This is a genomic window from Streptomyces sp. NPDC058697 (assembly GCF_042715345.1).
Classification (GTDB): domain Bacteria; phylum Actinomycetota; class Actinomycetes; order Streptomycetales; family Streptomycetaceae; genus Streptomyces; species Streptomyces liliifuscus.
Genome location: NZ_JBHXSU010000012.1, coordinates 1 through 113,471, shown reverse-complemented (window position 1 = coordinate 113,471; position 113,471 = coordinate 1). Strand labels below are relative to the sequence as shown.

Genomic DNA, 113,471 nt, shown 5'->3' with positions numbered 1-113,471 from the left:
GGGGCTTCCTGATCCTGGGCGCCGGCCTGCTGTCGCTCTCCCTCTACCTGGAGGCCCGCAGCCGCCGCCCCGGCGATCCCACGCCTACGGAGACCCGCGAACCGGAACCGGTCAACGCCTGAGGCGCGCGTTCGTGTGCCGGGTCGGTTCGGCGGTGGCGGGGTCCTCGGGCCACGGGTGCTTCGGATACCGGCCGCGCAGCTCCGCCCGTACGCCCCGGTAGCCGTCCCGCCAGAAGGACACCAGGTCGGAGGTCACGGCGGCCGGGCGGCCCGCGGGCGACAGGAGATGCACGACCACGGGCACCCCGGCGACGGCCGGTGACTCCCGCGCGCCGAACATCTCCTGCAACTTCACCGCCAGCACGGGCCGTTCGGGATCCGCGTAGTCGACCCGGATCCTGGACCCGCTCGGCACCTCGATGCGCTCCGGCGCCAACTCGTCGAACCGGGCCGCCTCCCCGGACGCCCACGGCAACAGGCGGCCCAGCGCCTGCCCGGCGTCGATCCGCTCCAGATCGGCCCGCCGCCGGGCCCGGCCCAACTCCGGCTCCAGCCACTCGTCCACGCGCGCGTGCAGCGCGTCGTCCGACACATCGGGCCAGGGGGCACCGAGCCTGTGATGCAGGAACCCGAGCCGCTGCCGCAGCACCTCGGCGTCCCGGGACCACCGCAGCACCCCGAAGCCTTCGCCCCTCAACCCCTCAACCAGCGCCTCCCGTACGAGCCCGGGCTCGGCGTTCCGCAACGGCCGCACGGTCAGCTCCACCGCGCCCAGCCGTTCGACCCGCCGCGCCACGACGTCCCCGTCGGCCCAGCGCACCTCGTCGCCCTTGCCGTACAGGGCCCCGGCCGCCTCGAGCGCGACCCCCTCGTCCACCACGGCCCCGAGCCGCACGCGCGCGTGCCCCGCACCGACGGGCCGATCGGCAACGGCGACAGCGATCCAGGCCGCGTCCCGCAGCCCACTCCCGTCCCCCACCTCGGCCCGAGTACCGGACACCATGAGAAAGGAGCCCCCTTGCTTCCGGGCAACCCGCTCGGGAAAGGCGAGAGCGGCGACGAGCCCGACGGCGTGGTCGTCACCGGTCTGCTGCGTGGCGGGCGTGCCGCCCCCGCCCGGAGCGTCGGCGCTCGGTTCCCCCGGGCGACGGTCACGGGTGGTGTGTGGGCGGGAGAGATTCCGCGCCGAAGGCGCGGGCGTCGACGCGGACCGCAGCCGCCGAACCTCCGTGCGCCACCTCCCGGCGTAGGGGTCACCCCCGCGCCGGGCGGCCCTCAAAGCAGCGGCAAGATCATCCCCGTACTCCCGCGGAGGTTCCTCACTCAAAAGGGCAACCACCTCAGCAGCGCGCTCCGCACCCACGGAGTGCCCCGCGTCCAGCAACGCCCGCCCCAGCCGCGGATGCAGCCCGAGCCGCGACATCCGTACCCCCCGCTCCGTCGGACGCCCGGCGGAGCCCACCGCACCGATGGCCTCCAGAACGCCCCGAGCGGCCGCCATGGCGCCTCCCGGCGGCGGATCCAGCAGAGCCAGCCCCGAGGCGTCGGGATCGCCCCAGCAGGCCGCCTGGAGGGCGAACGCCGTCAGGTCGGCCACCTTGATCTCCGGCGCCGGGAAACGCGCCAGCCGTCCGTCCTCCGCCTCGGCCCAGCACCGGTACACCGCGCCCGGTGCCTCGCGCCCGGCGCGCCCCGCCCGCTGCCGCCCGGCCGCCTGCGAGGCCCGTACCGTCGCCAGCGCGCTCAGCCCCCGCGCGTGATCGACCCGGGGCTCGCGGGCGAGACCGGAGTCCACGACCACCCGTACCCCGGGAACCGTCAGCGACGACTCGGCCACCGAAGTCGAGAGGACCACCCGGCGCCGCGTACCCCCGGACAGCACCGCGTCCTGCACCGCGGCCGGCGCCCGACCGTGCACCTGAAGCACCTCGACATCACCGAGCCCGCCGAGCTGCCCGGCGACCCGCGCGATCTCCCCGACACCGGGCAGGAAGCACAGGACGTCCCCGTCGCGTTCGGAAAGCGCCCGCCGCACCACCGACGCCACGTGCGTCAGCAGCACCGGGTCCACCCGCATGCCGTGCGGCGGCCGCACGGGGCGCACGGGCGGCGCCCACACCACCTCGACGGGATGGGACACACCCTCCGCCGCGACCACCGGCACCTCGCCCAGCAGCCTCGCCCAACCCTCTGCGTCGGTCGTCGCGGAGGCGGCCACCAACCGCAACTCGGGGCGCAGAGCGGTCTGTACGTCCAACAGGAACGCGGCCACCGTGTCGGCGTCCAGATGCCGTTCGTGGCACTCGTCGAGCACGACCACGTCGACGCCCGTCAGCTCCTGGTCCCGCTGCAGCCGTTGCAGCAGCACACCGGTCGTGACGACCTCCACGCGCGCGCGTGGCCCGACCACCCGCTCCCCGCGCACCGTGTACCCGACGCTCTCGCCGACCTTCTCGCCGAGGAGCCACGCCATCCGCCGCGCGGCCGCCCGTGCCGCGATCCGCCGCGGCTCGGCGACGACGACACGCCGTACGGGCCCGTCGCCGACCAGACCGGCGAGCACGAGCGGCACCAGGGTCGTCTTGCCGGTGCCGGGCGGCGCGACGAGCACGGCACCACCGTGCGCGTCCAGGGCCTTGCTCAGGGCGGGCAGCGCACCGCGTACGGGCAGGAGGTCGAGCGCGTCGTAGCGGATCACATGCTCAGTCTCTTACGCATACGAAGATCGCCGACCCGGGGATGAGGTTTCCCCGAAGGGGTGACCAGCCGCCCCACTCCTGGGTGTTCCAGGCGGGCCACTGCGGCTCGACCAGGTCGACCAGCCGGAAACCGCCCGCCACCACGTCCCGGACGCGGTCGCCGACCGTCCTGTGGTGCTCGACGTACACCGCGCGGCCGGCGTCGTCCTGCTCGACGTACGGCGTGCGGTCGAAGTACGAGGACGTCACGGTCAGTCCCTCGGGGCCGGGCTCGTCGGGGAAGGCCCAGCGGATCGGGTGCGTGACGGAGAAGACGAACCGGCCGCCGGGCCGCAGCACCCTGTGCACCTCCCGCAGGACCTTCACGGGGTCCGCGACGAACGGCAGCGCCCCGTAGGCGGAGCACGCGAGGTCGAAGGAGGCGTCCGCGAACGGCAGTGCGCCGGCGTCCGCCTCCACGAGCCCCACGCCCTTGGCGCCGATCCGCAGCGCGTGCTGGAGCTGGCGGTGCGAGAGGTCCAGGGCGACCGGACGGGCCCCCTGGGCGGCCAGCCAGCGCGAGCACTGGGCGGCGCCCGCGCCGATCTCCAGAACGTCCTTTCCGGCCAGTTCCTCCATCGGCCCGAGCAGCTCGGCCTCGATCTCGTCGAGGCCCTCGGGACCCCACACGAAACGGTCGTCGCCGAGAAACGTGCCGTGCTCGACCTGGTACTCGTCCGCGTTCCGGTCCCACCAGCCACGATTGGCGCGGATGCTCTCGCCGGACCCCGCCTCCCGTCGTGTCGCCTCGGGCTCGAACTGTTCGGGCTCTTGGATGATCGGCTCCCTCGTACTAATCTGCGGGCTCTTCCGTCCGACCCGTCCCCGGCGGCCGTCACGCAAGGGGTGCCGCAGGGCCCTGGTGGCCTCGTGAGACGTGTCTTGTGCCGGGTATGCGGCGTTCCGCCCCGGGTGTGCGCCTTCGCGCATTGACCCTGTCCGGCTGCCCCCGTATGCTACAAGTTGCGCTGCGGGCCTGCGCTCCTCAGACGTAGCAGGCTGCGCTCGCATCTGTTGTATGTCCCCTCGGTTTTCGAGGCGCCACCGGCAAGTGTTCGTCATTGAACACGCCCGGATTCGGCGCTTCCTTGGCTGTCCGGCTTCTTCAGAGCGAAACGGGCTCCCGGCGTAAGCAGTACCTACGACTCACTGTCCGTACCGGAGCCCTTACCCACATGACGAGCAGCACCGAGACCACCGCCACCACCCCGCAGGTTGCGGTCAACGACATCGGTAACGAGGAAGCCTTCCTCGCCGCGATCGACGAGACGATCAAGTACTTCAACGACGGCGACATCGTCGACGGCGTCATCGTGAAGGTCGACCGGGACGAGGTCCTGCTCGACATCGGTTACAAGACCGAAGGTGTCATCCCGAGCCGCGAGCTCTCGATCAAGCACGACGTCGACCCCAATGAGGTCGTCAAGGTCGGCGACGAGATCGAAGCCCTTGTTCTCCAGAAGGAGGACAAGGAAGGCCGCCTGATCCTCTCGAAGAAGCGCGCCCAGTACGAGCGCGCCTGGGGCACCATCGAGAAGATCAAGGAAGAGGACGGCATCGTCACCGGCACCGTCATCGAGGTGGTCAAGGGTGGTCTCATCCTCGACATCGGCCTCCGTGGCTTCCTGCCGGCTTCTCTCGTCGAGATGCGCCGTGTCCGCGACCTCCAGCCCTACGTGGGCAAGGAGCTCGAGGCGAAGATCATCGAGCTGGACAAGAACCGCAACAACGTGGTCCTGTCCCGCCGCGCCTGGCTCGAGCAGACCCAGTCCGAGGTTCGCCAGACGTTCCTCACCACCCTGCAGAAGGGTCAGGTCCGCTCCGGCGTCGTCTCCTCGATCGTCAACTTCGGTGCCTTCGTGGACCTGGGTGGCGTCGACGGTCTCGTTCACGTCTCCGAGCTCTCCTGGAAGCACATCGACCACCCCTCCGAGGTTGTCGAGGTCGGCCAGGAAGTCACCGTCGAGGTCCTCGACGTCGACATGGACCGCGAGCGTGTCTCCCTGTCGCTGAAGGCGACGCAGGAAGACCCGTGGCAGCAGTTCGCCCGTACGCACCAGATCGGTCAGGTCGTCCCGGGTAAGGTCACCAAGCTCGTGCCCTTCGGTGCGTTCGTCCGCGTCGACGAGGGCATCGAGGGTCTGGTCCACATCTCCGAGCTGGCCGAGCGCCACGTGGAGATCCCGGAGCAGGTCGTCCAGGTCAACGACGAGATCTTCGTCAAGGTCATCGACATCGACCTCGAGCGTCGCCGGATCTCGCTGTCCCTGAAGCAGGCCAACGAGTCCTTCGGTGCCGACCCGGCCTCGGTCGAGTTCGACCCGACGCTCTACGGCATGGCCGCGTCCTACGACGACCAGGGCAACTACATCTACCCCGAGGGCTTCGACCCCGAGACCAACGACTGGCTCGAGGGCTACGAGTCCCAGCGCGAGGTGTGGGAGAACCAGTACGCCGAGGCGCAGACGCGCTTCGAGCAGCACCAGGCTCAGGTCATCAAGTCCCGCGAGGCGGACGCCCAGGCCGAGGCCGAGGGTGTCGCCACCCCGGGTGCGGCTCCGGCCGCCTCCGGTGGCAGCGGTGGCGGCGGTTCGTACTCCTCGGAGTCGGACGACAACTCCGGCGCCCTGGCGTCGGACGAGGCGCTGGCCGCCCTCCGCGAGAAGCTGGCCGGAGGCCAGAGCTGATCGCACACCTCTAGGCAGTAACTAGCTGGTGACTGCGGGCCCGCACCCTTCAAGGGTGCGGGCCCGCAGTGCGTTGACCGGCAGAGGCATTGAGCCGGCCGGAAAGCTCGTCATGGCACAGCCTCAGAGCGGTCCTGGTACGAGTCGGCGTTCGTTCCTGCGCAAGGTGGGCCTCACCGGCGGCACGGGCACGATGTTCGCCACCATGGGAGCCCTCGGCCTGGCCCCGCGCGTTCACGTCCGCCCGCAAGGCCGTCACCGCGCTCCACGCGCGCGTGCTGGCGTCCTAGCACCGGCATGGCGTTGTCATGACGTCATTGCACTGTCATGGCGAGGTCAAGGCGCGGTCGCAGCGCATGAGAAGGAGGTAAAAGGGGGCGGCGAACGGGCGGGAGCGGGGAATGCTCGTGTCCTGGTCCGCGTTGTGGAGTACGAACACGAGGAGGAGCGGTCACTGTGCTTGATCCGCAGGGTTTGTACGCATGGGAGCCGAAGGGACTGGCTGTCGTCGACATGGCGCTCGCCCAGGAGTCGGCCGGTCTTGTCATGCTCTACCACTTCGACGGATACATCGACGCGGGCGAGACCGGCGACCAGATCGTCGACCGGCTGCTCGACTCGCTGCCCCACCAGGTCGTGGCCCGCTTCGACCACGACAGGCTCGTGGACTACCGCGCCCGCCGCCCGCTCCTGACGTTCAGGAGCGACCGCTGGGCCGACTACGAGGAGCCCACACTCGATGTGCGGCTCGTCCAGGACGCCACGGGCGCGCCGTTCCTGCTGCTGTCCGGCCCCGAGCCGGACGTCGAGTGGGAGCGCTTCGCCGCGGCCGTCCAGCAGATCGTGGAGCGCCTCGGCGTGCGTCTGTCCGTGAACTTCCACGGCATTCCCATGGGAGTGCCGCACACGCGCCCCGTGGGCCTCACGCCGCACGGCAACCGCACGGACCTCGTCCCGGGCCATCGCAGCCCCTTCGACGAGGCCCAGGTCCCCGGCAGCGCCGAGTCGCTGGTCGAGTACCGCCTGATGCAGGCCGGACACGACATCCTGGGCGTCGCCGCCCACGTGCCGCACTACATCGCCCGCTCTCCGTACCCGGACGCGGCGCTGACCGTCATGGAGGCCATCACGGCTGCCACCGGTCTGGTCCTGCCCGGGATCGCGCACTCCCTGCGCACCGAAGCGCACCGCACGCAGACCGAGATCGACCGGCAGATCCAGGAGGGCGACGAGGAACTCGTCGCGCTCGTCCAGGGACTTGAGCACCAGTACGACGCGGCCGCGGGCGCCGAGACACGGGGCAACATGCTGGCCGAGCCGGTGGATATTCCGTCCGCGGACGAGATCGGGCTCGAATTCGAGAAGTTCCTTGCGGAGCGGGAGGGCGACGCGTAGTCGCTTCGCTGGAGGGCTCGTATTTGGCTGCGGGTGCGTTGTGGCTGGGCGCGCAGTTCCCCGCGCCCCTTTGGGGCGCCCGAGGGAGCCCCCCGAGGGGCCTAAGCTCTTGTGCATGCTGAAGGTTGGCCTGACCGGTGGGATCGGTGCCGGTAAGAGTGAGGTGTCGCGGCTGCTCGTGGAGCAGGGCGCTGTGTTGATCGATGCCGACAGGATCGCGCGGGAGGTCGTGGCGCCGGGGACCGCGGGGCTCGCGGCGGTCGTGGACGCCTTCGGCGAGGACGTGCTCGCCGAGGACGGCAGCCTGGACCGGCCCGGGCTCGGGGCGATCGTCTTCGCGGACGCCGAGAAGCTCGCGCTGCTGAACTCGATCGTGCACCCCCTGGTCGGCGCCCGCTCCCGCGAGCTCGAAGAGGCCGCCGCGGAGGACTCCGTGGTCGTGCACGACGTCCCCCTGCTCGCCGAGAACGGCCTCGCGCCCCTCTACGACCTCGTGATCGTCGTCGACGCGAGCCCCGAGACCCAGCTCGACCGTCTCGTGCGGCTGCGTGGCATGACCGAGGAGGACGCCCGCGCCCGCATGGCCGCTCAGGCCACGCGCGACAAGCGCCTTGAGATCGCGGACGTCGTCATCGACAACGACGTACCACTGGAAACCCTGCAGCGGCGCGTACGGGACGTGTGGGCGGATCTGGTCCGGCGGGCCCGGGCCGCCTCGGAATAGTGGGCCCCTCGGGGGCGTTGATTCCGTGCAGTGAGGGAAGGACTCAGCCGTGCCCGAGACCAGCGGATTCACCGGACGTACTCCGGAGACGCATGTCATCGACTTCCGTGCCGCCGAGCAGTTGCTCGCCGCGCGGGATCCGCGGGGTGCGGTGAAGCTGCTGGACCGAGTCATCGCCGCACATCCCGAGAACACCGCGGCCCGGCTGCTGCGCGCGCGTGCCTTCTTCGCGGCGGCGCAACTGCGGCCCGCCGAGCTGGAGTTCACCATCGTGCTGGAGCGCGAGCCGGACAACGCGTTCGCGCACTTCGCGCTCGCCCGCACCTATGAGCGCTCCGGCCGCTCCGACCAGGCCCTGCGCCATTTCAGGCTCGCGGCGGCGCTGGACCCGCAGCCGGAGTATCTGGCCGCGGCGCGGTTCGACTCCTGAGGCGTGGGACGACTCCTGACGCCCTGCTGACATGAGGCCGTTGGCGCTGAGAGCCTGAGAGCCAGGCGGTGAAGTGTGCGTCCTAGAGGCGGTGTTCGGGCGGTCGGTACGGTGGGACGTCGGGGCCAGGCTGGTAGTGGGGCCCCTGGCGGATGTGTCTGAGGACCATCGACAGATCGACGGTGACGATCAGCCACAGCACACCACAGGCGATCGCCCAGCCCGGCCGCCCGGCGAGGAGGAACGCGACCGTACCCACGATCGCCCAGATCAGCCCCCACACACTGAGCCACAGGCGCGCCCGCAGCACACTGCGCGCAGTCGACGGTTCACTACCCGTACGCATCGGGACCACTACTCCTACCGGGAAACGTACTCTTCGTGGTGCACGTTCACCAAGAGGCGGACGAACGGGGAGCAACTGTGCTGGTGGAGGAGCTGCGGGCGGACGAGAGGCTCGCCGGATGGCTGAGGGACCTGGAGAGCGAGGGCGAGCCCGACGGTCAAGGGGCGGAGGCCGTCCTGCCGGACGCGATCGCGCTGCCGGACGTCCTGCTGGACCTGTCCGTGCCGCACGAGTACGTCAACGAACTCGTCGCGCTGCGCGGCAGGCTGGTGGCGGACCCGGAGGCGATGACGCTGCTGCGGCGGTGCGTCGCCCGGTTCGTACGAGGCATGGGGGAGATCGGCAAAGGGTGGGAGCCGCCCGCGTTTCCGGAGTCCACCGGAGCGCTGGGGCGCACCTTCCATGTGTTCGTCTTCGTCGCCGCGCTGCCGTATGTGCGCGCCTATCACCTCCAGCGGGGCGTGCCGGCTGACGTGTCCCGGCGTACCCTCGCCGACCTGGGCCGGCACATGGCCGTGCACCGGCGACGCGTCGGCACCAGCGGGCTGCTGGTCCCCTGGTGGATCGGGCTGCACTTCCACGGGGAGTTGTACCAGCTGGGGCGGCTGCAGTTCCAGCGCGCGCGGCTCGGCGGCCACACGGGGGAGGCGGCCTCGGCCGCGGGACTCGACACCGGACCCGGTGACCTCTGTCTGAGCGTGCACATCGCCGACTTCCGGGGACCCCTGTCACCGGAGGCCTGCGACCAGTCGCTCGACCTGGCACGGGAGTTCTTCGCCCGCCACTACCCGGAAGAGCGGTACGCGGTGGCGGAATGCCACTCCTGGCTGCTCGACCGGCAGTTGCAGCGATACCTTCCGGCGGACTCCAACATCGTGAGCTTCCAGGAACGGTTCCAGGTCGCGTACGAGGAGACGAAGGCGGACGACAAGGGTCCCGTGGGATTCGTCTTCGGCGACCCGGAGCTGCCGGTGGAGGAGCTGCCGCGGCGCACCAGGGTCGAGCGGGCGGTCGGGGACCATCTGCGGGCGGGCGGCCACTGGTACGGCGGACATGGCTGGTTCGCGTGGTGACCGGACCGAAGGAACCCCCGGAACTCCATGAACCGCAGGAACCGCAGGAACCGAAGGAACCCCAGGAACCGAAAGATTTGTGACCGGCTCACACCAGTAGCGGTCAACTTCCGCTCAGTTCCTGGCTAGTTCGAGGTGTCACTCGAACGGGTGGTGTGGGCGGTGGCGGGAACGAGGCCGCGGACACGGGCCGTTGGGCTGGTATGACGATCGAGATGCGTGTGGGACATGAAGGGACAGGGCCCGGCGCCATCACGCCGGACGGCTGCGCGGTGGAGCTGTACTCGCGCCTGTCCGTCGGGGACGAGCCGGACATCATCGCCGGGGCCGTGCCGGCTGGGGCGCACATTCTCGAACTGGGCAGCGGTGTGGGGCGTATGACCCACCCGCTCCTGGAGCGGGGGTTCACGGTGACGGCCGTGGACGAGTCGGCCGAGATGCTGGGGCGGGTGCGCGGGGCGCGCACGATATGTGGCCCCATCGAGACACTCGACCTGGCGGGGGAGAGGTTCGACGTGGTGATGCTCGCGTCGTTCCTCGTGCACGACGGAGACGACGAGGTGCGGCGCGGGATGCTCGACGCCTGCCGGAGCCATGTCGCGGACGACGGGTGCGTGCTGATCCAGCGCGAGGGGGAGGACTACCACACGAATCTGCCGCGCGAGCGGCAGGATCCGAGTGGGTTCACGATCCGGATTCTGTCGGCGGAGCCGGTCGGGAACGGGGTCAACTCGGTGCGGGCGGAGTATGTGTTCCCGGACGCGGTGTGGACGCAGACGTTCCTCGCCCGGCCGCTCACGAAGGAGGCGTTCGAGGAGGTGCTGGGGGAGGCGGGGCTGAAGGTCGACCGGTATCTGACGGAGGACCGGGTGTGGGTCCGGGCGGTGCCTGCGTGACGGCGTGACGGAGTGACGGCGTGATGGCCTGAAGAGGGCGAAGCCCCTTTGCGGGGCAACGAGTTCTTCGTGCGGCGATGAGTTTCGGACACCGGGCCGGTCTTCCTCTGTGACAGCAACACGCACCGCTTCCACAGGAGACCCCCATGTACGAGATCACCGCTCCCGTCACCTCCGGCACCGGCACTGGCACCGGCAATGGCACTGTCATCGCCGAGTCCGCGACCGCTCGTGGCCGTCGTGCCCGCCTCGCCCTGCGGGGACTGCAGGTGTTGCTCGCCCTCTTCTACGCGTTCGCGAGCGCGCTGCCCAAGCTCATTGCGCACCCCTCGGCGGCCGAGGTGTTCAACGAGATGGGCTGGGGCAGCGCGGGGATGTACAGCATCGGCGCGCTCGAACTGGCCGGTGCCGTCGCCCTGTTGATCCCGGCGCTCTCGTCGGTGGCGGCGGTGTCTCTGGGCGCGTTGATGGTGGGCGCGTTCATCACCCAGATCACCGTCTTCGGAGGAGAGAACGCGGCGACCCCGCTCATCCTGATACTCCCGCTGGCGCTCATAGCCTGGGCCCGGCGAAGGGACGCGGCCGAGCTGCCGAGGCTGGTCGGCGTGCGCTCCTGAGCGCCCCTTCAGGGGTGCGGGGAACTGCGCGACCAGCCACAGACGGCCCGCACCCGGCGTACTGGCTCTCCCCGCGCGCTCGCCCCCCCCGCGCACTCGCCCCCCCCCCCCCGCCTCGCCCTCCCACGGCCAGGGTCAGGACGCAGGCGTCCCGGGGCCACCATCAGGCGCCCCAAGCCCCCGCAGCCGTTCCAGCTCGCGCCGGTCCCGCTTGGTGGGCCGCCCGGCACCCCGGTCGCGGACACCCGCCGGGGCGACGGCCTCGCGAGGCGGAGGCGGCGGACTGTTGTCGACAAGGCACTCGGCAGCGACCGCCGCCCCCACCCGCTTGCGGATCACACGCTTCACGACGACGACCCGCTCCCGGCCGTCGTGCCGCAGCCGGACCTCGTCGCCGACGCGGACGGTGTGCGCGGGCTTGACGCGTTCGCCGTTCACCCGGACATGACCGCCGCGGCAGGCGGTGGCACCCATCGAACGGGTCTTCACAAGGCGTACGGACCAGATCCAGCTGTCGACGCGCACGGTCTCACCGGTCGCGGGCGCGGCCGCTTTCGCGGCCGCCTGCGCGTCGGCCACGGCGGCGTCGGAGCCGCCCGCGCCGGTCCCGTCCTTGCCGTTCCCCTGAGTCCCTGAAGCCATGGTCCGACCTTAGTCCTCGACGGCCGGGCAGTCGGAACCGTTTTCCGCCGGGCATACCGTGGGGGCATGGAGCAGGAGCGCGGCCTGGCCGAGCTGGACGAGCGGATCGCCGGGTGCCGGGCCTGTCCGCGGCTGGTCGACTGGCGGGAGGAGGTGGCCCGGACGAAACGGGCCGCGTTCGCGGACTGGACGTACTGGGGCCGCCCGGTGCCGGGTTTCGGGCCGCCGGACGCCTCGCTGCTGATCGTCGGGCTCGCGCCCGCGGCGCACGGCGGGAACCGTACCGGGCGGATGTTCACGGGAGACCGGTCTGGGGACGTGCTGTACGCGGCGCTGCACGATGTGGGGCTGGCGTCCCAGGCCACGTCCGTGAGCATCGACGACGGGCTGGCCCTCCACGGCGTACGCATCACCTCGCCCGTGCACTGCGCGCCGCCCGCCAACAAGCCCACGCCGGAGGAGCGGGACACTTGCAGGCCCTGGCTGGTGAGCGAGCTGCGGCTGCTCAGGCCCACCCTCCGCGCGGTCGTCGTGCTCGGTGCCTTCGGCTGGCAGGCCGCGCTGCCCGCGTTCGCCGAGGCGGGGTGGACGGTGCCGCGGCCCCGGCCGGCCTTCGCACACGGGGCACGGGTCACGCTGGACGGCCCTGACCGGCCGCTGGAGCTCTTCGGCTGCTTCCACGTCAGCCAGCGCAACACCTTCACGGGGCGGCTCACGCCCGAGATGCTGCGAGACGTGCTGCGCACGGCGGCCACCGCGGCGGACCTGCCGGCCCGAACGTACGAGGGCTAGCGTCGCGCCCGGTCCCGTTCGCCCGCCGACTGCACGAACTGCAGCTCAAGGGTGGCCGGGGGAGGGGCGATACCCGGGCCGCCGGCCTGCGCCCAGCGGAGTATCTCGTCGGTGCAGTCGTCGCCCATCGACCAGCCGATCCAGACGGGCCGGCCGCCTCGTCTGCGGCCCTCGCCCGACGGCTGTACGACGATGATGTTGGCTTGATCGCACGGGCCGAGGCAGTCCGTCGTACGGACCGCGAGGTGGCCGCCGGAGGCCTCGGCCGCGGCGCGCAGCCGGTCCAGCTGCCACTCGTGGTCGTAGTCCGGGTACTTGCGCGCGTCGCCGCAGCAGCAGCCGCGGCAGACGACGATCGTGCAGGGACGGGTCCTCGCGGCACCGATGGCCGTACGGACGGTCACGCGTCTCCCTCGGAGCCGGAGCCGGAGCCGGAGCCGGAGTCGCCGAAGAGGTGGCGCACCGTCGAGCGGTAGTTGGCCTGTACGTGGGCCAGGGCGTGGGTGCGGGCCAGCTCGCGGTCGCCGGAGGCGATGGCCGCGTACAACTCGCGGTGTTCGGCGAGGAGTTGGGGCCACTCCTCGTTCTGGCGGGTGAGCCAGCGCAGTCGGCCGTCGACCGGCTCCATCACGGAGATCAGCAGGCTGTTCCCGGCCATCGCCAGGATCCGGTCGTGGAAGCGGGTGTTGATGTCGGTGATCGCCTCCGCGTCGTCTGCCTCGGTCGCGGCCGCCGCGCGGTCGAGGAGCTCCTCCAGCTCGGCGAGATCGGCCCGGGTGGCGCGCTGCGCGGCCAGCCCGGTGGCGTACACCTCCAGGGCCTCGCGCAGTTCGAAGAGTTCCGCGACATCCGTCGGGGTCAGGTGGCGTACGACCGTGCGGCGCGGGGTCTCGAAGAGGACGAAGCCCTCGGCGACCAAGGCCCGGATCGCCTCGCGGACCGGTACGCGGGAGACCCCGAACCGCTCGGCCAGCTCGCGCTCGACCAGCCGGTCGCCGGGCAGCAGCCGCCCGGCGATGATCTCCTGCCGCAGCGAGCCGAGGACCCGCTCACGTACCGCCCCCAGCGGTTCCACCGTTGTCATGGGTCCATCCTCGCCGAACCCGGGACGGTTTTACCGAGCTGTAACCGTACGGACATGGCGAGATGTCGTCGGTGGCGAGACCATGACCTCAGTTTGGTATACCAAAACTGAAAGCGGCTGCTCCCCGACCTCAGCCCTCAGCCTCCCCCCCACACACACTCACCGCACCCCCCGCAGTCCTCCCGTCGTCCCCTCGCTCATGGAGGCCTTGTGTCCCTCGCCGATCCAGCGACAGCCACCGGCACGCCGGCGTTCGTCCCCGATCCCCGGCTCACCAACGAAGACCTCGCGCCCGCGGGCAAGCGCAACTGGAAGGTCTTCGACCTCTTCGCCATGTGGATGTCCGACGTCCACAACCTCGGCAACTACACGTTCGCGGCGGGCCTGCTGGTCCTCGGCATGAACGTCTGGCAGATCTTCACGTCCCTGCTCGTCGGCTTCGTGCTCATCTACGTCGGCATGAACTGGATGGGGAAGATCGGACAGCGCCACGGCGTGCCCTTCCCCGTGATCAGCAGGATCAGCTTCGGCGTCTGGGGCGCCAACATCCCGGCCCTTATCAGGGCCGTCATCGCCATCATGTGGTACGGCATCCAGACCTATCTGGCCTCCGTCGCCGTCAACATCATGCTGCTCGCGGCCTGGCCCGGCCTGGAGTCCTGGACCCACAGCTCGTTCCTCGGTCTCGACGCGCTCGGCTGGGTGTCCTTCCTCTCGCTGTGGCTGCTCCAGGCACTGATCATCAGCCAGGGCATGGAATCCGTACGGAAGTTCCAGGACTTCTGCGGTCCGGCCATCTGGCTCGTCATGATCGCGCTCGCGATCTGGATCCTCGCCAAGGCCGACTGGACCATCTCGCTCACGACGACTCCGAACCCGGTCTCCGTCGGTGAGCAGTGGCGCCAGTGGTTCGGCGCGATCGGGCTGATCCTCGCCACGTACGGCACGCTGATGCTCAACTTCTGCGACTTCTCGCGCTTCGCGCCCGACTACAGGACCGTCAAGCGCGGCAACTTCTGGGGCCTGCCCATCAACTCGACCGCCTTCGTGATCGTGTCGGTCATCGTGACGGCCGGCTCCCTGGAGGTGTTCGGCAAGGCGATCACAGACCCGGCCCACCTCGTCGCCGAGATCGGCAACACCTGGGTCCTGGTGCTGGGCGCGCTGACCTTCGCCATCGCCACCATGGGCGTCAACATCGTCGCCAACTTCGTCTCGCCCGCGTACGACCTGGCCAACGTCTGGCCGCAGAAGATCACCTTCAAGGTCGGCGGCCTGATCAGCACGGTGGCCGCGCTGGTGGTGACCCCGTGGAACCTCTTCTCCAACCCCACCGTCGTCCAGTACTTCCTCGGCGGTCTCGGCGCCTTCCTCGGCCCGCTGTTCGGTGTGATCATGCTCGACTACTTCTGGGTCAAGCACGGCCGTATCGACGTGAACGAGCTCTTCAACGCCGAGCCCGGATCGCGCTACTACTACCGCAAGGGCGTCAACCCCAAGGCCCTGTGGGCGTTCCTGCCCGCGGCGGCGGTCTCGGCGGTGCTCGCCCTTGTGACGACGTTCAGCGAGGTCGCCCCGTACTCGTGGTTCATCGGGACGGCGCTGGCCGCTGGGCTGTACGCGCTCCTGTGCCGCTCCGAGCGCGCCGCCCCTCCTGCCCTCACCACCGAGCCGACTCCTGTGCAGGGCTGAGCGTGCGGATCGTCGTCACCAACTGCAACACCACGCAGGGGATGACCGAGGAGATCGTGCGAGGTGCCCGGGCCGCGGCAGGCCCGGGCACCACCGTGCTCGGACTCACCCCCGCCTGGGGACCCGAGTCCGCCGAGGGCTGGCTCGACAGCTATCTCTCGGCGGCCGCCGTCATCGACACCCTGCGGACGTACGAGGGTCCGTACGACGCCGTCGTCCTGGCCGGCTTCGGGGAGCACGGGCGCGAGGGCGTACGGGAACTCGTGGACGTACCCGTCGTCGACATCACCGAGGCGGCCGCCCATCTCGCCTGCCTGCTCGGACGGCGGTACGGCGTCGTCACCACGCTGGAGCGGTCGGCCGGGCAGATCGAGGACAGCCTGTACGGGGCCGGGGTGGCCCAGAACTGTGCCGTCGTCGTGGGCACCGGGCTCGGCGTCCTCGACCTCGGTGACGCGGAGCGCACGGAAGCTGCCTTCGTGGCCGCCGCCGAGCGGGCCCGGGACGCGGGCGCCGAGGTCCTGGTGCTCGGGTGCGCCGGGATGACCGGGCTGCAGCGGGCGGTGGGGGACAAGCTCGGGCTGCCGGTCGTCGACGGCGTGGGCGCGGCGGTGAAGCTCGCCGAGTCGCTGGTGTCGCTCGGCCTGACCACGAGCCGGGCGGGGAGCTACGCCAAGCCCCTGCCGAAGCGGCGCACTTGGGGGCCGCCGTCGGAGTGATTCTCCCCGCCCCCGAGGCGGCGAACGGGGCGCCCGGGCGCGGCTGACCGCAGACTCCGGGGGAGCGGCGCCGGCACGTGGGCGGTGCCCCGCGGAGGAGTCGCCGCCGTTGCCTCCGGCGGCGGGAACGGAGTCGGTCGTGGTCGCTGGTGTCGGTACCGGTGCCTGTGCAACCCGTGCTCGCGTGCGGTTGTGTGCCCGTGCCGGGCGCCGGGTCCGGGAGGTCGCCGTCGTGCTCGCCGCTCTGCTGGTCGCCGCGCCGGCGGTCGTGTGGGGTGCCGGGACTTCGGGTGCACGTGAGGCGTGGGGTGCACGTGAGGTGGCGGGCGCGCGTGAGGTGCCGGGCTCGCGAGGGGTGTCGGGTGCGCGTGGAGTGTCGGGTGCCGGCGGAGTATTGGCTCCTGGTCCGGCCGGGCGGGGCGAGCCGCAGGTGAGGGAGCCCGGTCCGGCGGAGTCCTTCTGGGTCGATCCCCGGTCCCGCGCCGCCCTGCAGGCCGCCGAATGGCGTCTCATGGGACGGACCGCGGACGCCCTGCTCATGGACCGGATCGCCACCCGCCCCCAGGCCGAGTGGCTCAACGGCCCCGCGTCCCGGGCGGTGGTACGGGCCCGCACGAGCGCCGCCGCACGACAGGGGCGTACGGCCGTACTCGTCGCGTACTACATTCCGCACCGCGACTGCGGGTCGTACTCGGAGGGCGGGGCCTGGAACGCCGCGGGCTACCGGAAGTGGGTCGACGAGTTCGCGGCGGGGCTCGGCGGCCGGGACGCGTATGTGATCGTCGAACCGGACGCCGTGGCGCAGACGGTGGCGGGCTGCGCCTCGGTCGTGGCCGAGGACCGGTACGCGCTGCTGGCGTACGCCGTGGACCGCCTCAAGCGGCAGCCCGGTACCCGTGTCTATCTCGACGCGGGCAACTCCGCCTGGCTGCCGGACACTTCGCGACTGGTCGAGCCGCTGACGCGGTCGGGCATCGCCCGCGCCGACGGCTTCGCGCTGAACGTCTCCAACTTCCAGACAAACGCGGCCAGTTCGGCGTACGGGAAAAAACTGTCGGCGGCTCTCGGCGGCAAGCACTTCGTGATCGACACCAGCCGCAACGGCAACGGGCCCCACACCGGCACCGATTCCTGGTGCAATCCGCCGGGCAGGGCCCTGGGCACACCGCCGACCACCGCCACGGGCGCCCCGCTGATCGACGCCTACCTGTGGATCAAGCGGCCGGGCGAGTCCGACGGCACCTGCCGGGGCGGACCGGCCGCCGGGCAGTGGTGGCCGTCGTACGCACTGGAGTTGGCCCGCAACGCCCGCAACGCCCGTGGCTGAACGGGTCGAAGGCGACGCTTGGTCTGGCCCGGCCCGGTCCGGGCCGGGAGGTCAGTCGGTCGAGGGGCCGTCGTCGAGGACGCGGTCGTCGAGGTGTGCGGCGAAGTGGTCCGCCTGCCTCGCCATGATGTCCCGCATGGAGGTGCCGCGCGGGACGCCGTACACCGTGCCAGGAAAGTCCAACTCCCTTTGCACCTCCCACAGTTCGTCATGCCGGCCAGGCGCGAAGAGCTGGGCTTCCGGGGCGCCGGCGGCGATCCAGCCGATGGGTACGACCGAGCCGGGCGGCAGGATCGAGTTGGTCTGCAGCACGCTGTTGATCCGCAGCTCCGAACCGGCGCCCACGACGGCTCCGGGGAAGACGGAGGCTCCGGTGGCCACGAAGACCTCGTCCTCGATCCGGGCGCCGTTGACGTGGGCGTGCGGGCCGATGAGTACGGCGTTTCCGATGAGCGCGGGGTGCCGTCGCCGTCCCCGTACGAGGGCGTTCTCCATGACGACGACGTTCTCGCCGGTCCTCACCTCCCCGTCCTCCGCGGTGAGTACGGCGCCGTGCAGTACACGGGCCCCTTCGCCGAGGACGACCGCGCCACAGAGGACGGCAGTCGGCGCGACGTACGCGGAGGCCGGGACGACGGGGCGCTGCCCGCGGTGTTCGATCAGCATGAGGGGACTCTAGGCCTGCTCGGAAGCGGGGTCCGGGACCACGGCCGTGGCCGTGATCTCCACGAGCTGGCCGGTGTATCCGAGGCACGCGACGCCGAGGAGGGTGGAGGAGTGCGGGCCGACGCTGAGGCGGGAGGCCTCCACGACCTCCCACACCTCGGAGAGCACCGCGGGGTCACCGCTCACGACATACACATCGGTGTACGCGACATGCTCGAAGTCGCTGCCGATTGCCCGGAGTTGCTCGCCCAGGTTGGCGATCACCCGCTCGGCCTGCCGTACGGGATCGCCCGGGCCTACGAGTTCGCCGTCGGCGTTGAGAGGCACGGACCCGGCGAGGAAGGCGAGACGTGTGCCCGCCTCGACGACGGAGGCGTGGGCGTAGGTGGGCGGCGTGAACAGGGTGGGGACGGTGACGCGCTTCAGCATGGGTGGCCTCCCGCGGACGGACCGGTGGATGACGAGGGACTCGGTGGCAGTTGAGGGACAACCCGCCGATCATGCGGCCCCGGCTTGCGGGGCCGCATCCGAATATCCTCCGCCCGGACTCCGCACGGTCCTCCGCCGGTCCTCCGCGAGGTGTTGCCTGCCGCCGGAGCCGTCGCCCGGTGGCCGCCTGGGCCGCCACCCGGTGGCCGACCCGGTTGTCACCTGGTGGCCGGCCCGGCTGTCACCTGGTGGTGAACTGGGCCGTCCCCAGCGTCGCGAACCACTCGCGTATCAGCTTCTCGTCGTTCGTCGCCGCGAGTGAGAGGAGCAGCAGCAGCCGGGCCTTCTGCGGGCTCAGGTCCTCGGCACCGATGACGCCGGCGGTGCCGGTCGATTCGTACACCGCGCCCGATCCGGTACGGGTGGTCGACGCGAACGTCACCCCCTTCTTCACCGCGTCCGTCCGCGCGGTCGACATCGCGGGCGAGATGCCCCCGGCGCCCGTGCCCGCCGTCACGACGCCCTTGGCGCCGCCGTCCGCGAAGGCCTTGATCGCCTCGCCGCCCGCGTCCTGGTACGAGTACGCGATCTCCACCTTCGGCAGCGGCTTGCTCTGCTCCTTTGTCTTCTCCTTGGCGCTCACCCTGCCGACGATCCGGTCCAGGTCGAAGGGTGTACGCCAGTCGGCCCTGCCGCACTTCTGGACGCGGGCCGGTGCCCGGTTGAGCCGGATGTTGTCCTGGTCGACGGCGCCGAGCACTCCGGAACGTCCGCTCTCGAAGGTGTCCATGCGCAGTGCGTTGCTCTTGCGGACCTCCCGGGCCGCCTGGATCTCGTCGTTGAGCATGACGACGGTTCCGTAGCACTTGGTCTTGCGGCTCGCGGCGAGCTTGATGGCGTTGTAGAGGTTGGCCGGCGCGTCCGTGCCGATGACGGTCCACGGCCGCATCGACCCCGTGAGGACGACCGGCTTGTCGCTGCGCACGGTCAGGTCGAGCCAGTACGCGAACTCCTCCATCGTGTCCGTACCGGTGGTGACCACGACGGCGTCGTTCTTCTTCAGCGCGGCGTCCACGGACGCGGTGAGCCTGCGGTAGTCCGCGATGGAGTACCCGCTCGACCCCTTGTTCCCGAACTGCTCGGTCGTCACGTCGGCCAGCCCGTTCACCTCCGGCCGCAGCTCGTCCACCATCTTGGAGATCGCGAGCTGCCCCGACTTGTAGTCCTGGAACGAGACGCGGTTCGTACTGACCCCGGAGATGGTCCCGCCCGTGCCGATCACCGCCACTTCGGGCAGGTCCTTTCTCTCCTCGGCATGGGCACTCGCGCCGGCCAGTGAGACTCCCGCGGCTACGGCGAACGAACAGAGCAGGGCGGCTGTACGGTGAGCGATCTTCATGGGTGGCACGGCTCCTTGCGGGTCGGCGATCGGCGCTCGCCCGCCGACCGTAGGAAGCGGTGTTTTCCCGGGCGTTGCGTGTACGTGTCGATCACCGTGCGCGGCGATTTCCCCGGCCGGTGGGCCGGGTCGCTCAGGGTGTCGTGCGGGCGTCGAGTCCGAAGACCGGATGAAATTCATGGACGAGACGTGCGGGGGAGGAGGGGGAGGAGTGCAACCGGGGATTTCGCGGAGGGGCGCGGACCGGGCCGGTAACCGGAACCCCTATGCTCCGTTGAGTCTTCAAGCATGGCTGGAGTGTGGGCCCGTACGCCCCGCCGCCGTCAGGAACGACCAGGAACACCTAAGGAAGCCCCATGACTGTTCCCCCCACCACCCCCACCCCTCCCACTCCTTCTTCCTCGCCCACGTCTCACCGTGCCCGGTCCCGTGTCACGCGGCGCGGGCTGATCGGTGCGGCGGGCGCGGTCGCGACGGGCGCCGCGCTCACCCCCGTCGTGATGGCCAACACCACCTCGGACGCCGCCGGTTCGGACGCTGCCGGTTCGGACACCACCGACGCCGAGCCCGGTACGACCCCCGAGACCTTCCCGAAGACCCGCGCCAAGGAGGCCACGGGCGAGGCGCCGGTGGAGGCCGCCTTCCCCATCGGTTACGTGGGCGTGCGCTGGGCCGGCACCCGTGAGGCCACCGGCGGCGGCATCCGGCTGACCGACGCCGACGGCGGCAAGGGAGCCTGGAAGTCCCTGAGCGGCAACGGCTGTTCGGACAGCAACGGCGGCGCGCTGCTCATCCCCGTCGACCGGGCCGCGGGCTACGAGCTGAAGGCGCCGGACGGAGCCACCGGCCTGCGTTCGCTGGCCATCGACACGACGCAGGGACCGAGCCGCAAGGTGGCGGTTCCGGCGGACACGACCCGGGTGCGCGGTGTCGCCTACCTCTCGCGGGCGGCCTGGGGCGCGGACGAGAAGCTCCGCTTCAAGCCGGACGGCACGGAGAACACGCCGACGGCGTACTACCCGTTCCAGACGTTCACGGTCCACCACACCGCCACCGCCAACGACGACCCGGATCCGGCCGCCACCGTGCGCGCGATCTACCAGCTCCACGCGATCACGAACGACTGGGGCGACATCGGCTACCACTTCCTCATCGACGACAAGGGCACGGTCTACGAGGGCCGTTACTCGGGTGACGACGGCGTCGCGGCCCACGACGCCGACGGCAAGCTCGTGACCGCCTTCCACGTGGGCGGCTTCAACTCGGGCAACCTCGGCATCGCCCTCCTCGGCAACCTGATGGAACAGGGCCCGACCGACGCCGCCCGCGCGTCCCTCACCAGCCTGGTCCGCGCCCTGACCCGCTTCCACGGAGTCGACCCCGAGGCCAAGGTCACGTACACCAACCCGATCAACGGCACCACGAAGGACGTCAACGAGATCAGCGGCCACCGCGACTGGCTGTCGACGGAGTGCCCGGGTGACGTGATGTACGGGGAGCTCGCGAAGCTGCGAAAGGCCGCGGCGGGCACCGGCTGACACCACCGCCGAGTGCCGCGGGGGTATTTACGGGCGCCCCCGCGGCGCTGCCTCCCGCGCCGCCCTCCTCGTACGCAATACGTCCGCCGCGCGCGGGCGTTCGGGATCACTCCCACCGGAGTGCCCGCCCGGCCTCGCGTACGGGGACGGACCGGTACCGGCGCACGCGGAAACGGCCGGACGGCGTACGGGGACCCGGATGCGCGCTGATTCAGGAGCCTCGGACTGCGACGTACGGCACAGCTGTCACAGCTTCGGCCGGACGGCCGGACCGGGTGCGCCGGTGCGCGACTCGCCCGCCCTGCGTGACCTGCACGAGTGGCCTCGCGTGACCGCTCCGCGCCCGCTAGGGATGGCTTCCGTACGCCTCGACGGAGGCCGACGGAGACCAACAGAGACCACACGGGGGGCGGAGTCGACCATGACGACGGAACGATCGCAGCCGAATCCGGATCCGCGGCCGGATCCGCGGCCGGATCCGCAGTCACAACCTCAGTCTCAGCCTGACGACATCGGCGGAATCCTGATCCACCGCGGGCTGCGCGAGGAACTGGGCCGACTGGCAGACGCCGCCGAGTCCGGCTGGCGGGCGGAACGGGTCCAGGAACAGATCGAGCTGGTGATCGCCGTACTCCATCAGCACCACCACGGCGAGGACGAAAAACTCCACCCCCTGGTGCGCGGCCGGGAGCCCGGCATCGGCACCGTCCTCGACGAGCTGGAAAAGGAACACACCCTCATCCAGAAACTCGCCGACGACGCGGCCGACCGCGCCCGCCCCCTTCCCGAACGCGCCCCGGTCATCCGGGAACTGCTGGACGTCCTGCGCCCTCACCTCGCCCTGGAGGAGGCCGAGGTCTTCCCGGCGATCAAACGCCAGGTCAGCCAGGCCGAGTTCGAGGAGTTCGTCAAGGGCGAGCTCAAGGCGGCGGGCCGCCGACTGCCGGCCCTCTTCGGCATGCTGCTCCACTACGCCCGACCCGGCGAACGCGAGCGCCTCCTCGCGGATGTGCCCACGCCGATCGCACTCCTGTGGAAGGTGTTCTGGAGGCGGGGGTACGAGCGGAGGGTGGCGCGGGTGTATGGGTGAGCGCGTTCCACAGACGGGCGCGCCCCGGGGAGTTCTCGGGCGCTGCACGGGGGCGTTGTCGGTCGCTCCGGCTACCGTGGAAACCCATTGGCGGATTCGAAGGGGGCCCGATGGACGCGGAGTTGGTGGCGCTGGCGACGGCCGGGGCGACGGCGCTCGTGCAGCAGATGGTGACCGACGGTTGGGCGAACGTACGGGATCGGGTCGTCGTCCTCTTCTCACGAGGGCGGGACGAAGAGGCCGTCGTGGGCGAGTTGGAGGAATCGAGGGCGGATCTCGTCGCCGCGCGGGACGACGATGACGAGCAGGTCGCGGCGGACGTTCAGGCGACCTGGCGCAACCGGCTCCGGCGCACCCTGCGCGACGATCCCGCGGCGGCCGCCGAACTCCGCGCGCTGCTGGACGAGTTGACCCCGCCTGCCACGGCTCCCGCACCGGGCTCCGTCCACAACAACACTATCAGCGGCGGCGTGCACTACGGCGCCGTGGTGCAGGCGCACACGGTCGGCGGCCGCGTAACGATCGGAGAGCCACCGCGGCGACCGTGACGCGCCTTCAGGAGCGTGGCCCGGTGCGGCGCCCAAATCCCCATGACCCAAATCCCTATGAGCAACAGCCCTATGGGCAACAGCCCTATGGGCAACAACCCTGCGAGTGACCGTCTGTGTCTGTGAACGACCGTGCTTTCCTCGACTCCGTCACCGGCCGCCTGGCCGCTCTCCCGGCGGTCCTGGCGGTGGCGCTCGGTGGCTCCCGGGCCCAGGGCACGCACACGCCCGACAGCGACTGGGACCTGGCCGTCTACTACCGCGGCGACTTCACCCCCGCCGCCCTCCGCGCCGTCGGCTGGAAGGGCGAGGTCTCGGAGATCGGTGGCTGGGGTGGCGGCGTCTTCAACGGCGGCGCGTGGCTCACGATCGACGGCCGCCGGGTGGACGTCCACTACCGCGACCTCGACGTCGTCGAACACGAGCTGGCACAGGCGGAGGAGGGCCGCTTCCACGTCGAGCCGCTGCTCTTCCACCTCGCCGGCATCCCCAGCTATCTGCTGGTCGCCGAACTGGCCATCAACGAGGTGCTCCACGGCACACTGCCCCGACCGGCGGCCTATCCGGAGAAGCTCCGCCACACGGCCCACGCCCGCTGGCACGACACCGCCCTGATGACCCTCGCCTACGCCAAGGCCAACCATGCCCCGACGGGCCGCCGTACGGAGGTCGCGGGCGCCATCGCCACGGCCGCCATGCAGGCCGGGCACGCGGTACTGGCGGGACGGGGGGAGTGGGTGACGAACGAGAAGAGGTTGCTGGAGAGGGCGGGGTTGCGGGGCGTCGACGACATCATCGGCTCGCTGTCGGCGGAATGGGACCCGGACTCCGGCCCGGACCTGAACCTGGGCGCGGACCCGGGCGTGAACCCCTTGCTCCGGGCCATCGCGGCGACGCAGGCGCTCTTCGAACCGCCGCGTCGCTGAATAACCCTTGGAGAATGTCCAGTTGACGCTGCTACCGTCACCGACGTGGCGAAACTCAATCAGATCATCGCAGTCGAGAAGGGCATCAAGTCCAAGTCTCATCAGGACCTGACGGCAGCTCATCACGGGCTGCAGAAGCCGGCGTTGCTGGCAGGCATCTCGCGTACGTATCAGCCCAAGGACGAGGAGGGTGAGCAGTTGCCGCCCGAGTCGACTCGGGTGCAGGTGCAGGCCGAGGACGTGCTGCGGGACACCGCGGCCACGCTGACCCGGCTGTTCGACGTGACCGCCACCAAGGACTGGGCCAACTGCACGGCCCGCGCGGACGTCAAGGTCGACGGACGGGTGCTCGTCGCCGACGTACCGGTGTCCTATCTGCTCTTCCTGGAGAAGCAGCTCACCGATCTCAACACCTTCGTGCGGAAGCTGCCCGTGCTCGACGCCTCCGAGTCGTGGGTGCAGGACCCGTCGGCCGACGCGTGGAAGACCGAGCCGGTCAGGACGCTGCGCACGAAGAAGGTCCCGCGCAACCACGTGAAGGCGGAGGCGACCGAGAAGCATCCGGCGCAGGTCGAGGTGTACTACGAGGACATCCCCGTCGGGTACTGGACGACCGTGAAGTTCTCCGGAGCCCTTCCCGCGCGGCGCGTCAACGAGCTGCTCGACCGTGTCGAGAAGATGCAGCAGGCCGTCAAGTTCGCCCGGGAAGAGGCGAATGGCGCGGACGTGACCGACCAGCGCGTGGGGGACGCCGTGTTCGGCTACCTGTTCGGGTAGCCTCAAAGACTCCCCGGTCCACCGAGACCGGGGAACTCCCCGGTCCACTGCGGCCGGGGTGCGCGAGGAGCGCAAGCTGAAACTGAAGCTTGTCGTGACTTCGCGGTTCCAGTGGAGGTTCGAGTCCTCCTCGCGGCACCAACTCGGCACCCGTACTTCTCGTACAGCCCGTACAACTCGTACGAGGTGCCCATCGCGCCGCGGTAGCCCAACTGGCAGAGGCAGACCGCGATCAATCTCAGACTATTGCTCCAGACTCAGCATTCGCCGCCGATCGCCGGATCGACCGGACTCAGGCTCCGGGCGTCGAAATGCCGGTTCAAGTCCGGCCCGCACAGCTCGATGTGCGGTGGTCCAAAGGCAGGACGCGGCGACATAACACTGACCTGAGTTCTCAAGCGTGCCGGTGTGCGACATGGGTGGCATCACAGGGCTCGGAGGCCGGCTACGCCTCCGAGCCCGCTCCCGTTTGCGCGCCACGGGTGCGATGGGTTCGCCTGGACTGCCGCTGCCGGGCCGCCCCCGATTGCGTACATAAAGAACGCGGCCATCACGACATTCGTCACACCCCCGAAACGCTTAGGTCCCTTACTCTCCAGGAACCCGACCTACCGTAAGCACCACCGCCCAGGCCGACGTCGCCCGAAGGCATGCCACCCCGCAACCGCCCTCGTCCCGACAGGAGCCCCGTGCCCGTGCCGCGACCCTTCTCCGTTGCCCTGCCCCCCTGGCTCTCGCATGCGCTGCGTGCGCAAAGGGGGCCTGTGCCGTGGAATGCCGTGGTGCGCGGGGCGCTCGCCGCCGGGCCGCTGCTGCTCGTGGCCGTGCTCGCCGGGCAGGAGTCCGTCGGGGTCATGGCCGCCCTGGGAGCCATGCTCGCCGGGATCAACGACCGGCCTGGGAGCCGGCGGACCGCCGTGCACCGCATCGGCGTGCCCGGGCTCGCCGGGGCCACGGGGATCGTCGTCGGTACGTATGCGGGGGAGGGCGTCGGAGCGGTACCACTGACCTTGATACTCACCGCCCTCGGGCTGCTCGCCGGGGCCGTGAGCGCAGTGGGGCCCGTGTCCTCCGGGGCCGGTACGCAGCTGCTCGTCGCCGCGGCCATCGGGGCCGGGATGCCACTGCCCGAACCCGGGTGGCAGCGGGCGTTGTTCTTCCTGGCCGGAGCCGCCTGGCTGATTCTGCTGCGGCTTGCGCTGCCCACGCCCGGTGCCCTCGCCCATGACTTCCGGTTCGACGGGGAGCGGGTGGCCGTCGCGGACGTCTACGACGCCATCGCCGAGTTGCTCGCAGCTGCCGGCGGCGAGCAGGCCGGGGCCCGCCGGGCCGCCCTCACCGCCGCGCTCGATCACGCGCAGGACGCGCTCGCGGGGCCGCGGCTGCGGCGGTACGCCAGTTCCTCCGCCGAGCGGCGGCTGCGGGCGCAGTACGCCGCCGCGCTTCCGCTCGCCGAGGCCGCGACCGCGCTGGCCTGGGCCGGGGACGCGCTGCCCGCCCGTACGGCGGAGGGGCCGCGACGGCTCGCCGCCGCCGTACGGACCGGTGAGCCCTGCGGACCGCTGCCCGCGCCCGCCCGCTCCGTACCCGGACTGCGCGCCCTCGACGACGCACTCCTGCACGCCGCCGAGACCTTCGACCGCGGCGGCAGGAAGCCCGGCAGCCGGCAGATCGACGGGAACAAGGCCGGTGACGGACACGGCGCTGCCTCCCACGGCGACGCCGGCACCAACCCCCTCGACCGCGGCGCCCGCCAGACCGCCCACAAGGGACTGCGCCTACGACCCTTCCGCGCCAAGCCCCTGCTCCGTACCGTCACCGGCGCGGGCGGCCGTGAGTACGGCTTCCGGGTCGCCCTCTGCTACGGCGCCAGCGCGGCCGTCGCGCAGGCGCTGCACCACGTGCACTGGTACTGGCTGCCGGCCACCGCCGTCTTCCTCGTGAAGCCGGACCTGGGGCCGCTCGTCTCGCGTGTGCTCAACCGGGCGGCCGGCACCGTCCTGGGCGCCCTTGTCTTCGCGGGGCTCGCGGCCGTGCTGCCCCGGCCGGAGGGACTGGTGGCGCTCGTCGCGATCAGCGGCGCCCTGATACCCGTCGCCACCAGGCACTTCGCCGCGCAGACCGCCGTCGTCACCGTCCTCGTACTCGCCCTCGTCATGGTCGGCGGGGAACCGGAAGCCTCCTGGAGCCGTATCGGCGAGACGCTGCTGGCCTGCGCGATCGTGCTGATCGTGGGCCATCTGCCGGCTCCGGGACAGCGCGGCGGGAACGTGAAGACCCGCCTCACCGCTGCCACCGACGCCGCCCACGCCTATCTCACCCACGTGCTGAGCGGCGCCGACGACCGGGCCGCCCGCTGGGCGCTGCGCCGCGAGGCCTACCGGAAGCTGGCCGAGGCCCGGGCCGCGATCGACCGTGCCGCCGCCGAACTGCCCACCCTGGCGCGGCACACGGAAGGCACCGACGAGGTCGCCGCCACCCTTGAACGCCTCGTCGACACCACCACCGCCTGCGCCGTCCACCTCGACGACACGGGCCGGCTCACCCCGCGGCACACCGAGCGCCTCGCCACCCTCCTCGACGAACTCGTGGAACAGCGCGAGCGCGCCGGCCTCGCGGACCCGCCGGCCGACCTCCTCAGCGCCTGAGGGCCCGCCCGCCGGGGCTCCCCTCAGCCATCAGGAGCCATCAGGAGCCATCAGGGCCCGAATGGCTGAAGCGCTTTCTTCAGGGTTCTATCCGCGCCCACACCGGCGCATGGTCCGAGCCCGCCGCGTTCCGCCGTGCCCCCGGGTTCCCGTCGACCGACGGCAGCGGGGTCTGCTGGACCGGCGTCCCCGTACCCGCCCCGGTCACATGGTCGAGCAGCAGCCGGCTGACCAGTATGTGGTCGATCAGTTCGGGGCGGCCGGAGTGGACGCGGGAGAAGCGCTGCTCCTCCGGGATGAGGGGCGCGATGTTCCAGAGCCGGGCCGCGTCGCCCTTGTCGGGCCGTTCGAAGCCCGGCGTGCCGATCTCGGAACCGGGCGGGCCCTGGAGTATCTGGGTCGTGGCCGCGGCGACCTCGTCGTTGAGGTCGCCGAGCACGGCCACGTTCCGCTCCTTGCCCCTGCCGTCGAGGAGGTCGTCGGCGACGGCCCGCAGCGTCGTGGCCTCGGCGGCCCGCCGGTACAGGGCGTACGCGCCGTAGCGGGCCCGCTCGCCCTCGTTCCGCGGCTGGAACCGGCCGCCCGGGAACGTCAGCAGCTTCGACTTGAGATGGCAGACCGCCACGGTCAGGGTCATCCCCTGGGTGGTTATCTCCGTGGCCAGGAAGCCGCGGCCCGTCCGGGAGACGGGCTCTCCGTCGTCGTCGCCCTGAACCGGTCGCAGCGGTGCGGGGAAGGTGTTCGTGTCGATGACCGTCCGCGGTTCCGGGCGGCTGAGGAAGCCGACCCTGATGCCGCGGCCGTCCGGATGCTCCGAGAGCGCGATGTGCCAGTCGCCGTCCAGCATCCCCGCCAGGTCCGCAAGCGCCTCCGGATCGCCGACCTCCTGCACGCCGAGCAGCGTGGGGTCGAGTTCCGTGACGACCGAGGCCAGAGCGGTGAGCTTCGCCTTGTACGCGGCCTCGCTGCGCGGTCCGAACGCGCCGCCGGGCCGGTACAGGTTCTCCAGGTTCCACGTGCCGAGGAGCATGCCGGCTCCTTCCCGGACGCGCCGTCCAAGGGGCGCCGCCCGTCGAATGGTGAGGCCAGCGTGCGCGGGAAACCGCCGGGGCGACAGGGCCGGGACAGGATGCGCGGTTCACGTCACCCGACGGCACGATCCCGTCGTACCGTGGCGTGATGACCTCGCCCGAGCCCACGCCCGACGCGACGACCAACACCTCGGCCGGTGATCAGGCCAACCCGCCCGGCACGAAGAGCCCGGCCGATGTCCCGGCAGATCTCTCGGCTCGTCTTCCGGCCGATCTCATCATCACCCGGTGCACCGCCCTCGTGCACGACGAGCACGAGCAGATCGGCTTCGTCGAGGACGCCATCATCGTCGTACGGGGCGGCCGCATCGAGAGCGTCACCGCCGGGCCGCTCGACGTCGACGTCCCCGTCGCGGAGCACACCGTGCGCATCGACGCCCAAGGCCAGGTCGCGATGCCCGGCCTCGTCAACTGCCATACGCACGCCCCGATGGTCACCCTGCGAGGTATCGCGGAGGACCTGCCCATCGAGGAGTGGTTCAACGACTTCGTCTGGCCCATCGAGTCCAACCTCCAGGAGAAGGACGTGGAGTTGGGCGCGCGGCTCGCCTGTGCCGAGATGATCCGGGGCGGTGTCACCTGCTTCGCCGACCACTACTTCTCGATGGACACCGTCGCCGCCGTGACCGCCGAGAGCGGAATGCGCGCCAACCTCGGACAGGCCTTCTTCTCCTCCCAGGGCGCCGAAGGACGCGAGCAGTCGCTGGACTTCGCCCTCCGCCACCGCGACACCGCCGACGGCCGCATCACCACGTCACTCGCCCCGCACGCCCCGTACACCGTCGAGGACGCCGACCTCGCCGCCACCGCCCAACTGGCCCGGAAACACGGCCTGTTGGTGCACATCCACGCCTCCGAGAACCGCGACCAGGCCGACACCAGCCTCGACCGCCACGGCCGCACACCCATCGAGGTGCTGGCCGGCGCCGGGCTCCTCGACACCGACCTGCTCATCGCGCACGGCACCGGCATCCTGGAGCGCGACCTGCCCGTACTCGCCCGCGCCACCGGCCGGATCGCCGTGGCCAGCGCGCCCCGGGGCTACCTCAAGTTCGCCTGGCCCACGACGACTCCGGTACGCGCCCTGCGTGAACTCGGCATCCCCGTGGGCCTCGCCACGGACGGGGCCGCGTCCAACAGCTCCCTGGACGTGTGGGAGTCCATGGCACTCACCGCGCTGGTGCAGAAGTTCACCCAGAACGACCCGCGTTGGCTGACCTCCCGACAGGCCCTGCACCACGCGACACTGCAGAGCGCGCGGGCGGTCGGCCTCGGCGAGGAGATCGGCAGCCTGGCGCCGGGCCGCCGGGCCGACATCATCCTCGTCGACGTCAGCGGCCCGCACACCCAGCCCGTGCACGACCTTGCCGCCACCCTCGTACACAGCGCCCGCTCCGGTGACGTACGCACGACGATCGTCGACGGGCGGGTGATCATGCGCGACCGCGAGCTGCTCACGCTCGATGTGCCCGCGATCGTGGGGGAGATGAACGAACGGATGCCGGTGCTGATCGATCGGAGCCATGGGAAGCGGGTGCAGGAGTATGACTCCTGAGTGCGGTTCGCTGGGTGCGGGTAGGGGGGTGTGCGGTTCGTTTTGCTGCGGGTCGGTGGGGGCTTGTCGCGCAGTTCCCCGCGCCCCTTACGGGGCAGGGGCGCTTAGGGTTGGCCCATGTCCACTGACCAGGACCTCGTCACCGACGGCCTTCCCACCGGCGACCTTCTCGCCGATGGCCTCCTCACTCACCCGTACGCCGCTTACGAGCGGCTGCGCGATAGCGCCCCCGTGCACCGCATTACCGGTCCCGACGGCAGTCCTGCCTGGCTGGTCACGCGGTACGACGACGTGCGTCAGGCTCTGGCGGATCCGCTTCTCTCGTTGGACAAGCGGCATGCGCTGTCCGGGGGTTACCAGGGCTTTGCTCTGCCGCCCGCCCTGGACGCGAACCTGCTCAACATGGATCCGCCCGACCACACCCGGATCCGCCGCCTGGTCGGGCGGGCCTTCACGACGCGCCGCGTCGAGCAACTGCGTGTCCCCATCCGGCAGACCGCCGACCGGCTTCTCGACGCACTGGGCCCGCGCGGGAGTACGGACCTGATCGCCGCCTACGCCGCGCCGCTCCCCATCACCGTCATCTGTGACCTGCTCGGCGTACCGGAGGAGCACCGTCGTGACTTCCGGGCCTGGACCGATGTGCTCGTCGCGCCGGACCCGGCCAGGCCGCAGGCCGCCAAAGAGGCCATCGTGGCGATGCTCGGCTTCTTCACCCAACTCCTCGCCGACAAGCGGAAAAAGCCCGCCGACGACCTGCTCTCCGACCTCATCGCGGTCAGGGACGAGAGTGCCGGCGCGGGGAACGGGCGGCTCACCGAGGACGAGTTGATGTCGCTCGCCTTCCTCATCCTCTTCGCGGGCTACGAGAACACCGTGCAGCTCATCGGCACCGCGGTCCTCGCGCTGCTCCAGCACCCCGACCAACTGGCCGCTCTCCGCGCGGATCCCACCCGACTCCCGGCCGCCGTCGAGGAGTTCGTCCGCTACGACGGGCCTGCCCTGCTGGCCATCCGCCGCTTCCCGCTGGAGGACGTGACGATCGGCGACGTCACCGTCCCGGCGGGCGAGACGGTCCTGCTGTCCCTGGCCGCCGCCAACCGCGACCCCAGCCGCTTCCCGGACGCCGACCGGTTCGACCTCGGGCGCGACGCCACCGGACATCTCGCGCTCGGACACGGCATCCACTACTGCTTGGGCGCACCACTGGCCCGACTGGAGACGGAGATCGCCCTGGCCGCGCTCCTGGAACGCCTCCCCGATCTGAAGCTCGACGGCGACCCGGGCGACCTCCGGTGGCGACCGTCCCTCCGCGCCCGGGGCCTGCTCACGCTTCCGGTGACGTACTGAGGAAAAGAAATTCCGCGCCCCACCGATGAGTTCCGCTCCTCCCTCCGGTCCACCCCAGGGAAAGCACCGCACCGGAGGAGGGGCAAATGACGCTTCCGCGGATCGTGTCGCGCGACGAGTGGCGCGGCGCACGCGAGGAACTGCTGGTCAGGGAGAAGGGAGCGACCCGCGCGCGTGACGCGCTCAACGCCGAGCGGCGACGACTGCCGATGGTCGAGATCGACACGGAGTACGTCTTCGAGGGCGGGGACGGCAAGGCGACGCTGTTCGACCTCTTCGAAGGGCGGCCTCAACTCGTCGTCTACCACTTCATGTTCGCGCCGGAGTGGGACGCGGGCTGCCGCAGTTGCTCGGCGTTCGTCGACCAGATCGGGCACCTCGCGCATCTGCACGCGCGGGGCACCGAGTTCGCGGTGGTCTCCAGGGCGCCGTACACGAAGATCCTGCCGTTCAAGGCGAGGATGGGTTGGACGGTGCCCTGGTACTCGTCGTACGGCAACGAGTTCAACCACGACTTCCAGGTGTCTTTCGAGGGCCACGACAGCAGCGCCGGCGGCCAGAGCCACGACGCGTACGAACGGCCCGGGCTGAGCTGTTTCCTCCGCGACCGTGAGCGGATCTTCCACACGTACTCGACGTACGAGCGCGGGCTTGACGGACTGGGCTCCACCACGAGTCTCCTGGACCTCACCGCCCTCGGCAGGCAGGAGGAGTGGGAGCAGCCGGAGGGGCGCGCGTCGGCACTGGGCGCGCCCGCGGGCAGCGAGCGCATCCGATACCACGACGAGTACGAGGACTGAGTACGAGGGATTGAGCACGAGGGACTGAGTTCGAGGTGTGATGGCCACGTGTCAGCTACGTCTCAGTAACGTCACTTCGCGAGACGTCCACCCTATGTTTGGCGTTTAACTCTTCAAGGGCTCTCACGAGATCTCAGGAGAGCAGCGCTACATGGAGGTGCAACGTGGTGAACGGGCGAACGGTGCTGGAGCGCTTTCCCGCCGGTGGGCCGCGTGGTTCGTGGCCGGCCGAGGAGTTCGCGCAGGCGCGCCGCCTGGAGGGGCAGCACGTCGAGGTCGTGATGGACCTGTCGACGGACGCCTTCCTGGTGGTCGTGCGGGAACTCGCCGAGTGAGCCGGGCCGACCCTCATCCGGCCTTGGGCGCCGGCACCTTGGCGGCGAACTGCTCCGCCTGGAGCGAGTACAGCTCGGCGTAGACCCCACCCGAGGACAGCAGCTCGTCCGGAGTGCCGGACTCCACGAGCCGGCCCTGGTCGAGGACGTGCACCAGGTCGGCGTGGCGCACCGACGCGAGGCGGTGCGTGATGAGGACGACCGTCTGACCGGTACCCGCGAGGGCCCGGATCTTCTCGAAGACCTCCAGTTCGGCGCGGGCGTCGAGAGCCGCCGTCGGCTCGTCCACGACCAGGATCGCGCCCTTGCGGTAGGCCGCCCGCGCGATACCGAGCCGCTGCCACTGGCCGCCCGACAGCTCGTGGCCGCCGCTGAACATACGGGCCAACAGCGTGTCCGGACCGCGCGGCAGATCGTCCATCACGTCCTCGGCGCCCGCCTCGGTGACGGACGTACGCAGCCGCTCGTCGGTGAGCGGCGCCGACGTCCGGCCGATCGCGACGTTCACCCGGGCCGTGAACGGCCACCTCTTGAAGTCCTGCGCGACCATCGCGATGCGCTCGGCGAGCTGGTGCCGGTCGGCGGTCGCCGCGTCCACGCCGTCCCACAGGATCCGGCCCCGCTGCGGCGCGTACAGGCCCGACAACAGCTTGACCAGGGTGGTCTTCCCGGAGCCGTTCTCGCCGACCAGCGCCACGATCTTGCCGAGCGGCACGCTGAGCGTCAGGTCCGACAGCGCGGGGCGGGCCGAGCTGCCCGGATAGGTGAACGTGACGTTCTCGAAGCGGATCTCGCGCGGCTCCTCGGGCAGCGGCTCGCCGCCGACCGGGATGGCGCGCTCGGCCGCCTCCACGTACAAGCGTTGAAGATCCCCGACGAACAGGGCGTCCTCATGGAGGCTGTTGACCTCCAGGACGAGTGTGTCGAGATTCCCGGAGCCCGTACGGATCGCGATCACCGCCGTGCCCGCCACGGACAGCGCCATAGCACCGCCCAGCAGCAGCCCGCCGAGCGTCGCGTACGTCGCCACGGTCGCGAGGCCCGTCCAGGCGGCCGCGATCAGCCCGGTCCGTGCCCCCAGCCGGGCCAGCCGGGCCTGTTCCGCCTCGGCGGCCTCCGACATCGCGCGGAAGTGCCGCAGCAGGAAGGGGCCGACCCCGTGGACGCGGATCTCGGGCGCCGCGGCGGGCTCGGTGAGCAGACCGCTGATCAGCTGGCCGGCCCGGGCATGCTGCACCCAGGCGTGGAACGACGCGTAGCGGTGCCGCGCCATGGTCAGCGCGCTCCACGCGCTCGGCAGCGTCATCGTCACCAGCAGCGGCAGCAGTGCCGGGTGGAGCACCGTCAGCACGCCCGCCGCCGCGATCAGTGAGATCCCCGCGTTCACCACGCGCGTGGCGATCCTGATCATTCGCCGGGCGGACGAGGCGCCGTACTGTGCGGTGTCCAGCAGTTTGTGGAAGGCCTCGTCCTCGATCGCGGACAGCTCGACCGCCGCCGCCCGCTCCAGATACAGCTCCGTCGCGACGCGCTCGACCTTCGGTTCGAGGCGGCCCGTGGCGTAGGTCGAGGCGGCTCGCAGCAGTGCGGCGACCAGCATCACGACGGCGACGACGACGAGCGCGGGCACCGCGTCGAGCAGCCGGTCCTCCACCGGGCCGGTCGCCATCAGGCGCCCCAGGACGCTGTTGACGGCCAGCAGGCTCACCGCCTGGGCCAGGCCGCGGCCCACCTCCGCGCCCACCACGATCCGTGCCGCCCGCCGGTCCGCCTGCCAGGCGAGCCGGAAGCTGGACGCCAGCAGCGCGGGCAGCCGCGTCACCATGGCCCGGAAGTTCAGCTCCAGAAACGCGTCGGAGTGCTGCGACCAGCCCATGTCGTAGCGCAAGGGACCGCCGAACAGCAGCCGCTCGGACTCGGACGGCTGGTACTCGGACGGCCCGGGTTCGGACGACTCGGACTCGGCCGCACCGGGTTTCCCGTTCACGGATCCTGGCTTCACGGATTCCGCCTTCACGGATCCCGGCGGCCCGGTCTTCTTCGTGGTTCCCCGCCCGCTTCTCAGCCCGGTCTTCTTCGCAGCTCCCGCAGATTCCGCCGGTCCCACCGGTGACCTCCCCCGATCGTGGACGAACGGCCACTATCGCGGCGCGGGACGCCATCGGGCAGGGCGCGCGCCCGGTCCGCCAGGCGTAACCGGAGCACGCCCAGGCGCTCACGGCCGCGCACTGTGGGGCGCGCCCCACAGGGGCGCGGGGAACTGCGCGACCAGCCCACGACTACCCGCAGACGAATACACCGCACCCCAGCGGAGCGCTCACGCGCTGACGGGCCGAGTCCAGGCCGGCGGAGTCCCCGTCAACCGGCACAGCGCCAGATAGAGCGGGATCGGCGGCGTGTAGGGAAGCGTGCCGCCGGGCTTGTGGATGAGCCCGGGGAGGGCGGGTGAGGCGGGTACGAGCGCCCCCGTGGCGTAGTGCGCGGGCGCTGGCCACTCCAGGGCGACGTCGGAGTCGGAGGGCACGAGCCACCACCAGTGCGTGCTGTCGGCGTACACGCAGCCGACGCGTGGCAGGCGGGGCATCAGCAGCGGGCCGAGTCTCGCGGGTATGACCACCGCGTCACAGCCCAGCGGCGCCCGCATGCCCTCCGGCACGGTCAGCCGCCGCGAAGGACCGGTCCCGGACGCCGTCCGCAGGCCGCGCTCCAGGCGGACCAGCGTGTCCAGGTTCAGCACCCGTGGCGCACCGGCCGACGTTGCCCTCACACCCATTCAGCCCCCGTCCGTTCTCCAAATTTTCCGAACCATCCGGAAACGGCTGTCGCCGCACCAGCCGGAAAACGGCTGGAACGGTCAGGTCACTACCAGTCGTGCCCGGCCGGGGGCGCCTGCGAGCCGCTCGGCTCCGCGTGCGCGTGTTCCCCGTGCGGGTGTTCCCCGTGCGGGTGTTCCCCGGTCGGCGAGGAGCCGGCTGGGGCCGGCCGGCTCCTCGCACTCCAGCCCAGGTCCGACCGCGGTTCGGCGCCGTTGTTCGCCGAGCGCGGAAGTTCGGCCCAGACCAGCAGTCCGGGACCGGTTTCCTGGGCGCCCCAGGCTGTGCACATCGCCGCGACGAGAAGCAATCCCCTCCCGTGCTCCTCCTCGGGACGCTGTGGCGACGGGTGGGGCTCACCCGGCGCACACCCCTCGTCACGGACGGCTATCCGCACCAGGTCGCCGCCGTCGTGCAGCTCGCACACCACATGACGGCTCGCCGTGTGCACTATGGCGTTGGTGACCAGTTCGGAGACGACGAGCTCCGCCGTGTCGCAGGTGTCCTCACAGACCGACCAGCCCGAGAGCCGGGCACGCGTCAGATGCCGGGCCTGTGCTGCGGAGCCCGGATGTGCGGCCAACTCGAAGCGGAACCGGCGCTCGGCGGCCGTCTCGGGGCATGCCCCAGCGGCGGCACCGAGACGGAACCGGTCCTCGGCTGCGTCTGTTCCTAACGGCGCGGACGGAATCACGTTTGCCACTATCTCCCCGTCGTGAACACTTGGCAAGTGTCACTCTGAAAATTGCAGAGTGCAGTGTTCCGGGCCGTATGGCCATGGCACACTGCTCGCAACAGCACGTGGCGCGGCGTCAGTTGGGTACCCGTTCCGGGGCCCGAACGGGCGCCGCCCGGGCTGTCCGGACAAAGTGGAGGTGGACGTGAGCGAGCCGCGGTCCGCGCCGACGGTCGGGCAGGTCGTCCTCGGACGCCGCCTGCTTGACCTGCGGGAACGCGCGGGGCTCAAGCGTGAGGAGGCAGCGCGCATCCTGCGTGTCACCTCCGCCACCGTCCGCCGCATGGAGACGGCCGAGGTAGCGCTCAAAATCCCGTACCTCCAGCTCCTGCTGAAGTCGTACGGAGTCTCCGACGAAGAGGCCGAGGCCTTCGTCGCCCTGGCGGAGGAGGCGAACCTGCCGGGCTGGTGGCAGCGCTTCCACGACATCCTGCCGGGCTGGTTCTCGATGTACGTCAGCCTGGAGGGCGCGGCCGCCCTCATCCGCTCGTACGAACCCCACTTCGTTCCCGGAGTGCTGCAGACCGAGGAGTACGCGCGTGGCGTCATGGAATCCGGCGCCATCGGCCAGACCAGACCCGAGGACATCGAGCGCCATGTGGCGCTGCGCATGCAACGCCAGGAGCTGCTGACGCGCGAAGGCGCGCCCCGGTTCTGGGCCGTGATGGACGAGACCGCCGTGCGCCGCCCCGTCGGCGGCCCCGAGGTCATGCGCGCCCAGATCGACAGGCTGCTCGAGGCCACGAAGCTGCCCAACGTGACACTGCAGATCGCCCCCTTCTCCTCGGGGCCGCACGCGGGCACGTACGGGCCCTTCGTGCTGTTCCGCTTTGCCATGCCCGAACTTCCGGACATGGTCTACAGCGAGTACCTGACCGGCGCCGTCTACCTGGACGGACGTACCGAGGTGGCAACCCATCTCGAGGTCATGGACCGCATGGCGGCGCAGGCCGCCACGGCACATCGCACGAAGGAGATCCTGCTGGATCTCCGCAAGGAGCTGTGAATGGATCGCATCAAGACCCGGATACGCAACGCGCGGATCTACAACGGCATGCCCGCCAGGGAGCTGGGCAGCGAAGGCTGGCACAAGCCGTGGAGCGGTGGCAACGGCGGCAACTGCCTGGAGGCGATGAAGCTCTCCGACGGCAGGATCGCGGTCCGTCAGTCGGCGGATCCGGACGGTCCCGCCCTCATCTACACCCCCGGCGAGATGACCGCGTTCATCCAGGGAGCCAAGGCGGGGGAGGCCGACTTCCTGCTCTCCTGAGGCCGCCGACCGGCCGTTCCTTGATCCGCTTCCACTTGTCCCACGTGCTTCCTACCTTGGCATTCAGTTGATCCAGTGACCCAGTCGATTCACCACCAGGACCACATGCGCCTGGGCGCGTCCACCAGCCGGCTCACCGCCACGACCGGGAAGGGCGGCTGCTCGGCACGGTCCCGGCCGAGGCTCAGCGCGTAATAGATCTGCTCGATCGAAGGTGGTCCGACCGCGAGGTTGCGCCGGACCGCCGCCGACGGGGACTCCTGCCCGGCCTGCACGAGATACGCCGCGGCCATCGTCCCCGTACGGCCCACACCCGCCCCACAGTGCACGAACACCGGCCCCGGGGCCGCGCCCACGACGCTCAGGAAGCGTCGTACCTGGTGCGGCGTCGGGGTCTGTCCGTCCCGGATCGGCAGCCGTACGGCGTCGAGACCGGCCTTGGCGGGACCGGCCAGCTGGGAGGCGCTCAGGTCCTCGGCCCGCAGGTCGACGACCGTGGTGAAGCCGAGCCGGGCCAGCTCCCGGTAGCCCGCGGGGGAGGGTGCGGCGCCCCGCCACAACGCCCCTTCGGCGTCCACGGGCTGGAAGTGGTGGATGCCCTGGACCGCGTGCGTCCCCTCCGGCTCAGGGGTCTGCTCCCGGGTCCAGTACGACAGCGCGAGGATGCCCAGCGCACCGGTCGCCCAGAGGGCGAGATAACCGAGACCGAGCGCGGCGAGGACACGCAGCACCGTTCTGCGCGGAGATCTGCGCGGACGGCCGGCGGGCAGGGTGGTGCGGGGCGGGGACGGGGCGACGACAGCCATGGGCGACCCGGAGGCTCGGGGACGAGGGGCGCGGGCTCGGGGAGGAGGGGCGCCTTGGCATCGTAACCCGGGCCGCCGGGGCGAGAGTTGTCCGTGTATGGCAGAAGTTGCCCATGTGGGGGAGGGGGCGGAAGCGACCGGAGTTTCCGGTTCGTCGGGTGCGCGCTCAGTCGTCGTCCGCGTCCGCGTCGCCGATGCCGACCACTGTGAGGTGCGTGCGGTCCAGGCCGGTGTCCTCCAGGCAGCCGCGCAGCCGCATCCGGTCGTGGTCGGTCAGCGCGGGCTGGACCACGCCCGCGAAGAGACCGTCGCCCAGCTTGCCGAGGGTTGCGCGGTTCAGCGGTACGGATGTCGAGTCCCGGCAGCGTTCCCAGAGCTGGTGCGCGGCCAGGGACTCCCGCTCGGCGGTCATGTTCGTACCGCGCATGTCGACCTTGAGCAGCAGGGAGGTCGCCTCGGAGTTCTTCGCCTCCTCCTCGCGGGTCTGGGTGAGGTCGGCGAGCCCCACGACGAGCCCACCGACCAGCGCGGCCCCGACCACACTCACGGCGAGCACGCGCGCGGTACGGCCGGGTCGTCCTCGCCCGCCGATGGGTGGCAGGTCGTCCAACTCGTCCAGGTCGTCCTCGCCGTGCGGATCGGCGTCCCGGGCCGGATCTGGAGCCGCCAGGACGGCGAGCCGGCCCGCGAGCCGCCGTTCCGCCGTGGGCCGGGCCGTGGCCGAAGCGATCCGCTGCACGATCCAGGCGAGACCGGAGAGCAGCACACCGGTGACCATCAGGACCGGAACGAAGACGTACGTACGACTCGTCGGCTCGTCCAGCCAGCGGAACCGGTCGCCGGCCGGCCGGGTCTCCTTCTCCCGCAGCCGCGCCAGCACGTCCTCCTGCCGGCGGTCCGCGTCCCGCATCCGCTCCTCGATCCGCGCGAGCCGCCCGAGCAGCACGATCCCGAGCAGCATCACCTCGACGACCAGCAGCAACACCCCGCACAGGATGGCCCGTTGCCACTGCCACCGGTAGAGGTAGATGACGACGTACGTGCCTGCCCCCGCGGCCGCCGCGCTCCCGAAGAAGTAGGCGACGCGTCTCATCGGAGGTCTCCCCGGGACTCTTGGCCGAGGACCTGTCGTCGTGCCTGTTGTACCTGTTGTTCCTCCCGTTGTTCCTGTTCTTCCTGCTCCCGCACGTGTACGTCGCCTGTGGTGCCGTCGACCGTGAGGCGGGACCCGGGCGGGAAGCGGCGTACGGCGTCCGTGGCGCCGACGACCGTCGGCAGGCCGAACTCCCTGGCCAGCAACGCGAGATGGGACAGCGGGCTGCCCGTCTGCGCGACGAGCCCCGCGAGGCCGGGGAGGAGCGGGGCGAGCGCGGGATCGAGGGTGCGGACGACGAGTACGGGGTCTGCGGGCCGGGTCCCGGTGCCGTCCCAGGCGGTTCCGGCGGCCCGTCCGCCGGACACGCCCTGGCCCGCGCCCGGACTCCTGCCCTTGCTCTTGAATTTGCCCTTGCCCGTGGGCTGTTCGGCGACGACCGTGCCGCCCTCCGCGAGCCGGAACGCGTCGGGCAGGGGCGCCGACACGGCTCGTGGCAGGCGCTCCTTGAAGTCGCCGGGGAGGCGGCCGTGTTCGAGCGCCTCGACGAACTCCCGCCACCGCAGCAGCCCGACCTTCGACGCCTCGCCCAGTCCGCCCCGTACGACCAGCCGCCGCGCCGCCTCCCGGACGAGCCGCACCTGGAGTTCCTGCACCCAGCGGATCCGGAGGCGGAGGGCCTCGCGGGGAGGGAGCGAGGGGAGGGGCGGGGCCGGGAGCGTGGCCACCGCGGGGAGGGTGTCCGTGGAGGCTGCCGCGGGGGCGGCGCCCTGACGTGCCGCCGGTGCGCCCTCCGGGTGTCCGGGATCCGCCGGAAGCCTCAACTCCCTGCCCAGGCCGGGGGCCACCAGCGCCAGCACCACCGGCTGCGCCGCCACCATCCGGTTGTCCGGTACGCCGAGAGCGCGGGACTCGGCGAGAGCGGCGAGGGCCGTGCCCGCGGCCGTGGCGCGGGGCTCGGGGAGGAGGGCGCCCGCGAGAGCCTCCTGGGCGTGCAGGGAGACCAGGACGGTACGGGTCCAGCGGAGGGTGGAGAGGAGGTCGGGGCGGGTGAGCCGGTCCGCGGAGGGTGTCTCGGCGAGCCGGCGGTCGACGTCCGCGACGAGGTCCACCGCGAGACCGGGCAGCGCCGACGTCAGCCGGCCCACCCGCCACGCGGCGGCCAGCCGACGGGCCCCCGGCGCCGGGTTGAGCAGCGCGAGCCACCGGTTCCGGGGCGGTGCGGCGCCCAGCAGCCGCAGATCCGCCGCGGCCCGTCCGCCGACCGACGTGACGACCGGGACCGAGCGCAGTTGCCGCCGGGGCGCGGTGCCCCCGATGTCGAGCGCGGCGGCCAGCCCCCGTGCCATCGGGGCCACCCACAAGTCCTCTTCCAGCGGCTCCAGTTGATCCGGCAGCGTCTCCGCCACCGGTCCGGGGCCGAGCAGCCGCGCCAGGCGCGCGGGCCGCGCCGCCATCGCCGTGATCGGCCGGCTCTGGAACAGCCACAGCCGCCCCGACGCGTCGAACCCGAACTCGATGTCCTGCGGCCCGCCGAAGACCCCGCGCGCCTGCCGCGCCAGCTTGGCCAGGCGACGCAGTCCGTCGGTTCCGAGCAGCTCTTCGGGGTCGTCGGGTTCGGTGCGCAGCAGCCGTCCCCAGCGGCTCAACCAGTAGTTCGTGCCGGGCTGTTCGCCGCTGACCAGGGAGTCGGGCCCGCCCCGCACCGCACTCACCAGCATCCGGTCCGTCCGCCCCTCCACGGGGTCGGCGCCGAACATGACCCCGCCCACCCGGGCCGCGAGCATCGGCTGCACCAGCACGGCCATCGGAGCCACCGTGCCGTCGGGCCGGTGCGCCGAGTCGAGCACGGTCCGCACGGCCGCCCGGAACTCGTGCCAGCCCTGTACGTCCAGCACGGACGCGAACTGGCCCGCCAGGGAGGACTCCTGGGTGTCCTCCTGCGGTGAGGAGGACCGTACGACGAGGGGACGCGTGCCGTCGGCGGAGAGCTCCCGCCAGGCTCGGCGCAATCCTTCCAGGTAGCTGTCTCCTGCCCGCTCGCCAGGCCGATCGCCGAGCGGCACGACGAACCCCGGCAGCACCGGCAGCCCGGCCAGCGCGGCGCGCGCCAGATGAGCCGCCTTGGAGCCGGCGAACGGGATGCGCGCCGCCCGCGGATCGCTCAAGGGGACGGCTTCCGCCAAAGGGAGCGCTTGCGCGGCGAGTCGAGGAATCTCGGGGGCGAGTCGAGGAGCTTCAGGGGCGGTCCGAGGAAACCGGGAGGCCAGTGGATCGCGTATGCGGGGGACACCGCCCTGGTCGTCCCCGTCGCGTGCACCGTCTCCATGACGTTCGTCGACCGTCGTCATCGAACACCCTCCAGGACCGACCGCCAACAGGGGGGACGCGCGGGGGTGGCCCTGCGCCTGACGACGGAACGAAGGATGGGGCGAGCAGCCGTCCGACCGGGGTACGGCCGGGGCGACAACGCGCCTCCTACAGCCGAGGATCCCACTCGCTGTTGTGTTCCATGTCATCCGGAAGTCGGATTCCGGCCGACTGCCTGCTCCTCACTCACCCCTCACCCGGCACCCGGTACTCACCCGGCACCCGGTACTCACTCCTCACCCGGTACTCACGGTGGCGGCAGCGCCGCGCACAACGCCTCCAGCGCGGCCCCGTACGCGTGCTCCGAAGGCGTCGCGTACCCCACGACCAGACCGTCCGGCGCGGGCATGACCGCCTCCGGGTGCCGGAACTCCGCGAGCCCGTCCAGCGCGAGGCCCTGCCACACGGCGGCCTTCACCGCGGTCTGCTCGCTCCCGGGCGGCAGCCGCAGCACCGCGTGGAGCCCGGCCGCGATCCCGGTGACCTCGACGTGCGGCGCGTGCACGGCGAGCGCGTCGACCAGCCGGTCCCGCCGCCTCCGGTACCGCTGGCGCATCCGCCGCACATGACGGTCGTACGACCCCGAGTCGACGAAGTCCGCGAGCGTCAGCTGGTCCAGGACGCTCGCCCACGCCTCCCGCTCGCCCTTGGCCTCCAGGACCCCCTCCACGTACCGCTCCGGAAGGACCATCCAGCCCAGCCGCAACGCGGGCGACAGGCTCTTGCTGACCGAGCCGATGTGGACGACCCGCTCCGGGTCCAGGCCCTGTACGGCCCCCACGGGCTTGCGGTCGTAGCGGAACTCCCCGTCGTAGTCGTCCTCCAGAATCACCCCTCCACGCGCGCGTGCCCAGTCGATCACGGCGGCCCGCCGCGCGGGATGCAGTGGTCCACCGGTCGGGAACTGGTGTGCGGGCGTGAGCAGTACGACCCGCTCCCTGTCCAGGCCGTCGACCCGGGCGCCGTCCTCGTCGAGCGGCAGGGGGACGGTCCGTACGCCCGCCGCCGTCAGCAACTCGCGGTGGAAGGCCAGACCGTACGACTCGACGGCCAGCGGACCGCGCAGCACCTTCGTGAACAGCAGCCGCAGGGCGTGCGCGAAGCCGGAGCAGATCACGATCCGCCCCGGCTCCGTACGGACGCCACGCGCGCGTGCCAGGTACTCCGTGAGCGCCACCCGCAGCTCGATCCGGCCGGCGGGATCACCTGGCCCGAACGCCTCGTTGGGCGCCTGCCGCAGAGCCCGCCGGTACGAGGCGAGCCACGCGGCGCGCGGGAACGACGACGCGTCCGGCGTGCCCTGCCGCAGGTCGTGGCGCGGTCCACGCGCGCGTGGGGGTGCCTTTTTGGGTACGCGCGCGTGCGCGCCCAGCGGCTCGGCCCGCTCGGCGACCAGGGTGCCCGAACCCTGCCGCGCGGTCAGCCAGCCCTCGGCCACGAGCTCGGCGTACGCGTCGGCGACCGTGTTGCGGGCCACGCCCAGGTCGGCGGCGAGCGAGCGGTACGGGGGGAGGCGGGTGCCCGGGGCGAGGCGCCCGCTGCGGACCGCCTCGCGCAGGGCGCGGATCAGAGCGGCGCGTCGGCCACCCGGACCGGACAGTTCCAGATGCAGGTCGGCGCCGATGCGCTCCGCCGAATTGACCCACGAATCTGCCATGGAAATGCACCCTACAGGGGGTCTATCCGCCTCGTAGATTCATGGTCATGACGACGAACACGACGAACGCGACGCAGATGATGGACACGGCGAACACGATGAACGCGGCGCACACGGCGAACGCCCGGGTCAACTTCGCGAAGGCCGCCCCCAAGGCGTTCCGCGCCCTCGTCGGCTTCGACATCGCGGCCCGGGAGGGCCTCGACCCGGCCCTCGTCGAACTGATCCAGATCCGCGCCTCGCACCTCAACCACTGCGCCTACTGCCTCCACATGCACACCAACGACGCGCGCAAGGCGGGCGAGAGCGAGGACCGGCTGCACATGGTCGCCGTGTGGCGCGAGGCCCCGCACTTCTTCACCGAGAAGGAGCGCGCGGCCCTAGCCCTGACGGAGGCGGTGACCCTGGTCGCCGACGACGGCGTCCCGGCCGACGTCTACGCCGAGGCCGCGGCCCGGTTCGACGAAAAGGACCTGGCCCAGGTGCTGGCACTGATCTTCGCGATCAACACCTGGAACCGGGTCGCCCTGGCGACGGCGAAGATGGCGGGGACGGACGAACGCTGAACAGTGTGAGCGCAGCAATGGGCGGGAGCGGTGGCTACGCGGTCATCGGGCGGTCGTACGGTCCGATCGGCGCCGGCAGCTGAGAGGTGCCCGTCAGATGGCGGTCCACCGCCGCTGCCACCGCCCGCCCCTCGGCGATCGCCCACACGATCAGGGACTGGCCGCGGGCGGCATCGCCCGCCGCGTACACGCCGGGCACGTTCGTCGCGAAGTCCGCGTCGCGGGTGATCGTGCCACGGGGATCGAGCGCGAGTCCTAGCTGGTCGACGAGGCCGTCGGAGCGGTCGGGGCCGGAGAAGCCGAGTGCGAGCAGCACGAGGTCGGCGGGGAGCACCCGTCCGGAGCCGGGGCGCGGGCGGCGTTCCGCGTCGACCTCGATCAGGTGCAGCGAACGGACGCGCCCGGCCGCGTCACCGGTGAAGCGGAGCGTCGAGGCGGCGAAGAGCCGCGCGTCGGCGTCCGCCGCGGGTGCCGTCTCCAGGTCCCGGGCCTCCTCGTGCGCCGCGGACAGCCGGTAGATCTTCGGGTACACAGGCCAAGGGTCGGCGTCCTCGTCCCGCTCCTCGCCCGGCTGCGCGTAGATGTCCAGCTGCGTCACGGACCTCGCGCCCTCGCGCACCGCCGTACCCAGACAGTCGGCGCCCGTGTCACCACCACCGACGATGACGACGTGCTTGCCCGCCGCCGACAGCGGTGACGTCTCCAGGTCCCCCTCGCACACCCGGTTGGCCAGCGGCAGATACTCCATCGCCTGATGGATGCCGCTCAACTCCCGCCCGGGGACCGGCAGTTCACGCCAGGCGGTGGCACCCACGGCGAGGACGACCGCGTCGTACCTGGCCCGCAACTCGGCCGCCCCGACATCCCGGCCGACGGCGGTCGACGTACGGAACTTCGTTCCCTCCGCCCGCATCTGGGCGACCCGCCGCTCCAAGTGCCGCTTCTCCATCTTGAATTCGGGGATCCCGTACCGCATCAGCCCGCCGATCCGGTCGTCCCGCTCGTACACGGCGACCGTGTGCCCGGCCCGGGTCAGCTGCTGCGCCGCGGCGAGCCCGGTGGGCCCCGAGCCGATCACCGCGACCGTCCTGTCGGACAGCCGGTCCGGCGGGCGCGGCGGCGCGAATCCGTCCTCCCAGGCCCGGTCGGCGATGGCGACCTCGACGTTCTTGATGGTGACCGCCGGCTGGTTGATCGCCAGGACGCAGCCCGCCTCGCACGGCGCGGGACACAACCGGCCGGTGAACTCGGGAAAGTTGTTCGTCGCGTGCAGCCGGTCGCTCGCCGCCCGCCAGTCGTCGCGCGAGACCAGGTCGTTCCATTCGGGGATCAGATTGCCCAGCGGACAGGCGTCGTGGCAGAACGGGACACCGCAGTCCATGCACCGGTCGGCCTGCGTGCGGATGATCGGCAGCAGCGCCCCCGGGACGTACACCTCGTCCCAGTCATGGGCCCGCTCCCCGACGGGGCGCCGCGGCCACTCCTCGCGGGAGGCATTGAGGAAACCCTTGGGATCGGCCACGGCCGTCTCCCTCACGTACGTGAACGGGGCCCCTGCGGTCTCCGTCGCCGACACCATCGTCCGGGCGGCGGGCCGAGGGCCTGTCGGCAGACTCTTCCCGCCACGATACGACGCCGTGGCCGCGCCCGCCTCGGACGTGCGCGGGCACATCCACCGGGGGGCGCGGCCACGTGGGCCGACGAGCGATACCGGGTACGCCTCAGGTCAGCGCCAGTACGTACGAGATCGTGGCGGCGGCCGCCGCGACCGTCCGGACGTGGTTCCACATCGTCCACTCGCTCACATACGTGGGCCAGTACGCGACGGCCTCCGGCGTACCGGCCTCCATCGTGGCCAGCTTGTTGTTGCGTGGGACGTTGGCCGCGATCGTGACCCCGAAACAGCCGAACAGATACAGCGCGCTGCCCAGCAGCATCTCCACCGTGCCCTCGTCGGGCCACAGCACGAAGGTGACCACCGCGAGCACGGCACACATCACCGCCGAACCGAGGAACAGGAACATGAACGCCGGCGTCAGCGCGGTCACGTTGATCGCCTGCATCGCGGCGACTCCCTGCGCCGGCGGCAGCGCGGCGAGGCCCTTCATCACGAACGTCGAGAACCCGATGAAAACACCGGCCACCAGCCCGGTGCCGAGCACTCCCACCATGGTGATGACGAAGAACGGTCCCTCGATCATGGCAACTCCCGCGTAAGTAGAACCCTTGGGCAACAACCCGCGCACCGCTCCCAGAACCGCCGGTCCGGACGACCCCGAACCCAAAGATCCTGCCCGGCACTCCCTGTCACCACAAGTGAAATGCCGTACGGGAAGGGTGACCATGGCCGAGGGGCTCGGGGGCATGCTCGGTCGTCCAGGCGCGAGATCCCGGGCGGGCCCGGGGCGGACCGGGCAGACCGGTGTAGCCCCGGGATGGACCCTGGCTGGACCCGGGATGGGCCCTGGGCGGACCCGGGGTGGGAGCGCCCGCAGAGTCGGGGCGTGGCCGAGGGCTGTTCGGGTGAGTGGCCGGGGCGGGTCTCGCTCACCCCCGCTTGCCTCAGCCCCGCTATGCTTCGCCCCCGCTCGGCCTCGCCACGCCCGCGCGCCACCCCGTGAGCGTCGCCTCGACCGTGGGAGCGATCCGGCGCCGGGCCTCATGCCGCGGAACGCCGCTCATCAGCAGTTGGTCGTACGGGGTGTCCGTGTGCCGGACCGCGGCGCGCACCGCCGACGTCACCGCGCCCTCGGACAAGGCACGCCCGGCGGCACTGCGTCCTACGCGCCCGCTGCCCCGCACCGAGGCGTGCCCGGCGATCGCGTACGCCCGGTCGTCCGGACAACCGGGAAACAGCCGCCGGATCTCCTTCGCGAACGCGTCCGTGAACCGCAGATCCTCCGCGGCCCGCCGCCGCGCGTCCCGGGCCCGGCGCCGCCGCCGCGCCTCCGCGTCCGCCAGGCACCGCTCCTCGGCCCGCGCGAGCGCCGCCTCCTCGACGAGCACACCCTGCCGCTCGTACCGGCCGCGCCGACGGTTGAACCGGACGACCACCGCCGACAGCGCGCTCCCCTCCCGCGACCGCCGCGTCAACGCCGTGTCCCCGCGCGGCAGGAACACCAGATGACCGAGGTCGGCACAGTCGAGGCACCGAGGCGTCCCCTCCTCCAGCACCAGCAACGAGAGCGGCCCGCCCCGGCACTCGGCACAGTGCCGCCGCTTGACCGGCTGGACGACGAGAAGCCCGGTACGGGGCGGGGGAGTTGTCGTGGTCGTCATGGGTGTGTCATTCCCTCCCGGCGAGGCGGCCTGCCCGGTTCCCGCCGAGAATCCGGTTCACGCCGAGAAGCCGACGATCCGCTCGGGCACGACACGGACGATCACGCGGACCTCGTCGTCCTTCTCCGAGGGCGGGTCGATCCCGAGGTACTTGTGCGAGAGCTCGTACGGCAGGCGCTTGCCCTCGTCGGGGAGGATCTCGGCGGTGCCGCGGATCTCCACCGAGGTGTAGGGGTTGGCGAGGTCGTAGACCGAGATACTGATCCGGGGATCGCGCCGGAGGTTACGGATCTTCTGCCGGCCGTCGGTCGAGGAGAAGAGCACGGTGTCGCCCTCACGTTTGAACCAGACCACCGAGTTCTGGGGACCACCGCCGGGACCCAGAGTGGCGACGCTGGCGAAGTTCTTGCCGTCGAGGAGTGCGCGGACCGAGTCGTCGAAAGAGATCGTCATGGTGCCAGGCTAACTACATGCGTGTGCATATAAAAGTCCTTTCGAGTGGGAATCGCGAAGCGAAGCCCTGCTTCTGCTCAGCCGTTCCACGCCGGGTGGCGCGGATCGTCCGCGCGCACCAGGATGTCGGCCGTGTCGCCCGGCGCCGTCTCGTTCTCATAGCGCTCGTACGCGGGAAGCGTCCAGTGCTCGCTCTCGGGGGTACGCCGGCGCAGCGCACCCGGTGAGAGGCGTACGTGGACGGTGAGGTCGAACGGGAACCAGTGGTGCAGCAACAGTGGACCGTGCAGCAACAGCACGGCGCCGGGCGGGAGTTGGACGTACGGGCTACGGGTTGCCCGGTCGGTGGCCGGGTCCCAGAGGTCGGGCAGTACACGGCCGTCGCCGCCGGCCTCCAGCGGGCCGAAGACCTCGCGCCACAGGGCACCGGTGTCGAACCAGCCGCCGTAGTACGCCTCGACGTCCTGGTGGCCGTACTCGAACCGCAGCGAGGCGGGCCGCAGGAAGTCCTCCGTGCCGACGACGAGCGCGGACCTGCCGCGCAGACGCAGGGCCTCGGCGACGAGTTCGGCGAGATCACCGGGCCGGGCGGCCGGAGCCCCGTCGAAGGCGATACGCGGCCAGGGGCTGCCGTCGGCCGGCTTCAGGTCGAGCAGGCGCTCGGCGAGGAGGTCGCCGAGCCGGTCCCAGGTGATCGCTTCGAGTCGCACCCGGCCCATGATGCCGCGCGGGCGGACGGGAGCGGTGGGCCGGTATGTCGGGCGGAAGCCGCGAACTTCCGGGTGCGTATCTCCTCGTACCCGGCGAGAATGTAGGGCGCCGGGACTAGCGGTGCCTCCCCGCGCCGCGCCGGCCGTCCGGCACCGGGAGGTACTACATGACCACCGCCGGAGACATCATGCACCGCGGCGCCCAGTGGATCCCCGCTCACGAGACGCTGGACCGTGCCGCCCAGCTGATGCGTGAGCTCAATGTGGGCGCGCTGCCCATCAGCGACGAGAACGAACGGCTCTGCGGCATCCTCACGGACCGGGACATCGTGATCGGCTGCGTGGCCATGGGCCATGACCCGGCACGCATCACCGCGGGGGAGATGGCCAAGGGCACGCCGCGCTGGATCGACTCGGACGCCGACGTGAGCGACGTACTCGGCGAGATGCAGGGGCACCAGATCCGCCGCCTTCCTGTGATCGAGAACAAGCGCCTGGTCGGGATGATCAGCGAGGCCGACCTGGCCGCGCATCTGACGGACGAACAACTCGCGGGCTGGGCCGAGAGCGTCTACGCGAAGAGCGCGGCACGCTGACCCCGAGGCCCCCCACGGCGCGACCGGGAGACCCGCGGAGCCCGGCCGGCTGACACGTGCTCGTCCGGCCGCGCGCGCCGGACGAGCGGGGTCACAGCCAGCCGTTGCGCTTGAACCCCCGGTAGAGCGTGGAGCACACGATGGCGATCACGCCGACGGCCAGGCCGTAGCCGAACTTCCAGCGCAGCTCAGGCATGTAGTCGAAGTTCATGCCATAGACCCCGCAGACCATGGTTGGCACGGCGATCAGGGCCGCCCATGCCGTGATCTTCCGCATGTCCTCGTTCTGCGCGACGCTGACCTGCGCGAGATGCGCCTGCAGAATCGAGTTGAGCAGCTCGTCGAACGCGGCTATCTGCTCGGCGGCCCGCAGCTGGTGGTCGGAGACGTCGCGGAAGTACGCCTGTATCTCCGGGTCGATCACCCGGATCGGCCGGGTGGCGAGATCCATGATGGGGCGGCCCAGCGGGACCACCGCCCGCTTCAGCTCAAGGAGTTCACGCTTGAGCTGGTAGATGCGCCCGGGGTCGGCCCGCGCGCCGTTCGCGGCGAACACATCCGTCTCGACCCGGTCGATGTCCTCCTGCACCGAGTCCGTGACGTTCAGATAGTCGTCCACCACATGGTCCGCGATCGCGTGCAGCACCGCGGCCGGGCCCTTGGCGAGCTGCTCGGGGCGGGCCTCCAACTCCTCGCGCAGCGGGCCGAGCGAACCGTGCCTGCCGTGCCGCACCGTGACCACGAAGTCCTGGCCGACGAACACCATGATCTCGCCGGTGTTCACCACCTCGCTGGTCGCGGTCAGTTCGGTGTGCTCGACGTAGCAGACCGTCTTGAACACGGCGAACAGTGTGTCGCCGTACCGCTCCAGCTTCGGGCGCTGATGGGCGTCCACCGCGTCCTCGACCGCCAGCGGGTGGAGGTCGAACAGCTCGGCGATGCCCGCGAACTCCACTTCCGTCGGCTCGTGCAGCCCGAGCCAGACGAATCCGCCGTCGGCCTTGCGGATCCGCTGGACCGTCTCGACCAGATCGCGGCCGGCGGGGACCCTCGACCCCTCTTCGTACGCCACGCAGTTCACCACCGCGGTGCCCAGCGGAGACCGGGCGGGGTGACTCAGGTCGACACGGGCGCGCCGTCGTGTCAGCCGTGCCACCCTGCGGAGGCCGCCGACCTTGCTCAGGCCCGTGACCTTTCGCAGATTCCCTGCCATGGACATCTGGATCTCCTTGCGTGGATCTCCTCGCGCCGCACTCTGCGCCTTGCCGCGGCCAGTCTGCCAGGATGTTTTGACGGCCGGGAAAGCCTGTGGGAACGGAGGATTCCGTTCCGGATCTACCGTCTCTGCCGGTACTGGCGAGGCGGCGAAGGCCGTTGGCGGGCCGAGCGCGACGCGCTTGACATCGGGAGCGTCAACCATCATGGACAAGCGGGACAACTGGGATGATCGGCGCATGACGCGAACCGACGGGTATCTCCTCGACAACCGGCAGACCGAGGCGGGGCAGCGTTTCGACGCCCTCGCCGCTCTCTTCGACCCCACGACGTTCCGGCACATCGAACGGTTCGGCATCGGATCCGGCTGGCGCTGCTGGGAGGTCGGCGCGGGCGGCACGTCCGTGGTGTCCTGGCTCGCCAAGAAGGTCGGCCCCACCGGCAAGGTCGTCGCGACCGACATCGACACCTCCTGGGCCACCTCGGCCGTCCGCCCGCCCATCGAACTGCGCGTCCATGACGTGGGTGTGGACGAACCGCCGGGGGAGGGCTTCGACCTCGTGCACGCCCGGCTCGTCCTGGTCCATGTGGCGGACAGGGAGCGGGCGTTGCACTCGATGATCAGAGCGCTGCGCCCCGGCGGACGGCTCCTGGTCGAGGACGCCGACCCGGCGCTCCAGCCACTGGCCTGCCCCGACGAGCGCGGCCCCGAACAGCAGTTGGCCAACCGGCTGCGCCACGGGTTCCGTGAGCTGCTCACCGAGCACGGCGCCGACCTCGCGTACGGGCGCCGGCTTCCGCGTCTGCTCCGCGAGGCCGGGCTGCGACAGGTCGAGGCCGACGGCTACTTCCCGATCACCTCGTCGGCCTGCGGCGCGCTGGAGTCCGCGACGATCCGTCAGGTCCGCGACCGGCTCGTCGCCGCGGGCCTCGCCACGGACCAGGACATCGACCGGCACCTCGCGAACGTGGCCGCGGGCGGGATGGACCTGGCCACGTCACCGCTGATCTCGGCGTGGGGGCGCAAGGTGTAGTGGTTCCTGGCGAGGGTGAAGGGCCCTGGGAGGGCCGGAGCGCTTGTGTCTCGCCGCCCCGATCGGCCCCGGACGCTCACGCCTCCGCAGCCGTCCCGGGGTGGATCGGGCGGCCCGAGGCGGCCTGGGCCGACCAGGGCCGGCCAATCGAGGCGGATCGGGGCGGCTGCCGAGGCCGGTCGGACGGCTACCGGGGTCGATCGAGGCCGGTCGGACGGCTACCGAGGTCGATCGAGGCGGGTCGGGGCGGCCGCGGACCCGGGAAGGCTACGCGTTCGTCGGCGGCCTCCCGCCCACCTGTTCCACCGCCCGCGCCCCGGCCCGGCACCCCTCCGCGGCGGCTTCCTCCGGTCGGGTGCCCGCGAGGAGCGCGGCCAGGAAGGCTCCGGTGAAGGCATCCCCGGCACCCGTGGTGTCGACCGGGGTCGCGGGCACCGCCGGAACCCGGGCCCGGACCTCCCCCGACCGGGCGACCAGGGCTCCGGCCCCGCCCTGTTTGACGACCACCAGCGGAACGTGGCGGCTCAACTTGGCCGCCGCGTCCGCCGGATCGGGCAGACCGGTCAGCAGACAGGCCTCGTCCCGGCTGGGCAGCAGGACGTCGACGCCCTCGGTGAGCGCGAGGAAGCGGTCCACCCCCAGTTCCGTGAGGAATCCCGCAGACGCCGGATCCACGCTCACCGGCACCCCACGCGCGCGTGCCGACTCCGCCGCCACCTGCACCAGCGCACGGCACGGCTCCGAGAAGAACAGATAGCCCGACAGGTGCAGCCGGGCCACACCCTCGAGCAGTGACTCCGACCAGTCGCCGGGTGTGAGCCGCAGGGACGCGCCGCTGTCCGTGAGGAAGGTGCGCTCCGCCGAAGCGCCCGTGTCCACCAGGCAGACCACCGTCCCGGTCGGCGCCTCGGGGTCGATGACCAGGAGGGGGCGCACTCCCGAAGTGGCCAGCTCGCGCTCGTGCCACGCGGCGGAGTCCATGCCCACCTTGCCGAGCAGCCGTACCTCCGTGCCGTCCCGGCGGGCCGCCCAGCACGCGACGTTGGCGCCCGCGCCGCCCGGCACCGTCCGGACGACGGCGGCCGTGTCGGTGCCGGACGCGAGTGGCCCACGGTGCCGAGCGACGACATCAGTGACGACGTCGCCGACGACCAGGAGAGCCCCGCCGGGAGCACTGCCGGGAGCCCCGCCGGGGCCGCTCGCCCCGGTCACGCGCCTGCCCAGGCCGTCGCGATCCGTCCCGCGAGCCGTACGTTGCCGCGTACCGCCGCCAGATTGGCGCTCAGCGACGCCCCTTCGGTGTGGCGCACCAGGTAGCCGAGGAGGAACGGTGTCACCGCCTGACCGCTCACGCCCTCCGCCTCGCACGCGTTCAGCGCGTCGGCGAGCACGCGCGCGTGGAGCTCGGGATCGAGCTGCTCCGCCTCCGGCACCGGGTTGGCGACGATCAGCGCCGACTCGGGCCCGTCGAGCGCGTCCTGCGCGCGCATGACGGCCGCGACCTCGCCGGGCGACTCAAGGGTCCAGTCCACCGGGTGACCCGAGTCGGACAGATAGAAGCCGGGGAAGTGCGTCGTCCCGTATCCGGCGACCGCGACCCCCAGCGTCTCCAGCCGTTGCAGGGTGGCCGGAACATCCAGGATCGACTTCACCCCCGCGCACACCACCGTGATCCGGGTGCGGGCCAGCAGCCCCAGATCGGCGGACTCGTCCTGCGTCACCGTCCACTCCCGGTGTACGCCGCCGAGCCCGCCCGTCGCGAACACCCGTACGCCCGCCTGCGCGGCCAGCAGCGCGGTCGCGGACACCGTGGTGGCCCCGCTGACCCCCGAGGCGACCGCGAGCGGCAGATCGCGATGCCCGAGCTTGCGGATGCCGTCCTCGTTGGCGACCCGCTCCAGCTGCTCCTTGTCGAGACCCACGCGGGGCTGCCCGTCGAGCACGGCGATCGTCGCGGGAACGGCACCCTCCTGGCGTACGGCGTCCTCCAGCTCCAGTGCCACCTGGAGATTGCGCGGACGCGGCAGCCCGTGCGCGATGATCGTGGACTCCAGTGCCACCACGGGCCGCCCCGCGGCGAGCGCCTCCCGTACCTCTTCGGAAACCACCAGCACGCGCGTGCCTCCTGTCTGTCGGTTCTCCCCTCATCCCTGGCGGGCGACGCGCCCGGCCAAACCCTTGCGACCAGCACAACGGGGCAGCAGCCTGAGGCCATGACGGACAACTCGACACGTCTCGACCATGTCGTCCTCTGGGTGAGCGACCCCGTGGCCTCGGCCGACTTCTACGAGAAGGCGCTGGGCCTTGAGCCCATCAGGGTCACCGAGTACGCAGCGGGGAAGGTGGCCTTCCCCTCCGTACGCCTCAACGAGGAGACCATCTTCGACCTCGCGCCCCTGACGATGGCCCCCCGCATGGACGTCGTCCCCGGCGCGGCCGCAAGCGCGGGCCACCCGGTCAACCACGTATGCCTGTCCCTTCCGGGCGGCGACTTCGACGCACTCCGCGCCCGTCTGGAGGAGCGTGCCGTCCCGCTCTCGGATTTCACCCACGACGCGTACGGCGCCCTCGGAAAGGCCACACGGAGCTTCTATTTCCGGGACCCGGACGGCAACGTCTTCGAGGCGCGGCACTACGACTAGCTCCCAGCACGGGCAAGGGTGTCCACGCGCGCGTGGACACCCTTTTGGCCTTCGGTGCTCAGACAGGCCTCGCTCCGTTCAGTGCCCCGTGCGGATCGAGGACGTACTTGCGGCTGGCGCCCTGATCGAACTCGGCGTAGCCGCGCGGAGCGTCCTCCAGGCCGATCACCGTCGCGTTGACGGCCTTGGCGATGTGCACCCGCTCGTGAAGGATCGCCTTCATCAGCCCCCGGTGGTACTGCATCACCGGACACTGACCGGTCGTGAAGCGGTGGCTCTTCGCCCACCCCAGACCGAGCCGCACCTTCAGTGTCCCGGTCCGCGCGTCCTGGTCGATCCCGCCGGGGTCGTCCGTGACGTACAGGCCCGGAATGCCGAGCGCGCCACCCGCGCGCGTGATGCCCATCAGCGAGTTGAGGACCGTGGCGGGTGCCTCCGGGGCGTCGGGACCGTGGGCCCGCGCCTCGAAACCGACGGCGTCGACGGCCACGTCCACCTCCGGCTCACCCAGGAGCTGGTCGATCTGCTCGCCCACGTCGCCCTGGCTCACGTCGACCGTCTCGCAGCCGAAACTCCTGGCCTGCGCGAGACGTTCGGCGTTCAGATCGCCGACGATGACCACGGCGGCGCCCAGCAGCTGCGCCGACGCCGCGGCCGCGAGACCGACCGGCCCCGCCCCGGCCACGTACACCGTCGAGCCGACCCCGGCGCCCGCGGTCACCGCGCCGTGGAACCCGGTCGGGAAGATGTCCGACAGCATGGTCAGATCGAGGAGCTTCTCGCGCGCCTGGTCCCGGTCCGGGAACCGCAGCAGGTTGAAGTCCGCGTACGGGACCATGGCGTACTCCGCCTGGCCGCCGACCCAGCCGCCCATGTCGACATAGCCGTAGGCCGCCCCGGGGCGGGCCGGGTTGACGTTCAGACAGATGCCGGTCTTGCGTTCCTTGCAGTTGCGGCACCGTCCGCATGCGATGTTGAACGGCACCGAGACGATGTCCCCGACGTCGACGAACTCGACGTCCGGGCCTCGCTCCACGACCTCCCCGGTGATCTCGTGCCCGAGGACGAGCCCCTCGGGCGCTGTCGTCCGGCCGCGCACCATGTGCTGGTCGCTGCCGCAGATGTTGCTGGCGAGCACCTTGAGGATGACTCCGTGCCGGCACTTGCGGCCGATGTTCGCGGACGCCACCCCTGGCCCGTCCTGCAGTTCGAGCGTCGGGTAGTCGATGGTCCTGACTTCCACCGCGCCCGGCTTGAGATACGCGACTGCCCTGTTCCCGCTCATACGTGATCGCCGTCCCTTCGGCCCCCGTGACTTCGGATGCCAGTGGCTGTGCGCATGGCGGAGTCTGCTACCGCCGCACCGTTCCGGCCAGCCTTCGCGCGGCTCTCCGTGCGTACGTCACGAAGTGGCGGGCCGGCCCCGGGTGAACAGCGCCAGAGCACCGAGCACGGCCGTCCCCGTGACCGTCGCGGTGGGCGCCAGTCCGGCCGGCGACTCGGTGCCGGCGACCTCCTGGGCCAGTACGACCGCGAGCGCGATACCCGTGGCCACACCGAGCCCGCCGAGGATCTGACTGGCGACGAGAACGGCGGATATCCGGCGCCGCAGCGCCGGCAGAGCCTCCGCGTCGACAGGCCCGGCGACCGGTCGCTCGACGGCCGTCACCGGCAGCGTCCCACGGCACTACAACTGGAGGCGCCTACCCTGCCCGCCGCCGCGAACGGCACCGTTTCGGACACATCCCCGCGCGCGATCGACGTGGTCACCGGCGCATCCTCCCCCTGGTCCCGAGCTCAGAACAGCGGCTCCGGCAGCACTCCCTCCAGCGCCAGCAGTTTCCGCTTGGTCTCCAGGCCGCCCCCGAATCCGCCGATCCCGCCGTCACTCTCCACCACCCGGTGGCACGGCACGACGACCGGCAGCGGATTGGCGCCCATGGCCATGCCCACCGCCTGGGCCGCCCCCGGCTGGCCGACCCGCCGGGCCAGATCGCCGTACCCCACCACAGCTCCGTACGGAACGCCGGACGCCAGCTCGCGCAGCACCTGGCGGTTGAACCCGGAGATCAGGGACCAGTCCAGCGGCAGCTCGAAGTCCTTGCGCTCGCCCGCGAAGTACGCCCTGATCTGACGTATCGCCTCGGCCAGGAGCGGGGACTCCGGTGCCTCGACGGGCTCGGTGCCGAACCGGGATCCGATCCGGTCGAGCGCCTTGTCGCGCACCGCGTCCGTGGCGTGGAAACCGACGCTGACCAGGCCTTCGCCGGTCGCGGCCAGCATCAGCGGACCGATGTCGCTGTCGACGACGGCCCACACCACTCGCTGCTCGTTCTGCCCATGGCTGTCCATGCGCTCCACGGTACGGCGCACCACTGACAACGCCGGTGGCACGGACGCTTGCGAGCGTCCGTGCCACCGGCGAGAGATTGTGAAGGCGGGCTCAGCCCTCGTTCAGCGTCTCCTGCACCAGGTCCGGCTTGTTCGTGATGATGCCGTCCACGCCGAAGCCCGCGACGCGCCGCGTGTCCGCCGCGGTGTCGACGGTCCAGGTAGAGATCTCCAGCGGCTTGCCGTGCGGTCCTTCGAGCGCGTGGATCGCGGCGACATAGCTGAGGGAGATCGTCGTGTGCGACGAGTTGATCTGGTCGGCGAACCGCGCGTACGCGGGCAGCTCCGCGACCGACGGCGTACCCAGGAAGCCGGTCTTGACGTCGGGCCGCAGCGCGTGCACGGCCCGAAGGCTGTCCGCGCTGAAACTCTGTACGACCAGCTTGCTCCGAACGTGTGCCGGCCCCAGCCAGCCCTCGTTGCTGAGGACCTTGAGGGTCTCCCGCTCGATGCCCGGGTAGAGCGCGGGATTCTTGATCTCCAGGACGAGCTTCTGGTGATTCCGTGAAACCCGGTTCATGTACTGCTTCAGGGTCGGTACGCGGGCGCCCGCGTACCGGGGGCTGAACCAGCTGCCCGCGTCCAGCTGCGCGATCTCCGCGGCCGTGAAGTCCTTGACCTTCCACGGGGCCCGCCCGGGGAAGACCTCCTCGACGTTGGTCGTGCGGGTCAGGCTGTCGTCGTGGATCACCACGAGCCGGCCGTCCTTGGTGCGCTGGACGTCGTTCTCGACCCAGCGGAACCCGAGGTCGTCCGCCTTGTCGATGGCGGCCAGGGTGTTCTCCGGGGCGTAGGCCGAGGCGCCGCGGTGGGCGATCACCTGAGTCCGGTCGGTGTCCGGCGCGGCATGGGCGGTGGTTGCGGGGAGAACAACGACAGCGGCTCCCAGGAGCGCGGTGGTCGTGGCGGCGGCAGCGCGCGCATGCATGCGTACTCCTTGCGTCTGTGTTCACGGACCGTCCTAGAGTGACAGCAGAGGGTCAACAGCAGGGGGGTGCAGGATGGCCACAGATTGAATGGAGTTGCCCATGTCCGATCACGCGTGCCGCACAAGTGGGGCAAGGCCGTGATTCTTTGCCGGAAAATCGTTCGAGCGTTCCGGGGCGAGTCATACTCTCTGCGTCAACCCTGACCGCCGTGGCGGTCCTGGGACGGGGGCATCTCACGAATTTCCGGGACTCAACAGGGCGGAAGGGCAACCGCGCATGCAGGGCACGGTCGACGGATTCAGCTACGGACTCGTCACGCCGCTGGTGGCGTACCTGATGGCCTGCCTCGGTGGAGCGCTGGGCCTGCGCTGCACCACGAGATCGATGCTCGTCACCCGATCCTGGCGGCCGGGCTGGCTCGCCCTCGGTTCGGCGGCGATCGGTTCCGGCATATGGACCATGCACTTCATCGCGATGATGGGCTTCTCGGTTCAGGAAACCCCGGTCCGCTACGACAAACTGACGACGTTCGCGAGCCTCGGCGTCGCGATCGTCATGGTCGGCATCGGCATCTTCATCGTCGGCTACAAGGGAGCTTCCGGAACGGCCCTGTTCACCGGGGGCACCATCACCGGCCTCGGCATCGCCTCGATGCACTACCTGGGTATGGCCGGAATGCGACTCAACGGGAAGCTGGAGTACAACACCTTCACCGTTTCCGCCTCGGTCGTCATAGCCGTCGTCGCCGCGATCGCGGCCCTGTGGGCGGCGGGTCAGGTCCGCGGCTTCATGTGGAGCGTGGGCGCGAGCCTCGTCATGGGTCTCGCCGTCAGCGGCATGCACTACACCGGCATGGCCGCCCTCAACGTCCATCTGCACGGCTCCGCCAGCACCCCGGCGGGGGACTCGCCCGCGACCCTGCTGGCCCCCTTGATGATCGGCCCGCTGGCCTTCCTGCTGCTGGCCGGCGTCGTCGTGATGTTCGACCCGCTGATGGTCATGGGCAAGCCCGACTGGAGCCCCGCCGAGCAGAAGCCCGGCATCCCGGCCCACACCGTCCGCCACACCGGCCGCCGGGCCATACCCGGCCAGCGCCGGAGCTCCAGGCGCCCCGGTTCCCGCACCCCGCAGAACTGGTGACGCGACCCCGTTGTCAGTGCGGGGTCGTACGGTGGAACCCATGCGGCCCGTAACAAAGATCGAACGCACGGTGGCGCCCTTCGAGGTCGTCAGCCCCTACCAGCCCAGCGGCGACCAGCCCGCTGCCATCGCCGACCTCGAGCGGCGTATCCGCGCAGGTGAGAAGGACGTGGTCCTTCTCGGCGCGACCGGCACCGGCAAGTCCGCCACCACCGCGTGGATGATCGAGAAGCTCCAGCGCCCCACCCTCGTGATGGCGCCGAACAAGACGCTGGCCGCCCAGCTGGCCAACGAGTTCCGCGAGCTGCTGCCGAACAACGCCGTCGAGTACTTCGTCTCGTACTACGACTACTACCAGCCCGAGGCGTACGTCCCGCAGTCGGACACCTACATCGAGAAGGACTCCTCGGTCAACGAGGAGGTGGAGCGCCTGCGCCACTCCGCGACCAACTCGCTGCTCACCCGCCGGGACGTCGTCGTGGTCGCCTCGGTCTCCTGCATCTACGGCCTGGGCACGCCGCAGGAGTACGTGGACCGCATGGTCAACCTCAAGATCGGCGACGAGATCGACCGGGACGACCTCCTGCGCCGCTTCGTCGACATCCAGTACACGCGCAACGACCTGGCCTTCACCCGCGGCACGTTCCGCGTCCGCGGCGACACCATCGAGATCTTCCCGGTCTACGAAGAGCTGGCCGTCCGCATCGAGATGTTCGGCGACGAGATCGAGGCCCTCTCCACGCTGCACCCGCTCACCGGCGAGATCATCAGCGACGACCAGCAGCTGTACGTCTTCCCGGCCTCCCACTACGTCGCGGGGCCCGAGCGCCTGGAGCGCGCCGCCAACGACATCGAGAAGGAACTGGGCGAGCGTCTCTCGGAGCTGGAGAAGCAGGGCAAGCTCCTGGAGGCCCAGCGGCTGCGGATGCGCACGACGTACGACCTCGAAATGCTCCGCCAGATCGGCTCCTGCTCGGGCGTCGAGAACTACTCGATGCACTTCGACGGCCGCGATCCCGGCTCCCCGCCGAACACGCTGATCGACTACTTCCCTGACGACTTCCTGCTCGTCATCGACGAGTCGCACGTCACGGTCCCGCAGATCGGCGCGATGTACGAGGGCGACGCCTCCCGCAAGCGCACCCTCGTCGACCACGGCTTCCGGCTGCCGTCCGCCCTGGACAACCGCCCCCTGAAGTGGGAGGAGTTCCAGGAGCGCATCGGCCAGGCCGTCTACCTGTCGGCGACACCGGGCAAGTACGAGCTCTCGCGAGGCGACGGCTTCGTCGAGCAGATCATCCGCCCCACCGGCCTCATCGACCCCGAGGTCGTCGTCAAGCCCACCGAGGGGCAGATCGACGACCTGGTGCACGAGATCCGCAAGCGCACCGAGAAGGACGAGCGCGTCCTGGTCACCACCCTCACCAAGAAGATGGCCGAGGACCTCACCGACTACTTCCTCGAACTGGGCATCCAGGTCCGCTATCTGCACAGCGACGTCGACACCCTTCGGCGCGTCGAACTGCTGCGCGAGCTGCGGGCCGGCGAGTTCGACGTCCTCGTCGGCATCAACCTCCTCAGGGAGGGCCTCGACCTGCCCGAGGTCTCCCTGGTGTCGATCCTCGACGCCGACAAGGAGGGCTTCCTGCGCTCCGGCACGTCCCTGATCCAGACCATCGGCCGTGCCGCGCGCAACGTGTCCGGTCAGGTCCACATGTACGCCGACAAGATCACCCCGGCGATGGAGAAGGCCATCGAGGAGACCAACCGCCGCCGGGAGAAGCAGGTCGCGTACAACACGGAGAGGGGCATCGACCCGCAGCCCCTCCGCAAGAAGATCAACGACATCGTGGCGCAGATCGCCCGCGAGGACGTCGACACGGAACAGCTGCTCGGCTCGGGCTACCGCAAGTCGTCGGACGGCAAGGGCGCCAAGGCACCCGTGCCCGCGCTCGGCGGGAAGGCCGCCAAGGGAGCCAAGTCCGCCAAGGGCAAGGCCAAGGAGACCGTCCCGACCGACCGGCCCGCGGCGGAACTCGCCGAGCAGATCGAGGAGATGACGCAGCGGATGCGCGCGGCCGCCGCGAACCTGCAGTTCGAGATCGCCGCGAGGCTGCGTGACGAGGTCTCGGAGATGAAGAAGGAGCTGCGACAGATGAAGGAAGCCGGCATCGCCTGACACCCGGAGTGGCGCGCTGTGTTGCAAGACCGACACAAAGTGTGCACCAGGGTTCGGCGCTGTCAGTGGCTCTGCGTAGGGTTGCTGGTCAACCGCAGGACTCTGCGGCAACAGGGGACAGTTCGAGAGGGGAACAGCGCGTGACGGTCAACATGACCAAGGGTCAGGCCATCAGTCTGCAGAAGAACGACGGAGGCACGCTGACCGCGGTCCGCATGGGGCTCGGCTGGCAGGCCGCCCCGCGACGTGGCCTGTTCGGCTCTCGCACCCGTGAGATCGACCTCGACGCGTCCGCCGTGCTGTTCGCGGACAAGCAGCCGGTCGACGTGGTGTTCTTCCGCCACCTCGTCAGCGACGACGGCTCCGTGCGCCACACCGGTGACAACCTCGTCGGCGGCGTGGGCCAGGGCGGCGACGACGAGGCGATCCTCGTCGACCTCGCGCGCATCCCGGTCCACATCGACCAGATCGTCTTCACCGTGAACTCGTTCACGGGCCAGACCTTCCAGGAGGTGCAGGACGCGTTCTGCCGCCTGGTCGACGAGACCAACGGCCAGGAGCTGGCCCGCTACACCCTGGCCGGCGGCGGCCAGTACACGGCGCAGATCTTGGCGAAGGTCCACCGCGCGGGCACGGGCTGGCAGATGACCGCTCTCGGCACGCCGGCCAACGGCCGCACCTTCCAGGACCTGATGCCGGCGATCCTGCCGCACCTGTAGGCAACCCGGCACCCGGCGTACGAGTACATAGGGGGAACGAAGGCGATGACGGCTGAGCTGGTCCGGGGGCAGAACCACCCGCTGCCCCAGGCCCGACTTGAGATCCGGGTGTCGGCCGGAAAACCGATCGTGGCCGGGGCCACGCTCAGCGACGAACAGGGCACGGTGCACGGCGTCGAGTGGGTGGCCCACCCGGGCTCACCCACTCTGCCCGGCCTGGAGGTCTCCAAGCAGGCGGCGGCGGACCACCGCCTCGCGTGCGACCTGGACGCCCTGCCCGAGTCCGTGCACCGGGTCAGCGTGCTGCTCGCGCTGCCGTCCGGAGGCAGCGGGCCGGTCAGGTTCGGCTCCGTCGCCGCGCCCTTCATCGCGGTCACCGGACTCGACGGCTCCGAGGTCGCCAGCTACACGATCACGGGGCTTGACGCGGAGTCGGCCGTCGTCGCACTCGAGCTCTATCGCAGGCAGGGCGCCTGGAAGGTCCGCGCCGTGGGCCAGGGATACGCGGGCGGCCTCGCCGAACTCCTCGCCGACCAAGGTCTGCCCCAGGCCCACCAGCTCGCGGGCAGCATCAACGAAGCGGTCGCCCAGGGCCTCGCCCGTTCGGTGGCCGCGCCCCCGCCGCGCACATCGGAGGGCGACCGCTCGCGGCACGCCGCGACCCCGGCGCTCGGCGGCCAGAACCAGGGCGGAGCCACGCCCCAGGGCGCCCCCGGCCACGTACCACCGCAGCACGGACACCCGGGCGCGCAGGGACACACGGCGTCCGGAGCTGCTGGCCACGCGACGCCGCAGGGCGGCCACCCCGTGGGGCCCGGACAGCCGGACCCGTCCGCCGTCACCCAGCCCGCCGGTCCCGGAGCCGGCGGACCCGTCAACTACAGCCACCCGGGACGGCAGGCCGCCGCGCCTCCGCCGCCCCCGCCGACAGCGCCCCCGGCCCGGCCGGGACAGCCCGCGCAGCCCGTCGCGGGCGACGCGACCGGCTGGTCCATGGAGGAGCGCCTGTACAACCAGGTGTGGGGCATGTTCGAGGACCTGGCCCGCGCCACGGCCGCGTACCGCAGCGCGGTCGACTTCGCCGAGTCGCGCATGGAGCAGGAGCTGGACAAGGTCCTGTCCGACCCGCGCAGCCGCATCGGCGGACAGGGTGACGCGGCGCGTGAGGCCGCCCGCGCCAAGCACTCCCAGTTGATCGACCGGGCCAGGGAGGCCCTCGACCGCGACCTCGCCCAGCTCACCGCCGAGGCAGAGGTCGTCGAGCCCGCGCTGCCTCCCGCCTTCGCCCGCTGGGACAACCCCGTCTGGCAGGGCTACCGGGTCCCGATGGAGATTCCCATGGCCCTGCGCCTGGGCGACCTCCACCTGCCCGAGAGCGCGGGCCTGAGCATTCCGATGCTGGTGCGGCTGCCGCTGGAGCGCGGTCTGTGGATAGACAGCGGACGCGCCGGATCCTTCGACGGTTCGATCGCCGACTCCGACGACCTGCGCCGCCTCGGCATGGACACGGCGGTGGCGATCGCGGCCCGGCTCCTCGCCGTCTACCCGGCGGGCGAGTACACACTGCATGTCATCGACCCGGCGGGCTCCGGCACCTCGTCCCTCGCGCCTCTCGTGCAGACCGGCGTGCTCGACGGCCCGCCCGCCGCAGGAGCCGCCGGGGTGACCGACGTCCTGGCCCGGCTCACGCAGCGCGTCGACCTCGTACAGATGGCGATTCGCGGCGGTGCGGCGGACTCCCTGCCGCCGGGCCTCGACACGGCCGAGCAACTGCTGATCGTCAACGACTTCCCGCACGGCTTCGACGACCGTGCCGTGACCCAGCTGCGCTATCTCGCGGACGAGGGCCCGGCCGTCGGCGTCCACCTCATGCTGGTCGCCGACCGGGAGGACGCCACCGCCTACGGACCGCTGCTCGACCCGCTGTGGCGCTCGCTGCTGCGGCTCACGCCCACGCCCGACGACCACCTCGCCGACCCGTGGGTCGGGCATGCGTGGACCTACGATCCCTCGCGCGTCCCCCCGGGCAGCCAGGTGCTCCAGCACGTCCTCACCCAGGTCGCGGCGGCCCGCCGTTCCTGGAACCGCTGAGGCTCCGCGCACCCTTTACCAAGAGTTCTTCAAGTCGCCTGACCAGCACTTTTGGTTCTTCTTTTACTAATCTCTTTACCTTTCCTTGGTGATTGGGGTACTGTCGTCCGTGCGGAGGGGAGTACTCCCTACCTACTGCGGCGTACCCGTCAATACGGATCTGGTTCAGATCCCGGGGCGCCGGCCCGAGTGCACCGGGCGCATCGCGCGCCCCACCTGCATCGGGTGGAAGAGACCTCCGGCAGCGACGACGCTGACACTTGCCGTTACGTACTGCCGGAGGCGCAGTGGATGTTTCCGTGACCCTTTGGGTCCTGACGATCGTGGGCCTTGCCGCCCTCATCGCGGTCGATTTCTTCATCGGCCGCAAGCCGCACGACGTGTCGATCAAGGAAGCCGGAATCTGGACGGTCGTCTGGATCGTCCTGGCCGCGCTGTTCGGGCTCGGACTGCTCGTCTTCTCCGGGGGGCAGCCCTCCGGAGAGTTCTTCGCCGGCTTCATCACCGAGAAGTCGCTGAGCGTCGACAACCTCTTCGTCTTCGTCCTGATCATGGCGAAGTTCTCCGTGCCCACGCAGTACCAGCAGCGGGTGCTGCTGGTCGGTGTGCTCATAGCGCTCGTCCTGCGCGCGATATTCATCGCCGCTGGTGCCGCGATCCTCGCGAGCTTCGCGTGGGTGTTCTACATCTTCGGCGCGTTCCTCATCTACACCGCCTGGAAGCTGATCCAGGAGGCCCGCGCCGACGACGAGGACGAGGAGTTCGAGGAGAACCGGCTGCTCAAGGCCGCCGAGAAGCGCTTCGGAGTCGCCGACCGCTACCACGGCACCAAGCTGTGGATCCAGCAGAACGGCAAGCGGGTCATGACACCGATGCTGGTCGTCATGCTGGCGATCGGCACCACCGACGTGCTCTTCGCGCTCGACTCGATCCCGGCGATCTTCGGCCTGACGCAGGACCCGTACATCGTCTTCACGGCCAACGCGTTCGCGCTGATGGGTCTGCGGCAGCTGTACTTCCTGATCGGCGGACTGCTCAAGAAGCTGGTCCACCTCAGCTACGGCCTGTCGGTCATCCTCGGGTTCATCGGCGTCAAGCTCGTGCTGCACGCGCTGCACGAGTCCGGCGTCCATGTCCCGGAGATCTCCATCCCGGTCTCGCTGGGCGTGATCTGCGCGGTCCTGGTGGTCACCACGATCACCAGCCTCATGGCCTCCAAGAAGCAGGCGGCGGCCGAGGCGGCGCAGAAGGACGACGAAGGCGCTCCGAAGGACAGCATCGAGGCCTGACCACGTCGGACGTAGAAACAACCAGCACCGGGAGCGGCCCGCGGCGAATTGCCGACCACCGCTCCCGGTGCTTGCTTGTTTCATGAGCGCGTTTCCCGGCCCGGGGACGCCGTGGCCGGATGGAGACACCGATGAAGTTCGTGCAGATCATCGACTTCGAGACCGAGCGCCTGGAAGAGATGCAGCAGCTGCTCCAGGAAGCCGGGGAGCGCAACGCGGGCAAGCCGGGTGGGCCCACGTACCGCGTGCTCCTGCAGGACCGTGACAACCCCCGTCGCTATCTGGCCCTGATCGAGTTCGACTCGTACGAGGAGGCCATGAGCAACAGCGACGCCCCCGAGACGGCCAAGCTGGCGGAGCAACTGGGCGCGCTGTGCGTCGGCGAGCGCGTCTACACCAACTGCGACGTGCGGGAAATGGGCCCGCTCAAGTAGCCCATGCGGACCGTGAACGGGGCCCGCGCGACCGGAGTGCGGGGCCCGTTCACCTCTGCGACGATCGCTGCATGATCGCTCGGCTCCGGTCACTCGTGACGCAGTGGACGGCCGTCGTGCCCGCGCTGGCGGTCGTTCTGCTGGCCTTCACCTGGGGCCGCGATCTGCCCGGCGCCGTCGTCGCCGTGGTGACGCTGGTACTGGCCGGGGCCGTGCTGGCCGCCGTCCACCACGCCGAGGTGGTCGCGCACCGGGTCGGCGAGCCCTTCGGCTCACTGGTCCTCGCGGTCGCCGTCACGATCATCGAGGTCGCGCTGATCGTCACCCTGATGGCGGACGGCGGCGACAAGAGCTCCACGCTCGCCCGCGACACCGTCTTCGCGGCCGTGATGATCACGTGCAACGGCATCGTCGGCCTGAGCCTGCTCGTCGCCTCATTGCGGCACGGGCTCGCCGTCTTCAACGCGGAGGGCACCGGCGCCGCCCTCGCGACCGTTGCGACGCTGTCCACGCTCAGCCTGGTGCTGCCGACCTTCACCACCAGCAAGCCGGGCCCCGAGTTCTCCTCGGCCCAGCTCACCTTCGCCGCCCTCTCCTCGCTCGTCCTCTACGGCCTGTTCGTGGCGACCCAGACCGTGCGGCACCGCGACTACTTCCTGCCCATCACCCGGCAGGGCGAGGTGATCGACGCGGACGACCACGCCGACGCCCCGTCCTCCAGAAGCGCGGGCATCAGCCTGGGATTCCTGGGACTGGCCCTCGTCGGCGTGGTCGGTCTGGCGAAGGGCGTGTCGCCCACCATCGAGTCCGGAGTGGAGGCGGCCGGGATGCCGCACTCCGTGGTCGGCGTGATCATCGCCCTGCTCGTCCTGCTCCCCGAGACGATCGCCGCACTGCGTTCCGCCCGCCGCGACCGGGTGCAGACCAGCCTGAACCTCGCCCTCGGCTCGGCGATGGCCAGCATCGGCCTCACCATCCCCGCCGTGGCCGTCGCCTCCATCTGGCTCTCCGGCCCGCTCGTCCTCGGCCTTGGCGCCACCCACATGGTCCTGCTCGCCCTGACCGTGGTGGTCAGCTCCCTCACCGTGGTCCCCGGCCGAGCCACCCCACTCCAGGGCGGCGTCCACCTGGTCCTGTTCGCGGCGTACTTGGAACTCGCGATCAACCCGTAGGCAGCATTTCCGAAGGCGCCGGGCCAGGGCCCCGAAGGGGCGCGGGGAACTGCGCGATCAGCTACAGACGGCCCGCAGTCGCCACTCAACCTGTTCTTCGAGCTCTTGGGCGTATCAGTGAACCCAGCGAGGGTTCACCCCGTGGCCGGCTCCGGCGCCACAACAGCCACCGGCCGAGTCTCCGGCAGCAACGCGAAGCACCCCAGACTGAGCAGCGCGATGCCCGTCAGATAGGCGGCCACACCCCAGGGAACCCGCCCGCTCTGCTCGGCGACCGCCGTGGCCACGATCGGCGTGAGCGCACCGCCGAGCACGCCGCCCAGGTTGTAGCCCACGGCCGCACCGGTGCACCGCACCCGCGGCTCGTACAGCTCCGGCAGATACGCGGCGATCACGCCGAACATCGTCACGAACGCGATCAGCGCGACCAGGAAACCGAGGAACATCAGCAGCGGCTCGCCGGTCGACAGCAGCGCGATCATCGGGAACATCCACAGGGCGCTGGCCGCGCAGCCCGCAAGGCACAGCGGCCGCCGCCCGTGGCGGTCGCCGAGAATCGCCACCAAAGGAGTCAGCGCCCCCTTCACCACGACGGCCGCCATGATGCAGGCCAGCATGACCGTACGGCTTACCCCGAGCCGCTCGGTCGCGTAGGCGAGGGACCAGGTCGTCACCGCGTAGAACACGGCGTATCCGATCGCGAGCGCCCCCGCCGTCAGCAGGACGAGCCGCCAGTGCTCGCGTACGACCTCGACGAGCGGCACGCGCGCGTGCTCGCGCAGTTCGAGGAACTGGGGGCTCTCCGTCAGGGAGGAGCGCAGCCACAGCCCGGCCGCCGCGAGCACGCCCGCCGCCCAGAACGGCACCCGCCACCCCCAGCTCGCGAACTGCGCCTCGGAGAGCGTCGCCGACAGGACCAGCATCACCCCGTTGGCGAGGACGAACCCCACCGCGGGCCCGATCTGCGGGAAGCTCGACCACAGCCCGCGCCGGTCGGGCGGAGCGTGTTCAGCGGTCAGCAGCACCGCCCCGCCCCACTCCCCGCCGAGCCCCAGCCCCTGCAGAAAACGCAGCACAAGGAGCAGCACGGGAGCGGCCGTACCGATGGAGTCGTACGTCGGTACGCAGCCGACCGCGACGGTCGCGGCGCCCGTCAGCAACAAGGAGATGACGAGAACGGGCCGTCGTCCGTGCCGGTCCCCGATGTGCCCGAACAGGACCGAGCCCAACGGCCGCGCCACGAACCCGACCCCGAACGTCCCGAAGGCCGCCAGCGTCCCCGCCACCGGAGAGAACGTGGGGAAGAACAGCGGGCCCAGGACGAGCGCGGCCGCCGTCCCGTAGACGAAGAAGTCGTAGAACTCGATGGCCGTCCCGGCGAGGGAGGCCGCCGCGAGCCGAGGCATGGAAGGGGGCTTTACTGTGCGTGCACGGTGCATGTCGCGTCAACTACCCACGGTCACCAAGGGTTACGGGGGCGCGTGGGGGCCCGGTGGCCTCAGTAGGTCACTGTGATGCGCCGGGCGGGACCGTCCACGCGGATCACTCCCCCGTAGGGGATGACGATCTGCGGGTCGGTGTGGCCGAGGTCCACATCGAAGACGATCGTGGTGTCGGGGGCGTACGCCCCCATGGCGCGCAGCACGGCCTCGCGCTGTTCCGCCGCGTAACGGGCGCCCTCCTCAGGGCTGTTGGGGCTTTCGAAGGACCACGTCTTCGCCCGGCCCATCAGCAGCGCGGAGAAACGCCGGAGCAGTCCGCGCTCGCCCATGTTCCGCAGGACGCGGAAGACCTCCTCGCCGCTCGGCAGTTCCTCCGAGGTCTCCAGGAAGAGCACGCCGCCGTCATGGACGGAGAGGTCGCGCGGGATCTCCCGGTCGGCCATCAGCAGCCAGGCCAGGATCTCCAGACAGCCGCCCCAACTGCGGCCCTCCACCACCCGGTCGGCGTTGACCCAGGTCCATCCGGCGCCGGGCCGGGTCTCCGGTTCCGACGCGAAGGTCGCCGGGTCCGCCCAGTCGCGGTCGACGTCGCGCCACCGCTCGGCCGGACGCAGTTCGTACTCGCCCGAGGTGAAGAGCGCCGCCCGCACGGATTCGGCGGTCAGCGGGTCCATGGCGCCGGGCCGGCCCAGCTCGCACATCACACTCGCGCCGTGGTAGCCGACGATCCCCGTGTTCCACAGGTGGGCGAGCAGATTCGTGTTGTCGCTGTACCCGAAGAACGGCTTCGGGTCGGCGCGGATCAACTCCCGGTCCAGCAGCGGCAGCACGGTGATCTGGTCGTCACCGCCGATCGACGCCATGACCGCCCTGACGTCCGGGTCGGCGAACGCCGCGTGGATGTCGTCGGCCCGCTCCCGGGGCGTCGAACCCATCCTCCGGGTCGCCGGATACTCGACCGGCTCCAGGCCGTACTCCTCGCGCAGCCGCTCCAGGCCCAACTCGTACGGGAGCGGAAGGATCCCCGGCAGCCCGGCGGACGGGGAGATCACGGCCACCCGGTCGCCGGGCACGGGTTTGGGCGGGTACGCGGGAGTCGTCATGCGAGGGAGGGTAGGGGCCGTCCCGGTGTCGGCGCACCGTGATAAACCGGGTCCGAGCAGCGGTCCCGAACGGGCCGAGCCATCCGACCGGACCGGAGGAACCGTGCCCCGCACCCTCGCCAACGCCCCGATCATGATTCTCAACGGCCCCAACCTGAACCTCCTCGGGCAGCGTCAGCCGGAGATCTACGGCTCCGACACCCTCGCCGACGTCGAGGCGATGTGCGCCAAGGCGGCGGCAGCGCACGGCGGCACGGTGGACTTCCGCCAGTCCAACCACGAGGGCGAGCTGGTCGACTGGATCCACGAGGCACGCCTCGGCCACTCCGGAATCGTGATCAACCCCGGCGCCTACTCACACACCTCCGTCGCGATCCTGGACGCCCTCAACACCTGCGACGGGCTGCCCGTGCTGGAGGTCCACATCTCCAACATCCACAAGCGCGAGGAGTTCCGCCACCACTCGTACGTCTCGCTCCGCGCCGACGGCGTGATCGCGGGCTGCGGAGTGCAGGGTTACGTGTTCGGCGTGGAGCGGGTCGCGGCACTGGCGGGAGCGGGGCGGACGGACGCCTGAGGGGCGGTGCCGGGCGGACGGCGGCCGATTGTCAGTGGCGGGTGCCACCATCGACGCATGACCTCGATCCAGGATCTCCGCACGCCGTCCACGTCCGCCCCGGGCCGCGAATCCCGCCCCGCCCCGCGCCAGGCCGTCGGCTACAGCCGTCCCGCCTCCACGATCCGGCGCAGAAACCGCCGCGTGCGTTCCTCCCGCGGGTCGCCGAACACCTCCTCGGCCGTGCCGCGTTCCAGTACGACGCCGCCGTCGAGGAAGCAGACCTGGTCCGCGACGTCGCGGGCGAAGCCCATCTCGTGCGTGGCCAGCACCATGGTCATGCCGTCCTCCTTCAAGTCCCGCACGACAGCGAGGACTTCACCCACCAGCTCCGGGTCGAGGGCCGCGGTGATCTCGTCGAGGAGCAGCAGCCTGGGGCGTACGGCCAGGGCGCGGACGATGGCGGCCCGCTGCTGCTGGCCGCCGCTCAGCCGGTCCGGGTACTCGCCCGCCTTGGCGCCGAGCCCGAGCCGGTCGAGCAGCTCACGGGCGTGCGCCTCCGCCTCCGCGCGGTCCACGCCGTGCACACGGCGCGGGGCCAGCGTGATGTTCTGCAGGACGGTCATGTGCGGAAAGAGGTTGTACGCCTGGAAGACCACGCCGATCCGGCGGCGCACCGCGTCCTGGTCGGCCCGGGGGTCGGTGATCTCCTCGTCGTCCAGCCAGATGGCGCCGTCGTCGATCTCCTCCAGGAGGTTCGCGCAGCGCAGCAGCGTCGACTTGCCCGAGCCGGAGGCCCCGATCAGCGCCGTCACCGTGTGCGGGGCGACTTCCAGATCGACGTCCCGCAGGACCACCGAGTCGCCGAAGGTCTTGCGGACGGCCTCCATCCGCAGCACGGGCACGCCGGAGTCCCTGGGTGTCTCGCTCATATGCTCCCTCCCTGCGCCTGCCGCCGGTCCATCCGTGCCGTGACCCAGTCGGTGAAGCGGGTCATGGGGATGGTCAGCGCGACGAAGACCAGTCCCGCGACGATGTACGGCGTGTAGTTGAGGCTGCGGCCCACGATGATGTCCGCGGCGCGTACGGCGTCGACCGCGCCGCCGATCGAGACGAGCCCGGTGTCCTTCTGGAGCGACACCAGGTCGTTGAGCAGCGGCGGCACCTGACGGCGTACGGCCTGGGGGAGCACCACGTACCGCAGCGCCTGACGGTTGTTCAGCCCCAGTGAGCGGGCCGCGGCGCGCTGCGAGGGGTGGACCGACTCGATGCCGGCGCGGAACACCTCGGCGACGTACGCCGAGTACGTCAGGGTGAGCGCCGTCCCGCCGAGCAGCACCGGGTCGACCGTGATGCCCTGCAGCCGCAGCGCCGGCACGCCCAGGACCACGATCATCAGGTTGATGATCAGCGGCAGCCCGCGGAAGAAGTCGGTGTACGCGGCGGCCAGCGCCCTCAGCGGGAAGAACACCGGCCCGCGCAGGGTGCGGGCGACGGCGATCAGCATGCCGAGGACGAGGACCGCCGCGCCGCACACCAGCAGGAGCCGGACGTTCAGCCACAGCCCTTCCAGGACCTTGGGGAACGCCTCGCGCGCGTACTGCGCGCTGAAGAACGTCTCCTTGGTGCGCGGCCAGCCGGGCGCGTTGACGACGACGAGGTAGAGGACGATGCCGGTCACGAGGGTGGACAGCGCGGCGATCGCCGTCGCGCGGCGGGCACGGGAGCGCTTGTACCGCTCCCGCTCGATCCGCCGCCGCGACGGGACGTACGCCTCGCGCGCCTCTCCCTCGCCGGAGTCTCCTTCCGGCTCCCCGGCCGACTCCTCCTTCACGACCGTCACTTGAGGACCGGCGCGTCGACGGCGTCGGACAGCCACTGCTTCTCGACGGCGGCGAGGGTGCCGTCCTCGCGCAGGGCGTCCACGGCGTCCGTCACGCACGAGGTGAGCGCGCTGCCCTTGTCCAGCACGAGCCCGAACTGCTCGGGCGCACCGCCCTGGTTCTCGAACTGTCCGACGATCCTCGCGTCCGTCACCTCGGCCGCGGTGATGTAGAACGCGGTCGGCAGGTCGACCACGATGGCGTCCACCTGGCCGTTCTTCAGCGCGGACTTGGCCTGGTCGTTCTTCGCGTACGCGGCCGGCTCCTCGGTCGGCTTCACCACGTCGTTGATGTAGTTCAGGCTGGTGGTGCCGACCTGGGCGCCCAGCTTCACGCCCTTGAGGTCGGCGATGTTCTTCGCCTTCGCGGCCTTGGAGTCCTTCAGCGCGATGACGGCCTGGCGCACGTCGTAGTAGCCGGACGAGAAGTCGACGGCCTTCTTGCGTTCGTCGCTGATCGACACCTGGTTGATGTCGAAGTCGAAGGTCTTCTCGCCGGGCGCGAAGGCCTTGTTGAAGGGCACGCTCTGCCAGACGACGTCACCCTTGTCGTAGCCGAGCTGCTTCGCCACGGCGTACGCCACGGCCGACTCGAAGCCTTCGCCGTTGGCCGGCTTGTCGTCCTTGAACCACGGCTCGTACGCGGGTTCGTCGGTCGCGATGGTCAGCTTCCCGGAGACCTCGGTGCCCAGCTTGCCCTTGGCGCACGGCTCGGCGCCGGAACCGGTGGGCTTGTCGGAGGCCTTCTCCTCGGGCTGCGGGGCGCAGCCGACGGCGACGGCGAGCAGAGCGACGGTGGCGGTGGACGCGGCGCGGCGCAGGGCGCGTTGGGCGAGATTCATGGCGGGAGAGTGACAGTGGGCAGGCCCGTCTGTCGAGGTCACAGGGGCAACTGTCCGAATCATGGGAACTGGTGTTGCAATGCTGTGAACTCGTGGGGCGCCAGGGCGTCACGACGTCCTGGGCGGTGGCCGCCGGACGTCGGCCACCGCTGCCAGGGCGGGGCCGCCGGCCGAGGGCGGGGATCGACAGGCCGGCGACCCGTCCGCGCAGGAGCCGTCATCCTGTGCGGGACCAGCTACCAGTGGACCGCGCGCGCCCCGTGCGCCGGGAGCGCGTGCGGGGCACCGGAGTGTGCGCTCCGTTCACACGGGGCGCGCACCGGCGCGCACGGCAGGGGACCGCACACCCGACATCGGATGGCTCGCCAACGCCCGCCCGGCGATGGGCGATTCGCCTCCGGGCGGGCGTGGTTCACCAACCTCGCGCGTGCCACTCCGGCAGATGCGGACGCTCGGCGCCCAGCGTGGTGTCGTCGCCGTGTCCCGGGTAGACCCAGGTCTCGTCCGGCAGCGCGTCGAAGATCTTCGTCTCGACGTCGTGGATCAGACTGGCGAACGCCTTCGCGTCCTTACGTGTGTTGCCCACACCACCCGGGAAGAGACAGTCCCCTGTGAACACATGCGGGTGTCCGTGCGGGTCGTCGTAGACCAGGGCGATCGAGCCGGGTGTGTGGCCCACCAGGTGGCGTGCGGTCAGTTCCACGTGACCCACCCGGATGGCGTCGCCGTCCTGGACGGGCACGTCCGTCGGTACGGGGATGCCGTCGGCGTCGTCCCGTCCCGCGTACGTGCGCGCGCCCGTGGCCGTCACGACCTCCGCGAGTGCCTGCCAGTGGTCGCCGTGCTGATGCGTGGTGACGACGGACGCGATGCCGTCGTCACCGATCAGCGTGAGCAGCGTCCCGGCGTCGTTGGCCGCGTCGATCAGCAACTGCTCGTCCGTGGCCCGGCAGCGCAGCAGATAGGCGTTGTTGTTCATCGGGCCGACCGCGACCTTGGAGATCATCAGGTCCCGCAACTCGTGCACATCCGCAGGGCCGCCGACCGTCACCGCTCCGCTGTACGTCATGACGCCCAGCCTATAGCGGGGGGAGGGCGGGCAGCGGACTGCCTTCGACGCTCAGCGCGGACCCGTCGCGGCGGCCCGCGAGCCAGCCGAGGAGCGCGGGCGCGGGGCCGGTCACGGTCACCTCCGCACCGCCCTCGGTGCCCACCGATCGCTCCGGGTCGCCGTCTCCGGAGACGTGTCCCGTGTTCCACGCGCGCGTGCCGTCGGTGACGCGCGTGTGCGGCACCTCGGGGTGCCCGGCGAAACGGTCCGTGAGGAAGACGATCTCCCGCTCCACGAACTCCTCCGGGAGGTCCTCCAGGTCGTATCCGATCCCCAGATCGACGTGGTGCAGCTCGACCTCGGTCCACCGCCGGAACGGCACCCCGGACGCCGAGTCGGTGACACCGTTGCGCAGCTCCACCGTGCGGGACCAGTCCGCGGGTGCGGCCCCGGCCTCCTGGAAGCGGGCCGCGCTCTCGCGGAGGTCGGTGAGCTGTGTCTCCAGGGGCCGTGGGGCGTCCCGCCCGATGTCGGCGTCCCGGGCCTCCCCGGAGACGTACATCGGCCGGCCTTCGAGGACGTTCACCAGGGCGTCCGCGTTGCGGGCCAGGTGGGCCAGGACGTGGCCGCGGCTCCAGCCGGGCAGCCGTGACGGCTCGGCCACGGAGGCGTTGTCCAGTTTGCCGACTGCGGTGAGGAGCCGCTCGGTCGCGTCACGTACAGACGCCAGGTCGCGCACATGATCGTTCATGGGCCCGACGATAGTCCCGCCACACGTTTGGGTGAAGGTTGCGGGCGGCCGCCGTTAATCGAATGCACGTGCTATATGGTCGGGTGTGGCGTCGGGCATGCTGGAGGGCCCGGGATTGTTGTGAAGCAGGGAAACCAGACCGGCGCTGTCAGTGGCTCCCTCTAGTCTGAAAAAGACGGGGGCCCCGTCGTCTGAAAAGCCGGGGGCCTCGCCCCTGTCACTTCTTCTCAAGAAAGGTGCGGACCGGCGTGGCCGACCGTCTCATCGTCCGTGGAGCGCGCGAGCACAATCTGAAGAATGTCTCGCTCGACCTCCCGCGCGACTCGCTCATCGTCTTCACGGGCCTGTCGGGGTCGGGCAAGTCCTCGCTGGCCTTCGACACGATCTTCGCCGAGGGCCAGCGGCGCTACGTGGAGTCGCTCTCCTCGTACGCCCGGCAGTTCCTCGGCCAGATGGACAAGCCGGATGTCGACTTCATCGAAGGCCTCTCCCCGGCGGTCTCCATCGACCAGAAGTCGACCTCGCGCAACCCGCGCTCGACGGTCGGCACCATCACCGAGGTCTACGACTATCTGCGTCTGCTCTTCGCGCGCATCGGCAAGCCCCACTGCCCCGAGTGCGGCCGCCCCATCACGCGCCAGTCGCCGCAGGCCATCGTCGACAGAGTCCTGGAGCTGCCTGAGGGAAGCCGCTTCCAGGTGCTGTCGCCGCTGGTGCGCGAGCGCAAGGGCGAGTTCGTCGACCTCTTCTCCGATCTCCAGACCAAGGGATACAGCCGCGCCCGGGTCGACGGCGAGACGATCCAGCTCACCGAGCCGCCCACGCTGAAGAAGCAGGAGAAGCACACCATCGAGGTGGTCATCGACCGCCTCACGGTCAAGGAGGGCGCCAAGCGCCGTCTGACCGACTCCGTGGAGACCGCCCTCGGTCTCTCCGGCGGCATGGTGGTGCTCGACTTCGTCGACCTCCCGGCCGACGACCCCGAGCGCGAGCGCATGTACTCGGAGCACCTGTACTGCGCGTACGACGATCTGTCCTTCGAGGAGCTGGAGCCCCGCTCCTTCTCGTTCAACTCGCCCTTCGGCGCCTGCCCCGACTGCACGGGCATCGGCACGCGCATGGAGGTCGACCCCGAGCTGATCGTCCCGGACGAGGACAAGTCCCTCGACGAGGGTGCCATCCACCCCTGGTCGCACGGCCACACCAAGGACTACTTCGGACGCCTCATCGGAGCCCTCGCGGACGCGTTGGGATTCCGGACCGACATCCCCTTCGCCGGTCTTCCGCAGCGCGCCAAGAAGGCACTGATCCACGGACACAAGACGCAGATCGAGGTCCGCTACCGCAACCGGTACGGCAGAGAGCGTGTCTACACCACGCCCTTCGAAGGTGCCGTCCCCTTCGTGAAGCGGCGGCACAGCGAGGCCGAGAGCGACGCGAGCCGCGAGCGCTTCGAGGGCTACATGCGCGAGGTGCCCTGCCCCACCTGTCAGGGCACGCGCCTCAAGCCGGTCGTCCTCGCGGTCACGGTCATGGAGAAGTCGATCGCCGAGGTCTCCGCGATGTCCATCAGCGACTGCGCGGACTTCCTGGGCGAGCTGAGGCTCGACGCCCGCGACAAGAAGATCGCCGAGCGCGTCCTGAAGGAGGTCAACGAACGACTGCGGTTCCTGGTCGACGTCGGCCTGGACTACCTCTCGCTCAACCGCGCGGCCGGCACCCTCTCCGGCGGCGAGGCCCAGCGCATCCGCCTGGCGACCCAGATCGGCTCGGGTCTCGTCGGCGTGCTGTACGTGCTGGACGAGCCCTCCATCGGCCTGCACCAGCGCGACAACCACCGGCTCATCGAGACCCTGGTCCGGCTGCGCGACATGGGCAACACGCTCATCGTCGTCGAGCACGACGAGGACACCATCAAGGTCGCCGACTGGATCGTCGACATCGGCCCCGGCGCGGGCGAGCACGGCGGCAAGGTCGTGCACAGCGGTTCCCTGAAGGAGCTCCTCGCCAACGACGAGTCGATGACCGGTCAGTACCTGTCCGGCAAGAAGGCCATCCCGCTGCCCGACATCCGGCGCCCCCACGACCCGTCCCGGCAGCTCACGGTGCACGGCGCCCGTGAGAACAACCTGCAGGACATCGACGTGTCGTTCCCGCTGGGCGTCCTCACGGCCGTCACGGGAGTCTCGGGCTCCGGCAAGTCCACGCTGGTCAACGACATCCTGTACACGCACCTGGCCCGCGAGCTGAACGGCGCCAGGAGCGTTCCCGGGCGCCACACGCGCGTGGACGGCGACGACCTCGTCGACAAGGTCGTGCACGTCGACCAGTCGCCCATCGGCCGCACCCCCCGGTCGAACCCGGCGACGTACACCGGAGTCTTCGACCACGTCCGCAAGCTGTTCGCCGAGACGACCGAGGCGAAGGTCCGCGGCTACCTGCCAGGCCGCTTCTCCTTCAACGTCAAGGGCGGCCGCTGCGAGAACTGCGCGGGCGACGGCACGATCAAGATCGAGATGAACTTCCTCCCGGACGTGTACGTCCCGTGCGAGGTCTGCCACGGAGCCCGCTACAACCGGGAGACCCTGGACGTCCACTACAAGGGCAAGTCCATCGCCGACATCCTGAACATGCCGATCGAGGAAGGCATGCACTTCTTCGAGGCGGTCCCGGCGATCTCCCGCCACCTCAAGACGCTGAACGACGTCGGCCTCGGCTATGTCCGGCTCGGCCAGTCCGCGACCACCCTGTCCGGCGGCGAGGCCCAGCGCGTGAAGCTCGCCAGCGAGCTCCAGAAGCGCTCCACCGGACGCACGGTGTACGTCCTGGACGAGCCGACCACCGGTCTGCACTTCGAGGACATCAGCAAGCTGCTCACCGTGCTGTCCGGCCTGGTCGACAAGGGCAACACGGTCATCGTCATCGAGCACAACCTCGATGTCATCAAGACCGCCGACTGGGTCGTCGACATGGGCCCCGAGGGTGGTGGCGGCGGTGGCCTCGTCATCGCGGAGGGCACACCCGAGGAGGTCGCCGGGGTTCCGGCCAGCCACACGGGCAAGTTCCTGCGGGAGGTCCTGGGCGCCGAGCGCGTCAGCGACGCCTCTGAGGTGAAGGCCCCGCGCAAGACGGCTGCCAAGACGGCCGCCAAGAAGGCGGTGGCCGCCAGGTCGACGACGAAGAAGACAGCGACGGCCAAGACCACCACCGCCAAGGCGACCACGACCAAGGCGACCACCACCAAAACCACCACCGAAAAGGCCGCCAACAACACGGCCACCAAGAAGGCGGCCGCGGTCACGAAGAAGGCGACCCCGGCGAAGAAGACGACGAGGGTCCGCAAGGCCTGAGGCGGCTCCGCGGCCCACGTACAACGCGCCGCGCTCCACGGGAACTCACCCCGGGGCGTGGCGCGTTGCCGCTCTCTAGAAAACGCCCACCTCATGCGCGTACGGCGGTTCCGCGCCCGCCCGCGAGCAGGTGATCGCCGCGGCCCGTGCGGCGAACCGCAGCAACCCGCTCCAGCCGTCGGCACCCAGACCCGCGAGCGCCGGCCCGGAGAGCGCGTCGCGGGCGGCGAGGCCGTGCAGCAGCGCCGCGTTCACCGTGTCGCCCGCGCCGATCGTGTCCACCACGTCGACGGGTTCGCCCGGCACGGAGTACTCCGCGCCGTCACGCGTGAAGGCGGTCAGTCCGTCGCCGCCCCGAGTGACGACCACGGCGGAGGGGCCCGAGGCCAGCCACTCGCGCGGAGTGCCGCCGAGCCACTCCGCGTCCTCCTCGGACAGCTTGAGCAGCGACACCGACGGCAGCCAGCTCTTGAACCGCGCCCGGTAGGCGTCCGCGTCCGGGATCAGCACCGAGCGGATGTTGGGGTCGAGCGCGGTGAACACACCCTGCGCGGACGCGATCCGCATCAGCTCCTCGTACGCGGTCGCGCCCGGCTCCAGTACGAGCGAACAGGTGCCGAACGACACCGCCCGTGTCCCGTCCGGGAGTTGGGAGGGCGTGGAGAACAGCCGGTCCGCGGTGCCCTCGACGTAGAACGAGTACCGGGCCGAACCGCCCGAGCCGATCGACGCGACGGCGAGGGTGGTCGGCTCGGTGCCCCGCTGCACGGACGACACGTCGACGCCCGCCTCGCGCAGTCCGCCGACCAGGGCCTCGCCGAAGGCGTCCTCGGAGATCCGCGAGCAGAAGGCCGCGGGGGAGCCGAGCCGGCCCAGCGCCACCGCCGTGTTGTAGGGGCCGCCGCCGCGCCGCGGGTCGAGCCCCGCGAGCGCGCCCGCCTCACGCGGCACCAGATCGATCAGGGCCTCACCGGCGACGACGATCACGAGTCGGATCCTTTCTCGGGGCAGCCGCACGAGGTGCGGTGCACGAAGGCGGAGGGCAGCCGGACCGTACGGGCCTCGCGGCCGGGGGAGTCCAGCCGGTCGAGCAGCAGCCCTACGGCCTGGGCGCCGATCTCCCTGCTGGGCTGGGAGATCGCGGTGAGCCGGGGCGAGAAGAGGTCCGCCCAGGAGAAGTCGTCGAAGCAGCACAGGGCCAGGTCACGAGGCACGGACAGGCCCCGCTCGCGCACGGCCCGCAGCGCGCCGATGGTCATCGCGTTGTTGGCGGTGACCAGTGCCGTCGGCGGCGCCGGGAGGGACAGCAGGGCGCCGGTCGCGCGCTCGGCACCCGCCGCCTCGGAGTTGCCGTGGACCACGAGCCGCTCGTCGTACGGGAGCCCCGCGTACGCCAGGCCGTGCCGGTAACCGGTGATCCGCTCACTCGTCGTGCTGAGCCCCGGCAGGCCCGCGACCAGGCCGATCCTCTTGTGACCCAGTCCGGCGAGATGCCTGACCAGGAGCGTGACGGGTTCGGTGCTCTCCGCGCAGACCTGGTCGAACACGAAACCGGGTGGCGTCCGGTCGCCGGCGACCAGCCGGTCCAGGAACACCGTCGGTACGTCGTGCCGCCCGAGATAGCCGAGCAGCTCCTCCGGATGCGCGGACGGCGCGACGAGCATGCCGTCCACCCGCCGCTCGTGCAGCAGCTGGACCACCTTGCGCTCATGCACCGGATCGTCGTGCGGGTCCGCGATCAGCAGGCTGTAGCCGCGCTCCAGGGCACCGGCCTCCACACCCTGCAGGATCTCCGTGAAGTACGGGTTGCTGATCGCCGACACCGCGAGCCCGATCGACCGGGTGCGCGAGGTGACGAGGGATCTGGCCAGGGTGTTGGGCGTGTAGCCGAGTTCGTCGATGGCGTCGAGCACGGCCTGGCGGGTGGCCGGCCGCACCGGGCGGGTGTCGTTGAGCACGTGCGAGACCGTCGCGACGGACACGCCCGCACTCCGGGCCACGTCGACCATGGTCGCCATGGGTGAGCCCCTCCCTCGCCCTCGCCGACGCCCACGTCGGACGCCGTCCCGGATCGGACCGTACCCGAAGCCGCGGGAGACGTAAACGCTTACGTAAACGTTTACGTCAAGAGCTCTGAGGGAGGCCCCTCACTCCCAGTCCCACCCGATCCCCACGATCCCCGACCGCACCCGCTGCTCCACCACGTGGACCGACCGATGGCGGTCGCTCAGCGCCAGCTCTTGGCGGCCGCTCCGTGGTGCCGCGGCCGAGTGCTGGGTGAACCGGTGGCAGCGCACGGGCAGCGTGTCCTCGGCGAAGCGCACCTGGAGGGCGTACTGCCCGCCGGAGAAGCCGAACCCGCGGACGTACTCACCGCACGCGCCGGCCGTGCCGTCCTCGACGCCGTAGCGGAACAGGAAGGTGTCGCCCGCACGCAGCCGTGTGTCGAAGAGCAGCTCGGCGACGAGGACTCCGGTGTCGTGGTGCCACAGGACGCGTCCCGTGCGGCAGTTCTCCAGGGCGTGCACCTCCATGTTCTCCGGGGTGCATCCCGGGTCGCCGTGGTGGATGGCGACGAAGCGGTCGATGCCCTCCTTGTGGGCGCGCACGATGTGCTGGGAGTCGCGTCCCAGCAGTTCGCGCCGGGCGCCGATCCGTACGCGCTCGTGGTGGCCGATGGTGTGCAGGCCGCCGTCGAGCGGTGAGTCCAGCTCGGCCAGCAGCTTCTCCAGGGCGCCGGAGGCCTCCACGAGGGCGCGGTACGAGCGGGCCGCGGCGCGTTCCGCCTCGGGGCGCTCGTCGGCCTTCGCGAGCAGCCGGATCAGCGACTCGTCCGGCAGCTGGAGTATCTCCTCCAGGGCACGCACGGCCCGCAGCGACTCGGGGCGCTGTGGGCGCCGGGCGCCCTGCTGCCAGTAACTCAGGCTCGTCACGCCGACCTTGACCCCGTACCGCGTCAGATGGTGCTGCACGCGCTGCAGCGGCAGTCCACGGGTGGCGATCGCGACGCGCAGGGCGACATGGAAGGGGCCGCCCCGCAGGGCCGTCTCCAGCTCCGCCGTGGCGGCGTCCGCGTGTTGTGTGCCGTCCCGCATCCAGGGGCCTTTCTGTGAGTGCCCGCAACGGCTGGTCGGGCCGTTCGGGCTGGTCGGAGGGGCCACACGGCCGGCGTGCGGGGGACGTTCACGTCCCTGTGCGGTGGTGCCCGCCCCAAGTCACCCCGCATTGAAGCGTGTTGATCAGGCCCGGACAACACCTGGTGCGCAACCTCGCTGTCCGTACGCGTTCCCCAACACCCCGGTCGGGGCGTGCGCCTCATGGCTCCAGCAGGTCCCGGATCGTCCGTGCCGAGAGCGCCGACTTGGGCAGGAAGCCGCGGGCGGGGCTGTCCGCCACCAACTCCTCGAAGTCCTCCAGGGAGTGCGTCGAGATGAGGATCACGGCGGGCACGGCGTCCGCGAGCAGTTCCGCCACGTCGAGGCCGTTCTCGCCGTCCAGGTCGAGATCGACGAGGGCGACGTCCGGGGTGAGTTCACGCGCGCGCGTGAGCGCCTCCGCGCCCGTCGAGGCGACGCCGACGACCCGGACCCCGCCACGCTCCAGCAGGGCGCGCGCGGCCTCCAGGAACCGGGCGCTGTCATCGACGATGAGACAGCGCATGGACATGCGGACAGCTTCCCAACCGGCTGCCGGGTTGGCTTTCCGGCTAGCCGGTAAGTGCTGAAGTCCCATGCCGGAAAACTTCGTTCGAGCTCACGGAGCGCAGTGGCGGGTGACGCGCGGTAGCATGTCGCTGCCCTGGGGTGACCGTGTTCTGCCGGTCTGGTGGGGGTGCGCGATGAGGAAGCCCAACAGCAAAGCCGGGACGCACCGGACGCGCCGCGTGGTCCTCGCGGGAGCGCTGTCCGCAGCGCTGGTCGTCGCCGGCTGCGACGGGGGCGGGGACGAGCCTGGAGGCGGGGACGAGCGCTCCGCGAAGCGCGGCGGCGACACCACGTGCGACGGCAGGCTCGAAGGCACCACCGACATCACCGTGTGGTTCCACGCGGGACCGAGCGGAGAGCTCGACACCCTTCGCCGCCAGGTCAAGGACTTCAACGCCGAACAGAAGGACGTACGGGTCGAGCTGATCACGCTTCCCGAGGAGCGCCCGTACGACGAACTGGTCGTCTCCGCGGCCGCCAGCGGCGAACTGCCCGACCTGCTCGACTTCGACGGCCCGAACCTCTACAACTACGCCTGGTCGGGCAAGCTCAAGCCGATCGACTCCTGTGTGCCCGAGTCGGTGAAGGCCGATCTCCTGCCCTCGATCCGCAAACAGGGCACCTATGAGGGCCGGTTGTGGGGCGTCGGAACCTTCGACTCCGGGCTCGGCCTCTACGTACGGCCCTCCGTCCTGAAGAGGGCCGGCATCCGTGTCCCGAGCGGCCCGGACGACGCCTGGACGGCCGCCGAACTGACCGGCATCCTGCGGAAGCTGCGCAAGGAGGGCTACGAAAAGCCTCTCGACCTGCGCCTCAACTACGCGCGCTCTGGCCAGGAGTGGAACACCTACGGGTTCGCGCCCGCCGTCTGGTCGGCCGGCGGCGACCTCATCGACCCCAAGGACCTGCGGACGGCGGAAGGTTTCCTCAACGGGCCCGAGGCGGTCGGGGCGATGACCACCCTCCAGAACTGGGTCAAGGAGGGTCTTGTCGACCCGAACAAGGACGACAAGGCCTTCACCGGCGGGCGCAGCCCCGTCTCCTGGGTGGGGCACTGGACCTACCCCGAGTTCAGCAAGGCGTTCCCGGACGACGTGAAGATCGTTCCGCTGCCCGACTTCGGCAGGGGAACCGTCACCGGGATGGGCTCCTGGCAGTGGGGTGTCACCGCGGGCGCCGCCGACGGGGACGCGGTCTGGCGGTTCCTCGCCCACCTCCTGAAGCCCCGGGAGGTACTGCGGATGAGCCGGGCCAACGGGGCGATCCCGGCGACGGACAGTGCGGTCGAGCTCTCGCCGAAGTTCGCCGAGGGCGGTGCCGAGCGCCTGTTCATCGAGCAGCTGAAGAGCGGAGTCGCGCGGCCGCGGTCGCAGACCCCGGCCTATCCGGCGGTCAGCGGTGCCTTCTCGCGGGCCTTCGCGGAGATCATGCTCGACCGTGCACCGGTGCAGGCCGCCCTGGACAAGGCGGTCCGCCGGATCGACAAGGACCTGGCCGATCACCAGGGTTACCCGTCGGCCGGGCCATGAGACCCGGCGGACGACGTACCCCGGGCGGGATACGCGGGCCCGAGGACGCGGAACGAAGGCAGCCGGGCATCGTACGGAGATCGGCCGGCGCACTCGGCGCTGTCCGCCTGCGGAGGCCCGGCCGGGGCGGACGGCCCGGACTTCCTGGTCGGCCCGGACTTCCTGGTCGGTCCGGACCGCCTGGACGGTCCGGACGAATCGGCCGGCCCGGACGAACCGGCCGCACCCGCACCGGAACCCCGCTGCTCGCCCGCCTGCGCGTCGGCACCAAGCTCATGCTGCTGGTGCTGCTGCCGGTCTCCGGGCTGCTCGCCTTCACGGTCTTCTCGGCCGTGACCGACTGGCGCGAGGCGCGCACCCTGCGGGACTTCAGGACCGCCACGCGCGTCTCCTTCGCCCTGACCGCGCTCACCGAGGCCCTGGCGCGTGAGCGCCTCGCCGAGGTCCTCGTGGCGGTGGACCCGGACCGGCAGGGCGTGACGGCCGAACGGGACGCGGCCCGGCGCGCCACGGACCGGGCGCTGACCGCCGCGCGGGAAGGCGCCGAGGGCGGCACCGGGCAGCCGGACGTCCTCGGACAGCTCGACGCCAAGGGCAGGCAGCTCTTCGCGACCCGACTGGAGGCGGGCAGCGGCTCGTTCACCCCGATGGAGACCGAGCAGACGTACGCGAGCCTCACCAACGACCTGCTCAACACCGTCCACCATCTCGACTCGGGCCGCCCCTCACGGGCCTCCGGCCGTGCCGCGGACGGCTATCTGGCCGCACTGGAGGCCATCGAGGCCGCCGAGCGCGAACGCGCCGACCTGGCCGTCCTGTTCGCGACAGGCCCCGGGAACGCCTCCGGAGCCACGGGCGACCCCTCGCAGGCACTGAGCGACCCCTGGCAGGCCCTGGAGGCCGCCCAGCTCGACACCTTCCGGCAGAACGTCTCGGGACGGCTCAAGGTGCGGCTGTCGGGCGTGCTGCTCCAGCCCGCGGGCCGTACCGTCCGGGCCACACGCGAGGCCCTCGCCGCGGGCGACACCGCGAAACTGCCCTCCCTGGACCGCTGGCTGGCCGCCTCCACCGGCCGCCTCACCGCCCTGCGCGCGATCGCGGACGCCGCCGAGGACGAGCTGGCGACCGCCGCCGACCGTGATCTGCGGGCCGTGAAGGAGCGCGGCGAACGCGAACTGGGCCTCTCCGTAGTGGTCCTTCTCGCCGTCACCGTCCTCGCGCTGGCCCTGCGCCGCTCGATCAACCGCCCCCTCACCGAGGTGTCCGAGGGCGCCAAGGCACTCGCCGACGGCGACCTGTCGTACGACATCCGCTACACGGGACGCGACGAGATCGGCGACGTGGCCGACACCTTTCGCGAACTCCACGTGACCAGCGAGCGGTTCGCCGCCGAGATCCGCACCATGAACACGGCGATCGACGACAACCGGCTCGGCCACCGGGCCGACGTCGCGGCCTTCGGCGGGACCTGGGCGCAGCTGCTGCGCGGCATGAACGCCACCATGGCGTCGTTCGCCGCCGCCCACGGACGGCGCGACAAGGCCGAACAGGAGCTGGAGAGCATCTTCAACCTCTCCCTGGACCTGCTGTGCATCAGCGGTCTCGACGGCTACTTCAAGCGCGTGAACCCGGCCTTCGAGAGAACACTCGGCTACCCCGGCAGCACCCTGCTGTCCCGGCCGTACATCGACTTCGTGCACGAGGAGGACCGGGACCGCGTCCAGGCCATCCTCGACCGGCTGGCGACCGGCGCCGAGGTCGTCGAGTTCGAGAACCGCTACGTACGCGGCGACGGCAGCGAGTGCTGGCTCCAGTGGAGCTGCCGTCCCGTCATCGAGGAGGGCCTCATCTACGCCGCCGCGCGCGACGTCACCGAGAGCCGCAGCGCCGCCCGCGAACAGGCCGCGCTGCGCAGCGTCGCCACCCTGGTGGCCCGCGGCGTCCCGCCCCACGAGGTGTTCACGGCCGTCGCGCACGAGGTGGGACTGCTGCTGAGCACGAGTTCCGCGGCCGTCCTGCGGTACGAGGCCGACGGCGCCGCCACCGTCCTCGGCTCCGCCCGTACGGCCGCGACGGAGGGCCAGGAAGCGGCGCGGGCGGTGGCCGCCACCGGGCGCGCGGCCCGCGTCGGCCGTTCCGTCGGGGCGCCGATCGTCGTCGACGACCGCCTGTGGGGCGCCGTCGTCGTGGCCGCCTCGCGCCCCGAACCGCTGCCCAGGGGAACCGAGTCGCGGCTCGCCGACTTCACGGAACTCATCGCCACCGCCATCGCCAACGCGGACAGCCGCGCCCAACTGGCCGCCTCACGCGCGCGCGTGGTGGCCGCCGGTGACGCGTCCCGGCGGCGCATCGAACGCGATCTGCACGACGGCGTCCAGCAGCGTCTCGTCTCGCTCCAGCTGGACCTGCGCATGGCCGAGTCCATGACGGCGGACCAGCCGGCCGAGCTCGTCGAGCAGCTGGCGCACATCGGCAAGGGCCTGGACGACGCCTTCGAGGACCTGCTGCAGATCTCCCGGGGCATCCATCCGGCGATCCTCTCCAAGGGCGGCCTCGGCCCCGCCCTGCGCGCCCTGGCCAGGCGTTCCGCCGTACCCGTGGAGCTGGACCTGGAGCTGCCGGGGGCCCGCCTCCCGGAACAGACCGAGGTGGCTGTCTACTACGTGACCTCCGAGTGCCTCACCAACGCCGCCAAGCACGCGCGCGCGACGGTGGTCGAGGTCCGGGCCAGGGTGTACGAGGACGTCCTGGAGGTCGTCATCGGCGACGACGGGGTCGGGGGAGCCGATCCGGGCGGCGGCTCCGGGCTGATCGGGCTCACCGACCGGGTCGAGGCGGCGGGCGGCAGGCTGACCGTCAGAAGCCCGCCGGGCAGAGGGACCACGCTGATCGCACGGCTGCCCCTGCCGCGGTCCGCCGCGGAGTGACCGGCGGCGGTCCCCGGACCGACCTGCGGGCGTCTCCGGTCTGATCGACAGCCGTCTCCGGCCCGACCGGTGGCCGTCTCAGGCCCGACCGACCCGCGACCGACCCGCGACCGACCCGCGGCCGTCCCCGGACACGTGACTGCCCGGAACGTACGCGGCTTCGGAGGTCCAGCGAGGGGGAGTCCTGGACTCGGTGGCGCGCGTGCGCTCCGGGCGGCCTGCACGGACGGTGAGGCGGCCGTCCGGCTTCAGGGGCGGGACGTCCCGCCGTTCGGTGCCGACCGCAGGCGCTTGGCGCGCACGATGTCGGGGTCGCGGGGGTCGAGGCCGGAGCGCAGGCCCTCGGTGTACCGCTCCTCGTCCCCGTACGGGGAGAACCCGTCCTCGTGCGGCCGCACACGGACCGACCGCCGGCGCTTCTCGATCCGTGTCTGTCGCATCTTTCGCAGCCTTTCGGTCATCGGCCCGCCGCCCCTCGCCCGGGGCGGCGGCCCACCTGCATCTGCACTGCTACGAGCATTCCCTCGAACTGTCTTCGTGTCGTCACGGCCAGCCCCCGAAACGGCTTCCGGTTCTCCACCATTGCCCACCTGCGGCTAGCCGTAACCGGCCATGTCCGGCAGGCTGTTGGAGGCGTACCGCAGACGCGCACCGCACAGGTCGGCCGAGCGGACGGGGAGCACCATGGACGCAGCACAGCCGCCCGCGCGCGGGAGGGTCGTCCTGGCCGACGACGACGTCCTGCTCAGAGAGGGTCTGGCCAGTCTCTGCGAGCGCCTCGGCTACGAGGTGGCGGGCCAGGCCGGCGACGCGAACGGGCTCCTGGAACTGGTTGCCGAGCACGTGCCGGACCTGGTGATCGTCGACATCAGGATGCCGCCCACCCACTCCACGGAGGGGCTGAAGGCGGCCCGCGGCATCCGCGAGCGGTATCCCGACCTCGGCATCCTCGTCCTGTCCGCCTTCGTGGAGGTCGAGGACGCCCTGGAGCTGCTCGCGAGCGGGCGGCGGATCGGCTATCTGCTGAAGAGCCGGGTCACGGTCGTGGAGGAGTTCATCGAGGCGCTGGACCGTATCCGCAAGGGCGGCTCGGTCGTCGACCCCTCCCTGGTGCGGGAGCTGGTCTCGGCGCAGCGCCGAGACGACCCGCTGTCCTTCCTCAGCACCCGGGAGCGGGAGGTCCTGGAGCTCATGGCCGAGGGCCGCTCCAACGCCGGCATCGGGCGGCGTCTGTGGGTGACCGAGGGCACCGTCGAGAAGCACGTCCGCAGCATTCTCGGCAAGCTCCGGCTGCCGGAGGCCGCGGATGACCACCGGCGGGTGTTGGCGGTTCTTACGTTCCTGGAGTCACGCTAGGCGCTCCGCTGGAAGGGGCGCACGAAGGTCGTGTGCAGTCTGCGGGCCGGCCGTGGCTTGTCGCGCAGTTCCCCGCGCCCCTTGACGGGGCGCCGCGGTGTCACACCCCGCCAGTAGGGTGTGAGACATGGCCGACCCCTCCAGCTACCGCCCCAAGCCGGGACAGATCCCCGACTCGCCGGGGGTCTACAAATTCCGCGACGAGCACCGCCGGGTGATCTACGTCGGGAAGGCGAAGAGCCTGCGCCAGCGCCTGGCGAGTTACTTCCAGGACCTCGCCGGTCTCCACCCGCGCACCCGCACGATGGTCACCACGGCCGCGTCCGTGGAGTGGACGGTGGTGTCCACGGAGGTCGAGGCGCTGCAGCTGGAGTACTCCTGGATCAAGGAGTTCGACCCCCGGTTCAACGTCAAGTACCGCGACGACAAGAGCTATCCGTATCTCGCGGTCACCATGAACGAACAGTTCCCGCGCGTGCAGGTGATGCGCGGCCAGAAGAAGAAGGGCGTGCGCTACTTCGGTCCCTACGGACACGCGTGGGCGATCCGCGACACCGTGGACCTCCTCCTGCGCGTCTTCCCCGTACGGACCTGCTCCGCGGGCGTGTTCAAGAACGCCGCGCGCACCGGCCGCCCCTGTCTGCTCGGCTACATCGGCAAGTGCTCCGCCCCCTGCGTCGAGCGCGTCTCTCCGGAGGAGCACCGCGAACTCGCCGAGGAGTTCTGCGACTTCATGGCCGGCCGCACGGGGACGTACATCCGCCGCCTGGAGCGGAGGATGACGGACGCGGCGGAGGACATGGAGTACGAGCGGGCCGCCCGCCTGCGCGACGACATCGAGGCCCTCAAGAAGGCCATGGAGAAGAGCGCCGTCGTGCTCGCCGACGCGACGGACGCCGACCTGATCGCGCTCGCCGAGGACGAGCTGGAAGCGGCCGTGCAGATCTTCCACGTCCGCGGCGGCCGGGTCCGCGGCCAGCGCGGCTGGGTCACCGACAAGGTCGAGGCCGTCACCACGGGTGACCTGGTCGAGCACGCGCTCCAGCAGCTCTACGGCGAGGAGACCGGCGACTCCGTACCGAAGGAGGTGCTCGTCCCGGCGCTGCCCGAGCTCGTGGAGCCCGTCCAGGACTGGCTCGCCGAGCGCCGCGGGTCGAACGTGTCGCTGCGCATCCCGCAGCGCGGCGACAAGAAGGCCCTCATGGAGACGGTCCAGCGCAACGCGTTCCAGGCGCTCGGCCTGCACAAGACCAAGCGGGCCTCCGACCTCACCACCCGGTCCAGGGCCCTGGAGGAGATCGCCGAGGCCCTCGACCTGGACAGCGCGCCGCTGCGGATCGAGTGCTACGACATCTCGCACCTCCAGGGCGACGACGTCGTGGCGTCGATGGTCGTCTTCGAGGACGGGCTGGCGCGCAAGAGCGAGTACCGCCGCTTCCAGATCAAGGGCTTCGAGGGCCAGGACGACGTCCGGTCCATGCACGAGGTGATCACCCGCCGCTTCAGGCGGTACCTCGCCGAGAAGGAGCGGACCGGCGAGTGGGCCGACGACGAGACCGGGTTCACCGAGGAGGACGGCCGGCCCAAGCGGTTCGCGTACCCCCCGCAGCTGGTCGTCGTCGACGGCGGGCAGCCGCAGGTCGCCGCCGCCCGGCGCGCGCTTGACGAGCTCGGCATCGACGACATCGCCGTGTGTGGCCTGGCCAAACGTCTCGAAGAGGTCTGGGTGCCGGGCGAGGACGACCCGGTGGTGCTGCCACGTACCAGTGAAGGGCTCTATCTTCTTCAGCGTGTGCGCGACGAGGCGCACCGCTTCGCGATCACCTACCAGCGCGCCAAGCGGGCCCGGCGGTTCAGGGCGAGCCCGCTGGACGACGTGCCGGGCCTCGGCGAGACACGCAAACAGGCGCTGATCAAGCATTTCGGCTCGGTGAAGAAGCTGCGGTCCGCGACAATCGACCAGATCTGCGAGGTTCCCGGCATAGGGCGCAAGACGGCCGAGTCGATCGCCGTGGCCCTCGCCCAGGCGGTCCCGGCGGCACCCGCCGTGAACACCGCGACTGGAGAGATCATGGAAGACGAGACAGACGCGACAGACGCGGAATCCGAAACGACGACGGGTTCCGCGGGGGAGCCCGTGTCCGCAGGCTCCTCGGACGAACGACGGGGGCAGGAGAGATGACCGAGCACGAGCAGGAAGAACCCTCGGCAGGGCGCACGGCGGAGACCGAACCGCCCGCGGCCGGAACCGGGGAACCGCACACGGCCGAAACAGAGGCATCGCACAGCGAAGCACGCGAGGATCGAACGCAACGAGAGGCGGCCGGCGAGGAAGCCGGCCAGGAAGCCGACGAAGCGGCACAGAAAGACGGAGCGGAAGTGAACACGGGCACGACCATCGATTCGGCAGGCGCCCCCGAGGCGGCCATTCCGGAGCTGGTGATCATCTCCGGGATGTCGGGCGCCGGCCGGTCCACCGCCGCCAAATGTCTGGAGGACCTCGGCTGGTTCGTCGTCGACAACCTGCCGCCCGCGCTGATCCCCACCATGGTGGAGCTCGGCGCCCGCTCGCAGGGGAACGTGGCGCGGATCGCGGTCGTCGTCGACGTCCGCGGACGTCGATTCTTCGACAACCTGCGCGAGTCCCTCGCGGACCTGGAGACCAAGCACGTCACCCGGCGGATCGTGTTCCTGGAGTCCTCGGACGACGCCCTGGTGCGCCGCTTCGAGGGAGTGCGCCGACCGCACCCCCTCCAGGGCGACGGCCGCATCGTCGACGGCATCGCCGCCGAGCGCGAACTGCTGCGCGAGCTGCGCGGCGACGCCGACCTGGTGATCGACACCTCCAGCCTGAACGTGCACGAGCTGCGCGCCAAGATGGACGCCCAGTTCGCGGGCGAGGAGGAGCCCGAGCTGCGGGCCACCGTCATGTCCTTCGGCTTCAAGTACGGCCTGCCGGTCGACGCCGACCTGGTCGTGGACATGCGGTTCCTGCCCAACCCGCACTGGGTCCCGGAGCTGCGCCAGTACACCGGCCTCAACGAGGAGGTGGCCGCGTATGTCTTCAACCAGCCCGGCGCCAAGGAGTTCCTCGACCGGTACGCCGAGCTGCTGCGCCTCATCCAGACCGGCTACCGCCGCGAGGGCAAGCGCTATGTGACCATCGCGGTCGGCTGCACCGGCGGCAAGCACCGCTCCGTCGCCATGTCGGAGAAGCTCGCCGCCCGTCTGGTGTCCGAGGGAGTGGAGACGGTCGTCGTCCACCGGGACATGGGCCGCGAATGACAGGACGTAGTCCGCGGCTGAGCAGACTGCGGCGGATGGCCCCCGAGGCACGCGGGGGCAAGCCCGTCGAGGGCCGTGGCGCCAAGCCGCGCCGCCGCGGTGCCCAGCCCAAGGTCGTCGCGCTCGGCGGCGGCATGGGGCTGTCCGCCTCGCTCGCCGCGCTGCGCCGCATCACCGGCGACCTCACCGCGGTCGTCACGGTCGCCGACGACGGCGGCTCCAGCGGCCGTCTGCGCGACGAGCTGGGCGTGCTCCCGCCCGGCGACCTGCGCAAGGCCCTGGCCGCGCTGTGCGGTGACGACGACTGGGGCCAGACCTGGGCGCGCGTCATCCAGCACCGCTTCCAGTCCAAGGGCGAGCTGCACGAGCACGCGGTCGGCAATCTGCTGATCGTCGCCCTCTGGGAGCAGCTCGGCGACCATGTCCAGGCCCTCGACCTGGTCGGCAGGCTGCTGGGCGCGCACGGCAGGGTGCTGCCCATGTCCGCCGTGCCCCTGGAGCTCCAGGCGCTGGTCAAGGGCCATGACCCGGAACGGCCCGAGGACATCGACACCGTCCGAGGCCAGGCGACCGTGGCGCTCACGCCGGGCGAGGTGCAGTCCGTGCACGTCGTGCCGCACGACCCGCCCGCCGTCCCCGAGGCCGTCGCGGCGGTCCTCGACGCGGACTGGGTGGTCCTCGGCCCCGGCTCCTGGTTCTCCTCGGTGATCCCGCACCTGCTCGTGCCGGAACTGCTCGACGCGCTCACCGAGACGAAGGCCCGCCGGGTCCTCTCCCTGAATCTCGCTCCGCAGCCCGGAGAAACCGATGGCTTCTCCCCGCAGCGTCATTTGGAGGTTTTGGGACGACACGCCCCTAAACTCGCCCTGGACGTGGTGCTGGCCGACGAGGCCGCCGTGCCCGACCGCGATTTACTGACCGATGCCGCCAAGCGGTTCGGCGCCGCGGTCGAGCTGGCGCCCGTGGCCCGGACCGATGGGTCTCCGAGGCACGATCCGGAGCTGTTGGCCGCCGCGTACGACCGTATTTTTCGGATGCATGGAAGGATCGGCCCATGGCGATGACGGCAGCGGTGAAGGACGAGATCTCCCGGCTTCCCGTCACCCGGACCTGCTGCAGAAAGGCGGAGGTCTCCGCCATCCTGCGGTTCGCGGGCGGCCTTCACCTGGTGAGCGGCCGCATCGTGATCGAGGCGGAGCTGGACACGGCGATGGCGGCGCGCCGGCTGAAGCGGGACATCCTGGAGATCTTCGGCCACAGCTCCGAGCTGATCGTGATGGCTCCGGGCGGTCTGCGCCGCGGCTCCCGTTACGTCGTACGGGTGGTCGCGGGCGGTGATCAGCTGGCCCGCCAGACGGGGCTCGTGGACGGCCGTGGACGCCCGATCAGGGGTCTGCCGCCGCAGGTGGTCTCGGGGGCCACCTGCGACGCCGAGGCCGCCTGGCGCGGGGCCTTCCTGGCGCACGGCTCGCTCACCGAGCCCGGCCGCTCGTCCTCCCTGGAGGTGACCTGCCCGGGCCCGGAGGCCGCGCTCGCGCTGGTCGGCGCCGCCCGCCGCCTCTCGATCGCCGCGAAGGCCCGCGAGGTACGGGGCGTGGACCGGGTCGTCGTCCGGGACGGGGACGCCATCGGCGCGCTCCTCACCCGCCTCGGCGCCCACGAGTCCGTGCTGGCCTGGGAGGAGCGGCGGATGCGCCGCGAGGTCCGCGCCACCGCCAACCGGCTCGCCAACTTCGACGACGCCAACCTGCGGCGCTCGGCCCGCGCGGCCGTCGCCGCCGGGGCCCGCGTCGGGCGCGCCCTGGAGATCCTCGGCGAGGAGGTCCCGGAGCACCTCGCGGCCGCCGGACGGCTGCGCATGGAGCACAAGCAGGCCTCCCTGGAGGAGCTGGGCGCGCTCGCCGACCCGCCGCTGACCAAGGACGCCGTCGCGGGCCGGATCCGCCGACTGCTCGCCATGGCCGACAAGCGGGCCCAGGACCTCGGCATCCCGGGCACGGAGTCCACGCTCACCGAGGAAATGGCCGACAACCTCGCGGGCTGAACCACGGAGACCGCGGCGGGTTGAGCCACGGGAGACCGCCGAGGGCTGAACCGTGCAGACCGCCGAGGGTTGAGCCACGGAGATCGCCGAGGCTGAACCATGCAGACCGCCGAGGGTTGAGCCACGGAGACCACCGAGGGTTGAACCACGCAGAGCGCGGCGGGCCGAGCCGCGGGAGACCGCCGAGGGCTGAACCGTGCAGACCGCCGAGGGTTGAGTCACGGGGATCGCTGCGGGTTGAGCCATGCAGAGCGCGGTGGGCCGAGCCACGGAGACCGCCGAGGGCTGAACCGTGCAGACCGCCGAGGGTTGAGCCACGGAGACCACCGAGGTTTGAGCCATACAGAGCGCGGCGGGCCGAGCCGCGGGAGACCGCCGAGGGTTGAGCCATGCCAACCGCAGAGGTTGAGCCACGGAGATCGCCGAGGCTGAGCCATGCAGACCGCGGCGGGCTGAGCCACGCAGACCGTCGCGGGCCGAGCCAAGGAAATCGCCGCGGCCCTGGCCCGCCGCAGCTCCCCAGGCCGGTCTGCGGACCCGTCCGTGGTGCTTCACCGAGACCGGGGCCGTAGGTCCGAGATTCTCAACACGCCGGTGCGTGCGCCCATTTGGGGTAACCGCACCGGCGTTTTGCTGTCCTCGACGCGCTCTTGACTTGACCATGAAGTGTCATGAGCCTGGCATCTGTTCGCTGCTGTGGCGGACAACTGCAAGGGGGGCTCATGAGACGAAGAGCGAGATCGATCCTCGCTGCCGGCGCGCTCCTGCTCGGCGGAGTGGCCATCGCACCCATGGCACAGGCAGAACCCGGCGCCGCGAAGGCCCCGGGCGCGGACGAGGTCAAGGTCTTCCGCGCGGACGTCACGAAGGAACAGGTACCCCTGCTCCTCGCGGCCGGCCAGGACAGTCACGAACTGGGCGAACAGGTCCCGGACAAGGGCACGGCCACGGTCGAGGTCTACCTCACCGACAAGCAGGCCGACGGGCTGGAGAAGAAGGGCGTCGACCTCGCCGAGCACAAGCTCTCGGCCAAGGCACGCGCGCGCGTGGCCGCCGCGGGGGACGGCGTCTACCGGCCCTACAGCGGCAAGGGCAACCTCCAGGAGGAGATCCTCAGGACCGGGCAGCAGAACCCGGGCCTGACGAAGGTCGTCTCCATCGGCAAGACCCTCCAGGGGCAGGACATCCTGGCCCTCAAGCTCACCAAGGGCGCCAAGCAGACCAAGGACGGCGCCAAGCCCTCCATGCTGTACATGTCCAACCAGCACGCCCGTGAGTGGATCACGCCGGAGATGACCCGGCGTCTGATGCACTACTACCTGGACAACTACGGCAAGGACCAGCGGGTCACCAAGCTCGTGAACTCCACCGAGCTGTGGTTCGTCCTGTCCGCCAACCCGGACGGCTACGACTGGACGTTCAAGGCCGAGGGCGACCGCCAGTGGCGCAAGAACATGCGCGACATCAACGGCGACGGCGCCTGGACCACCGGCGACGGCGTCGACCTCAACCGCAACTTCTCCTACAAGTGGGGCTACGACGACGAGGGTTCGTCCCCGTACCCGACCAGCCAGACCTACCGCGGCGCGAGCCCCGGCTCCGAGCCCGAGACCAAGGCGCTGGACGCCTTCGAGAGGCGCATCGGCTTCGACTACGGCATCAACTACCACTCCGCCGCCGAACTGATCCTCTACGGAGTCGGCTGGCAGGTGGCGACGCCGAGCCCGGACGACGTGCTCTACAAGTCGCTCGCCGGAACCCCCGAGAACCCGGCGATCCCCGGCTACCGCCCGCAGGTCTCCTCCGAGCTCTACACGACCAACGGCGAGGCCGACGGACACGCGTCCAACGTCAACGGCACGGCGATGTTCACCCCCGAGATGTCGACCTGCCAGACCGCGTCGAACCTCGACCCGAACGACGCCTGGAACGCGGTGGACTGCGAGTCGATCTTCACCTTCCCGGACGACGAGAAGCTGATCCAGCAGGAGTTCGCCAAGAACGTCCCGTTCGCGCTCTCCGTCGCCGAGGCCGCCGCCAAGCCCGACCAGCCGAAGTCCTCGGTCGGCATCGACGCCCCCGACTTCACCCCGGCCCCCTTCACCACGTCGTACTCCCGCGGCGCCGACCAGGAGATCACGGTCGTCGCCCGCAAGTCCGTACGCGACAAGGAGCTCAGGTACCGCGTCAACGGCGGCCGTACGGAGGACATGGCGCTCAAGGCATGGAAGGGCGGTGAGACCTTCGGAGGCGAGGACAACCTCTACTTCGACGAGTACCGCGCCTTCGTGGCGGACGGCGACCCGGGCGACAAGGTCGAGGTCTGGTTCACCGGCGAGACGAGGAGCGGGAAGCCCACCTCCAGTGAGCGCTTCACCTACACCGTGGCCGAGCGGCCGCGCGCCGACACGCTGGTGGTCGCCGAGGAGGGTGCCGCCGCCGCGACACAGGCACAGACCTACGTCGACGCCCTGAAGGCCAACGGCCGCAAGCCCCTCGTCTGGGACGTCGCCACCCAGGGCGTGCCGGACGCGCTCGGCGTCCTCGGCCACTTCAAGAACGTCGTCCACTACACGGGCGCCGACCGCCCCGGCTACGCCACCCAGCTGCAGTTGCGCGCCTACCTCAACGAGGGTGGCAAGCTGATCGAGGCGGGCGAACAGGCGGGCGGCAGCGTCGCACTGCCGGGCGCCCTGACGAACGACTTCAGCCAGTACTACCTCGGCGCCTACTCCCGTACGACGACGCCGGGCGTCACGTCCTTCACCGGTTCGGGCAAGCTCGCCGGAGCCACCGGACCGCTCGGCGGCGCCCCCGGCAACCCGCTGAACGCGGCGGGCGCGTACAGCGTCACCTCGGACACGCTGCCCGTCGAGACGTTCCCGCAGTTCGCGAGCGCGGGAGCGGGAGCGTACCCGGGGACCGTCAACCCCTACGGTCCCTTCGAGGGCGCCTCCATGGCGGCGGTCACGCACTCCGACTACGCCTGGAACCGTCTCACCCGCACCATCGACCTCACCGGGGTCACCGCGGCCGACGCGCCCACCCTGCGTACGCAGCTCCTGTGGGACACCGAGGCCGGCTACGACCACGCGGCGCTCGAAGCGCACACGGCCGGGGCCGACGACTGGACGACTCTCCCCGAGAAGGGCGGCGCCACCAGCACCGCGGTTCCCGCGGAGTGCGAGGCCGGGTACTTCATCCAGGCGCACCCCGCCCTCAGGCGCTATCTGACCCCGGGCTCCGCCGGCTGCACCGCGACCGGCACGAGCGGCTCCTGGAACAGCTTCACCGGGGCCTCCGACGGCTGGCAGCAAGTCAACTTCGATCTCTCCGCGTACGCCGGAAAGACGGTGGAGGTGTCACTGAGCTACATCACCGACCCGGGATCGGGCGGCCACGGTGTGCTCGCCGACAACGCCTCCGTCGTCCTCGGCGGCACGGCCGGCCAGACCGACGGCTTCGAGACGTCACTCGGCGCCTGGAGCGTCCCCGGTCCGCCCGCGGGCAGCCCCGCGGTCGTGAACGACTGGGGCCTGTCCGGCGAACTCTTCAAGACGTACGGAGCGGTCACCACGCGTGACACCGTGCTCCTCGGCTTCGGCCTGGAGCATGTCACCGCGGCCGCCGACCGGACGGCCCTGCTCGGCAAGGCCCTGGCGGCTCTGCGCAGCTGACAAGGGCGAACGAGGGCGTCAAGCCCGGGCGGTCCGTACCCCTACTGGTGGGTACGGGCCGCCCTGCCGTGTATGGGGCACTCGATGTCACTCCGGGAGCGTCAGGGAGGTAGGGTCGTAGGCGGTCGGGGACATCCCATACAAACTCGCCGGCGTCCAAAGCCGGCGTTCCTAACGAGGAGATCGGTTCGTGACGATCCGCGTAGGCATCAACGGCTTTGGCCGCATCGGTCGTAACTACTTCCGCGCGCTGCTGGAGCAGGGTGCAGACATCGAGATCGTGGCTGTCAACGACCTGGGTGACACCGCGACCACCGCTCACCTGCTGAAGTACGACACCATCCTGGGCCGCCTCAAGGCCGAGGTGTCGCACACCGCCGACACGATCACCGTCGACGGCAAGACGATCAAGGTGCTCTCCGAGCGCAACCCCGCCGACATCCCGTGGGGCGAGCTGGGCGTCGACATCGTCATCGAGTCGACCGGCATCTTCACCAAGAAGGCCGACGCCGAGAAGCACATCACCGGTGGCGCCAAGAAGGTCCTCATCTCGGCTCCGGCCAAGGACGAGGACATCACCATCGTGATGGGCGTCAACCAGGACAAGTACGACCCGGCGAACCACCACGTCATCTCGAACGCCTCCTGCACCACCAACTGTGTGGCGCCGATGGCCAAGGTTCTCGACGAGAACTTCGGCATCGTCAAGGGCCTGATGACGACGGTCCACGCGTACACGAACGACCAGCGCATCCTGGACTTCCCGCACTCGGACCTGCGCCGCGCCCGCGCCGCCGCCGAGAACATCATCCCGACCACCACGGGTGCCGCGAAGGCCACCGCGCTGGTCCTCCCGCAGCTCAAGGGCAAGCTGGACGGCATTGCGATGCGCGTCCCGGTCCCGACCGGCTCGGCCACCGACCTGGTCGTGACGCTGCAGCGCGAGGTCACCAAGGACGAGGTCAACGCCGCGTTCAAGAAGGCCTCCGACGACGGCGACCTCAAGGGCTACCTGGCCTACACCGAGGACCCGATCGTCTCCTCGGACATCGTCAGCGACCCGGCCTCCTGCACCTTCGACTCCTCCCTGACCATGGTCCAGGAGGGCAACACGGTGAAGATCCTCGGCTGGTACGACAACGAGTGGGGCTACTCCAACCGCCTCGTGGACCTCACGGTCTTCGTCGGCGGCCAGCTCTAAGTCCCAGAGCAAGGCCTCTCGATGTGAGCACAGGGCTCGGGCAGCGCACCGCCGCGCTGCCCGAGCCCTGTGCCACGTGCTGATCGACCAGCCCTCTCGGACCACTTGAGCCCTCTTTAGGAGCCCCCTCATGAAGACGATCGACGAACTTCTCGCCGAAGGCGTGGACGGCAAGCGGGTCTTCGTCCGCGCCGACCTGAACGTGCCGCTGGCCGAAGGCCTCATCACCGACGACGGCCGCATCCGCGCCGTCCTGCCCACTGTCAAGGCCCTCGCCGAGGCGGGCGCCAAGGTGGTCGTCGCCTCGCACCTGGGCCGCCCCAAGGGCGCTCCGGACCCCGCCTTCTCGCTGCTCGCCGCCGCCGAGCGCCTCGGCGAGCTGCTGGACGCGCCCGTGGCCTTCGCCCAGGACACGGTCGGCCCCGCCGCGCACGACGCAGTGAACGGGCTGCAGCCCGGCCAGGTCGCGGTCATCGAGAACCTTCGCTTCAACGCCGGTGAGACGTCCAAGGACGACACCGAGCGCGGCGAGTTCGCCGACCGGCTCGCCGCCCTGGCCGATGTCTACGTGGGCGACGGTTTCGGTGCCGTGCACCGCAAGCACGCCTCGGTCTTCGACCTTCCGGCGCGGCTGCCGCACTACGCGGGGTACCTCATCGCCACCGAGGTCGGTGTCCTGAAGAAGCTCACCGAGGACGTCAAGCGCCCCTACGTGGTCGCGCTCGGCGGCGCCAAGGTGTCCGACAAGCTCGCCGTGATCGACCAGCTGCTCGGCAAGGCCGACCGCCTGCTGATCGGCGGCGGCATGGCGTACACCTTCCTCAAGGCCAAGGGCCACGAGATCGGCAAGTCCCTCCTTCAGGAGGACCAGATCCCGGCGGTCCAGGAGTACATCGAGCGGGCCGAGAAGAACGGCGTCGAGCTGGTCCTCCCCGTGGACGTGCTGGTCGCCCCCGAGTTCCCGGACCTGAAGACCAAGGCTCCGGCCGACCCCACCACCGTCGCCGCGGACGCCGTCCCGGCCGACCAGATGGGCCTGGACATCGGTCCGGAGTCCCGCAAGCTGTACGCATCGAAGCTCACCGACGCCGCCACGGTCTTCTGGAACGGCCCGATGGGCGTCTTCGAGCACCCCGACTACGCCGAGGGCACCAAGGCGGTCGCCCAGGCCCTTCTCGACTCCCCGGCCTTCACGGTCGTCGGCGGTGGTGACTCCGCCGCGGCCGTCCGCATCCTGGGCTTCGACGAGACGGCATTCGGCCACATCTCGACCGGCGGCGGCGCCTCCCTCGAATACCTCGAGGGCAAGACGCTCCCCGGCCTCGCCGCACTGGAGGACTGACCCCGTATGACCACTCGTACGCCGCTGATGGCGGGCAACTGGAAGATGAACCTCAACCACCTCGAGGCCATCGCCCATGTCCAGAAGCTCGCCTTCGCCCTGGCCGACAAGGACTACGAGGCCTGTGAGGTCGCGGTCCTGCCGCCCTTCACCGACCTGCGCTCGGTGCAGACCCTGGTCGACGGGGACAAGCTCAAGATCAAGTACGGCGCCCAGGACATCTCGGCGCACGACTCCGGTGCCTACACCGGCGAGATCTCCGGCGCGATGCTGGCCAAGCTCAAGTGCACCTACGTGGCGATCGGCCACTCCGAGCGCCGCCAGTACCACAACGAGACCGACGAGGTCGTGAACACCAAGGTCAAGGCCGCCTACAAGCATGGCCTCACCCCGATCCTGTGCGTCGGCGAGGAGCTGGACGTCCGCGAGGCGGGCAACCACGTCACGCACACGCTCGCGCAGGTCGAGAGCGGTCTCAAGGATCTGCCGGCCGAGCAGGCCGAGACCATCGTGATCGCGTACGAGCCCGTCTGGGCCATCGGCACCGGCAAGGTCTGCGGCTCCGACGACGCCCAGGAGGTCTGCGCGGCGATCCGCGGCAAGCTCGCCGAGCTGTACACGCAGGAACTGGCCGACGCCGTCCGAATTCAGTACGGCGGCTCCGTCAAGGCCGGCAACGTCGCGGAGATCATGGCGAAGCCGGACATCGACGGTGCCCTGGTCGGCGGCGCGTCCCTGGACTCCGAGGAGTTCGTCAAGATCGTCCGCTTCCGCGACCAGTGAGCCGCGTTCCGTAACGAACCGACGACCTGCGAGTAGGCCGTAGCGGCGTTACGTCGTACCCTTGCGGGGGCCGGGCGGCTTCGTACCCGAAGCACCGGCCCCCGTCGTCCGTTCCAAGTCCGAGGAAGTTGGTCCAGCCGTGGTTATGGGGTTCTCGATCGCCCTGATCGTCTTCAGCCTGTTGCTGATGATGCTGGTGCTGATGCACAAGGGGAAGGGCGGCGGCCTGTCCGACATGTTCGGTGGCGGCATGCAGTCCTCCGTCGGCGGCTCCTCGGTCGCCGAGCGCAACCTCGACCGCATCACCGTGGTGGTCGGTTTGCTGTGGTTCGCGTCCATTGTGGTGCTGGGTCTTCTGATGAAGGTCAACAACTGATCACCGCCCGACACCGCTGCACCAGCACAAACGCACATTACGCAAGCACATTCCGCACGTAAGGCCCCATGTACGGTACGCGCCCGCAAGCGCGGCCTATCATGGGGCTTGCGTCTTGCGGCGGGGTGTAACTCCATCTACTAGACGCGCGTTGGGCCTTACGTAGACTGAGGCGCTCGCAGCGAAGCGAAACGCCGACTCGCTTTGCGGCACCATTACGCAGGGAGTTACGACCGTGGCAAGTGGCAACGCGATCCGAGGAAGCCGGGTCGGGGCGGGGCCGATGGGCGAGGCCGAGCGTGGCGAGTCCGCGCCGCGGCTGCGCATCTCCTTCTGGTGCTCGAACGGGCACGAGACGCAGCCCAGCTTCGCCAGCGACGCGCAGGTCCCCGATACGTGGGACTGTCCGCGCTGCGGCTTCCCCGCCGGACAGGACCGGGACAACCCGCCGGACCCGCCGCGCACCGAACCGTACAAAACGCACCTCGCGTACGTACGGGAACGGCGCAGCGACGCGGACGGCGAGGCCATCCTCGCCGAGGCGCTCGCCAAACTGCGGGGCGAGATCTAGGAGTTGAGATCCGGCCGGGCACCCACGGGTGTCCGGCCGGACACGTTTGGGACGCGCACGGGACCGCGCCCGTGCCTTCTCCTCTGCAGCGCTGATACGCGTGCTCCAGCCGGACGTATCTGTTGTTGAGCCGGACGACGGCGGGACGACAGCTCACGTTCCGCCCTGATCAATTAGGTTGGGACCGGCAGCGGGGCAAGGTACGCAGCACAGGCAGGAAAGAGGCGGAAGTCCCACATGAACGCAGACAGCCGTACCAGGCTCGACCAGACACCCGAGTGGACCGCTCTGGCCGGGCACCGGGAGGAACTAGGCGAGGCGCAGCTCCGTGAGCTGTTCGCCCGGAACCCCGGACGCGGCACCGGATACACGCTTCAGGTCGGCGATCTGCACGTCGACTACTCCAAGCACCTCGTCACCGACGAGACACTGCGGCTGCTGCGCGCGCTGGCCGCCGCCACGGACGTGTTCGGACTGCGGGACGCCATGTTCCGCGGCGAGAAGATCAACACGACCGAGGACCGCGCGGTCCTGCACACCGCGCTGCGCGCCCCGCGCGACGCGGTGATCGACGTCGACGGCGAGAACGTCGTACCGGCCGTGCACGCCGTCCTCGACAAGATGGCCGGCTTCGCCGAGCGCGTCCGTTCGGGCGAGTGGACCGGGCACACCGGCAAGCGCATCAAGAACGTCGTGAACATCGGCATCGGCGGCTCCGACCTCGGCCCGGCGATGGCGTACGAGGTACTGCGGTCCTTCACCGACCGCGGCCTGACCGTCCGCTTCGTGTCGAACGTGGACGGGGCCGACCTCCACGAGGCCGTACGGGACCTGGACCCGGCCGAGACGCTGTTCGTCATCGCCTCGAAGACCTTCACCACCATCGAGACGATCACCAACGCGACCTCCGCCCGGAACTGGCTGCTCACCGAGCTGAAGGCCGGTCAGGAAGCCGTCGCCAAGCACTTCGTGGCCCTGTCGACGAACGCCGAGAAGGTCGCGGACTTCGGTATCGACACGGCCAACATGTTCGAGTTCTGGGACTGGGTCGGCGGCCGCTACTCGTTCGACTCGGCGATCGGCCTGTCGCTGATGATCGCGATCGGCCCGGACCGCTTCCGGGAGATGCTCGACGGCTTCCACCTCGTCGACGAGCACTTCAGGACCGCGCCCGCCGAGTCCAACGTGCCGCTGCTGCTTGGCCTGTTGGGTGTCTGGTACGGCAACTTCCACGACGCCCAGTCGCACGTGGTGCTGCCTTACTCGCACTACCTGTCCAAGTTCACCGCGTACCTCCAGCAGCTCGACATGGAGTCCAACGGCAAGTCCGTGGACCGCGACGGGCGTCCCGTGGAGTGGGAGACGGGCCCCGTGGTGTGGGGCACGCCCGGCACCAACGGACAGCACGCGTACTACCAGCTCATCCACCAGGGCACGAAGCTGATCCCGGCGGACTTCATCGGCTTCGCCGAGCCGGTCGCCGATCTGCTGCCGGGTCTCGTCGCCCAGCACGACCTGCTGATGGCCAACTTCTTCGCGCAGACGCAGGCGCTGGCCTTCGGCAAGACGCCGGACGAGGTGCGGGCGGAGGGCGTGCCCGAGGAACTGGTGCCGCACAAGACGTTCAAGGGCAACCACCCGACGACCACCATCCTCGCGCGCGAGCTCACCCCGTCGGTGCTCGGCCAGCTGATCGCCCTCTACGAGCACAAGGTGTTCGTGCAGGGCGCGATCTGGAACATCGACTCCTTCGACCAGTGGGGCGTCGAGCTCGGCAAGGTCCTCGCCAAGCGTGTGGAGCCCGCGCTGACGGAGGGTGCGGACGTGCCGGGGCTCGACGAGTCCACCACCGCGCTCGTGGCCAAGTACCGGGAACTGAGGGGCCGGAAGTAGTCGTGGAGTAGTCGTGTGGGTCGGGAGGCGGAGGGCGGAACGGCCGTCCGCCTCCCTTAGAATTTCGGGCGATCATGACGTCGAGGGCTCGGGGGAGCTGAACATGGCTGGTTCGCGCGGAAGATGGCTCAGCCGCAATCTGTCGGTGGCGTCGATTCTGCAGCCCAAGGCCGTGGCCCAGGCGGTGTTCCACCCGGCGTGGATCCCGCCGGCGGTCGATCCGTCGGTGGAGCGCCTCAAGCGTGTACGTGTCATTGCCGGAGCTGTGGCGGCGTTCGGCGTGTACACGTTCGTCGAGGGCAGGTTCGACTTCAACGAGGTACTCGAGAACATCGTGGTGGCGGCCCTCGTGCTGCTGTTCATCACCCCGCTGACCGTGGGTGTGATGCTCTTCGTCTGGCGGCGGACCGGCAGGATCCGCGAGTTGCGGGGGTCCCTGTTCAACTCGCTCAAGCTGCTGCTCCTCTTCATCGTCATGGTCGTCGGGACGGTGCTGCTGTGGCAGTTGTCGATCCAGCTCGGCACCATCTGGACGGTGGTGCTCGGCCTTCCGGCGATGTGGATCACCGGCATGCTGATGTACGGGGCCGTGCAGCTGTCCGGGAACTTCTTCGGTTCCGCCGCCGTGCACCGCGCCCTGCCCGCGCTGCTCGCCACCGTGACGACGTGGCTGATGGCCCTTCCGGACCTGGTCACCGGTGATCTGCACGGGCTCAGCTTCAAGCTGGGGATCGTCTTCATCCTGGGCGCCCCGCTGGCGGTCACGGGCATCGCCGCCTTGGAGCTGCACCGGCTCCGACGCCACCACGGCATCCGGCTGTCCGCGCATCCGGCGACGCTCCCGCCGCCGCGGCCGTACGCCCCGAACAACGGGTTCGTGCCGCCCCAGGGGAACATGTACCCGCCGCCGGGGCAGCCGTACGCGCCTCCCGGTCAGCCGTACATGCCGCCGGGGCAGCCGTACGGACCTACGCCGGGCCAGCCGTACCCGCCGGGCAACGGCGTTCCGCACCCGCCGTACGTCCAGGGCAACCCGTACGGACCGCCCCAGCCGCCGCAGTCGCCGTACCGGTCCTGACCTGACCTGACCTGACCAGGCCAGGCCTGACCGACCAGGCCCGTCCCGGCGGCTCAGGCCACCGCGCTCAGTGTGTCCGCGAGCCGTCTGCGGGCCGACCGGGCCGCGGGCAGGGCGGCCAGCGCGGCGGCGCCGAGCACGGCGGCCGTGCCGAGGAGCAGCAGGAGTCCGGGGGAGGGCCCCCGGGCGATTCCGGCGCCGATTCCGCTCGACCTGCCCTGTGCGTCGATCAGCCAGTGGGCGAGCGGTACCCCCAGCGCCGCGGCGACGAGGACCGCGCCCAGCGCCGTGCACCCCGTGGCCGTCACCGTGATCGCGGTGATCTGCCGCGGGGTCAGCCCGATCGCCTTGAGCGCCAGCAGATCCCGCTCGCCCTCGCGGACCGTGCCGCCGATCGCCGTGAGCAGCTCGATGAGGCCGATCAGGGCCAGCACGGCGATCAGTCCCACGACGACTCCGCGCAGCGGTGAGAGCCCGTCGGCCGGGTTCGGCACGGCGTGCACGCTGATGTCTCCGTGCGCGGCCTCGGTCAGCTCCGCGGCCACCCGCTGCGGGTCGGCGCCGGGGCGCAGCTGGAGCTGGTAGAGGGCAGGACCGAGCCCCGGGTGGTTCTCCCGGAGGGTGTCGAGCGAGGTGGAGATGACCCGGCCGCCGTTCTCGGGCTCGATGCTGCGCCCGACGATGTGCAGGATCTGCGGCTCCGCGCCCACCGTGATCCGCACCCACGCCCCGACGCGCACGTCCAGCAGGTCGAGCAGGCCCTGACCGGCCACCGCCTCGTCGGGGCCGCGCGCGGGGCGTCCCTCCGCCAGCGAGAAGGGGTACGGATCCTCGTGCGTACCGAGCCCGCGGAGGGCGATCGTGCCCGTCTGGCCGGGGACCAGGGCGGCCACCTCGACGCCCGGGTGGACGGCGTCGACCTGCGGGTTCCGGGCCAGCAGGGCGCGTACGTCCGGATCGGTCAGGGTCTCGTCCGCCCGCACGGTGAGGGCGGCCGCGAGACCGATCTCGTCGGGTCTGCTCTGGAAGCGGTCGATGGTGCTCCAGGCGCTCATGGCCACGACGATCAGCAGCAGCGGCAGCGCCAGCCGGGCAAGGGTTGCCAGCGAGCGGGGCCGGCGCGAGAACGCCTTGTGCCAGCCCAGGACCAGCGCGGACGGCAGCCGCAGCCCGAGTGCCCCGCGCGCCAGGCCCGAGAGCCGGCCGCCGAGCGGGGCCGCGGCCCGCAGCCCCGGCACCGGAGGGACCTGCCCGGCACGCCAGGCCGCGAGCCCGGTCGTCGCGGCGATGAACAGCACCGCGGCCACGGGCACGGCGAGCAGCGCCGCGGTGTGCCCCGGCAGCCCCTGCCACACACCGACCGCGTCCCCGAGACGGCCCGGGACCCGGCTGCCCAGGGCCTGGATGACGACGGTGGCGAGCACGGCGCCCAGGAGCGCGAACGCCACATGCTGGAGCAGGAAGATCCGCACCACCTGGCCCGGGGTGAAGCCGATCGCCTTCAGGACCGAGATGTCCCGCAGATGGCCGCGGATCCGGGTGCCGATCGCCCCGTGCACGGCGAGCGCGGCGGCGACCAGGGCGCCGAGACCGAACAGGCCGAGGACCTGGCCGAGCAGCCGGTTGCCGCCCTGCGCCTCCGACCGCGCCTGCTGCCAGTGCGAGACGTCGGTGACCGCTCCGGCGCCGAGCAGGGTGACGGCCCGCTGGACGGCGTAGTCCGTGTCACCGGGGTCGGTCAGCCGCAGGCCGGTCACCTGGCCGCCGCGCCCGTCGGTCTGCCGTACGGCGGAGGGGAGGGCCCATACGAGGCCGGACCGCTCCCCGGGGCTGTAGCGGGGTTCGGCGCTGTCGGCGACCCCGAGGACGGTCAGGGTCCGGGCGGTGCCGGGCACGGTGAGCGTGTCCCCGGGCTCGGCCCACAGCGCCCGGGCGAGGCTGCTCTCCAGCACCACACCGTCCGGCGCGGCGGGGTCGAGCCAACGGCCGGAGGCGAGCAGCGGACGACCGGTCGAGGGCCGGCCGACGATGCCGCGCAGCTCGACGGAGGCCCGGGTGCCGCGCGACTCGACGGTGGCGGCGGCGGTGGGGTACGGGCCCGCGACGGACGTGACGCCGTCCACCTCGGTGAGTTCGCGCGCGTCGGCCGACGGGCCGGTGTGGATCCACACGTGCGCGCCCTGCGACTGGGTGAAGACCCGCTGCCAGGGGTTGGTCGCGTACCCGAAGAGTGCCGTGGCCAGCAGGAGCGAGGCGACGATCCCGGCGGTGGCGAGCACGATGAACAGCGCCTCGCCGCGATGTGTGCGCAGATCGGCGTGCGCCCAGCGCAGGGTGGCCCGCACGGCGGCTCAGCCCCTCGGCTCGCGCACGAAGGGCCGGTTCCGCGGCCCGCGCGCGAGGGACCGGTTCCGCGGCCCGTGCACGGCGGGGAGGTCCTGGCGGACGGCCTTCGACAGAGGCTCACGCATGCTGCTCAGTCCCTCAGTTCCAGCACGCCGGATATCCCCGTGCCGCGCGCGGGCGCGGTGCCGAGCTCCGCGTCGTCGGCGATAAGGCCGTCGAAGAAGCTGATCACCCGGTCCGCGGCGCTCGCCAGCCGTGCGTCATGGGTGACCAGCACGATGGTCTGGCCGCGCTCGTGGAAGCGGGACAGCAGCCGGGTCACCTCGCGGGTGCCCTTGCTGTCGAGGCTGCCCGCGGGCTCGTCGGCCAGCAGCAGGGGCGGATGGTTGACCAGGGCACGGGCCAGCGCGACCCGCTGCTGCTCGCCGCCGGACAGCTCGCCCGGCATGCTGCGCTCCTTGCCCTCCAGGCCCAGCTCGGCCAGGAGCCCCTCGCGCTCGGCGCGGGCCTGCCTGGGGGAGAGGCCGGCGAGCAGGGCGGGCAGCTCGACGTTGTCGGCGACCGACAGGTTCGAGACCAGGTTGAAGAACTGGAAGACGATGCCGATACGACGCCGGCGCTCGACCGCCCAGCGGGCCTCGCTGTACGCGTCCGTGCACACCCCGTCCAGCCAGACGCTGCCGGAGTCCGGTCGCTGGAGCCCGCCCAGCAGATGCAGCAGCGTCGACTTCCCGGCGCCCGAGGGGCCCGTGACGGCGACAAACTCACCCTGCCGTACGGCCAGATCCACGCCCCGCACGGCATGCGCCGGGGCGCCCTCGCCGTGGTGGGTCTTGACCAGGCCCTCGGCACGCAGCAGGGGGGTGCCCTCGGCGCGCGGCGAAGGAGCGGTGCGGCTCACTCCAGCTCCTCCAATTCCTCCTGGCAGCGTTCCAGCCAGTCGAGGTCGGCCTGCAGATGCAGCATGGCGCCCTCTATGAGCAGCTGGGAGATGCGGTTGTCCCGGCTCTCGGTGGCGGCGAGTTTCGACAGGCTGCGCATGGTGTTCAGGTACTCGCGCCGCTGTCTGTTGATCAGGGTGATCTGGTCGGCGAGTCCGGTCTGCGGCGCGAGCGCGAGCTTCATGAAGAACTCGTCCCGCACCCGCGGCTCGTCCGCCGTCTCCTCGTACCAGGCGCGCAGCGCCTCACGCCCGGCGTCGGTGAGGTGGTAGATCTTCTTGTTGGGCCGGCTCGACTGCTCGACTTCCTCGCCCTCGATCAGTCCCGACTTCTCGAGGCGGCCGAGCGTCACATAGATCTGGCCGACGTTCGGCTGAGGGTACGCGGACCCCAGCAGTTGCTCAAGGTCCTGCTTGAGCTCGTATCCGTGGGCCGGGCCGCGCGCCAGCAGGGCCAGGAGGGGCAGCCGCACCAGTGCTCTCCTCCGCCTTTTCTCTCGGTTCGCCTTCGGGGCGCTCCAGCCGGTGTTGAGGGGCCGATGTGCCGCAGGCCCTAGTATCGCCCATACCTAACAGGTATACATGGCCTCTGACTCCGGGCGAAGGTGCCCGGCAGCCGGTGTACCAAGGAGGAACCTATGCGGTGGATACGTGCCGCGGGTAGGGGACTCCTGGTCGCGGCGGTGGTTCTGACCGGTTACGTCGCCTCGGGCGCACAGGCCGACGGAGCGCGCGGCGGCGGCCGGGGTCCGCTCACGCTGGCCACCGCGGGGGATCTCACCAGCTATCTGGGACCGCTGCTGGACGGCTGGAACCGTACCCATCCCGGCGAGAAGGTGACCCTCGTCGAGCTCCCGGACTCCGCCGACGAGACCCGGGCGCAGATGACCACCGACCTGCGCGGCAGCGACCGGAGCCGCTTCGACGTCCTGAACATCGACGTCGCCTGGACCTCGGAGTTCGCCGCCGCCGGCTGGATCTCCCCGCTGTCCCGGGACCGCTTCCCGCTCGACGGCTTCCTGCCGCAGGTCGAGGACACGGCGACGTACGACGGACGGCTGTACGCGGTCCCGTACGTCACCAACGCGGGACTGCTCCTCTACCGCAAGGACATCCTCGACAAGGAGGGCGTCGCGCCCCCGCGCACCTGGGCCGAGCTGGAGAAACAGGCGAAGGCCATCGCGCCGAAGTACGGACTCGACGGCTACGCGGGCCAGTTCCTGCCCTACGAGGGGCTCACGGTGAACGCGGCCGAGGCGGTCTACTCGGCGGGCGGCACGATCCTCGGCGACGAGGGCGAGCGCGTCACCGTCGACTCGGCGGCGGCCCGCGAGGGCATCGGTTTCCTCGCCCGCGGCGTGCGGGACGGCTGGATCCCCAGGAAGGCGCTGACGTACAAGGAGGAGGAGTCCAAGCAGGCCTTCCAGGACGGCCGGCTCCTCTTCCTGCGCAACTGGCCGTACGCCTATGTCGGCGCCTCCGCCAAGGGCTCGGCGGTCGCCGGGAAGATCGGCGCGGTGCCGCTGCCGGGGCCCGACGGGCCGGGCGCGAGTGTGCTCGGCGGCTCCAACCTCGCGGTCAGCGCGCATGCCCGCCACCCCGACTCCGCCGCGCGTCTCATCGCGTACCTGACGAGCGAGCGGGTGCAGCGTCTGGTCCTCACCAAGGGCGCGCTGCCGCCCGTGCGGGCCGCGCTCTACCGGGACCCGGAGCTGATCCGGCGGTTCCCGTACCTGCCGACGCTCCGCGCGAGTGTCGCGGCGGCGGCGCCGCGTCCCAAGAGCCCGCGCTACGACCAGGTCAGTCTGGCCGTGCAGGCCGTGGTGCAGGACGCGATGACCGGGCGCCAGACGCCCGAGGCCGCGGTGCGACGTCTCGCGCGCGAGCTGGCGGACATCTCCCGCCGGGGCTGAGCCCTCTGCCGTCGTGCCCGACGGATCCTAGTTACTTGTTAGGTAACGCGCGCGTCTCACCTTCGGTCTCAGTGGATAGAAATATCCTCATATAAAATCCCAACTTCTCGGGACTCTCCGCCTACTCGTTGACACCTGCGCGACACGGCTACTTAACATGCATGCATAACCGGAGGCACGCACAGACAGGTCAACGGGTGACGATCGACATGCACCGCTGGTGGCGCGACGCAGTGATCTACCAGGTCTACGTCCGGAGCTTTCTGGACAGCACAGGGGACGGCATCGGCGATCTCGCCGGGGTCAGGGCCGGACTGCCGTATCTGAAGAAGCTGGGCGTCGACGGCGTCTGGCTGAGCCCCTTCTACCCCTCGCCGCAGCACGACCACGGCTACGACGTGGCCGACTACTGCGACGTCGACCCGGTCTTCGGCGACCTCAGCGAGTTCGACCTGCTGATGACGGACGCCCGGCGGCTCGGCATCAAGGTGCTCCTGGACATCGTCCCGAACCACTGCTCCGAGGAGCACCCGTGGTTCCAGGAGGCGCTGGTCGCGGCGCCGGGCAGCGAGACTCGGGCCCGCTTCCACTTCGCCGACGGCCGCGGCCCGGACGGCTCCGAGCCGCCCAACAACTGGCACTCCATGTTCGGCGGCCCCGCCTGGAGCCGGGTCACCGAGCAGGATGGCACCCCCGGCCAGTGGTACCTGCACATGTTCACGCCCGAGCAGCCCGACCTGAACTGGCGCAACCCCGAGGTCGGCGCCCACTTCGACCACGCCCTGCGCTTCTGGCTCGACCGGGGCGTCGACGGCTTCCGCATCGACGTCGCCGCCGGCCTCTACAAGCACCCCGAGCTGCCGGACTCGCCCGACCCGGAGGCCGACGCCCGCACCCGCGACTCGGTCAACCCGCTCGCCTGGAACCAGCCCGAGGTGCACGACGTCTGGCGGCACTGGCGGTCGGTGTGCGAGGAGTACACCGCCCGCGACGGCGAGGAGCGGCTGCTCGTCGGCGAGGTCTCCGTGCCGACCGCCCGCGAACACGCCCTGTACGTACGCCACGACGAGCTGCACCAGGCCTTCTTCTTCGACCTGCTGAGCGCGCCCTGGAACGCGGACGCCTTCCGCAAGGTCATCTCCCACGCCATGCAGGACATCGCGGGCACCGGCTCGACGGTCACCTGGGTCCTCAACAACCACGACCAGGTCCGTACGGTCACCCGCTACGGCGAACTGGGCACCGAGGGCAGCGGACTGGGCGCCGCCCGCGCCCGCGCCGCCGCACTGCTGATGCTGGCGCTGCCCGGAGCCGCGTACATCTACCAGGGCGAGGAGCTCGGGCTGCCCGAGGTCGTCGATCTGCCCGACGACGTGCTCACCGACCCGATCTTCCGTCGCACCGGCAGCCGCGCCCGGATCCGCGACGGCTGCCGCGTGCCGCTGCCGTGGTCCGGACACGCCTCGCCGTTCGGCTTCACCTCCGGCGCCGAGAGCGCCAAGCCGTGGCTGCCGCAGCCCGCCTACTTCGCCGAGTACGCCACCGACCGCGCCCTCGCCGACACCCACTCCTTCTGGCACCTCTACCGAGACGGACTCCAACTGCGGGCCGGTCTGCCCCAGTTGGGCGAGGGCGCGCTGCGCTGGCTGGACACCCAGCCCGGCGTCCTCGCCTTCGTCCGCGGCGACGGCCTGGTGTGCGCCGTCAACTTCGGTACGGCGCCGACGCCCGCGCCGGTCTCCGGCACCCCTCTGTTGTCCAGCGGCCCCTGCGCGCCCGGCGTCCTGCCCGGCTCGACGGCCGCCTGGTGGATCAGCGACTGCACCAACCCCTGAGCCGCCGGCTCCGTGACCACCCGCTCCAGCTGATCATCCGTCAACTCCCCTGCCCTCGAAGGACATCAATGATGATGCGACGACGTACGACCCTGCTCACGGGCTGCATAGCCCTCGCCCTGTCCCTCGGTGCCACCGCCTGCGGAGGCGGTCCCGTCTCTGCAGGCGGCGGCGACAAGCCGCTCAGCGGCCAGACGATCAACGTGGCCGGTGTCTGGTCCGGCAGCGAGCAGAAGAACTTCCAGAAGGTCCTGGACGCGTTCACCGAGAAGACCGGCGCCAAGACCCAGTTCACGTCCACCGGAGACAACGTCTCCACGGTCGTCGGCAGCAAGATCGAGGGCGGCAACGCCCCCGACGTGGTGATGGTCCCGCAGGTCGGCGTGCTCCAGCAGTTCGCGAAGGAGGGCTGGCTCAAGCCGCTCTCCAAGACGGCCCAGAAGTCCGTCGACGGCAACTACGCGAGCGTGTGGAAGAACTACGGCAGCGTCGATGGTACCCTGTACGGCCTCTACTTCAAGGCCGCCCACAAGTCGACCGTCTGGTACAGCCCCGACGCCCTCGACGAGGCGGGCGTCAAGACGCCGACGACCTACGACGCGATGCTGGAGGCCGGGCGGACCGTCTCGGAGTCGGGCCTCGCGGCCTTCTCCGTCGCCGGACAGGACGGCTGGACGCTCACCGACTGGTTCGAGAACGTCTACCTCTCGCAGGCAGGACCCGAGAAGTACGACGCCCTGGCCGCCCACAAGATCAAGTGGACCGACCCGACCGTCGTCGCGGCCCTCACCACCCTCGGCAAGCTCTTCAAGGACAAGGAGCTGATGGCCGGCGGCCAGAAGGGCGCGCTGAACACCGACTTCCCCGGCTCCGTCGAGAAGGTCTTCGGACCCGAGCCCACGGCGGGCATGGTCTACGAGGGCGACTTCGTGGCCGGTGTCGCCAAGGACCAGTTCGGCAAGAAGATCGGCGAGGACGCGGACTTCTTCCCGTTCCCCGCGGTCGGCACCGGCAAGGCACCCGTGGTCAGCGGCGGCGACGCGGCCGTCGTCCTCAAGGACGGCAAGAGCCAGAAGGCCGCCATGGAGTTCCTTGAGTACCTCGCGACCCCCGAGGCCTCCGCCGTGTGGGCCGAGGTCGGCGGCTTCCTTTCCCCGAACAAGAAGCTCGACCTCGCCTCCTACGGCGACGACATCACCCGCGAGACCGCCAAGTCCCTGGTGAACGCCGGGGATTCGGTCCGCTTCGACATGTCGGACCAGGCCCCGGCCGCGTTCGGCGGCACCAAGGGCGCCGGCGAGTGGAAGCTCCTCCAGGACTTCCTGCGCGACCCGTCCGACCCGAAGAAGACCGCTGCCGCACTGGAGCAGGCGGCGGCCAAGGCGTACAAGGGCTGATCGCCGTGACCGCCGCCACGCTCCTGAAAGAGGCGAGCCCGCCGCCCACCGCCCCGGCCGACCGCGACCGCAGGCGTCGCGCCCGGCGCCGGGCCCGGATCATCGCCCTCGCGTTCGTGTTCCCCGCCCTGCTCCTGCTCGGCGCGCTCGTCGTCTACCCCGTGCTGTTCTCCGTGGGCCGCAGCTTCTTCGACGCCTCCGGCAACCGGTTCGTGGGCGGCGACAACTACACCGAGATGTTCCGCGACCCGGCCACGCTCAAGGCCGTCCGGAACACGGCCATCTGGGTCGTCGTCGCGCCGACGCTGCTCACCGGTCTCGGTCTCGTCCTCGCCGTCCTCGTGGAGAAGATTCGCTGGGCGACTGCGTTCAAACTCCTGCTGTTCATGCCGATGGCCGTCTCCTTCCTCGCCGCGGGCATCATCTTCCGGCTCGCGTACGACGAGGACCCCGAGAAGGGCGTCCTGAACGCCGCCGCCGTCTCCGTGCACGACGCCTTCAAGGACGCGTCGTCGTACCCCAACGCCCGGGCCCGCGACGGCCAGGGCCTGACCAAGGCCGCCGACGGTTCGTACGGTACGACGGCCACCGCGTCCCCCGGCGACACCGTCGGACTCGGACTGGTGGGCGTACGCGCCGAGGACCTGCCGGGGAGCGCGCGACCCGCGTACCCGGCGTCGACCGGGAAGCCATCGGCCGACGAGCTGCGCGGTGTCGTCTACCTGGACTTCACGCGCGGCGGGGGAGGGGAGCAGGGCAAGGTCGACAGGACCGAGAGCGGGCTGCCGGAGATGAAGGTCGAGGCGGTGCGCGAGGGGAAGACCGTGGCGAGCGGCACCACCGCGGCCGACGGCTCCTTCCGCTTCCAGGGCCTCGATCCGGGCTCGTACACCGTGCGGCTGCCCGCCTCGAACTTCGCCGCGCCGTACGACGGCGTCTCCTGGCTCGGCCCCGCACTCGTCACGCCCGCCATCATCGGCGCGTACCTGTGGATCTGGACCGGGTTCGCCATGGTGCTGATCGGGGCCGGGCTCGCCGCCCTGCCGCGCGACGCGCTGGAGGCGGCCCGGATGGACGGCGCCAACGAGTGGCAGATCTTCCGCCGGATCACCGTGCCGCTGCTCGCGCCCGTCCTCACCGTGGTCTTCGTGACCCTGGTGATCAACGTGATGAAGGTCTTCGACCTCGTCTACATCATCGCGCCGGGTCCGGTGCAGGAGGACGCCACCGTGCTCGCCACCCAGATGTGGCTGGTGTCCTTCGGCGGCGGCAACAACCAGGGCCTGGGCAGTGCGCTCGGCGTGCTGCTCCTCCTCCTCGTCATCCCCGCCATGGTCTTCAACGTCCGCCGTTTCCGAGGGAGTCAGCGATGAACGCGATCAGGCGGGGGCTCGCGAGCAGCCTCGTGCAGGCGTTCCTGGTGCTGGTCGGTCTGGTCTGGCTCACTCCGCTCGCCGGGCTGTTCCTGTCCTCGCTGCGGTCCGCCCAGGAGACCGCGACGGGTGGCTGGTGGACCGCGCTGGCCTCGCCCGGGCAGCTGTCCTTCGACAACTACTCGGCGCTGCTGGGCAATTCGGGGATGACGCAGGCGTTCTGGAACACGGTGCTGATCTCGGTGCCGACCACATTCCTCGTCGTCGTCATCGCCGCGCTCGCCGGATATGCCTTCGCCTGGCTGGACTTCCCCGGCCGCGACCCCCTTTTCCTCTTGGTGGTAGCGCTGTTGGTGGTGCCCGTGCAGATCGGGCTGCTGCCGGTGGCCAAACTCTTCGGGCAGATGGGGCTGTTCGGCACGATTCCCGGAGTCGTGCTGTTCCACGTCTCGTACGGGCTGCCGTTCGCGATCTTCCTGTTGCGGAACTACTTCGCCGAGATGCCCAAGGAGATGCTGGAGGCGGCTCGGATGGACGGGGGTGGGGAGTGGCGGATCTTCACGCGGCTCGTGCTGCCGGTCGGGCGGCCCGCCATCGCCTCTCTCGCCATCTTCCAGTTCCTTTGGGTCTGGAACGACATGCTGGTCGCGCTGTTGTTCGCCGACAGTTCTTCGCAGCCGTTGACGGTTGAACTGCAGTCGCAGATCCGGCAGTTCGGGAGCAACATCGATGTGCTCGCGCCCGGGGCGTTCCTGTCGTTGGTGGTGCCGGTGGTGGTCTTCTTCGCCTTCCAGAAGCACTTCGTGCAGGGGGTTATGGCGGGGTCGGTGAAGTGACCGCCGGTGGGGGCCGCCGATGGGTTCTCGCCCCCGCCGCCCCTACCCGTCCCGTCCCTGGGGGCTCCGCCCCCAGACCCCCGTATCGCGCTGACGCGCTCGTCCTCAAACGCCGGACGGGCTGAAAGTGCCGGCCCCGCCGCGAAAATCCAGCCCCTCCGGCGTTTGAGGAGCGGGGGTTCGGGGGC

General features: G+C 70.8%; 100 protein-coding genes and 1 pseudogene (1 of these 101 running past the window's edge). 57 read left to right on the top strand and 44 right to left on the bottom strand.

The genetic code is table 11. The features are described from left to right. Window positions 1-122 carry the 3' end of a DUF3068 domain-containing protein gene (locus tag ACFWXQ_RS26870; RefSeq protein ID WP_383936254.1) on the top strand. Its footprint begins 871 nt before the window's first position, so only the last 122 of its 993 coding nucleotides appear in the window; its start codon lies beyond the left edge, outside the window; it ends in the stop codon at window positions 120-122. Here ACFWXQ_RS26870 and hrpB read toward each other — a convergent pair. Then, window positions 112-2,700 (bottom strand): ATP-dependent helicase HrpB, encoded by a 2,589-nt coding sequence (hrpB, locus tag ACFWXQ_RS26865; RefSeq protein ID WP_383936252.1) that lies wholly within the window; start codon window positions 2,698-2,700, stop codon window positions 112-114. The genes ACFWXQ_RS26870 and hrpB overlap by 11 nt on opposite strands. A 4-nt stretch (window positions 2,701-2,704) precedes the next feature. Continuing rightward, window positions 2,705-3,583 (bottom strand): class I SAM-dependent methyltransferase, encoded by an 879-nt coding sequence (locus tag ACFWXQ_RS26860; protein WP_386269344.1) that lies wholly within the window; start codon window positions 3,581-3,583, stop codon window positions 2,705-2,707. A gap of 332 nt (window positions 3,584-3,915) precedes the next feature. Here ACFWXQ_RS26860 and rpsA point away from each other — a divergent pair, with 332 nt between their 5' ends. The 4 genes from rpsA (at window position 3,916) to ACFWXQ_RS26840 (ending at window position 7,976) form a co-directional block, all read left to right on the top strand. Next, a complete protein-coding gene (rpsA, locus tag ACFWXQ_RS26855) occupies window positions 3,916-5,427 on the top strand; it encodes a 30S ribosomal protein S1 (RefSeq protein WP_055617517.1) in 1,512 nt (503 codons plus the stop codon). Window positions 5,428-5,883: 456 nt separating this feature from the next. Continuing rightward, complete coding sequence (locus ACFWXQ_RS26850) at window positions 5,884-6,822, top strand: PAC2 family protein (protein ID WP_383936247.1); 939 nt, start codon at window positions 5,884-5,886, stop codon at window positions 6,820-6,822. 115 nt (window positions 6,823-6,937) lie between these two features. Then, window positions 6,938-7,546, top strand: a complete 609-nt coding sequence (coaE, locus tag ACFWXQ_RS26845) for a dephospho-CoA kinase (protein WP_383936246.1) — start codon at window positions 6,938-6,940, stop codon at window positions 7,544-7,546. A gap of 49 nt (window positions 7,547-7,595) precedes the next feature. Further along, a complete protein-coding gene (locus tag ACFWXQ_RS26840) occupies window positions 7,596-7,976 on the top strand; it encodes a tetratricopeptide repeat protein (protein WP_055617514.1) in 381 nt (126 codons plus the stop codon). Between the two features lie 82 nt (window positions 7,977-8,058). On the opposite strand, the gene ACFWXQ_RS26835 is transcribed toward ACFWXQ_RS26840, so the two are convergent. Continuing rightward, window positions 8,059-8,322, bottom strand: a complete 264-nt coding sequence (locus ACFWXQ_RS26835; RefSeq protein ID WP_383936243.1) for a DUF6343 family protein — start codon at window positions 8,320-8,322, stop codon at window positions 8,059-8,061. A 77-nt stretch (window positions 8,323-8,399) separates the two neighbouring features. Here ACFWXQ_RS26835 and ACFWXQ_RS26830 point away from each other — a divergent pair, with 77 nt between their 5' ends. The 3 genes from ACFWXQ_RS26830 to ACFWXQ_RS26820 all read left to right on the top strand — a co-directional run bounded on the left by ACFWXQ_RS26830 (window position 8,400) and on the right by ACFWXQ_RS26820 (window position 10,908). Beyond that, complete coding sequence (locus ACFWXQ_RS26830) at window positions 8,400-9,395, top strand: acyltransferase domain-containing protein (RefSeq protein WP_383936241.1); 996 nt, start codon at window positions 8,400-8,402, stop codon at window positions 9,393-9,395. A 215-nt stretch (window positions 9,396-9,610) separates the two neighbouring features. Then, entirely contained in the window at window positions 9,611-10,291 is a 681-nt protein-coding gene (locus ACFWXQ_RS26825; RefSeq protein ID WP_383936239.1) for a class I SAM-dependent methyltransferase, read from the top strand. 146 nt (window positions 10,292-10,437) lie between these two features. Further along, window positions 10,438-10,908 carry a DoxX family protein gene (locus ACFWXQ_RS26820; protein WP_383936237.1) on the top strand — a complete coding sequence of 157 codons (471 nt, stop codon included), beginning with the start codon at window positions 10,438-10,440 and terminating at the stop codon, window positions 10,906-10,908. A 135-nt stretch (window positions 10,909-11,043) separates the two neighbouring features. On the opposite strand, the gene ACFWXQ_RS26815 is transcribed toward ACFWXQ_RS26820, so the two are convergent. After that, window positions 11,044-11,550 (bottom strand): RNA-binding S4 domain-containing protein, encoded by a 507-nt coding sequence (locus ACFWXQ_RS26815; protein WP_383936235.1) that lies wholly within the window; start codon window positions 11,548-11,550, stop codon window positions 11,044-11,046. Window positions 11,551-11,616: 66 nt separating this feature from the next. On the opposite strand from ACFWXQ_RS26815, the gene ACFWXQ_RS26810 reads away from it, so the two are divergent. Beyond that, window positions 11,617-12,342, top strand: a complete 726-nt coding sequence (locus ACFWXQ_RS26810) for a uracil-DNA glycosylase (RefSeq protein WP_383936233.1) — start codon at window positions 11,617-11,619, stop codon at window positions 12,340-12,342. Here the strand turns inward: ACFWXQ_RS26810 and ACFWXQ_RS26805 are convergent. Then, window positions 12,339-12,746 (bottom strand): (2Fe-2S) ferredoxin domain-containing protein, encoded by a 408-nt coding sequence (locus ACFWXQ_RS26805; RefSeq protein WP_383936231.1) that lies wholly within the window; start codon window positions 12,744-12,746, stop codon window positions 12,339-12,341. The two genes, ACFWXQ_RS26810 and ACFWXQ_RS26805, sit on opposite strands and share 4 nt — an antisense overlap. After that, window positions 12,743-13,426 (bottom strand): GntR family transcriptional regulator, encoded by a 684-nt coding sequence (locus ACFWXQ_RS26800; protein ID WP_383936229.1) that lies wholly within the window; start codon window positions 13,424-13,426, stop codon window positions 12,743-12,745. Before ACFWXQ_RS26800 ends, ACFWXQ_RS26805 begins: the two co-directional genes overlap by 4 nt. A 210-nt stretch (window positions 13,427-13,636) precedes the next feature. Between ACFWXQ_RS26800 and ACFWXQ_RS26795 the strand changes: the two genes are divergently transcribed. The 3 genes from ACFWXQ_RS26795 (at window position 13,637) to ACFWXQ_RS26785 (ending at window position 17,164) form a co-directional block, all read left to right on the top strand. After that, window positions 13,637-15,118, top strand: coding sequence for an NCS1 family nucleobase:cation symporter-1 (locus ACFWXQ_RS26795; protein ID WP_383936227.1), 1,482 nt, complete (start codon window positions 13,637-13,639; stop codon window positions 15,116-15,118). Between the two features lie 2 nt (window positions 15,119-15,120). Next, window positions 15,121-15,837: an aspartate/glutamate racemase family protein gene (locus ACFWXQ_RS26790; protein ID WP_383936225.1), complete on the top strand. Its 717-nt coding sequence runs from the start codon at window positions 15,121-15,123 to the stop codon at window positions 15,835-15,837. 319 nt (window positions 15,838-16,156) lie between these two features. Continuing rightward, the gene (locus ACFWXQ_RS26785) at window positions 16,157-17,164 is read left to right on the top strand and encodes a glycoside hydrolase family 6 protein (protein WP_383936260.1); all 1,008 of its coding nucleotides are present in this window, start codon (window positions 16,157-16,159) and stop codon (window positions 17,162-17,164) included. Between the two features lie 51 nt (window positions 17,165-17,215). Here the strand turns inward: ACFWXQ_RS26785 and ACFWXQ_RS26780 are convergent, their stop codons facing one another. The 3 genes from ACFWXQ_RS26780 to ACFWXQ_RS26770 form a co-directional block, all read right to left on the bottom strand. Next, entirely contained in the window at window positions 17,216-17,830 is a 615-nt protein-coding gene (locus tag ACFWXQ_RS26780) for a gamma carbonic anhydrase family protein (RefSeq protein ID WP_383936223.1), read from the bottom strand. A gap of 9 nt (window positions 17,831-17,839) precedes the next feature. Then, window positions 17,840-18,259: a RidA family protein gene (locus ACFWXQ_RS26775; RefSeq protein ID WP_383936221.1), complete on the bottom strand. Its 420-nt coding sequence runs from the start codon at window positions 18,257-18,259 to the stop codon at window positions 17,840-17,842. 241 nt (window positions 18,260-18,500) lie between these two features. Continuing rightward, on the bottom strand, window positions 18,501-19,658 hold the full coding sequence (locus ACFWXQ_RS26770) for an asparaginase (RefSeq protein ID WP_383936219.1): 1,158 nt from the start codon (window positions 19,656-19,658) through the stop codon (window positions 18,501-18,503). A 356-nt stretch (window positions 19,659-20,014) separates the two neighbouring features. Between ACFWXQ_RS26770 and ACFWXQ_RS26765 the strand changes: the two genes are divergently transcribed. The 6 genes from ACFWXQ_RS26765 (at window position 20,015) to ACFWXQ_RS26740 (ending at window position 27,185) form a co-directional block, all read left to right on the top strand. Further along, a complete protein-coding gene (locus tag ACFWXQ_RS26765) occupies window positions 20,015-21,196 on the top strand; it encodes a peptidoglycan recognition family protein (protein ID WP_383936217.1) in 1,182 nt (393 codons plus the stop codon). Window positions 21,197-21,617: 421 nt separating this feature from the next. After that, a complete protein-coding gene (locus tag ACFWXQ_RS26760) occupies window positions 21,618-22,286 on the top strand; it encodes a hemerythrin domain-containing protein (protein WP_383936215.1) in 669 nt (222 codons plus the stop codon). Window positions 22,287-22,396: 110 nt separating this feature from the next. Further along, a complete protein-coding gene (locus tag ACFWXQ_RS26755) occupies window positions 22,397-22,834 on the top strand; it encodes a hypothetical protein (protein ID WP_383936213.1) in 438 nt (145 codons plus the stop codon). Window positions 22,835-22,956: 122 nt separating this feature from the next. Continuing rightward, entirely contained in the window at window positions 22,957-23,760 is an 804-nt protein-coding gene (locus ACFWXQ_RS26750; protein WP_383936211.1) for a nucleotidyltransferase domain-containing protein, read from the top strand. A gap of 45 nt (window positions 23,761-23,805) precedes the next feature. Then, window positions 23,806-24,537 (top strand): hypothetical protein, encoded by a 732-nt coding sequence (locus ACFWXQ_RS26745; RefSeq protein ID WP_359727691.1) that lies wholly within the window; start codon window positions 23,806-23,808, stop codon window positions 24,535-24,537. A 650-nt stretch (window positions 24,538-25,187) separates the two neighbouring features. After that, window positions 25,188-27,185 carry an FUSC family protein gene (locus ACFWXQ_RS26740; protein ID WP_383936208.1) on the top strand — a complete coding sequence of 666 codons (1,998 nt, stop codon included), beginning with the start codon at window positions 25,188-25,190 and terminating at the stop codon, window positions 27,183-27,185. A 79-nt stretch (window positions 27,186-27,264) separates the two neighbouring features. Here ACFWXQ_RS26740 and ACFWXQ_RS26735 read toward each other — a convergent pair whose 3' ends face one another. Then, window positions 27,265-28,215 carry an endonuclease/exonuclease/phosphatase family protein gene (locus ACFWXQ_RS26735; RefSeq protein WP_383936206.1) on the bottom strand — a complete coding sequence of 317 codons (951 nt, stop codon included), beginning with the start codon at window positions 28,213-28,215 and terminating at the stop codon, window positions 27,265-27,267. A 149-nt stretch (window positions 28,216-28,364) separates the two neighbouring features. Between ACFWXQ_RS26735 and ACFWXQ_RS26730 the strand changes: the two genes are divergently transcribed. The 4 genes from ACFWXQ_RS26730 (at window position 28,365) to ACFWXQ_RS26715 (ending at window position 32,316) form a co-directional block, all read left to right on the top strand. Then, window positions 28,365-29,831: an amidohydrolase gene (locus ACFWXQ_RS26730; RefSeq protein ID WP_383936204.1), complete on the top strand. Its 1,467-nt coding sequence runs from the start codon at window positions 28,365-28,367 to the stop codon at window positions 29,829-29,831. A 117-nt stretch (window positions 29,832-29,948) separates the two neighbouring features. Continuing rightward, window positions 29,949-31,181: a cytochrome P450 gene (locus ACFWXQ_RS26725; RefSeq protein ID WP_383936202.1), complete on the top strand. Its 1,233-nt coding sequence runs from the start codon at window positions 29,949-29,951 to the stop codon at window positions 31,179-31,181. An 86-nt stretch (window positions 31,182-31,267) separates the two neighbouring features. Continuing rightward, window positions 31,268-31,981 carry a DUF899 domain-containing protein gene (locus ACFWXQ_RS26720; protein WP_383936200.1) on the top strand — a complete coding sequence of 238 codons (714 nt, stop codon included), beginning with the start codon at window positions 31,268-31,270 and terminating at the stop codon, window positions 31,979-31,981. A 164-nt stretch (window positions 31,982-32,145) separates the two neighbouring features. Further along, window positions 32,146-32,316, top strand: a complete 171-nt coding sequence (locus tag ACFWXQ_RS26715) for a hypothetical protein (RefSeq protein WP_186001198.1) — start codon at window positions 32,146-32,148, stop codon at window positions 32,314-32,316. A gap of 13 nt (window positions 32,317-32,329) precedes the next feature. Here the strand turns inward: ACFWXQ_RS26715 and ACFWXQ_RS26710 are convergent, their stop codons facing one another. From ACFWXQ_RS26710 to ACFWXQ_RS26700, 3 genes are all read right to left on the bottom strand, one after another. Next, on the bottom strand, window positions 32,330-34,192 hold the full coding sequence (locus ACFWXQ_RS26710; protein WP_383936258.1) for an ABC transporter ATP-binding protein: 1,863 nt from the start codon (window positions 34,190-34,192) through the stop codon (window positions 32,330-32,332). A 441-nt stretch (window positions 34,193-34,633) separates the two neighbouring features. Beyond that, window positions 34,634-35,089 (bottom strand): hypothetical protein, encoded by a 456-nt coding sequence (locus ACFWXQ_RS26705; RefSeq protein ID WP_383936197.1) that lies wholly within the window; start codon window positions 35,087-35,089, stop codon window positions 34,634-34,636. Between the two features lie 89 nt (window positions 35,090-35,178). Then, window positions 35,179-35,832, bottom strand: a complete 654-nt coding sequence (locus tag ACFWXQ_RS26700; RefSeq protein ID WP_383936195.1) for an ATP-binding protein — start codon at window positions 35,830-35,832, stop codon at window positions 35,179-35,181. 178 nt (window positions 35,833-36,010) lie between these two features. Between ACFWXQ_RS26700 and ACFWXQ_RS26695 the strand changes: the two genes are divergently transcribed. Together ACFWXQ_RS26695 and ACFWXQ_RS26690 are read left to right on the top strand one after the other, a co-directional pair. Next, window positions 36,011-36,871, top strand: coding sequence for a helix-turn-helix domain-containing protein (locus tag ACFWXQ_RS26695; RefSeq protein ID WP_383936193.1), 861 nt, complete (start codon window positions 36,011-36,013; stop codon window positions 36,869-36,871). Beyond that, window positions 36,872-37,135: a DUF397 domain-containing protein gene (locus ACFWXQ_RS26690; RefSeq protein WP_055616070.1), complete on the top strand. Its 264-nt coding sequence runs from the start codon at window positions 36,872-36,874 to the stop codon at window positions 37,133-37,135. Between the two features lie 89 nt (window positions 37,136-37,224). Here ACFWXQ_RS26690 and ACFWXQ_RS26685 read toward each other — a convergent pair whose 3' ends face one another. From ACFWXQ_RS26685 to ACFWXQ_RS26670, 4 genes are all read right to left on the bottom strand, one after another. Further along, window positions 37,225-37,941 carry a beta-lactamase hydrolase domain-containing protein gene (locus tag ACFWXQ_RS26685; RefSeq protein ID WP_383936191.1) on the bottom strand — a complete coding sequence of 239 codons (717 nt, stop codon included), beginning with the start codon at window positions 37,939-37,941 and terminating at the stop codon, window positions 37,225-37,227. Between the two features lie 166 nt (window positions 37,942-38,107). Continuing rightward, window positions 38,108-39,034 (bottom strand): hypothetical protein, encoded by a 927-nt coding sequence (locus ACFWXQ_RS26680; RefSeq protein ID WP_383936190.1) that lies wholly within the window; start codon window positions 39,032-39,034, stop codon window positions 38,108-38,110. Then, window positions 39,031-41,202 carry a PEP/pyruvate-binding domain-containing protein gene (locus tag ACFWXQ_RS26675; protein WP_383936188.1) on the bottom strand — a complete coding sequence of 724 codons (2,172 nt, stop codon included), beginning with the start codon at window positions 41,200-41,202 and terminating at the stop codon, window positions 39,031-39,033. The genes ACFWXQ_RS26680 and ACFWXQ_RS26675 overlap by 4 nt, the downstream gene beginning before the upstream one ends. Window positions 41,203-41,651: 449 nt before the next feature. Further along, the gene (locus ACFWXQ_RS26670) at window positions 41,652-43,061 is read right to left on the bottom strand and encodes a PLP-dependent aminotransferase family protein (RefSeq protein ID WP_383936186.1); all 1,410 of its coding nucleotides are present in this window, start codon (window positions 43,059-43,061) and stop codon (window positions 41,652-41,654) included. An 80-nt stretch (window positions 43,062-43,141) separates the two neighbouring features. Here ACFWXQ_RS26670 and ACFWXQ_RS26665 point away from each other — a divergent pair, with 80 nt between their 5' ends. Continuing rightward, the gene (locus ACFWXQ_RS26665) at window positions 43,142-43,627 is read left to right on the top strand and encodes a carboxymuconolactone decarboxylase family protein (protein WP_383936256.1); all 486 of its coding nucleotides are present in this window, start codon (window positions 43,142-43,144) and stop codon (window positions 43,625-43,627) included. A gap of 34 nt (window positions 43,628-43,661) precedes the next feature. Here the strand turns inward: ACFWXQ_RS26665 and ACFWXQ_RS26660 are convergent, their stop codons facing one another. The 5 genes from ACFWXQ_RS26660 to ACFWXQ_RS26640 all read right to left on the bottom strand — a co-directional run bounded on the left by ACFWXQ_RS26660 (window position 43,662) and on the right by ACFWXQ_RS26640 (window position 48,078). Continuing rightward, window positions 43,662-45,149, bottom strand: coding sequence for a glutamate synthase subunit beta (locus tag ACFWXQ_RS26660; RefSeq protein WP_383936184.1), 1,488 nt, complete (start codon window positions 45,147-45,149; stop codon window positions 43,662-43,664). A gap of 199 nt (window positions 45,150-45,348) precedes the next feature. Continuing rightward, the gene (locus ACFWXQ_RS26655; RefSeq protein ID WP_383936182.1) at window positions 45,349-45,828 is read right to left on the bottom strand and encodes a DUF1772 domain-containing protein; all 480 of its coding nucleotides are present in this window, start codon (window positions 45,826-45,828) and stop codon (window positions 45,349-45,351) included. 370 nt (window positions 45,829-46,198) lie between these two features. Beyond that, the gene (locus ACFWXQ_RS26650) at window positions 46,199-46,906 is read right to left on the bottom strand and encodes a DUF2293 domain-containing protein (RefSeq protein WP_383936180.1); all 708 of its coding nucleotides are present in this window, start codon (window positions 46,904-46,906) and stop codon (window positions 46,199-46,201) included. Window positions 46,907-46,963: 57 nt separating this feature from the next. Beyond that, window positions 46,964-47,359, bottom strand: coding sequence for a PPOX class F420-dependent oxidoreductase (locus ACFWXQ_RS26645; protein ID WP_383936179.1), 396 nt, complete (start codon window positions 47,357-47,359; stop codon window positions 46,964-46,966). Between the two features lie 77 nt (window positions 47,360-47,436). Further along, window positions 47,437-48,078, bottom strand: coding sequence for a uridine kinase (locus ACFWXQ_RS26640; RefSeq protein ID WP_383936177.1), 642 nt, complete (start codon window positions 48,076-48,078; stop codon window positions 47,437-47,439). 158 nt (window positions 48,079-48,236) lie between these two features. Between ACFWXQ_RS26640 and ACFWXQ_RS26635 the strand changes: the two genes are divergently transcribed. Further along, complete coding sequence (locus ACFWXQ_RS26635) at window positions 48,237-48,665, top strand: CBS domain-containing protein (RefSeq protein ID WP_361995308.1); 429 nt, start codon at window positions 48,237-48,239, stop codon at window positions 48,663-48,665. A 91-nt stretch (window positions 48,666-48,756) separates the two neighbouring features. On the opposite strand, the gene ACFWXQ_RS26630 is transcribed toward ACFWXQ_RS26635, so the two are convergent. After that, on the bottom strand, window positions 48,757-49,884 hold the full coding sequence (locus ACFWXQ_RS26630; RefSeq protein ID WP_383936174.1) for a magnesium and cobalt transport protein CorA: 1,128 nt from the start codon (window positions 49,882-49,884) through the stop codon (window positions 48,757-48,759). A gap of 235 nt (window positions 49,885-50,119) precedes the next feature. Here ACFWXQ_RS26630 and ACFWXQ_RS26625 point away from each other — a divergent pair, with 235 nt between their 5' ends. Then, a complete protein-coding gene (locus ACFWXQ_RS26625) occupies window positions 50,120-50,914 on the top strand; it encodes a methyltransferase domain-containing protein (RefSeq protein WP_383936172.1) in 795 nt (264 codons plus the stop codon). Between the two features lie 267 nt (window positions 50,915-51,181). On the opposite strand, the gene ACFWXQ_RS26620 is transcribed toward ACFWXQ_RS26625, so the two are convergent. Together ACFWXQ_RS26620 and ACFWXQ_RS26615 are read right to left on the bottom strand one after the other, a co-directional pair. After that, on the bottom strand, window positions 51,182-52,126 hold the full coding sequence (locus ACFWXQ_RS26620; protein WP_383936170.1) for a carbohydrate kinase family protein: 945 nt from the start codon (window positions 52,124-52,126) through the stop codon (window positions 51,182-51,184). Next, entirely contained in the window at window positions 52,123-53,028 is a 906-nt protein-coding gene (locus ACFWXQ_RS26615) for a pseudouridine-5'-phosphate glycosidase (protein WP_383936169.1), read from the bottom strand. Before ACFWXQ_RS26615 ends, ACFWXQ_RS26620 begins: the two co-directional genes overlap by 4 nt. 99 nt (window positions 53,029-53,127) lie before the next feature. On the opposite strand from ACFWXQ_RS26615, the gene ACFWXQ_RS26610 reads away from it, so the two are divergent. Next, window positions 53,128-53,556, top strand: coding sequence for a VOC family protein (locus ACFWXQ_RS26610; RefSeq protein ID WP_383936167.1), 429 nt, complete (start codon window positions 53,128-53,130; stop codon window positions 53,554-53,556). 58 nt (window positions 53,557-53,614) lie between these two features. On the opposite strand, the gene fdhA is transcribed toward ACFWXQ_RS26610, so the two are convergent. The 4 genes and pseudogenes from fdhA to ACFWXQ_RS26590 all read right to left on the bottom strand — a co-directional run bounded on the left by fdhA (window position 53,615) and on the right by ACFWXQ_RS26590 (window position 56,875). Further along, complete coding sequence (fdhA, locus tag ACFWXQ_RS26605) at window positions 53,615-54,841, bottom strand: formaldehyde dehydrogenase, glutathione-independent (RefSeq protein ID WP_386269325.1); 1,227 nt, start codon at window positions 54,839-54,841, stop codon at window positions 53,615-53,617. Window positions 54,842-54,973: 132 nt separating this feature from the next. Then, window positions 54,974-55,225: pseudogene (locus ACFWXQ_RS26600) on the bottom strand (MFS transporter); the annotation flags it as partial. A 128-nt stretch (window positions 55,226-55,353) separates the two neighbouring features. Beyond that, window positions 55,354-55,908 carry a methylated-DNA--[protein]-cysteine S-methyltransferase gene (locus tag ACFWXQ_RS26595; protein ID WP_383936163.1) on the bottom strand — a complete coding sequence of 185 codons (555 nt, stop codon included), beginning with the start codon at window positions 55,906-55,908 and terminating at the stop codon, window positions 55,354-55,356. A 91-nt stretch (window positions 55,909-55,999) separates the two neighbouring features. Next, on the bottom strand, window positions 56,000-56,875 hold the full coding sequence (locus tag ACFWXQ_RS26590; RefSeq protein WP_383936162.1) for a glycerophosphodiester phosphodiesterase: 876 nt from the start codon (window positions 56,873-56,875) through the stop codon (window positions 56,000-56,002). A 277-nt stretch (window positions 56,876-57,152) separates the two neighbouring features. Here ACFWXQ_RS26590 and ACFWXQ_RS26585 point away from each other — a divergent pair, with 277 nt between their 5' ends. From ACFWXQ_RS26585 to ACFWXQ_RS26555, 7 genes are all read left to right on the top strand, one after another. Beyond that, entirely contained in the window at window positions 57,153-58,016 is an 864-nt protein-coding gene (locus ACFWXQ_RS26585) for an MHYT domain-containing protein (protein ID WP_383936160.1), read from the top strand. A 40-nt stretch (window positions 58,017-58,056) separates the two neighbouring features. Next, on the top strand, window positions 58,057-60,195 hold the full coding sequence (uvrB, locus tag ACFWXQ_RS26580) for an excinuclease ABC subunit UvrB (protein ID WP_383936159.1): 2,139 nt from the start codon (window positions 58,057-58,059) through the stop codon (window positions 60,193-60,195). Window positions 60,196-60,335: 140 nt separating this feature from the next. Then, complete coding sequence (locus ACFWXQ_RS26575) at window positions 60,336-60,914, top strand: TerD family protein (RefSeq protein ID WP_383936158.1); 579 nt, start codon at window positions 60,336-60,338, stop codon at window positions 60,912-60,914. 45 nt (window positions 60,915-60,959) lie between these two features. Beyond that, entirely contained in the window at window positions 60,960-63,005 is a 2,046-nt protein-coding gene (locus tag ACFWXQ_RS26570; protein WP_383936156.1) for a TerD family protein, read from the top strand. Between the two features lie 287 nt (window positions 63,006-63,292). Then, a complete protein-coding gene (locus ACFWXQ_RS26565) occupies window positions 63,293-64,294 on the top strand; it encodes a TerC/Alx family metal homeostasis membrane protein (RefSeq protein ID WP_383936154.1) in 1,002 nt (333 codons plus the stop codon). 131 nt (window positions 64,295-64,425) lie between these two features. Further along, window positions 64,426-64,728, top strand: a complete 303-nt coding sequence (locus tag ACFWXQ_RS26560; protein WP_383936152.1) for a hypothetical protein — start codon at window positions 64,426-64,428, stop codon at window positions 64,726-64,728. 71 nt (window positions 64,729-64,799) lie between these two features. Continuing rightward, the gene (locus ACFWXQ_RS26555; protein WP_383936150.1) at window positions 64,800-65,900 is read left to right on the top strand and encodes a calcium:proton antiporter; all 1,101 of its coding nucleotides are present in this window, start codon (window positions 64,800-64,802) and stop codon (window positions 65,898-65,900) included. A 134-nt stretch (window positions 65,901-66,034) separates the two neighbouring features. Here the strand turns inward: ACFWXQ_RS26555 and ACFWXQ_RS26550 are convergent, their stop codons facing one another. Further along, complete coding sequence (locus ACFWXQ_RS26550; protein WP_383936148.1) at window positions 66,035-67,339, bottom strand: MFS transporter; 1,305 nt, start codon at window positions 67,337-67,339, stop codon at window positions 66,035-66,037. Window positions 67,340-67,398: 59 nt separating this feature from the next. After that, a complete protein-coding gene (locus ACFWXQ_RS26545; RefSeq protein WP_383936146.1) occupies window positions 67,399-68,445 on the bottom strand; it encodes a S66 peptidase family protein in 1,047 nt (348 codons plus the stop codon). A gap of 103 nt (window positions 68,446-68,548) precedes the next feature. Here ACFWXQ_RS26545 and aroQ point away from each other — a divergent pair, with 103 nt between their 5' ends. After that, window positions 68,549-69,022 (top strand): type II 3-dehydroquinate dehydratase, encoded by a 474-nt coding sequence (aroQ, locus tag ACFWXQ_RS26540; protein ID WP_383936144.1) that lies wholly within the window; start codon window positions 68,549-68,551, stop codon window positions 69,020-69,022. A 140-nt stretch (window positions 69,023-69,162) separates the two neighbouring features. On the opposite strand, the gene ACFWXQ_RS26535 is transcribed toward aroQ, so the two are convergent. The 5 genes from ACFWXQ_RS26535 to ACFWXQ_RS26515 form a co-directional block, all read right to left on the bottom strand. Then, window positions 69,163-69,933, bottom strand: a complete 771-nt coding sequence (locus tag ACFWXQ_RS26535; protein WP_383936142.1) for an amino acid ABC transporter ATP-binding protein — start codon at window positions 69,931-69,933, stop codon at window positions 69,163-69,165. Beyond that, a complete protein-coding gene (locus ACFWXQ_RS26530; RefSeq protein ID WP_383936140.1) occupies window positions 69,930-70,844 on the bottom strand; it encodes an amino acid ABC transporter permease in 915 nt (304 codons plus the stop codon). The genes ACFWXQ_RS26535 and ACFWXQ_RS26530 overlap by 4 nt, the downstream gene beginning before the upstream one ends. Further along, complete coding sequence (locus tag ACFWXQ_RS26525) at window positions 70,841-71,725, bottom strand: ABC transporter substrate-binding protein (RefSeq protein ID WP_383936138.1); 885 nt, start codon at window positions 71,723-71,725, stop codon at window positions 70,841-70,843. Before ACFWXQ_RS26525 ends, ACFWXQ_RS26530 begins: the two co-directional genes overlap by 4 nt. A gap of 412 nt (window positions 71,726-72,137) precedes the next feature. Then, on the bottom strand, window positions 72,138-72,794 hold the full coding sequence (locus tag ACFWXQ_RS26520) for an MBL fold metallo-hydrolase (protein ID WP_383936136.1): 657 nt from the start codon (window positions 72,792-72,794) through the stop codon (window positions 72,138-72,140). Between the two features lie 10 nt (window positions 72,795-72,804). Further along, a complete protein-coding gene (locus ACFWXQ_RS26515) occupies window positions 72,805-73,527 on the bottom strand; it encodes a maleylpyruvate isomerase family mycothiol-dependent enzyme (RefSeq protein ID WP_383936134.1) in 723 nt (240 codons plus the stop codon). 248 nt (window positions 73,528-73,775) lie between these two features. On the opposite strand from ACFWXQ_RS26515, the gene uvrA reads away from it, so the two are divergent. Beyond that, window positions 73,776-76,877: an excinuclease ABC subunit UvrA gene (uvrA, locus tag ACFWXQ_RS26510; protein WP_383936132.1), complete on the top strand. Its 3,102-nt coding sequence runs from the start codon at window positions 73,776-73,778 to the stop codon at window positions 76,875-76,877. A gap of 75 nt (window positions 76,878-76,952) precedes the next feature. On the opposite strand, the gene ACFWXQ_RS26505 is transcribed toward uvrA, so the two are convergent. The 4 genes from ACFWXQ_RS26505 to ACFWXQ_RS26490 form a co-directional block, all read right to left on the bottom strand. Then, window positions 76,953-77,864, bottom strand: a complete 912-nt coding sequence (locus tag ACFWXQ_RS26505; RefSeq protein ID WP_383936130.1) for a carbohydrate kinase — start codon at window positions 77,862-77,864, stop codon at window positions 76,953-76,955. Next, window positions 77,861-78,895: a LacI family DNA-binding transcriptional regulator gene (locus ACFWXQ_RS26500; RefSeq protein WP_383936128.1), complete on the bottom strand. Its 1,035-nt coding sequence runs from the start codon at window positions 78,893-78,895 to the stop codon at window positions 77,861-77,863. Before ACFWXQ_RS26500 ends, ACFWXQ_RS26505 begins: the two co-directional genes overlap by 4 nt. 129 nt (window positions 78,896-79,024) lie before the next feature. After that, entirely contained in the window at window positions 79,025-79,972 is a 948-nt protein-coding gene (locus tag ACFWXQ_RS26495; protein ID WP_383936126.1) for a hypothetical protein, read from the bottom strand. A 220-nt stretch (window positions 79,973-80,192) separates the two neighbouring features. After that, window positions 80,193-80,543 (bottom strand): response regulator transcription factor, encoded by a 351-nt coding sequence (locus ACFWXQ_RS26490; RefSeq protein WP_383936124.1) that lies wholly within the window; start codon window positions 80,541-80,543, stop codon window positions 80,193-80,195. Window positions 80,544-80,715: 172 nt separating this feature from the next. Between ACFWXQ_RS26490 and ACFWXQ_RS26485 the strand changes: the two genes are divergently transcribed. Then, on the top strand, window positions 80,716-82,110 hold the full coding sequence (locus ACFWXQ_RS26485; protein WP_383936122.1) for an ABC transporter substrate-binding protein: 1,395 nt from the start codon (window positions 80,716-80,718) through the stop codon (window positions 82,108-82,110). Between the two features lie 275 nt (window positions 82,111-82,385). Then, on the top strand, window positions 82,386-85,037 hold the full coding sequence (locus ACFWXQ_RS26480) for a PAS domain S-box protein (protein ID WP_383936121.1): 2,652 nt from the start codon (window positions 82,386-82,388) through the stop codon (window positions 85,035-85,037). Between the two features lie 248 nt (window positions 85,038-85,285). On the opposite strand, the gene ACFWXQ_RS26475 is transcribed toward ACFWXQ_RS26480, so the two are convergent. After that, window positions 85,286-85,477, bottom strand: a complete 192-nt coding sequence (locus ACFWXQ_RS26475; RefSeq protein WP_383936119.1) for a hypothetical protein — start codon at window positions 85,475-85,477, stop codon at window positions 85,286-85,288. Between the two features lie 244 nt (window positions 85,478-85,721). Here ACFWXQ_RS26475 and ACFWXQ_RS26470 point away from each other — a divergent pair, with 244 nt between their 5' ends. The 13 genes from ACFWXQ_RS26470 to ACFWXQ_RS26410 all read left to right on the top strand — a co-directional run bounded on the left by ACFWXQ_RS26470 (window position 85,722) and on the right by ACFWXQ_RS26410 (window position 102,643). After that, window positions 85,722-86,393: a response regulator gene (locus tag ACFWXQ_RS26470; RefSeq protein WP_383936118.1), complete on the top strand. Its 672-nt coding sequence runs from the start codon at window positions 85,722-85,724 to the stop codon at window positions 86,391-86,393. Between the two features lie 127 nt (window positions 86,394-86,520). Further along, a complete protein-coding gene (gene uvrC, locus ACFWXQ_RS26465) occupies window positions 86,521-88,575 on the top strand; it encodes an excinuclease ABC subunit UvrC (protein WP_383936116.1) in 2,055 nt (684 codons plus the stop codon). Further along, complete coding sequence (gene rapZ, locus ACFWXQ_RS26460; protein WP_383936115.1) at window positions 88,572-89,678, top strand: RNase adapter RapZ; 1,107 nt, start codon at window positions 88,572-88,574, stop codon at window positions 89,676-89,678. The genes uvrC and rapZ overlap by 4 nt, the downstream gene beginning before the upstream one ends. Continuing rightward, window positions 89,675-90,742: a uridine diphosphate-N-acetylglucosamine-binding protein YvcK gene (yvcK, locus tag ACFWXQ_RS26455; protein ID WP_200398993.1), complete on the top strand. Its 1,068-nt coding sequence runs from the start codon at window positions 89,675-89,677 to the stop codon at window positions 90,740-90,742. The genes rapZ and yvcK overlap by 4 nt, the downstream gene beginning before the upstream one ends. Beyond that, window positions 90,733-91,722 carry a DNA-binding protein WhiA gene (gene whiA / locus ACFWXQ_RS26450; protein WP_055615083.1) on the top strand — a complete coding sequence of 330 codons (990 nt, stop codon included), beginning with the start codon at window positions 90,733-90,735 and terminating at the stop codon, window positions 91,720-91,722. Before yvcK ends, whiA begins: the two co-directional genes overlap by 10 nt. A 722-nt stretch (window positions 91,723-92,444) precedes the next feature. Beyond that, window positions 92,445-95,399 carry a M14 family zinc carboxypeptidase gene (locus ACFWXQ_RS26445; protein WP_383936112.1) on the top strand — a complete coding sequence of 985 codons (2,955 nt, stop codon included), beginning with the start codon at window positions 92,445-92,447 and terminating at the stop codon, window positions 95,397-95,399. 190 nt (window positions 95,400-95,589) lie between these two features. Beyond that, a complete protein-coding gene (gene gap / locus ACFWXQ_RS26440) occupies window positions 95,590-96,600 on the top strand; it encodes a type I glyceraldehyde-3-phosphate dehydrogenase (RefSeq protein WP_055615081.1) in 1,011 nt (336 codons plus the stop codon). 130 nt (window positions 96,601-96,730) lie between these two features. Continuing rightward, window positions 96,731-97,942 (top strand): phosphoglycerate kinase, encoded by a 1,212-nt coding sequence (locus tag ACFWXQ_RS26435; RefSeq protein WP_383952226.1) that lies wholly within the window; start codon window positions 96,731-96,733, stop codon window positions 97,940-97,942. 6 nt (window positions 97,943-97,948) lie between these two features. Next, window positions 97,949-98,725, top strand: coding sequence for a triose-phosphate isomerase (gene tpiA / locus ACFWXQ_RS26430; protein WP_383952228.1), 777 nt, complete (start codon window positions 97,949-97,951; stop codon window positions 98,723-98,725). Between the two features lie 145 nt (window positions 98,726-98,870). Further along, a complete protein-coding gene (gene secG / locus ACFWXQ_RS26425) occupies window positions 98,871-99,101 on the top strand; it encodes a preprotein translocase subunit SecG (protein WP_055615078.1) in 231 nt (76 codons plus the stop codon). Between the two features lie 235 nt (window positions 99,102-99,336). Further along, window positions 99,337-99,672: an RNA polymerase-binding protein RbpA gene (locus ACFWXQ_RS26420; RefSeq protein ID WP_003957010.1), complete on the top strand. Its 336-nt coding sequence runs from the start codon at window positions 99,337-99,339 to the stop codon at window positions 99,670-99,672. 237 nt (window positions 99,673-99,909) lie between these two features. Then, window positions 99,910-101,565: a glucose-6-phosphate isomerase gene (gene pgi, locus ACFWXQ_RS26415; protein WP_383952231.1), complete on the top strand. Its 1,656-nt coding sequence runs from the start codon at window positions 99,910-99,912 to the stop codon at window positions 101,563-101,565. A 103-nt stretch (window positions 101,566-101,668) separates the two neighbouring features. Next, window positions 101,669-102,643 (top strand): DUF3824 domain-containing protein, encoded by a 975-nt coding sequence (locus tag ACFWXQ_RS26410; protein ID WP_383952233.1) that lies wholly within the window; start codon window positions 101,669-101,671, stop codon window positions 102,641-102,643. A gap of 53 nt (window positions 102,644-102,696) precedes the next feature. Here ACFWXQ_RS26410 and ACFWXQ_RS26405 read toward each other — a convergent pair whose 3' ends face one another. The 3 genes from ACFWXQ_RS26405 to ACFWXQ_RS26395 form a co-directional block, all read right to left on the bottom strand. Next, entirely contained in the window at window positions 102,697-104,988 is a 2,292-nt protein-coding gene (locus ACFWXQ_RS26405; RefSeq protein ID WP_383952235.1) for an ABC transporter permease, read from the bottom strand. Between the two features lie 131 nt (window positions 104,989-105,119). Further along, window positions 105,120-105,890, bottom strand: coding sequence for an ABC transporter ATP-binding protein (locus ACFWXQ_RS26400; RefSeq protein ID WP_383952237.1), 771 nt, complete (start codon window positions 105,888-105,890; stop codon window positions 105,120-105,122). Continuing rightward, a complete protein-coding gene (locus ACFWXQ_RS26395; RefSeq protein ID WP_383952239.1) occupies window positions 105,887-106,402 on the bottom strand; it encodes a PadR family transcriptional regulator in 516 nt (171 codons plus the stop codon). The genes ACFWXQ_RS26400 and ACFWXQ_RS26395 overlap by 4 nt, the downstream gene beginning before the upstream one ends. Window positions 106,403-106,567: 165 nt before the next feature. Between ACFWXQ_RS26395 and ACFWXQ_RS26390 the strand changes: the two genes are divergently transcribed. The 5 genes from ACFWXQ_RS26390 (at window position 106,568) to ACFWXQ_RS26370 (ending at window position 113,283) form a co-directional block, all read left to right on the top strand. Continuing rightward, complete coding sequence (locus ACFWXQ_RS26390) at window positions 106,568-107,842, top strand: ABC transporter substrate-binding protein (RefSeq protein WP_383952241.1); 1,275 nt, start codon at window positions 106,568-106,570, stop codon at window positions 107,840-107,842. Between the two features lie 161 nt (window positions 107,843-108,003). Continuing rightward, window positions 108,004-109,677 carry a glycoside hydrolase family 13 protein gene (locus ACFWXQ_RS26385; RefSeq protein WP_383952243.1) on the top strand — a complete coding sequence of 558 codons (1,674 nt, stop codon included), beginning with the start codon at window positions 108,004-108,006 and terminating at the stop codon, window positions 109,675-109,677. Window positions 109,678-109,748: 71 nt separating this feature from the next. Further along, complete coding sequence (locus ACFWXQ_RS26380; protein ID WP_383952249.1) at window positions 109,749-111,074, top strand: ABC transporter substrate-binding protein; 1,326 nt, start codon at window positions 109,749-109,751, stop codon at window positions 111,072-111,074. Window positions 111,075-111,079: 5 nt separating this feature from the next. Next, window positions 111,080-112,447, top strand: a complete 1,368-nt coding sequence (locus tag ACFWXQ_RS26375; RefSeq protein WP_383952245.1) for an ABC transporter permease subunit — start codon at window positions 111,080-111,082, stop codon at window positions 112,445-112,447. Then, window positions 112,444-113,283, top strand: coding sequence for a carbohydrate ABC transporter permease (locus ACFWXQ_RS26370; protein ID WP_383952247.1), 840 nt, complete (start codon window positions 112,444-112,446; stop codon window positions 113,281-113,283). Before ACFWXQ_RS26375 ends, ACFWXQ_RS26370 begins: the two co-directional genes overlap by 4 nt. The last annotated feature ends 188 nt before the right edge of the window (window positions 113,284-113,471 follow it).

What these genes read in the sequence shown, in the direction of transcription:
- ACFWXQ_RS26370 (WP_383952247.1), top strand. Translation starts at nt 112,444, where the DNA reads ATGAACGCGATCAGGCGGGGGCTCGCGAGCAGCCTCGTGCAGGCGTTC.
- ACFWXQ_RS26755 (WP_383936213.1), top strand. Translation starts at nt 22,397, where the DNA reads ATGGACGCGGAGTTGGTGGCGCTGGCGACGGCCGGGGCGACGGCGCTC.
- ACFWXQ_RS26585 (WP_383936160.1), top strand. Translation starts at nt 57,153, where the DNA reads ATGCAGGGCACGGTCGACGGATTCAGCTACGGACTCGTCACGCCGCTG.
- ACFWXQ_RS26810 (WP_383936233.1), top strand. Translation starts at nt 11,617, where the DNA reads ATGGAGCAGGAGCGCGGCCTGGCCGAGCTGGACGAGCGGATCGCCGGG.
- ACFWXQ_RS26435 (WP_383952226.1), top strand. Translation starts at nt 96,731, where the DNA reads ATGAAGACGATCGACGAACTTCTCGCCGAAGGCGTGGACGGCAAGCGG.
- whiA (WP_055615083.1), top strand. Translation starts at nt 90,733, where the DNA reads ATGGCGATGACGGCAGCGGTGAAGGACGAGATCTCCCGGCTTCCCGTC.
- ACFWXQ_RS26555 (WP_383936150.1), top strand. Translation starts at nt 64,800, where the DNA reads ATGATCGCTCGGCTCCGGTCACTCGTGACGCAGTGGACGGCCGTCGTG.
- ACFWXQ_RS26490 (WP_383936124.1), bottom strand. Translation starts at nt 80,543, where the DNA reads ATGTCCATGCGCTGTCTCATCGTCGATGACAGCGCCCGGTTCCTGGAG.
- ACFWXQ_RS26550 (WP_383936148.1), bottom strand. Translation starts at nt 67,339, where the DNA reads ATGCACCGTGCACGCACAGTAAAGCCCCCTTCCATGCCTCGGCTCGCG.
- ACFWXQ_RS26630 (WP_383936174.1), bottom strand. Translation starts at nt 49,884, where the DNA reads ATGTCCATGGCAGGGAATCTGCGAAAGGTCACGGGCCTGAGCAAGGTC.
- ACFWXQ_RS26730 (WP_383936204.1), top strand. Translation starts at nt 28,365, where the DNA reads ATGACCTCGCCCGAGCCCACGCCCGACGCGACGACCAACACCTCGGCC.
- ACFWXQ_RS26390 (WP_383952241.1), top strand. Translation starts at nt 106,568, where the DNA reads ATGCGGTGGATACGTGCCGCGGGTAGGGGACTCCTGGTCGCGGCGGTG.
- ACFWXQ_RS26515 (WP_383936134.1), bottom strand. Translation starts at nt 73,527, where the DNA reads ATGAACGATCATGTGCGCGACCTGGCGTCTGTACGTGACGCGACCGAG.
- ACFWXQ_RS26625 (WP_383936172.1), top strand. Translation starts at nt 50,120, where the DNA reads ATGACGCGAACCGACGGGTATCTCCTCGACAACCGGCAGACCGAGGCG.
- ACFWXQ_RS26720 (WP_383936200.1), top strand. Translation starts at nt 31,268, where the DNA reads ATGACGCTTCCGCGGATCGTGTCGCGCGACGAGTGGCGCGGCGCACGC.
- ACFWXQ_RS26560 (WP_383936152.1), top strand. Translation starts at nt 64,426, where the DNA reads ATGAAGTTCGTGCAGATCATCGACTTCGAGACCGAGCGCCTGGAAGAG.
- rpsA (WP_055617517.1), top strand. Translation starts at nt 3,916, where the DNA reads ATGACGAGCAGCACCGAGACCACCGCCACCACCCCGCAGGTTGCGGTC.
- ACFWXQ_RS26685 (WP_383936191.1), bottom strand. Translation starts at nt 37,941, where the DNA reads ATGGCTGTCGTCGCCCCGTCCCCGCCCCGCACCACCCTGCCCGCCGGC.
- coaE (WP_383936246.1), top strand. Translation starts at nt 6,938, where the DNA reads ATGCTGAAGGTTGGCCTGACCGGTGGGATCGGTGCCGGTAAGAGTGAG.
- uvrB (WP_383936159.1), top strand. Translation starts at nt 58,057, where the DNA reads ATGCGGCCCGTAACAAAGATCGAACGCACGGTGGCGCCCTTCGAGGTC.
- ACFWXQ_RS26665 (WP_383936256.1), top strand. Translation starts at nt 43,142, where the DNA reads ATGGACACGGCGAACACGATGAACGCGGCGCACACGGCGAACGCCCGG.
- ACFWXQ_RS26470 (WP_383936118.1), top strand. Translation starts at nt 85,722, where the DNA reads ATGGACGCAGCACAGCCGCCCGCGCGCGGGAGGGTCGTCCTGGCCGAC.
- yvcK (WP_200398993.1), top strand. Translation starts at nt 89,675, where the DNA reads ATGACAGGACGTAGTCCGCGGCTGAGCAGACTGCGGCGGATGGCCCCC.
- ACFWXQ_RS26610 (WP_383936167.1), top strand. Translation starts at nt 53,128, where the DNA reads ATGACGGACAACTCGACACGTCTCGACCATGTCGTCCTCTGGGTGAGC.
- tpiA (WP_383952228.1), top strand. Translation starts at nt 97,949, where the DNA reads ATGACCACTCGTACGCCGCTGATGGCGGGCAACTGGAAGATGAACCTC.
- secG (WP_055615078.1), top strand. Translation starts at nt 98,871, where the DNA reads ATGGGGTTCTCGATCGCCCTGATCGTCTTCAGCCTGTTGCTGATGATG.
- rapZ (WP_383936115.1), top strand. Translation starts at nt 88,572, where the DNA reads ATGACCGAGCACGAGCAGGAAGAACCCTCGGCAGGGCGCACGGCGGAG.
- ACFWXQ_RS26705 (WP_383936197.1), bottom strand. Translation starts at nt 35,089, where the DNA reads ATGGGTGTGAGGGCAACGTCGGCCGGTGCGCCACGGGTGCTGAACCTG.
- uvrC (WP_383936116.1), top strand. Translation starts at nt 86,521, where the DNA reads ATGGCCGACCCCTCCAGCTACCGCCCCAAGCCGGGACAGATCCCCGAC.
- ACFWXQ_RS26635 (WP_361995308.1), top strand. Translation starts at nt 48,237, where the DNA reads ATGACCACCGCCGGAGACATCATGCACCGCGGCGCCCAGTGGATCCCC.
- ACFWXQ_RS26520 (WP_383936136.1), bottom strand. Translation starts at nt 72,794, where the DNA reads ATGACGTACAGCGGAGCGGTGACGGTCGGCGGCCCTGCGGATGTGCAC.
- ACFWXQ_RS26445 (WP_383936112.1), top strand. Translation starts at nt 92,445, where the DNA reads ATGAGACGAAGAGCGAGATCGATCCTCGCTGCCGGCGCGCTCCTGCTC.
- ACFWXQ_RS26570 (WP_383936156.1), top strand. Translation starts at nt 60,960, where the DNA reads ATGACGGCTGAGCTGGTCCGGGGGCAGAACCACCCGCTGCCCCAGGCC.
- pgi (WP_383952231.1), top strand. Translation starts at nt 99,910, where the DNA reads ATGAACGCAGACAGCCGTACCAGGCTCGACCAGACACCCGAGTGGACC.
- ACFWXQ_RS26775 (WP_383936221.1), bottom strand. Translation starts at nt 18,259, where the DNA reads ATGCTGAAGCGCGTCACCGTCCCCACCCTGTTCACGCCGCCCACCTAC.
- ACFWXQ_RS26770 (WP_383936219.1), bottom strand. Translation starts at nt 19,658, where the DNA reads ATGAAGATCGCTCACCGTACAGCCGCCCTGCTCTGTTCGTTCGCCGTA.
- ACFWXQ_RS26725 (WP_383936202.1), top strand. Translation starts at nt 29,949, where the DNA reads ATGTCCACTGACCAGGACCTCGTCACCGACGGCCTTCCCACCGGCGAC.
- ACFWXQ_RS26595 (WP_383936163.1), bottom strand. Translation starts at nt 55,908, where the DNA reads ATGGACAGCCATGGGCAGAACGAGCAGCGAGTGGTGTGGGCCGTCGTC.
- ACFWXQ_RS26800 (WP_383936229.1), bottom strand. Translation starts at nt 13,426, where the DNA reads ATGACAACGGTGGAACCGCTGGGGGCGGTACGTGAGCGGGTCCTCGGC.
- ACFWXQ_RS26650 (WP_383936180.1), bottom strand. Translation starts at nt 46,906, where the DNA reads ATGACGACCACGACAACTCCCCCGCCCCGTACCGGGCTTCTCGTCGTC.
- ACFWXQ_RS26740 (WP_383936208.1), top strand. Translation starts at nt 25,188, where the DNA reads ATGCCACCCCGCAACCGCCCTCGTCCCGACAGGAGCCCCGTGCCCGTG.
- ACFWXQ_RS26655 (WP_383936182.1), bottom strand. Translation starts at nt 45,828, where the DNA reads ATGATCGAGGGACCGTTCTTCGTCATCACCATGGTGGGAGTGCTCGGC.
- ACFWXQ_RS26380 (WP_383952249.1), top strand. Translation starts at nt 109,749, where the DNA reads ATGATGCGACGACGTACGACCCTGCTCACGGGCTGCATAGCCCTCGCC.
- ACFWXQ_RS26645 (WP_383936179.1), bottom strand. Translation starts at nt 47,359, where the DNA reads ATGACGATCTCTTTCGACGACTCGGTCCGCGCACTCCTCGACGGCAAG.
- ACFWXQ_RS26640 (WP_383936177.1), bottom strand. Translation starts at nt 48,078, where the DNA reads ATGGGCCGGGTGCGACTCGAAGCGATCACCTGGGACCGGCTCGGCGAC.
- ACFWXQ_RS26590 (WP_383936162.1), bottom strand. Translation starts at nt 56,875, where the DNA reads ATGCATGCGCGCGCTGCCGCCGCCACGACCACCGCGCTCCTGGGAGCC.
- ACFWXQ_RS26780 (WP_383936223.1), bottom strand. Translation starts at nt 17,830, where the DNA reads ATGCTGATCGAACACCGCGGGCAGCGCCCCGTCGTCCCGGCCTCCGCG.
- ACFWXQ_RS26815 (WP_383936235.1), bottom strand. Translation starts at nt 11,550, where the DNA reads ATGGCTTCAGGGACTCAGGGGAACGGCAAGGACGGGACCGGCGCGGGC.
- ACFWXQ_RS26475 (WP_383936119.1), bottom strand. Translation starts at nt 85,477, where the DNA reads ATGCGACAGACACGGATCGAGAAGCGCCGGCGGTCGGTCCGTGTGCGG.
- ACFWXQ_RS26735 (WP_383936206.1), bottom strand. Translation starts at nt 28,215, where the DNA reads ATGCTCCTCGGCACGTGGAACCTGGAGAACCTGTACCGGCCCGGCGGC.
- ACFWXQ_RS26495 (WP_383936126.1), bottom strand. Translation starts at nt 79,972, where the DNA reads ATGCGGGACGGCACACAACACGCGGACGCCGCCACGGCGGAGCTGGAG.
- ACFWXQ_RS26480 (WP_383936121.1), top strand. Translation starts at nt 82,386, where the DNA reads ATGCTGCTGGTGCTGCTGCCGGTCTCCGGGCTGCTCGCCTTCACGGTC.
- ACFWXQ_RS26760 (WP_383936215.1), top strand. Translation starts at nt 21,618, where the DNA reads ATGACGACGGAACGATCGCAGCCGAATCCGGATCCGCGGCCGGATCCG.
- ACFWXQ_RS26545 (WP_383936146.1), bottom strand. Translation starts at nt 68,445, where the DNA reads ATGACGACTCCCGCGTACCCGCCCAAACCCGTGCCCGGCGACCGGGTG.
- fdhA (WP_386269325.1), bottom strand. Translation starts at nt 54,841, where the DNA reads ATGAGCGGGAACAGGGCAGTCGCGTATCTCAAGCCGGGCGCGGTGGAA.
- ACFWXQ_RS26690 (WP_055616070.1), top strand. Translation starts at nt 36,872, where the DNA reads ATGGATCGCATCAAGACCCGGATACGCAACGCGCGGATCTACAACGGC.
- ACFWXQ_RS26765 (WP_383936217.1), top strand. Translation starts at nt 20,015, where the DNA reads ATGACTGTTCCCCCCACCACCCCCACCCCTCCCACTCCTTCTTCCTCG.
- ACFWXQ_RS26385 (WP_383952243.1), top strand. Translation starts at nt 108,004, where the DNA reads ATGCATAACCGGAGGCACGCACAGACAGGTCAACGGGTGACGATCGAC.
- ACFWXQ_RS26835 (WP_383936243.1), bottom strand. Translation starts at nt 8,322, where the DNA reads ATGCGTACGGGTAGTGAACCGTCGACTGCGCGCAGTGTGCTGCGGGCG.
- ACFWXQ_RS26535 (WP_383936142.1), bottom strand. Translation starts at nt 69,933, where the DNA reads ATGAGCGAGACACCCAGGGACTCCGGCGTGCCCGTGCTGCGGATGGAG.
- ACFWXQ_RS26500 (WP_383936128.1), bottom strand. Translation starts at nt 78,895, where the DNA reads ATGGCGACCATGGTCGACGTGGCCCGGAGTGCGGGCGTGTCCGTCGCG.
- ACFWXQ_RS26485 (WP_383936122.1), top strand. Translation starts at nt 80,716, where the DNA reads ATGAGGAAGCCCAACAGCAAAGCCGGGACGCACCGGACGCGCCGCGTG.
- ACFWXQ_RS26680 (WP_383936190.1), bottom strand. Translation starts at nt 39,034, where the DNA reads ATGAGACGCGTCGCCTACTTCTTCGGGAGCGCGGCGGCCGCGGGGGCA.
- ACFWXQ_RS26410 (WP_383952233.1), top strand. Translation starts at nt 101,669, where the DNA reads ATGGCTGGTTCGCGCGGAAGATGGCTCAGCCGCAATCTGTCGGTGGCG.
- ACFWXQ_RS26825 (WP_383936239.1), top strand. Translation starts at nt 9,611, where the DNA reads ATGCGTGTGGGACATGAAGGGACAGGGCCCGGCGCCATCACGCCGGAC.
- ACFWXQ_RS26525 (WP_383936138.1), bottom strand. Translation starts at nt 71,725, where the DNA reads ATGAATCTCGCCCAACGCGCCCTGCGCCGCGCCGCGTCCACCGCCACC.
- ACFWXQ_RS26670 (WP_383936186.1), bottom strand. Translation starts at nt 43,061, where the DNA reads ATGGCAGATTCGTGGGTCAATTCGGCGGAGCGCATCGGCGCCGACCTG.
- ACFWXQ_RS26710 (WP_383936258.1), bottom strand. Translation starts at nt 34,192, where the DNA reads ATGGGCTGGTCGCAGCACTCCGACGCGTTTCTGGAGCTGAACTTCCGG.
- ACFWXQ_RS26820 (WP_383936237.1), top strand. Translation starts at nt 10,438, where the DNA reads ATGTACGAGATCACCGCTCCCGTCACCTCCGGCACCGGCACTGGCACC.